Raw genomic sequence first — 115,343 nt, 5'->3', positions numbered from 1 at the left:
TGGTGGAAGCACAGGCGTTCGATCAGGAAGAAACGTTCGAGGCGGCAAAACTCTTTGCGAAACTGGAAGGGATAATCCCTGCACCAGAATCGGCCCACGCGATAGCGGGAGCGATAAGAGAGGCAAAGAAGGCGAAAGAGGAAAGAAAAGAACGTGTGATAGTATTTACGTTGAGCGGTCACGGCCTTCTGGATCTTACGGCTTACGCGTGAGGAGGAATCCTATTTGAAGAAAAAACTCGTCTTTTCCGTGTGGCTCAACTCTTTCATCACCATTGCCGAAGTGATAGGAGGACTAGTCTCAGGGAGTCTCGCCCTTCTAGGGGACTCCCTTCACAATCTCTCCGACACCCTGAGCCTTCTTGCAAGTTTTGTTGCCATCAAGATCGGTGAGAAGCCAAAGAACGAGAAGTACACCTTCGGATACAGAAGAAGTGAGATAATCGTGGCATTTTTGAACGCCATCTCCGTTGTGGTGATATCGATTCTGATACTCGTGGAAGCGATAAAAAGACTGATACATCCTTCTATGGTTCACACAATGGTTCTTCTCTACGTCTCGCTGATAGGACTCGTTGCCAATCTTCTATCGGTTCTTCTTCTTCACGAACACACCAAAGAAAGTATGAACGTTCGATCCGCCTACCTTCATCTTATAGCGGACACTCTCTCTTCCATTCTTGTTGTCATTGGTGCTGTGCTGATGAAGTTCTGGAGGGTATACTGGCTAGATCCTGTGATCGCTGCGGGCATCACGGCGTACATGTTCAGAGAGGCTTACGAGATACTGAGAGAATCCCTGGATGTCCTGATGGAGGCATCTCCAGATCTGGATTTTGAGAACATAAAAAGAGAGATAGAGAAGATAAAGGGTGTGAGGAATGCACACCACTTTCACGCTTGGAGGGTGGGAGAAAAAGAGATCCACTTCGAGTGCCATGTGGAAGTGGAAAACATGGAACTGAAAGATGCACAGAAAATCATCGACGAGATAGAAAATCGTCTGAAAAAACATGGAATCACTCACGTGACCGTTCAACTCGAGTGTGGAAGATGTGACGAAGGAATCGTATGCAGTTAGAGCCTTAAAACGGGCTCTTCTCTGAGAAGTCTTCGATCGCTCGTGAGCAGTATCACCTGTCTTGTCTGGGCTGTCTCTTTCAGTTTTGACCAAAGAAGATCTATCTTGCTGTCGTCCAGGTTCACAAAGGTGTTGTCTATCACAAGCGGAAGATCAATTTCGAGAACACGCGATACAAAATCCTTCACATGAAACGTCAGAATCTTCAGAGCGGACGTATTCAGGACTCTCATCACCGATTTTTCCTGAGGAACGTTGACCGCAACCGCCAACTGGGAAGAAACGTTGAAGACCATCATTTCACCGAAAAATTCTCTGTAAACCCTGCTCAGTTCTTTTGAAAATTCCTTCGTATGGCCCATCACAAATTCACTGTACTTTCTCTTCACCCTGTCTTTGAAGGCAGGAATATTTTCGATGATTTTTTCCGTCAGAGCAAGTTCCAGTTGCTTTTTCGTGAGTTGTTCCATCAAACCGTAGGGTTCTTCGAGGGGTGGAATTTCCAGGGCTTCCAGTTCCCTTCCAATGCTGTTCACTCTTTCTTCGAGTTCTTCTATTCTCTGGTTCGATTTCATCGATTCAACGTTTTCTTTTTCTTCGAGGAGCTTCTTCATAGCATTTTGAAGATCTTTCTTTTCTCTCTCAAGTCTCAGGAGTTTTTCTTTCAGCTCCAGCTGTTTCAAGAGCACTTCGACACTCTCAACACCAGCCTTGTCCAGCGCTTTTCTGAACGCTTCTTCCTGCTCTCTCATGTACCCTGTGATCTCTTCCAGATTCTTCCTTTTTTCTGCAAGGGAAGAGGCCAGAGAGTCTTTCATCATGAGAAACTCTCTTATCTGGTTTTCCACATTTTCGAGGGCCTTTCTTGGATCGCTCCCATATTTTGCGAGAAACGGTGCGATTTCGAACATCTTCGAGTTCATTTGTTTTTTGAGCACATCCTCGAGTTTATCGATATCCTCAACACCCATTGCCTCTTTCAACCGTTTCAACACCTGACTTTTCTCCTCCATCAATTCCCTCTTTTGAGAAGAGATGGTGACAAATTCTCTGTCCAGATTTTGGAGTTCTTCTTTCACTCTGAAATAGTTCCATATGGAAATCAGAGCCCCGCCGGCACCAGCGAACGTCAGATAGATGAACGGATTCTTCGATGCCAGAAAGATGAAAACAGCGGACACCACAGAAAACGTCAGAAACACGCTGACGAGGACTTTGAACACAGAGAGTGTTCTGTCTGCTCTCTTCATTCTGTCTCCTATCTTTTCCAAACGTTCGTTTATGGTGTTCACCTGTCTTTCTATCTCTTCCAGAGGCCTTTTCAAACGATTCGAAATTTCGTTTATCTTTGCTCTGTGCTCGTTTTCAACAAGGTCTATCTGAAGTCTCAGGTTTTCCATTCTCAATTTCAACTCCTCAAAACTTCTGCAGGAAAAGTCTTTCAGGATGTCTTCCATCTTTTCCCTCGTCTCGTCGTATCTTTTCTCCAGTTCCTTTATCTCCATTTCAAGCTGGTTTTGCCTTTCTTTCAGATAATCCACCTTCTGAAACAGCTCGTAGGCCTCCTCCAGATCGTTCTTTGATGAGACGATTTGACTTTCAAATTCCTTCAACTCGGCCTCGACACGCAGGAGTTTCTTTTTGATCTCTTCGAGCCGAGAGTCAATCGACTGGAGTTTTCGCTTCTTTTCTTCTTCCAGACGTCTTCTTTCTTCATCGAGAAGCCCTTTGTTTTTCAGTAACTCTTCCTCGAGGTTTTTCTTTTTTTTCATCAAAAGGAGCACCTTTTTTCTCTTTTCCTTCCACTCGTCGATCTTCATCTCAAGGTTTGCTATCTCGTTTCTCAGCAACTTTTCCTTTTCCATCAGACTGGAAAAGTCTTCGTTCATCACACGTTCCATCTCTCTTGCAGGGGGAAGCCTTTTGTAACTCTCCGAAACAAGGGAAGAGATCTTTTGAGATCCTTCTAGGGTATCATCCACGTGCTCCGGTAAAAAAGAGGTGAAAAGGAAGACCTCAGGATCAACTACTCCCGAACCAAAGTGCACTGTCCCTTCATCGGTTTCGAGACGACCACCGAACTTTTTCGAATACCAGGGTCTGTAGTCCTCGAGTTCCGCTAAATTTCCGGTGAGACAGTATCTGATGAAGTTTGCAAGGGTGGTTTTACCCGCTGCGTTTCCACCGAAGATGATGTTCAGTCCATCCTTAAGATTCAGAGAGAAATCTTCGAACTTTCCAAATCCTTCGATGTAAACTTGCCTGATCTTCATATCTCTTCCCTCACCCCTGCTTCTTCAAGAAGAAGAGAGTCCAGCTTCGACCAGTTTCGCCTATTCAGCACCTTCCCTACAAATCTAACGTTCCTTCTGTTCTTTATCTCCTCGTACTCGTGGTTCCACAGGACACCATTCAGAACGATCAGAGAATCTTCGGGAAGAAAAGGCAGATCCTCGTAAACTTCTACTTTCAGAAACTTCACCCTGAAGCGTGAAAGATCGAAGCGCTCAAAATTTCCACCATCATACAGAAGGCATTCACAGTTTTCGCCGAGAGGAGAGGAGGAAAAATCAGGAAACGAAACAGAAAACTCCCGTTCCACAGGTACATTCAGGTATTCCGCTATTTCGTCGAGTACGATGGACTCCGGTGGAATGAACTCTTTTATGAATTTCTCCGCAAGGAAGGGATCTACAATGCCACCGAACAGATTTATAAAAACAAACCTTTTCCCTCTGAAAAGCCTGGTCACATAGTTCAAGAGGTCCATCCTGGCCTTATCCATTTCCTCTTTGAAAAGAATCGTTTGATCCGGGTAGTCGAAGAACCTCAAATCTTTGATCAAAACGTGTTCCATATTCCTCCCCCTTCAAGGGTTTTTCAAGAAGATTTAAGAAGTTCTTCCACGCTGATTCAATTCGGTGTTACAGGAGTAAGTTAAATTTTGAATTGCGTGTCCCTCATCCCCCCGATCCCCCCTGGACCCGATTAAGACAAAAAAGGAGCATGGGAGGGACGATCGTCCCTCCTTTGTTTTTACCTCGGTATGTAGAGGTTCAGATCCCTCGCTATGTTCTCAAGGCGCGTTTGAGTAACCTGAACGATTTTTGTGGGATGATGAGAAGTTCCCACACCAAAGACAAGCAAAAAGACCCTGTTTGGGATACCGACGATCAACGTTGCGCTTCTGGGGATCACGATATCGTAATCTGTAGCGATCTTTGGTTCCTTGTAATAGAAAAACCTGTAAGGAGAAAGTCCTGGCTTAATGTCTCTTGAGAAGATGATCTTTTCCCCATCCTTGATGGTGATCCACACAGGATCGTTTCCCACAACGAAGATGCGTATATAGCCGGTGGTTGGGTCGTCTTCTATCTCGGAAAAGATCTTCTCAAAATCTATTCTGGATTTCTCAAAGTACTCGTAGGCGGTGATGTAACGGCTGACGATGGAGTTCGGTTTCAACAACTCCTCGAGTGTTTTCAATCGGTCTTCGTAACTAGTCAATTTCGATTGAAGCGTTCTTTCCAATTCTAAGACTCTTGCATCGAGCTTTTTGAGAAAAAAGAAGTTGAAGACCGAAAGAACGAAGAAGAGCAGAATGGCCACCACGATCAGTGAAGCAAAAAAAGAAACAAGAAAATCTCTCTTCATCGTATCACCCTAGTTCAGAAATCATTCTCTTTACCTTCTGAACCGTGTTGTCCACTTTCTTTGAAGACACACGAAACTCCTTTGCTATCTCTTTGTACGAGTATCCATCCAGCCATCTGAGGAATATATTCTTTTCCAGTTCATTCAAATTCCCCAGAACCTTCTCTAGAATTATATCAGAAAAAGCTCTCTGGGCGATGTCTCGACTGGCGTCCGGCATCTCAAAAGGTGAATCGTCTTCTTCTTTTTCCATCGACTCCACCTTCACGGCATCGGAGAGCATCCTGTTCTTTTTCCTGTTCATGTAGGTGAGAAAGGATTTTATTTCAGACTCCACACTTCTCCAGGCAAAAGACGTGAAGGTGCTCTTGGAACTGTCGTAGTAGAAAATGGCCTTTATGAGTCCCACAAGTCCGTTCTGTATCACGTCCTCTTGCTCTGCCCAGCTGGCAAAGTACCGAGAGGATATCTTCACGACCATGGGATAGTACTTTTCGATGATGAGATCTATCGCCTCCTTGAAACCTGCCTGTGCGTATTCCACCAGCTCCTCCACCCTTTTTCCCCTCAACCTGTACTTCAGCATCCTATCCGAGAGACCTCGGATCCAGAGCGTCTCTCAAAGCGTCTCCAACGAAGTTGAACGAAAGCACCGTGATGAAGATGAACAAACCAGGTATGAGAAGCCATGGGTACTTTGTCATGTAGGCTACGTTCTGTGCCTGAGCAAGCATCAATCCCCAGCTCGCATCGGGTTCCCTTATACCGAGTCCCAGAAAACTGAGACTCGCTTCTCCCAGGATGTATCCTGGTATTGCAAGAGTGGCGGCGACTATCAGATAGCTCGTTGTGTTTGGAAGAACATGGCGAAAGAGGATCCTCGTGTCTGGAAAACCGAGTGCCTTTGCTGCTTCCACGAACTCTCGTTGCTTTATGGAAAGTACCATTCCCCTTATCACCCTGGCTCTGCCCGCCCATCCAATGAAAGAGAGTATGAAGACGAGCAGAATGTACACCTGTGTGGATGGAATATCCAGAGGAAGCAACGATCTCAAAAGGATTAGAAGGTAGAATCCCGGAAGTGACATGATGATCTCAGAAAACCTCATCATGAGTTCATCCACAAGCCCACCGTAGTATCCGGAGATTCCACCAAAGATCAGAGAAAGCGCAAAAGTGATGAACATTCCTATGAAACCAATGGAGAGAGAGATCCTGGAGGCAAACACGAGTCTGCTCCAGATGTCTCTACCGTACTGATCCGCACCCATTATGTAGAATCTCACGTATTCGTTGTTGTCGTAATTATCCACACCGAAAAGGTGATACCTGAACGGTATGAGCCAGAAAAGATAACCGAGCTTGTGTTTTTCATCACCACCCCACGACTTGATAAACCATTTCACTGGATACGTCTTGTAATCGTAATCGAGCACCTTTCCTGTGATCATCTCGATATCTTCACCTTTTTTCACCAGAACCATGTTGAGTTTCTCCTTCAATATCACCTTTTCGATATCATCGGGAGAATCGAGTCCCAACCTGAAACCATACTTTCCAAAGTACGTGTCTTTTGCAACAGGTGAAGTAGTTTCTATCTCCGCCTCACCCTTTGTCAGGACATCGGTGTCGTATCCGAACAGGAAGTAATCCACCACCCTGGTGGTGGAACCGGCGAACTTTCTGGTGCCGTCTTTCAAAACAAGATAGTATTCTTCATCCACCATGAAGGAAAAGCCGGTTACGCCTTCTTTTCCTATCTCGTAATTGACCTGAGATCCAAAGACATCCAGAACAAGTCTTCTTGGAAAGAGCATCTCGTAGAATTTTCTTTCAAAAGTGGCTTTATCAACGTAACTCACGGTTGGAAGAACGTACGCTCCAACACGTTTTCCTTTGTACTCCCTGTGCAATCTGGTCGGCGGAGCAAAAGAGTGCTTCAGCGACTGTTCGTAGGGATGATAAGGTGATAGAAAATCGGCAAAAAGAGCCATGAGGTAGAGAATTATGAGAACATAAAGCCCAAACATACCGAGCTTGTTTCTTTTGAAGGCTCTCCAAATGAGCTCTCTTCTGGAGAGAACCTTTTCTTTGAACTCTATTTCACCGTTTTCAATGGGAATCGCTTTCTCCTCAGCCATGACAACTCCTCCTTCACTCGAATCTCACTCTTGGGTCCACCGCAGCAAGAAGTATGTCAGCGATGAGGTTCCCCACCACCAGCATGATGGCACTGATCACAGCAGACGCCATGACTATGTAGATATCCTGTTGAAGAAGAGCCTGATAGATGAGTCTTCCCATGCCGGGCCACGCAAAGATGTTCTCTATGATGACCGCACCACCGAGGACGTTAGAAATACTGAATCCAAGGAAGGTGATCATAGGGTTGATGGCATTCCTCAAGGCATGCTTGTATATGACCACACGTTCGGGCATTCCTTTCGCACGGGCAAATTCCACGTAATCCTCGTTCAGAACATCAAGAAGACTTCCTCTCATGTACCTCATCAGAGAGGCGAAACCGCCAAAACCAAGAGCAATTGTGGGTAATACCAGATGCGATGCGATATCTTTGAACCTTTCCCACGTTGTCATCTCATTGTAGTTCACAGAGACCATACCGGCGATAGGAAACCATCCAGTTTTTGCAGCCACGAATAGAAGGAGTATGGCTAAGAAAAAACCTGGAAGCGCGATACCACTGAAGGCAACAACCGTGAGAATCTTGTCCCAGATGGTGTACTTCTTCAGAGCAGAGAAAATACCAACAACTATACCGAGTAACCACTCAAAAGCGAGTGAAGAAACAGATAGTATCACCGTGGCAAATACTCTCTCCCATATCAGAGTGGAAACAGGCCTTCTGTAGTAGAAAGAATACCCGAAGTCACCCTTTAAGACGTTCTTCAACCATATTCCGTACTGGACGATCCAGGGTTTATCCAGACCAAGTTCTTTTTCCATCTTTTCAAGAAACTGTTGTGATACAGAGGGATCCAGACGGTACATATCCAGGAAATTTCCCGGTGCCGCCTGCATGATGATAAAAACAAGAAAAGAAATGATCAAAAGCTCTGGTACCATGATGATCAGTCTGCGGGCGATGTACTTGAGCAAACAGGATCACCTCTTCATCAGAAGTTTGGAAAGGGAGGGGGATTTCCCCCTCCGAAACACTTTACTGTTCCTTCCAGACACAATCCTGATTCCAACCCCACATTCCACCGAATGCGGTGGGTTCAAGGTTGTGGAGCTTTTTACTGTACGCGTACAGATAAAGCTGCTGGGTAGTGTAGATGAGAGGCAGGTGTTCAGAGACCAGCCTCTGGAACTCTCTGAACATGTCCACCACTTTTTGCTGATCAAGGATCTTCACATTTTCCTCAAAGATTCTGTCGATTTCTTTTTCCCAGTCGGGCGAGTAGTAGTCGTTCGGATCGACGAACTCTTTGACTTCGGGGTGATAGTTCCAGAAGTGAAGTGATCCTTTTATTCTCCACACGTTTGCTCCACCCTGTGGTTCGTCGGATCCTGTGAGACCTATTATGACTGCTTCCCAATCGCCGTTCACAACGAGTTTCTGAACAAGAGTGTTGAAGTCTATAGGAGCGAATGTCACATCCATTCCGAGTTTTTTGAGCGACTCTGTTATGATATTACCCATTCCTTCTCGGACTTGGTTTCCAGCGTTGGTCATGATGATGAACTTCACAGGATTCCCTTCACTGTCGAGGAGCTGGCCGTTTTCATCCCACTTGAATCCACCGAGTTTGAGCATCGTTCTTGCAAGATCGAGGTTGTACGGGTATTTTCTGAGAACGGATTCGTCGTAGTAGACAGTTGCAGCCTGGCTGATAGGACCCCACTGTTCCACCGCAAGACCGTTGTAGAGTGTGTCGATCATGGATTGTTTGTCGATGGCGTAAGCAACGGCTCTTCTGAAGAAGTCGTTTCTGAACCACTTCCTCTTCACGGGATCTGGAGCGTTCCAGTTGAAGGTGATGAAAGTGGTACCGAAGTTGGGACCTCCAACCCCGACGACCCATCCCTTTTCTTGAGCCATAGCCTTGAGTTCAGCGTACTCCGTTCCACGAGGTCCGTACACATCGACTTCTCCGTTTTCGAACGCGAGCCTCTGGGCATCCTGAGTTGGAATGATCTTGAAGATGATACCATCAAGGTACGGAAGCTGTTTTCCGTCTTTGTCATACTTCCAGTAGTACGGGTTCCTTTCGAATCTCACGTATTGATCGGGAACGTACTCAACGGGAATGAACGGCCCGAGTCCAACGATCTCTCCCTTGTTTATGGCATCAACCGTCCAGAACTCCTTGAACTTTCCTTCTTTCACGTAAGGTTCTGCAAGGTGTTTCGGGAAGATGGGAATACCTCCGATGTACCTCACAGCGAGTCTGTAGGTTTCTTTCAGTGTCGTCTTTACAGTGTAGTCATCGATCTTTTCGGCCACGGGCCAGTTGTCAGCAAAAAGGTCCTGCATATCGTTTGGTATGTCGGGGTTGAAGTACACGTCGTTGATCGTGAAGACCACATCGTCTGCTGTGAACGGTGTTCCGTCACTCCATTTGACACCTTTCCTCAGATGCCAGATGATCTCCATGCTGCCATCTTCATTCTGCTTGAGCTCCCAGCTTTCTGCAAGGGCAGGATGTATCCTCGCGTAGTTGTCGAGCTCTATCATGGAAGCCATGAACCTTACAATGACGTCTCTGGAGCTTGTCTCCTGTGCTACCACATCGTTACACGTTCTGGGGCCAGAAAGCGTTGGAACTACGAGTACTCCCCCGTACTGTCCTGTGGCGTCCGCTCCGATGTAGGTTTCAAACTGAGCAAACGGCGAAAGTTCTGCAAACATTGTAATAGCAAGGATCAACACGAAAACACCAAAGAACTTACGCATGAACATACACCTCCTCTATGATGAGTGTAGATGACATGCCACCCAGTGGTTTGGAGAAACCTCTTTCATAAGAGGATACTCTTTTTCACACACGGGCATCTTGTAGGGACACCTGGGATGGAAAAAACACCCTGTGGGTCTGTTGATAGGACTTGGAACTCCTCCTTTGAGTATGATTCGCTTTCTTGATCGCTCAATCTTTGGATCCGGCACCGGAACGGCAGACAGCAGGGCCTGGGTATAGGGATGCAATGGATTGTCGAAGATTTCGTCCGTGTCACCCATCTCCACGATCCTTCCGAGGTACATGATGCCCACTTCGTGACTTATGAATCTCACGAGCCCAAGGTCGTGCGAGATGAAAAGATAGGTAAAGCCATTTTCTTCCTGGAGTTTGAGAAATAGGTTTATAACCTGTGCCTGAACGGAAACGTCAAGAGAAGCCGTTGGTTCGTCGAGGATCACTATTTCCGGATTTATGGAGATGGCCCTCGCGATGGCGATCCTCTGTCTCTGCCCTCCACTGAACTGATGAGGATACCTCTCCAGGTGGTAATCCTTGAGTCCGACGTTTCTAAGAAGCTCTCTTGCCATGTCGATTGCCTCTTCACGGTTTTTGGCAAGTCCGTGGAAGAGAATTGGTTCCGTCAATATGTCTCCAACGGTCATTCTGGGATTCAGAGAGCTCATCGGATCCTGAAAGACGATCTGTATTTTCCTTCTGAACTTCATTCTCTTCTCTTCTGTATTTTCAAGCAGAGCTCGATAGAATCTGTCCTCGCTTTCTCCGACTTTTTTGAAGAAGATCTCTGCGTACTTTTTGTCGACACCATCCAGGGTGTTTATTATCTCATCGGGTGAGAAAGAGGTCTTCATCTTACGGAATATGTCCACATAGGTCGCTTTCAGATAAGAAATCGCCTCTTTTGTTTTCATGAAGTAGTAAGTGGTATCATCGCCATCAACGATGACCCGACCAGCAGTGGGATTTGTGAGACGGAGCACAGTTTTCGCTGTGGTCGTCTTTCCACAGCCAGACTCACCAACAAGGGCAAAGGTCTTTCCTTTTTCCACAGCAAAAGAAACATCGTCAACTGCCTTCACGTAGTCAACGATCTTTTTCACCAAAAAGCCCTTTCTGATCGGAAAGTACTTCTTCAGGCTCAACACTTCCAGTGTTTTCACCTTGAACAACTCCTTTTCATACGATGAGTGTGTAACCCAAACTGTCAACCACCGTTTTTATCTGCTCTTTAGAGATTATTCTATCATCGTATTCCACACCAACAACTTCAGCCGCCATCTCGTAATCCACTTTGAACACACCATCAAGTTTCTCAATGGCGCTTTTTACCTTTTTGTAGTCTTCCTCGGTTTTTGCTCCTTTCAGCATGAAGTAGTTCAACCTTCTCAACTCTCATACCTCCTTTCCAGCCTCATACCTTCCTCTATCAACCTTCCGTTCTTGAGTTCCCAGAAGGTGAGCTTCTTTTTCCCGGGAAGCTGCAGGTACTTCACCTTCACTTTTCCCCTGCCGGTTCCTATCCAGGCACCTTCTCTATCTATATAGTGTATCAAACCTGGTTCATCATTCGAACTATCTACAGTTGTTACTCCAAACAACTTTACCTCTTTTCCATTCAAAAAAGCCCTTGCACCGGGCCTTGAGTCGTATGCCCTGATCTTGTTCTTCACCGTCTCTGCGTCCTTCGAAAAATCAACGAACAGATCTTCTTTCTTTATGAGAGGAGCGTAGGTTGCCTGTGTATGATCCTGTTCTCTCAGATGTATTTCACCTTTCTCCAATCTCTCAAGAAAATCGATCACCATTTCCTTCGAAAGTTCTATCAACTTTTTTTCCAGATGATCGAACGTTTCGAAGGGATCTACGTCCACCTCTCTCTGAAGAGCAATGGGACCCGCGTCGAGCTCTTTCACCATTCTGTAGATGGTAACTCCCGTTTTTCTTTCCCCGTTTTCAAGGGATCTCTGTATCGGAGAAGCACCTCTGTACTTTGGAAGAAGAGAAGGATGGATGTTGTAACAGCCGTATTTTGGAAGTGAAAGCACCTTTTCACCCAGTATCTTACCGTAGGAAGCAACTATCAGAACATCCGGGTTCACTGAGTGCAAGAACTCCAGAGCCTCTTTTCTGTTTATCGATTCTGGTTGAATACAGGGAAGGCTCTTTTCCTCTGCAACGACCTTGACCGGAGTGGGGAGCGTTTTTCTACCACGTCCTTTCGGTTTGTCCGGTTGTGTCACAACACCGACAACATCAACACCGTTTTCCACCATGTGCTGCAGAATCTCCGCTGCAAACCCGGGAGTCCCGACAAAGACCACCCTCAAGATGTCACCTTCCCCTTCAGTAGCTCTACGGTATCTTTATCGGCCTTCACCGTGACAAAAACGTAACCGTCTCGATACTCCTCGTTCAGTATCTCCAGTCTGTCTTTCATTGTGTAAACCAGCCTTATCTTTTCTATGGGGATCTTTATGGTTTCTTGAACATCCCTTTGACTGAGGACTTCCTCCAGTTTTTCCAGAAGGCGATCGAGTCCTATTCTCTTTTCTGCCGAAATGAAAAGGGCCTCAGGGTATTTCCATTTCAGCGTCTCGATTCTGTTTTCAGTACAGAGATCGATCTTGTTGAAGACAAGGATCCTTGGGATTCTGTCTGCTCCGATCTCTTCCAGTACCTTCTCTGAGGCTTTCATCTTCTCTTCAACATACGGATCCGAAGCATCTACAAGGTGTATCAAAACATCCGAATACTTCACCTCTTCCAGAGTCGCTTTGAACGCACTCACGATCGTGTGGGGAAGTTTCCTTATGAATCCAACGGTGTCACTCACAAGGATGACTCTTCCACTTCTCAGTTTCAAACGTCTTGTCACTGGTTCAAGCGTGGCAAAGAGTTTGTCTGCAACGTAAACATCGCTCTCTGTGAGTGCTTTGAGGAGAGTGGATTTTCCCGCGTTGGTGTAACCCACAATGGACACATGAGGGATCTTCTTTTCCAATCTCTGCTTTCTTTGAACTTCCCTTTCTTTTTCTATCTCCTTCAGTCTTTTTCTGAGTTGTGTGATGCGGTTTTTGATGTGCCTCCGCAAAACCTCAAGCAGAGGTTCACCGGGGCCCCTCGTTCCAATTCCACCACCGAGTCTTGAGAGTTCCTCACCTTTCCCAACCAACCTCGGCAACTCGTAGAGGAGACTCGCCATTTCCACCTGAAGCTTTCCTTCTTCACTGGTTGCATGGCGTGCAAAGATCTCGAGGATCACCTGAGTCCTATCCAGTACTTCCACTTCCAGGTACTCTCTCATGTTTTTCGATTGAACTGGTGTAATCTCATCGTCTACCACAACAAGATCGGCTTCACAGAATTCCACTATTTCTTTGAGCTTCTGGAGTTTCCCTTTTCCCAGGTAGGTAGCAGGATCGGGTTTTGCTCTCTTTTGCCAAAGCCATTCAACGACATCAACTCCCAAAGTCTTACACAGTCCCTTCATTTCTTCGAGGGACTCTTTTATCTTTTCTTCATCCTTTCCAACGGCAACAACGATCGCTTTTTTCCCCTCAAGATCCCTGGTCTTCAGGAGTTTCATCCTCCTTTTCTGGTTCTTGCTTTCTGGGCATCAACATAACGTACGAAGAGGGTATGATGGTGCTGATAGCGTGTTTGTAGATGAGACTCTGTTGATTTCCGCTTTCCAGAAGAACTGTGTAGCTGTCGAAAGATCTGATGAATCCTTTCGTTTGGAAACCGTTCACCAGGTACACCTTCACCTCGATTTTGTTGACCCTGAGGTGGTTCAGAAATCTGTCCTGAAGGTTGAACTTTTCTGCCAAGGTGAACTCCCCCCTCAACGTGAGATTCAAATATGGATTATACCGAAAAATTCTTCACTATGAGATCTTTCAAGATCTTTTTAATTTCCTCTTTGTTCACGAAAGTTAAATTGTACCATATGGCGTTCTCATACCTTTTAAACCATATGATCTGCCTTCTCGCAAAGTGTCTTGTGTTTCTCTTTATGAGGTGCACCATCTTTTCGAAGTCGTATTTTCCTTCCAGATATTCGATCACTTCTTTGTATCCTATCGTTTTCATTGAGTTCAAGTCTTTTGAATACCCCATACTCAAGAGCTTCTTCACCTCGTCCACAAGACCCATCTCTATCATCCTGTCAACCCTTTTGTTTATCCTGTCGTAGAGATCGTATCTTTCCCTCATCAGTACTATTATGAAGAATCTATCGTCTCCCCTTGTTTCTTTCTGAAGTTCAGATATCCTCCTTCCCGTCTTCACGTAAACTTCGAGCGCCCTGATGGTTCTTTTAAGGTCGTTCGGGTGAATCCGTGTTGCCGCTTCCGGGTCGAATTCCTCAAGCATCTTCCTCAGGATCCCCGGTTCTCTTCTCTCGAGTTCTCTCAATTCCTTTCTTATGTTCTCATCCGCGGGCACTCCCTCGAATATACCCCTCACAAGAGCGTCCACATAAAGCCCTGTTCCACCCACGTATACGGGTATCTTCCCACGTTTGAGAATGCCTTCCACTGCCTTCAGTGAATCCTTCCTGTAAAGAAAGGCGTTGTAGTATTCGTCAGGATCCAGTATGTCAATCATGTGATGAGGGACCCTTTTTCTCTGCTCCGGTGTTGGTTTGGCCGTTCCTATATCCATGTAGCGATAGATCTGTCTTGAGTCCATCGATACGATCTCCGCGTTTATTTCCTCACATACTTCCACCATGAGGTCTGTTTTCCCGACGGCGGTGGGGCCCCCTACTATGGCTATCTTCATCGCTTGTAGATCACCCCGTACATCACTCCGCTTTTTCTGGAACCCTTTAACTCATCCACTCTGATCCTCTTGAAGAGTGAGTCCTTGATATGGCTTTTCAGGATGACCTTCTTTCTGGCGATTCTGAGCATCTCTTTCACGTCGTCCTCGTTCACCGTGTCGTACACCGCAAAGGGTCTTAACGGGTTCATGGCGGAAGACTCGTACACCGGGTTTTCAAACATGGGATCGCAGTAGACCACATCAAAGGTGTTGTCGAGTTGTTCCCTGATGTATTCCTTGAAATCCGCGTGGTAGAGTTCGATCCTCTTCAAAGCCTCTTTCAGCCATTTTATATCCGTTTCGAAATTCTCCATACCGTGTTTCACCACGGTGTATATATGAATCGATCCCTCCAGACCAATCACCTTTCCCTCGGGAAGGAAAGCCGCCATGAGGATGGCCTCACTTCCAAGTCCGAAGGTTGTGTCCAGAACCACTTCGTTCCCCTCTGGCTGGAGGGTCTCTATCAGGTAGTCCTTCTGCCCACTTTGTATGTTCCTCATACGAAGAATGGCAGAAGAAGGATGAAAGAAGAACTCCCCACCAGGCCATTTTATCGAAATTCTGTTCTTTTCCACCACATAATAGAAGTCCGCCTCTACTTCCTTCAAACGCTTCCTTGGGACGTAGATCGTTCCGAGTTTTTCAGCGAGTTCCCTGGCTTTCATCACCTGTTCTCTGTCCGGTTTGTGGGACGTCGTAACCACGAATCGTTTCACTCTCTATCACCTCTAAGAGTCTTTCGTTCAGCTTTCTTTGTTCCTCGATCTTTTCTTTCAACGCATCGTACTCTTTCAGAAGCTGGTTGTGCTGTGTTTCTGCCACCTGATAGTTGTGATAGCTCACAAAGAAGACAAACAGCATGAAAAACAAAAGTGTCAAAAGTCCCATGTTCAACTTCAAAACTCTCTTTCTTCTTTGGGGCCTTATTTTAGAAAGTGACCTCGTACTCGTCCCTCCCCTCCTCCAAGGTAAGAGAGGTTGACATATCGTCGAAAAAGACGTTCACATCGTAAATTTCGAACGGCCTTGGTGGGTAGAAGAGAAACTCTCCGTTGTAGACAGGAACCTTCATCTCGTAGTCGTCAAATGTTAAAGTCACAACGCTTCTTTCCTGACTGATTTCCCCAGACACCCTCACAGGATCTTCGACAGCAAAAACCCTCTTGTTTTCAAGATCAAGAAGAAGATAGGTGTTGTCTTCAAGGATTGTGGTTGTTTCAAATTCACCGATCTCGTGAAACAGCACAACCGGATTTGCACTGAAAGACACCGTCATCGTCTGCTCTTCTGTCACGACCGTTGCGTTCACGTCGAGTAGAAGATCTTTCGTGTCAAAAGGTATGTCCACGGTGGTCAGGTAGAATCCCTTCTCCCTCAAAACAAATTCGAGACTGTATTCTTTTCCGTTCACCGACAGAGAACTTTCTTCCAGGTCGACGGTGGCGCCATCAGGAACACCGATGTTGAACAGATAAACGTACAGATCCGCCCTGTCTGGACCTGTCAGCGCACAGGCTGCAGCAAGAAGCAAAAGGAATGAGAGAAAAAACACCCTCATAACGACTCTCCTCACAGTATGTACGCACTCAGGTCTTCGTCCTGGACGATTCTTTCGAGTCTTTTTCTCACGTACTCTGCGTCTATCACCACTCTCTTTTCTGGAATGTCCGGTGCTTCGAAGGAGATCTCTTCAAGGACTTTTTCTGCAACCGTGTACAGTCTCCTTGCTCCGATGTTTTCCAGTCTCTGATTGAGCTGGTAGGCAATGCGTGCCATTTCTCTGATACCGTCTTCAGTGAAGACAAGTTCAACGCCTTCCGTTGAAAGCAGCGCTTGGTACTGCTTTATGATGGCGTTTTCGGGCTCTTTCAGAATTCTCACGAAGTCTTCTTCGGTCAGTGGTGAAAGCTCTACACGTATCGGGAAACGTCCCTGAAGCTCCGGAATGAGATCTGATGGCCTTGAAACGTGAAAGGCTCCTGCCGCTATGAAGAGTATGTAGTCCGTTCTCACAGGTCCGTACTTCGTCATGATCGTGGTGCCTTCCACGATCGGAAGAAGATCCCGCTGAACGCCCTGCCTGGAAACGTCTGGACCCGAAGCGCTTTCCTTTCCCGCTATCTTGTCTATTTCGTCTATGAATATGATACCTCTGTTCTGCGCTCTGTCGAGGGCCTCCTGTATCACCTTATCCATGTCGATGAGTTTTTCCGCTTCCATGGGAAGAAGGACCTTCCTTGCTTCTGAAACCTTCATCCTTCTCTTCTTCTTTTTCTTTGGAAGCATCCCACTGAACATGTTAGAGATCTCTATTCCCAGATCTTCCATACCCGGTCCAAAGATTCCCATAAAGGGAGAGGCCGTTTCTTCGATTTCCACTTCTATTTCTTCGTCTTCCAGTTCTCCTCTTCTGAGTCTTTCGCGCATCTCTTCTCTTTTCGCCCTGAACCTTCGTCTGTCCTCTGGTGTGTACTGTTGCTGCTGCCCTCCTGTAATCAGATTTATAAAGGGATTTGTAATCACTGGGGTAGCTTTAGATTCCGGAACGAGGGCATCGAGAATTCTTTCCTCAACAAGATCTTTGGCTTGCTCTTCCACCTCTTTCATCTTCTCCTGTTTCACCATGTTGACACTGATCTCAACGAGGTCCCTTATCATGGAGTCCACGTTCTTTCCCACGTATCCAACCTCTGTGAACCTTGTTGCCTCAACTTTCAAGAACGGAGAACCTGAAAGTTGAGCTAGCCTTCGAGCGATCTCTGTTTTTCCCACACCAGTGGGCCCGATCATCAGTATGTTCTTTGGAAGGACTTCTTTTCTCCATTCTTCGGGAAGTTTTTGTCTTCTTATTCTGTTTCGAACAGCGATCGCTACCGCTTTTTTTGCCTCCTGCTGACCGACGATGTATTTATCGAGTTCCTGGACAATTTCTTTTGGGGTCATCTCATCAAAGCTCTTCATAAGAACACCTCCTAGACTTCTTCTATCACGATGTTCTGGTTCGTGTAGATACAGATTTCTCCGGCTATCATCATGGCCTTCTCCACGATCTCTCTTGCGGAAAGATCGGTGTTTCTGAGCAGAGCCTTTGCGGCAGCAAGAGCGTAAGGACCTCCCGAACCGATGGCGGCCGCATCGTCATCGGGCTGAATGACTTCGCCGTTTCCAGAGATGATGAAGATGTTCTCTCTATCGGCCACCAGAAGCAGGGCCTCCAGCCTCCTCAAAACCCTGTCTGTTCTCCAGTCCTTTGCGAGCTCAACCGCTGCCTTTGTTAGATTTCCTCCCCATTCTCTAAGCTTTGCTTCGAATCTATCGAAGAGCGTCATGGCGTCCGCCACAGATCCTGCAAACCCGGCAAGCACCCTTCCCTCACCGAGTTTTCTCACCTTTCTTGCGTTTCCCTTCAACACGGTAGAACCGAACGTGACCTGTCCATCCCCACCCATCACAGTTTTCCCATCTCTTTTCACCACAAGAATCGTCGTACCGTGGAATTTCATCTTCTGCACCTCCTCAAGTTATTTTAACCCAATTTCTCGAATAAAGGAAATGGTATCATCTTAGATGAGGAGGTGCGAACTTGAGAGTAGGAGTGGCTCTAAGTGGCGGTGTGGACAGTGCTGTTGCCCTGTACCTTCTTCTCAAGGAAGGACACGAAGTGAAGGCCTTCCACATGAAAACAAAAGAGGACGAGTTCTTCCTGAAAAAAGAGATAAAAAAGAAGGTCTGTTGCAGCCCTTCAGATACGGCCGATGCGATAAGGATCGCTCGCTCTCTGGGTGTGGAAATAGAAATCGTCGATGTGAGGGAAGTCTTCAGAGAAAGGGTCATTGAGCCTTTCAAGAGAGATCTGCTCAGAGGACTCACCCCCAATCCCTGCGTCCATTGCAACAGGTACGTGAAGTTTGGATACTTCATGGACTACGTACTTTCGCGAGGGTTCGATGCTTTCGCGAGTGGACATTACGCGCGCGTTGAGTTCAGCGACAAGTACGGAAAAAAGGTAATAAAGAAGGGAGTGGACAGGAAAAAAGATCAATCGTATTTTCTTGCCAGGATAGAACCATGGAGAATAGAGAAACTTCTCTTTCCAAACGGCATCTACACGAAGGAAGAGATCAGAAGAATCGCAGAAGAAGCCGGCATACATGTGGCAAAGAAGCAGGAAAGCCAGGACGTGTGTTTCATACCGGATGGAAGCATCGAAAACTTTCTGAAAGATGAAGGAATAACCCTTGCAGAAGGGAAGGTGATTACGGAAGAAGGCGAAGTCGTGGGACATCACAGAGGCTATCCACTCTACACGATCGGTCAGAGGAAAGGGCTGAAGATAGAAAGGTTCGGTGAAAGGCTCTACGTGAAAGAGAAGAGGCCAGAAAGCAACGTCGTTGTGGTCTCCAGTCTGGAAGGTGTTTTCTTCTCTGGACTGATCGCCACCGATCTTGTCTGGCACGTTGACCTTCCAGAAGAGTTCAGATGTGTCTGCAGAGTGAGAAAGAAGGCAGAAGAGGCACCGGCGATCGTCAGGGTGAAGAACTCCGAAGTGGAGGTTCGATTTGAAAAGAAGATGTTTGCGGTAACGCCGGGTCAGATCGCTGCCTTCTACGACGAAGATACACTCCTTGGAGGAGCGATCATAAAGGAGGGAATCCCATGAGGAGCATCGTGCAGAACAAAACTGAAGAGTGCCTTGAAATTCTGAGATGGGACAAAACAAAGTGGATAGACTTCTGGAAAGAACTCAGAAAGAAGTTCGGACCGATAATACCGAACTACGAGAAGAAACTCGAACTGGACGAAGAAAAGATAAAAGAGATCCTCTGGAACACGGAAAGAAGAGAACTCGACCGGTTCAAATGGGAATGGCTGGACATCTCAAGAAACAAGAAGGTGGAGTGTGCAGAGGCACTTTCTGAAAGAGAAGGGTTTCTTGACCTGAAAAGAGAGGACTTCTCCGTGTTTCTCATGTCACTTCTTGGTATCTCGGACTGGATCGTCGTGGACGGCGAGAGAGAAAAGATCGTGATCGTGGACGTCTTCTCCCTCTGGAGGAAAGGTCTGCTCAAAGAACTCTCACTCGCTACCCTTCAGGCGGTGATAGAGTTTCGGAAGGGCAAAGAGAAAGGAAATTACCCAGGAAAGAAAGAGTACTTTGAGTCATTGATGAAAGAGATCGAAAAAATCCTGGAAAGAGGAAAAGACGCCCTTGGAGATCTCTGTGGATTTTTGAGAAACCACGTTTCTTACTATGACTGGGTTGGCTTTTACTTCGTCGAAGATGGAAGGCTGAAACTCGGTCCTTTCGTGGGAGAGCCCACGGAACACGTTGAAATACCCTTCGGTGTTGGAATCTGCGGTCAGGCTGCCGAAAGAGAAGAAACCTTCGTTGTCCAGGATGTCAGCAAAGAGACGAACTACCTCTCCTGCAGCCCGAAAACGAAGGCAGAGATCGTAGTTCCCATATTCAAAGACGGAAAGATCGTTGGAGAACTCGATATAGACTCACACAGTTTTTCTCCGTTTTCCGAGGAAGACAGATTGTTCCTTGAAAAAGTGTGCGAACTTGTCTCAAAAGTGGTGTGAGGAAAGACCTCACACCACTCTTTACACCACTCTTTTGAAATGCTCAATGGACCTGTCCCAGGTCCTTTCTGCGTCGTTCGGGAAATAGCACGCCGGAAGTTCTCCGTGCTGTCTGTGGTAGTGCATACACTCACAGCAGATACCCTTCCTCGGACAGCCAGGATAGGAACAGTTGCAGTAGGAAAGGTTCCTTTCCTTGTTCGGGCAGGCCTTCACAGTTTCACCTCCAGATTCTTCATGGTTCTCTCGTCGGCATCAAGAAATTCGTTGATTTCCTTTGAAAGTTCAACGATCAGATACAGCCAGTACACACCAAGTGTGATCAAAGTGAGCAAGAGAACAGATAGGACGTTTCTTTCCTTTATGATAGGCCGGAACTCCACATCAAACAGTGTGCGGTAAAGACGTGCTTTTTCCTCCTGAAGGTGCCTTGCTGCTTCGAAAAGAAAATGCAAAAAGGTCACAAAGAACACCACCTGAAGAAGCGAAAACAGCCACACCTCCGGAAAAAGAAAGGAAAGAAACCAGAAGAGAACGAAGGCAAAATACGTCCAGTTCGGAACAAGCGGAATTCCTTTCAAATCAATGCCGTAACTTTCTGCCAATTTTTTGGTGTTCAAAGTGTTCTCGTTCAGCAAAATCGCCCACTGCCTGTAGACAACAAAAAGAGAAAGAGAAGAAACTATCGAGAGAAAAAGTGCCGCGAGAGCAAAGACGTGTCCCTGCTTTCCAGAAAGGATTTCCCCGTAATATTTTACCAGCAAAAAGGTACTCGCAATCGAAAAGATCACACCGATCCAGACAAGATTCATGTTCACTCTTCTCAATTTTTATCCCTCCAATAAAGAAGAAGATCGTCCCAGAAGCTATCTTTTGTGAAGTCACTCAGTGCGAAAAAGTCATCCCAGTACTCGGAATTTTTCATGTTCTCTGGCAGGTACAGGAGAAGATCCGTGTTGTCTTTCGGAGTGCCGTAGATTCTGGCAGAAACGATGGCATCGTAAAGTTTTTCACCATAATATCTAAGAGTATTGTCTGAAGACGAAGACATAGAAAGCGCTCTTGCAAATCTTCCCAGTTCTATGAGTTCAGTGGAAAAACCTCCTATCTTTCTTCTTTCAACAGTGAAATTCCAGGGCGATATTTGCTTTTTCATCATGTACTGGGAAACCCTGTTCAGCCAGTACATGACATCATCCAGTTTCAAGGTATCCCAGACACTCAAAGAAACACTCTCTCCGTAACTTTCATGGTACTTTTGAACGATTCTGGAAAGAAGGGAGAAAAGACCTGTTGATTCCTTCAGCGCCGTGTAATCCCAGCCTTCCGCCGGAATTTCCTTAGAAGAAGTCACGATGTATCTTGCACATTCTTTCAGTTCCCACAAGATCTCGAAAGTTCCCATCAAGCAAGCATCGAAACCAAGTACCGTGACAGGAGAGTCTTTTAAAACGCTCTTTATCTCTTTCACCGAAAGAAAATCTTCGTTCGTTTCATCGTAGGCAACTCCCTTCGTTGTCGTCTGAGCCTCACCACGCCACCAGTCACCGTGATTCCAGATCACAAGGAAAGAAAGATCATCCCTTCGGTATTCATTCAGAAAGGAAGAAAGAGTCTGTGGATCACCGGAATCTATCTCATCGAAGGTTTCCAGAGGTACTGTCTCACTTTCCACACGATACAAGGTATCCGAATTGGTCTCATAATCGACCATCACAAAAACTTCTATCCACGATGGGTTTTCTCTCATCTCTTCGAGGTCCTGGGCCACGTAGTGTTCCAGGTCGTTATCCGCGGCCATCCATACGAGGAAAGAGAGTGTATACCTGGGGACAAAAACGCAGCTGAAAAGCAGAAGAAACAGACTACTTGTTAAGATAATCGAACCTTTTGCCCTGATACGTATCTCTCCTTTCGAGTTCTCTTTCTATCATGTTGATGATCTCTATTTTGCTCTTTCCCCAGTTTCCAAATATCGTTCCCTCTTTTGGCGGGTCAGCAACGAGTCTGTGAATGACGACCTTGGGAGACAAATACTCTAGGAATGTGATGACCCTCTCCACGTACTCTTCCAGGCTACAGATCTTTATCTCCCCTCTTCTGTACAGCTCCGCAAGTTTTGTTCCCTCCACCACGTACAGCGAATGAAGCTTCACACCGTCCACATCGAGGGCTGAGAGAAGTTTTGCTGTCTCCACCACATCTTCCATATCGTCCCACGGCAGATTCAGTATCACGTGAACCACAAGTTCTATTCCCCTTCTCTTCACCCTGACAGCAGCATCCACGAACTCTGCAAGCGTGTGTCCCCTGTTGATCTTTTTCAAAGTCCTGTAATTTGCCGTCTGAAGGCCCAGTTCAACAGAAACGTCTACTCTTTTTTTGAACTCTTCCAGAAGATCCAGCACTTCTTCGGGAACAAGATCGGGTCTTGTGGAAACGGAGAGTTGAACTACGCTATCGTCTACCAGGGCTTCTTCGTACCTTTTTCTGAGTTCTTCGATGGGAGCATACGTGTTGCTGAACGCCTGAAAGTAAGCGATGAACTTTCTGATTCCCCTCTTTTCGTACCTTTCCTTCATTCTGATTACCTGTTCTCTGATGGGTAGTTTCATGAGCGTGGTGAAACCGCTCCCTGTGGCATCACAGTAGATACACCCTCCTGTTCCCTTCGTCCCGTCCCTGTTGGGACAGGAGAAACCTCCGAAGATGACTATCCTCTGAACTCTCTCACCGTATTTTTCCTTCAGGTGATCGCTGAGTTTTCTGTAGCGCACCATATTCCCTCCTTCAGTCCTTATGATACAATAGTTTCAAAAGAACTCGTAATCGAGGAGGAGATCGGCCTTGCGAATGAAACAGCTGTACGCCCCCACGTTCAAAGAAACTCCTTCTGATGTAGAAACGGTGAGTCACGAATACCTTCTGCGCGGTGGATTCATAAGAAAGGTGGCCGCCGGGATATACACCTATCTGCCATTGGGAAGAAGGGTTCTTCTCAAGATAGAGAACATCGTACGCGAAGAGATGAACAGAATAGGTGCACAGGAGATCCTCATGCCCATCCTCCAGCCCGCCGAGTTATGGAAGAAGTCCGGCAGATGGGACGACTACGGTCCCGAGATGATGAAACTCAAGGACAGACACGAAAGAGATTTCACACTCGGACCCACACACGAAGAGATCGTGACAGACCTTGTAAAGAACGAACTTCGCTCCTACAGACAACTTCCTCTCGTTGTCTATCAGATAGCGAACAAGTACAGGGATGAGATCAGGCCCAGATTTGGCCTTCTCAGAGCAAGAGAGTTCATAATGAAAGACGCCTACAGTTTCCACTCCAGCTGGGAATCGCTGGATGAGACCTACGATCTGTTCAAAGAGGCTTACTCGAGGATCATGGAAAGACTCGGTGTGAGATACATGGTCATAGAGGCAGAAACGGGTGCCATCGGTGGAAACGCTTCTCACGAGTTCGTCGTTCCTGCAAAAATCGGGGAAACGAACGTTCTCTACTGCGAAAAGTGTGGATACCAGGCAAGCGATGAAAAAGCCGAGTACAGGGGAGAATACTTCTATGAAGAAGAGGGAGAAAAACCTCTCGAGAAGGTTCCAACTCCTGGTGTGAGGACGATAGAGGAAGTCTCGCAGTTCCTCGGAGTTCCTCCATCGAAGATAGTGAAATCTCTTTTGTTCGTCGGAAGAGATGGGTACGTGATGGCTCTCATAAGAGGGGATCTGGAGTTGAACGAGGCAAAGCTCAAATCCTACCTGAAAGACCAGTCGTTGAGACTTGCCACGCCTGAGGAAGTTCTAAAGGACTTTGGAGTTCCCATCGGGTTCATCGGACCCATCGGCACGAACGTGAAGAAGGTGGCAGATCACAGTATCAAAAGTCTGAAGAACTTCGTCGTGGGCGGTATGGAGAAAGACACACACTATGTCAACGCAAATCACCCAAGGGACTTCAAAGTGGACGAGTGGTGCGATCTGAGAACCGTTGTGGAGGGGGACCCTTGTCCAGTGTGCGGTGAGCCTCTTAAAGCCACGAAAGGCATAGAACTCGGTCACATCTTCAAACTGGGAACAAAATACTCCGAAGCGATGGAAGCCTATTTCATGGACGAAAACGGTGAGATGAAACCCTTCATCATGGGATGCTATGGCTGGGGTGTGTCCAGAACGATGGCGGCGGTTGTAGAACACTTCCACGACGAAAACGGCATGATCTGGCCCCTTTCCATAGCGCCTTACACAGTCATCGTCGATATCCTGAACATGAACGATCAGGATCAAAGGCGTGTTGGAGAAGAGATTTACAGGGCCCTTTTGGAAAAGGGTGAAGAGGTTGTTCTCGACGACCGCGAGGTCTCACCGGGTTTCAAGTTCAAAGATGCCGACCTCATAGGGTTCCCCATAAGGATAAACGTGGGAAGATCTCTAAAAGATGGTGTGATCGAACTGAAAAAGCGCTATTCGAAAGAACTCGTGAAGGTGAACATTCAAAACGGTTTTAACTCGCTCTTTGAGACTCTGGACAGAATGAAGGCAGAATACGATCCCAAGGAGGTCGTTGAGTGAACTATTGTCGTCTTTCCTCTGCCACTCTTCAGGGCATAGAAGCGATGAAAATAGACGTGGAAGTTGATTTTGACAACAGAAGTGTTTTCAACGATATCGATTTGGTAGGACTCGGAGACACCGCTGTGAAAGAAAGCCGGAAAAGAGTGAAGAGCGCCATTCTGAACAGTGGGTTTTCTCTTCCCCATGGAAAGTTCGTGGTGAACCTTGCACCGGGAGACGTGAAAAAAGAAGGCTCCATGCTCGACCTTCCTATAGCCCTGTGTATTCTTGCTTCAACGGGTATCGTTCAGGTGAGTGAGAACATCCTCGCCGTTGGTGAACTTTCACTGAACGGTGAAGTGAAAAGGGTAAGTGGTATACTACCCGTTCTTCTGGCTCTTTCAGGAAATTTCAGGGGAACCGTCATAATACCAAAAGAGAACGAAGAAGAAGCAACATGCGTGAAGGACCTTCACGTCTACACGGTAGAGTCTCTCAGAGAGTGTGTGGAATTTCTGAGAGGAGACAAAGTATTGGAAGAGGTTGAGTACGTGGGAATAAAAGAAGCAGTGATGGATTACTCCGTTGACTTTTCGGACGTTCGAGACCATGAAATGGTCAAGAGGGCCGTTGAAATAGCAGTAGCAGGGTTTCACAACATCCTCATGGTGGGAAATCCCGGCTCTGGAAAGACGATGATAGCAAAGAGAATCCCCACCATCTTCCCTCCGATGTCAGAAGAGGAGATCATCGAAACGAGCAAGGTGTACAGCGCCGCTGGCTATCCCGGTCTTGTCCGAATCAGACCGTTTCGCTCACCGCATCACACAGCCTCAACCGTTTCCATCATAGGTGGTGGTACAACTCCGAAACCCGGAGAGATCTCTCTTGCACACAACGGCGTGCTCTTTCTCGACGAACTACCAGAGTTCAAAAGGGACGTGCTCGAGGCTCTGAGGCAGCCCCTTGAGGAACATTGCGTCACCGTTTCAAGGGCAAAGTTCACCGTCACTTATCCTGCCCGTTTCATGATGGTTGGGGCAATGAATCCCTGTCCCTGTGGAAACCTTGGTGATCCAAAACAACCCTGTGTCTGCTCTCCAAAGGACATCCTGAGATACAAGAAGAAGATATCGGGTCCACTTCTGGACAGAATAGACATCGTCGTGAACGTGCCAAAACTTTCTTTCGAGGAGATGATGAAAAAACCCGAAGGAGAGAAAAGTGCATCCATAAGGGGTCGAGTTATGAAAGCAAGAGAGATCCAGCAACGACGTTTTCAAAACACTCCTATCTCCTACAACTCTCAGATGACACACAGGATGTTGAGAGAACACGTAAAACTCGACGATAAAAGCGAAAACCTGCTCAAAAAGTACGTGGAAAGGCATGGACTTTCCGGCAGGAGAATCGATAAGGTGTTGAGGCTCTCAAGAACGATAGCCGATCTTGACGGCAGTGAAAGAGTGGAAATGAAACACCTGGCGGAGGCGTTGCAGTACAGATTCAGGGATGACTAGCTCCACCAGAATTTCCTTTCTGCAACTTCGTCCATTCTCTTTCTCTCCTTCAGGTTTTCTTCTGCTTGATACTCTTTAAGTCTTCTCTCTCTCAGTTTCTCAAGCATCTTCCTTTCTTTCATCCTCTCCAGAAGATTTTTTCTGATATTTTCCCGTTCTTCCAGTAATCTCTGCAGTTCTTTCTGATATTTCTCCATCTCCGTTTCATAAAAGCGTATTCCACGTTCGAGTTCAATCAGGTCTCTCTTCGAAAGCAGACCTTTCTGAAGAAAGTTGTTTTCTATTTTTTTCTTTTCGATGGTCAATTGTTGTATAATGTTTTTGACATTTTCGATCTTTTCAGAGATCTTTGAGAGCTCATTTTTCAAAGTTTCTTCTTCTTTTCTTCGAACAGTGTATATTCTCTGAAGTCTAAACTTAAAAGCCACAACAATCACCCCGATCAGGGAATTTGCGAAAACCGTATGCAAGGTGATAAAATTAAGTAAGGTTCCATTAATTTCTGGTAATATTTTACCCTAATCTGGAGGAGAAAGTGTTGTTCACCAGGGAAGAATTGATGGAGATAGTGAAAGGAAGAGTCAAAAAGTGTACTGCGTGTCCGCTGTATCTCACGAGAACGAATGTTGTCGTAGGAGAGGGAAGCCTGGACACGAAGATTGTCTTCGTTGGTGAAGGTCCAGGGGAAGAAGAAGACAAAACGGGAAGGCCGTTCGTTGGAAGAGCGGGAATGCTTCTGACAGAGCTTTTGAGCGAAGTTGGAATTAAACGAGAGGATGTGTATATTTGCAACGTTGTAAAGTGCAGGCCCCCTAACAACCGTACGCCAACCACAGAAGAGATGTTTGCATGCGGACATTTCTTGCTCGCACAGATCGAAATAATAAATCCAGCGGTTGTGGTCGCTCTAGGATCCACCGCTCTATCCTTCTTCATGGATGGAAAGAAGGTATCCATAACCAAGGTACGGGGAAATCCGATAGACTGGCTGGGCGGAAAGAAAATCGTTCCGACCTTTCATCCGAGCTATCTTCTGAGAAACAGAAGCAGGGAACTGAGAAAAATCGTTCGGGAGGATTTAGAGAGAGCAAATAGTTTCATAAAGGAGGAGGGTTGATAAAATGCCTAGAGGAAGAAAGAAAACACTGACACCTGCTCTTGAAGACTACCTTTCCGTGATTCAGGAGATACTCCAGAACCAACCTGCGGCGAGGGTGAGTGTTATAGCGAGGAAGATGGGTGTCAGTCTTCCCAGTGTGACAAACGCCATGAAAAGGCTTGCGGAACTCGGATACGTGGAGTACGAAAAGTACGGTTACATCACCCTTACAGAAAAGGGTAAAAGAAAGGCAAGATCTCTTAGAGGATCCCAGAATCGGCTGAGAAACTTCTTTTTCTACGTAATGGGTATCCCCTCTCCAACGGCTGAGAAACTGGCGCGACACTTCTCCCACTTCCTGGATGCTCGCACAAGAAGCAGGTTCAAAAAGTTCTATGACATCATGGTGAACTTTGACGAGAGCAGGGTGCAGGAACTGAAAGAATTTCTCGAAGAAAGTAAAAGAATCGTGAACGTCCAAGAAATTCCAGAGGAAGCGAAGAAGATAGAGGAGGAAGAAGAGGAGGAAGCATAACATGAACGTTTTGGTGACTGGTGGTGCGGGATTCATCGGTTCACATGTGGTAGACAGATTGATAGAGAAAGGTTATGGTGTCATTGTGATAGACAACCTGTCATCCGGGAAAGTCCAAAACCTCAACAGAAACGCCCTGTTTTACGAGCAAAGCATAGAAGATGAAGAGATGATGGAGCGTATCTTCTCGTTGCACAAACCCGAATATGTGTTTCACCTTGCTGCTCAAGCGAGTGTGTCCATCTCCGTGAAGGAACCAACAAGAGACGCAAAAACGAACATCCTTGGCTCTCTTGTACTCCTCGAGAAATCCGTAAAGTATGGAGTGAAGAAGTTCATATTCTCCTCCACCGGTGGGGCGATCTACGGCGAAAACGTGAAAGTTTTCCCCACACCAGAAACAGAAATCCCCCATCCCATATCACCCTACGGTATAGCAAAGTACAGTGTGGAGATGTATCTGGATTTCTTTGCGAGAGAGTACGGATTGAAATACACCGTCCTCAGGTACGCCAACGTTTACGGTCCAAGACAGGATCCCCACGGTGAAGCCGGGGTCGTTGCTATTTTCACTGAGAGAATGCTGAAGGGAGAGGAAGTTCACATATTCGGAGACGGAGAATACGTGAGAGATTACATTTACGTCGATGATGTGGTCGAGGCAAATCTTCTTGCCATGGAGAAAGGAGACAACGACGTGTTCAACATCGGAACGGGAAGAGGAACCACCGTGAACGAACTCTTCAACATGCTGAAAGAAATCACCGGTTACAACAGAGAGCCTGTCTACAAACCTCCAAGAAAGGGCGACGTGAGAAAGAGTATCCTCGACTGGACAAAGGCGAAGGAAAAACTCGGATGGGAACCGAAGGTTTCTCTTGAGGAGGGTCTGAAGTTCACCGTTGAGTATTTCAGAAAAGCCATTGACTGAACTGCTAAGACCCAGAGATTTCGATGACTTTTCTGGACAGGATCATCTGTTCGGTGAAGACGGGATCCTGAGAAGGACTCTGAAAACAGGCGGCATGTTTTCTGCCATACTGTATGGACCACCGGGGTCTGGGAAGACCTCGGTTTTTTCGTTGCTGAAAAGGTATTTCAACGGAGAGGTCGTTTATTTGAGTTCCACCGTCCACGGAGTATCCGAGATAAAAAGCGTACTCAAAAGGGGAGAACAGCTGAAAAGATACGGAAAGAAACTCCTTCTGTTCCTCGATGAAATACACAGGTTGAACAAAAACCAGCAGGCAGTTCTGGTCACACATGTGGAAAGGGGAGACATCATCCTCGTTGCAACCACGACGGAGAACCCCAGTTTTGCTGTTATCCCCGCCCTCCTTTCAAGGTGTAAGATACTCTACTTCAAGCCACTCTCAGAAAACGACCTTCTTAAAATCGTCGAAAAGGCCGTGGAGAAACTCGGCATGAAACTGAGTCAAGATGTGAAAAAGGCAATTGTAAGAAACGCTGAAGGAGACGCTAGAAGATTGCTGAACACCCTCGAGATCGTTCACCAGGTGTTCAAAGACAAAGAGGTGACCATAGAAGATCTAAAAACCCTTTTCGGAAAGAGTGTGAGTTACTCAAAGGAGGAACATTACGACTTTGCGTCTGCTTTCATAAAGAGTATGAGAGGGAGCGATCCGAACGCTGCCGTTTATTATCTTGTGAAGATGATAGAGATGGGAGAAGATCCTAGATTCATCGCTCGAAGGATGATCATATTCGCGAGTGAAGATGTGGGACTGGCAGATCCAAATGCACTGACTCTGGCTGTCTCCACCGCTTTTGCCGTTGAACATGTGGGACTGCCAGAGTGTTTGATGAACCTGGTGGAGTGTGTCATTTACCTTTCTCTTGCTCCAAAGAGCAACTCGGTCTATCTTGCCATGAAAAAGGCACAGGAGCTTCCGGTGGAAGAAGTGCCACTCTTTCTGAGAAATCCCGTAACGGAGGAGATGAAGGAAAGAGGTTACGGAAGAGGATACCTCTATCCGCACGATTTTGGAGGATTCGTCAGGGTTGATTACCTTCCAGAGAGGCTGAAAAACGAGGTAATATTTTCTCCGAAAGGAACTGGATTTGAGAGTGAACTGCTTGAAAGGTTAAAACACCTCTGGCCCGAAAAGTACGGGGGTGATGGTATGTCTGAAATCAGAAAAGAGCAACAGTACAGAGGCAGAAAGATACTGGTTGTGAAAGGCGACATCACAAAAGAAGAAGTCGATGCGATAGTGAACGCCGCCAACGAATATCTGAAGCACGGCGGAGGAGTCGCAGGTGCGATTGTAAGAGCGGGTGGAAGTGTGATACAGGAAGAAAGCGACAGGATAGTGAGAGAGCGAGGTAAAGTGCTCACGGGAGAGGCCGTAGTGACGGGAGCGGGAAATCTCAAAGCCAGGTATGTGATCCACGCGGTGGGACCTGTCTGGAAAGGTGGGAACTATGGAGAAGATGAACTGCTGTACAGAGCAGTTTACAACGCTCTTCTCAGAGCCCACGAACTCAAACTGAGGAACGTTTCAATGCCTGCCATCAGTACCGGCATCTTCGGATTTCCGAAGGAAAGAGCGGTCAAGATCTTCGAGAAAGCGATCAGAGATTTCATCGACCATCATCCGGACACATCCCTCGAAGAGATCAGAATATGTAACATCGATGAAGAAACGACCAGAGTGTTCGAAGAGAACCTGAAGATCTGAAAACAAAAGGGGCCATCGGGCCCCTTTTTAAAGACCTCAGAGGAAGTATTGAACCAACTCAAACGATTTCTTGGATCTGATACCGGCAAAATCGCCATACCTGAAAGGGGATATTGATACTTTCATTGTATCACAAACTGGATAAAAAACAAAGGGGGCGTCCGCCCCCCAATTGTGTTTCATCAGTACTCTTCAGGCAAAGACGGTGTTTCTTTCTTTTCCTCGGGTTTTTCGACCACCAGCACTTCCGTTGTCAGAAGCATTCCCGCGATGGATGCTGCGTTCTGGAGAGCACTCCTTGTGACCTTTGCAGGATCTATGATTCCCTTCTCAAACATGTTTCCAAATTCGCCCCTCAGAGCGTCGAAACCGTAAGCCGGATCATCGCTAGCAAGGATTTTTTCTATGATTACAGCTCCATCGTATCCAGCGTTCTCCGCAATCTGTCTGATCGGTGCAGAGAGGGCTTTGTAGACGATCTGTGCTCCTATCTTCTCGTCACCATCGAGCTCTTCGAGGAGTTTTTCTACGGCTTTTCTGGATCTCAGGAGAGTGACTCCTCCACCGGGAACGATTCCCTCTTCTACGGCAGCCCTAGTTGCGCTCAGAGCGTCTTCGATTCTGTGTTTCTTTTCCTTGAGTTCTGTTTCGGTGGCGGCTCCAACTTTTATGACGGCGACTCCACCGGCGAGTTTGGCCATTCTCTCCTGGAGCGTTTCTTTTTCGTACTCAGATGTGGTTTCTTCTATCTGAGCCTTGATCTGTGCGATTCTCTTCTTGATCGCTTCGGGATCTCCTTTTCCTCCGATGATGATGGTCTCGTCTTTCTTGACTCTCACAAGGTCAGCCCTTCCAAGGTCCTCGAGTGTGAGGTCTTCAAGGTTGATTCCGAGTTCTTCACTTGCAACTTGTCCACCGGTGAGAATGGCTATATCCTGGAGCATAGCCTTTCTTCTTTCACCGAATCCAGGTGCTTTTACCGCACAGGACTGAAGCGTTCCCTTGAGTTTGTTGAGAACGAGTGTGGTCAGAGCCTCACCTTCGACGTCCTCGGCGATGACAAGAAGCGGTCTTCCCGTCTGAGCAACTTTCTCGAGAATCGGTATCAGAGGCTTCACAGCGCTGAGTTTCCTGTCGGTGATAAGGATGAAAGGTTCTTTCAAAACGACTTCCATCTTCTCTGCATCCGTCACAAAGTATGGTGAGATGTATCCCCTGTCGAACTGCATTCCTTCGGTGAACTCAACATAGGTCTCGAGTGTCTTGGAGTCTTCAACTGTGATGACACCGTCTTCTCCAACTTTGTCCATGGCCTCGGCGATGAGTTCTCCTATTTCAGGGCTGTTGGCGGAAATCGCTGCAACATGAGCGATGTCTTCCCTTCCAGAGAGTTTCTTGGAGAGCTTTTTGATTTCCTCGACGGCCCTTTCAACGGCCTTGTCTATTCCTCTTTTGAGCAGGATCGGATTCGCCCCGGCTGCAACGTTCTTGAGGCCTTCTTTGATCATCGCCTGTGCGAGAACCGTTGCCGTTGTCGTACCGTCTCCGGCGACATCGTTCGTCTTGGAGGCAACCTCCTTCACGAGCTGAGCACCGAGGTTTTCGAATTTATCCTCGAGTTCGATTTCCTTTGCTATAGAAACACCGTCGTTCGTTATGGTTGGAGATCCCCAGGATTTCTCAATGACAACGTTTCTTCCCTTCGGTCCAAGAGTTATCTTCACAGCGTTTGCGACCTTGTCCACACCTCTTTCGAGAGCCCTTCTTGCTTCCTCGTTGAACTTCAGAAGCTTCGGCATATCTCACACCTCCCTCACTCTTCGATTTTCGCAAGTATATCGTTCACATCGATGATGATGTAATCTTCATCATCGATCTTTATTTCCGTACCGGCGTACTTGGAGAAGATCACTTTATCTCCTACCTTGATATCGAACTTCTCTTCATCTTCGATCTTTCCCACCGCAACGACCTCGGCTTTCATGGGTTTTTCTTTTGCCGAATCTGGAAGCACTATTCCTCCTTCGGTCTTTTTCTCCTCCTTGATGGGTTTGATCAGCAACCTTTCACCGAGAGGTTTCACCTTCATGCTTCATCCCTCCTTCGGAAATTTTTTAGCACTCTCGACTTTTGACTGCTAATATAAATATACAACTTTTTCCATGCGACTTCAAGCGCTGTGATTTAAGGAAAAACAACAAAAAAATTACGATATAATTAAACCAAAGATAAAAAATGTCTAAAACCACGTTTCAAAATTTAAGGGGGTGCTTTCGGCACCCCCTTTTGTCTGGTGGAGGCGGGGGGATTCGAACCCCCGTCCGAAGATGGAGGCCCCTGGGCTTCTCCGAGCGCAGCCCGTGTTTTATGTCTCGGGAATGACTCCCCACGGGCAGGGCGTCACTTCCCACAGCCTTCCTGAAACTTCCCGATCCGGGCCGGAAGGCGGAGCCCAGATCGGTAGGCTGGATTCCTCACGCCCTCTTCCGGAGCCCAGCCAACCCCGGAGAGGACGGCCGCCTATCTATTAGGCGGCAACAGCAACAGGTTCGTTGGCACTTATTCGTGTTCCCACCTTTTTTACGAGGAGGTGGGGACCTCGGCTCGCTTCCCAGGGGACTCCATCCCCGTCGAACCCGTTCGCCCCCTGGTCTCAACCGAAATTATTATACCACGTCTCATTGACTCTGCTCTCCTCAGAAAGGTTCAGATTATTGTATAATCATATGAAGGCATCAGGAAAATCGACCAGGAGGTGTACCCTGTGGCAGCATACGTTATACGAAGGTTGCTTCTGCTTCCCCTGATACTCCTCGGTGTAACGTTCATCGTGTTTTCCATGATCCAGTCACTTGGACCTGACAAACTGCTGGCCGCTTATGTGAATCCGAACATGCTCGACAAACTGACACCAGAGCAGATGGACGCATTGAAAGAAAAGTACGGACTGAACAACTTCTTCGTGATCCGGTACGGCAAATGGCTTCTCAACACCTTGAAGGGAGATCTTGGTTGGTCTCTTGTGGGAAAAGAACCCGTGAAAGACGCCCTTTTGAAGAGATTGCCGTACACGATTGAACTCGCACTTTACGCCATTTTCCCGGTTATATTCATTGGAATCTGGCTGGGTGTGAAAGCCGCCGTACACAGGGGCAAATTCCTGGACCATTTCATAAGGATATTCGCCGTTGTGGGATGGTCCTTTCCGGATTTTGTTTTTGGACTGCTTGTTTTGATGATCTTCTACAGCATTCTGAACTGGCTCCCTCCGGGAAATCTCAGCTTATGGGCTGAAGAAGTGATCAGATCTCCTGAATTTCATCGTTACACGAAACTCATCACGGTCGATGCCCTGTTGAACGGAAGACTCGACGTTTTCTGGGACGGCCTGAAACACCTCATAGGTCCCATCATAACACTCTCCTGGCTCTGGTGGGCGTATCTTTTGAGGATCACAAGATCCAGTATGCTGGAGGTTTTGAACAAAGAATACGTGAGAACGGCCAGAGCGAAGGGCCTTCCAGAAGACGTGGTCATAAACAAGCACGCCAAGAGAAATGCTCTCATTCCCGTTACCACGGTAGCCGGCGGTATGGTGATAGGGTTGTTCTCTGGAACGGTGATCGTGGAGACAGTTTTCAACAGGACGGGTGTGGGAAGCTTCACGGCACAGGCGGCACTCCAACTCGACTACGCGTCCGTCATGGCTTCTGCTCTGTTCTTCTCCACGATCCTGGTGATAGGAAATCTCATTATAGACATCCTGTACGCTCTCATAGATCCCAGAATAAGACTCGGATGAGAGGTGAAATGGCGTGAATCAGGAGTTGAAGAGAATCCTGAAGAGATTTTTCAAAGATCCATCTGCTGTGCTCGGACTTTCTCTGGTTCTTTTTTTCACGGTGGTGGCCATTCTGGCGCCCGTTATCGCACCACCCGTTCATCCTCTCACGAGGATGAAACTACCAGATCCCTATTTGATGCCCGTTGTGAGCTGGGATCAGAGCCCTCAGCCTCCGACTTCAAAAGAAGACGCCATAGCGAAAAATCCCAACAGAGAACCTATACGAGGTGTGGATTATCATCCGTTCGGTGTCATAGGTGGAAGGGACATATTCTACGGAGTTGTCTGGGGAACGAGGACGGCCTTCAAAATAGGGATAATAGTCACCCTAGCCAGGCTTCTGATAGGAATCCTGATAGGGTCCATCTCCGGATACTTTGGAGGATGGATAGATGAACTTCTCATGAGGATCACCGACGTATTCCTTTCAATCCCGTTTCTCATAGCCGCCGTTGTTCTTACGACGGTGCTTGGAACGGGCCTGGACAAGGTCATGATAGCGATGATCGTATTCGGCTGGATGGGCGCCGCAAGGCTAATAAGAGGAAACATACTGCAGGTGAGAGAAGAACAGTACGTTCTCGCAGCGAAGGCAATCGGTGTACCGGACTTTCTCATCATACTAAAACACGTGCTTCCAAACTCCATTTTCCCTGTTCTGATCTGGGCATCCATGAACATGGGATCCCTTGTGATAACGGCCGCTGTGCTCAGCTTCCTTGGCCTTGGAGCCCCTCAGGGATACGCAGACTGGGGGTCCATCCTCAGCTACTCCAGAGACTGGATGATGGAGATCGGAAAACACTGGTACGCTCTTGTCTATCCGGGAACCGCTATGGTGCTGTTCGTGCTCGGATGGAACCTGCTGGGAGATGCACTGAGAGATGCATTCGACCCAAGGCTCAAACTCTAAGGAGGGATCGAGTTGAAAGAACCTTTGCTTCGAGTGGAAAATCTCAAGACCTACTTCTATACAGAAGATGGTGTTGTTAAGGCCGTTGATGGTGTCTCCTTCGATGTGTTCGAAGGGGAAACCCTTGGGATCGTTGGAGAGTCAGGAAGTGGAAAGAGCGTGACTTCTCTTTCCATAATGAGACTTCTGGATCAAAACGGAAGGATAGAGGATGGGAAGATCGTTTTCAAAGGGAAAAACTTTCTTGAACTTTCAGAGAGTGAGATGAGGAAGATACGAGGAAAAGAAATCGCCATGATCTTCCAGGAACCCATGGTGGCCTTGAATCCCGTCTTCACCATAGGAGACCAGATAATGGAGGCGATCATGCTTCATCAGAATGTCTCGGAGAAAGAGGCACGGAAGATGGCGATAGACATGCTGAGAAAAGTGGGAATCCCCGAACCCGAGAAGAGGGTCGACGAGTACCCTCACCAACTGTCCGGCGGTATGAGACAACGTGCTATGATTGCCATGGCCCTCTCCTGCAGACCAAGCCTTTTGATAGCAGACGAACCAACAACCGCGCTGGACGTCACCATCCAGGCTCAGATCCTCGAACTCATGAAGGAACTTCAGAGAGAGTACGGAATGGCGATCATTCTGATCACCCACGACATGGGTGTCGTTGCGGAGATGTCCGACAAGGTTGCCGTTATGTACGCCGGAAAAGTGGTTGAGTACGGTGATGCGAAGACCATTTTCAACGAACCGAAACACCCGTACACTTATGCGCTCCTCGAGTCCACTCCGAGAATCGATATAGATCAGGAAAGGTTGAAGAGTATTCCAGGAAACGTCCCGGATCCTCTCAACTTCCCCACGGGGTGTAAGTTCCATCCAAGGTGTGAGTTCTTCGTGAAAGGAAAGTGTGATGTTGAAGAACCAGAACTGGAAGATATCGGAAACCACAGGGTCAGATGCTTCTTCTGGCAGAAACTCGATGAGATCAGACGTACAAAAAGCGAGGTGTGAGACGTGAGCAAAGAAATCGTGAGAGTAGAAAACCTCGTGAAATACTTCCCCATAAGGGCTGGTGTTTTCAAGAGGATCGTCGGATGGGTCAAAGCGGTGGATGGTGTGAGTTTCAGTATAAACGAGGGTGAAACTTTTGGATTGGTGGGAGAGTCAGGATGTGGCAAAACAACGGTTGGAATGACCCTTTTGAGACTGTACGAGCCAACATCGGGGCGAATAATCGTTGATGGAGAAGACACAACTTACTACTTCATGAGCCGGTCCAGGGCAAAGGACTACATAAGAAAGACTTATGTGGAAAGGTTCAAAAAGATGAAAGAAGATGACATAGAAAAGCTCGATGGAGTGGACAAAAAGTACGCCCACCTTTTCTTCGAAGAGGCGAAGGCCTCACCGAAGAAGTTCATGGCTCTCCTTCTCGATGATCTGAAGGAGAAAAGGAGAAAGTTCAGAAGAGAAATGCAGATTGTCTTCCAGGATCCGTACAGTTCCTTGAATCCGAGACTGAGGGTGAGGAGCATTGTGAGAGAAGGAATTGTCACTCACAGACTCGCACGCGGTAAAGAAGTGGAAGAAAGGGTCAAAGAGATCCTCGAAGACGTTGGCATTCCCTCTGCCTACATCTACAGGTTCCCCCACGAGTTCTCCGGGGGTCAAAGGCAGAGAATAGGCATTGCGAGGGCTCTTGCACTGGAACCAAAACTCGTTGTGGCAGACGAAGCAGTGGCAGCCCTCGACGTCTCCATAAGGAGCCAGATCATAAACCTCATGGAGGACCTTCAGAGAGAACACAAACTGACCTACATCTTCATCTCTCACGACCTTGCCGTCGTGAAGCACATCAGCGATCGAATCGGCGTGATGTACCTCGGAAAGATAGTAGAACTCGCTCCAAAAAAGGCCTTGTTTGAGAATCCTCTGCATCCATACACCGTGGCCCTGATGTCGGCGATACCGATACCCGATCCAAACAAAAAGAGAAAGAGAATTATACTGAAAGGAGATGTGCCGAGTCCGATAAATCCTCCTTCTGGATGCCGATTCCACCCAAGGTGCCCCATTGCAAAGGACGTTTGTGCCAGGGAAGAACCCCCCCTTCGGGAAATCGAAGGAGGGCACTTCGTCGCTTGTCATTTCCCGGGTGAGTTGCGATGAAAAGACACTGGTTCATTCTGCTTTCAATAGCGATCGTTATATTGCTTTTCAGGGTCAAGTGGGATGTGAAGAAAATCTACGTGAAAGATTACGAGATTAAAGAAATGGTGGAAAAGATCCTGACAGAGAAATACTACAGGTTCTCTTTTGTGGACAACGAAGAAAACACCTTGGTGATAGAGAAAGACAGGGTGATCCTGCCACCAAACGACATAGTCCTGCACCTAGACTGGAGCGAAGAAAAGAAGGAAAAGGCAAGGAGACTGGCTGAATCTCTGTTTCAGGAAGAAGTTGCTCTTTCGGCCACCGAAACAAAAATCGCCACAGAGGATGTGATACTGGAAAGGGCACTGGACAGCTTTTTCAGAGGAGATAGTTCTTTCTTCGAGAACGGATATTACTGTGGAGATATCTATCTGTTTCTCAAAGATGAGTGTGTTGCAAGGTACGATCCAAAAACAGAGGAACTCGTCCTTTTTGGTCCTTAGGAGGTGAAGACTTTGGCAGCACTTCTTGAGGTGAGGAACCTGAGCACGTGGTTCTACATGGAAGAGGGCATAGTCAAGGCCGTGAACGATGTGAGCTTTTCTTTGAACTCCAACGAAGTGCTTGGAATCGTCGGAGAAACAGGCTCTGGAAAGAGCGTGACGGTAAAATCCATCATGCGTCTCATAAAACCTCCGGGAAAGATCGTGAGTGGAGAGGTACTCTACAGAGGACAGGACATTCTGAAGATCTCCGAAAAAGATATGCACAGAATTCGTGGGAAGGAAATCGCTATGATCTTCCAGGATCCGATGATGTCTTTAAACCCTCTCTATACAATCGGTGATCAGCTCATGGAAACGATCAAGTATCATCTGGGATACGACAAAAGAAGGGCCTATCTCAGAGCCGTTGAAATGCTGGAACTCGTTGGGATACCCGAGCCAGAAAAGAGAATGAACAACTATCCCTTCGAGTTTTCCGGCGGTATGAGACAGAGGGTGGTCATAGCGATCGCTCTGTCCTGCAACCCCAGTGTACTCATAGCGGACGAGCCAACAACCGCGCTGGATGTCACCATCCAGGCTCAGATCCTCGAACTCATGAAAGAACTGCAGAAAGAGTTCAAAACGGGTCTTCTGTTCATCACGCATGACCTCGGTGTGATCGCGTCCATGGCGGACAGGATCATGGTGATGTACGGTGGAAGACAGATGGAGATAGGAACGTCCGATCAGATCTTCTATTCTCCACGACATCCATACACGAAGATGCTTCTGAAAAGTGTGCCAAGAGTTGATAAAAGGTTGGAAAAACTCGAATCCATACCCGGCCAACCCCCCAGGATGGTGGACATACCACCCGTGTGCCCCTTCTTGCCACGATGTCCAAGGAGGGTCGACAGATGTTTAGCCGAGCTGCCAGAGCTCGTTGAGATAGAAGAAAATCACTTCGTGAGGTGTTTCAATCCCGTCGAGGAGGAAGTGAGCGTTGAAGGAAATACTTGAGTTTCAGAGGAAAGAGATCACAGAGTATCACGTTTACAGGAAACTGGCAAAGAAAAGTTCTGGAAAGAACGCAGAGATCCTTCTTTCCATATCCGAAGATGAAAAAAGGCACTACGAGATATTCAGAAAGATCACAGGGAAAGAGACAAAGCCATCGATACTTCTAGTCTTCTGGTACATCCTGCTTGCCACCCTGTTTGGTCTTACCTTTGCCCTGAAACTCATGGAGAGAAACGAGAAAAAGGCTGAAAAAGCCTACGAGAAGATAGACATTCCCGTAGTGGTCAAGATCATGAAAGACGAAGAGAAGCACGAAGAAGAAATCCTGAACATGCTCGACGAGGAGCGCCTGAACTACGTCAGTTCCATGGTTCTTGGCCTCAACGATGCCTTGGTTGAGTTGACAGGAGCACTTGCGGGGCTCACATTCGCCTTTCAGAACACCAAGATAGTGGGGCTTTCTGGCCTGATAACGGGCATAGCAGCCGCCTTCTCCATGGCCGCCTCTGAGTATCTCTCCCAGAGAGCAGAAGAACAAACCGGGAAAACCAGTCCTCTGAAGGCCGCACTGTACACAGGTATTGCCTACATGGTCACCGTGGCAATACTGGTGGCTCCCTTTATCGTTCTGAAAAATCCCTTCGTGGCTCTGGTTTTCACCCTGGTCGGTGCCACTCTTGTTGTCCTTTTCTTCACCTTCTTCGTTTCTGTGGTCAAGGAGAAGAAATTCGGCAGTTACTTTCTGGAGATGTTCCTTCTCAGTTTTGGTGTTGCCGCTTTCTCTTTCTTGGTTGGGGTGATTGCCCGCAGGATCTTTGGAATCGAAGTATGAGGAGTGTTAGGCAATGATATGGAACGACATTATTTTCTGCGTCGTGGACACAGAAACCACCGGAACAGATCCCTTTGGTGGGGACCGAATCATCGAGATAGCCGCTGTTCCCGTATTCAAAGGAAAGATCTTTTCGAACAGGGCGTTTCACTCTCTGGTGAATCCCCACGTTAGAATACCCGCCCTGATACAGAAAGTACACGGAATCAGCAACGAAGAGGTGGAAGAGGCCCCCGATATGGGAACGGTTTATGAACGTTTCAGAGACTACGTGAAAGGAACCGTCCTCGTCTTCCACAACGCCAACTTCGATCTCACGTTCCTCGATATGATGGCAAAAGAAACCAGAAACTTTCCACTGACGAACGCCTACATAGACACACTGGACATCTCCCAGGAGGTCTTCGGAAGACCGCATTCACTGAAGTGGCTCTGCGAAAAACTGGGAATAAGAGATAGGATAGAACACAGGGCACTCTCCGATGCCCTGGTGACGGCAAAGGTTTTTGTTCGGCTCGTGAAATTGCTTGGCGAACACAAGGTGGACGATTTTATACGAAAGAAATGGGGGTAAGACAATGGTGAAGAACTACGTCCTCGACACGAACGTTCTGATCCACGATCCGGATTCCATATTCTCCTTTGAAGACAACAACGTCATCGTTCCCCTTCCAGTCCTGGAAGAACTAGACAAACTGAAGAGAGAACACGGCAGCGTGGGTAAGAACGCCCGTGAGGTGATAAGACGTCTGGATGAACTAAGAAGGAAGGGAAACCTCAGAAAGGGAGTGCCTCTGGAGAACGGAGGAGTGTTGCGTGTTCATGTGCTGGAAAGGGAAGTGGAAGGAGCACCCCACTTTCTCCATGAAAGGTACATGGACAACATCATTCTCTCGTACGTACTGGACCTCATCAACAGGGAGAAAATTCCTACTATTCTCGTCAGCAAAGACATAAACCTCCGTGTGAAGGCAGACTCCCTCGGTATACCTGCCCAGGATTATCTCACTGACAGATCGGAACTGGAAACCATGCCGAAAGGCTACGTAGAACTCCACGATGAAGACCTCAAAAGAGCGTTGAAAAACAAAGAAGTGGTCGAAAAAGATCTGGATCTCCTCGACAACTTCTACATCGATCTGGGGGAACTTTACGGGAAATACAGAAAAGGAAGAATCTTTCGCGTTAAACCCTTCGAGATAATGGGAATATCTCCTAGAAACAGAGAACAGATCTTTTCCATGGATGCACTCCTGGACGATGAGATTCCACTCGTGTTCCTTGTGGGAATAGCGGGAACGGGAAAGACCCTCTTGGCCCTCGCAGTCGGTCTTTACAAGGTCCTGGTGGAAAAACGATACAGAAAACTGATCGTGACTCGCCCCACGGTTCCCATGGGACGGGATGTGGGCTACCTTCCGGGAGAATTGGAAAAGAAGATGAAACCCTGGCTGCAACCGATCATGGATAACCTGGAACTGATCTCGTCCCTCTCTGGCCTGAAGATCAAAGAACTGGAAAAACAGGATCTTCTGGAGGTAGAAGCCCTTTCCTTTATCAGGGGAAGAACGATTCCGAAGCAGTTCATCATCATAGACGAGGCACAGAACCTCACCCCGCACGAGGTGAAAACGATTCTCACACGCGTTGGAGAGGATACAAAGATCGTTCTGGTCGGTGATCCGTACCAGATAGACACACCTTATCTGGACAAGGATACGAACGGACTGGTCTACGCAGCCCTTAGACTTCTCGAATCGGATCTTTCCGCCGTTATAAAACTGGAGAAAGGAGAAAGATCAAGGCTGGCCACCATCGCCGCTGAGCTTCTGTGAAACTTCCTTCAGCATTTCGTCCAGCATGGCACTCTCAACGAAAGAGGGAGAAAGCTGGTACAGAAAGCCTCTTCCGTGTCGTTTCTTACGGACCACTCCCATCTTCTGAAGGGAAGACAGAACGTTCGACGAATCCTTCCCCCTGAACGCGTCTATCTCGCTCTTTGGCAGTGGTCCGGAAAGAAGAAGCAGCGCCACAACTTCCATCTGTGATTCGGTGAGGTTTCTGTACTTTCGTCTGGACATTCTGGAAACAAGATCCGCGTACTCGGGCTTCGTGTAAAACCGATACTTTCCCCCAACCTCTCTCAGAGCAACTCCGTGTTCTGGCTTTTCGTACTCTTTGACCAGCTCTTCGAGTATCTCCTTCACCTTTTCTTCGCTTGTTTCGAGGACCTTCGCCAGTTTCTCCGGTGATACACCGCTTGATGCGAACAGTAAGGCCTCAATGGCAGCTTTAAGATGCATGGACGAACCTCCTGATCTTCATGTCTTCGAGAAGAACGAGTTTTCCGATCTTCACAAGTTCCAGGATGGCAAGCAACCTCACTATGAGTTCATAAACACCCTTTGCCCTGGAAAGTAAGGAAAAGATTTCTTCTTCCTCTTCTATCTCTTCCAGAATCTTTTCCATCATGTCCTCCACAGAGAAAACCTCACTACTCACACGATGGACGGACTCACGGAGGGCCTCTTCCTTCCAGATGCGCTCCAGGATCTCTCTGAACTTCTCCAGCCTTTCTATCTTTTCAAAGAAGGGTATTTTCAACCGAACGGGTTTTCTTTTCAAAAGGGATGGTTCTTTTTTTAACCTCTGGACGATCTCTTTCACCTTTGAATACTCTTCCAGTTTTCTGTACAACTCCTCACGTTTTCTTTCCACTTCTTCCTTTTCTTCTTCTTTCACCCTAGGGATGAGGAGTTTGGATTTCAGTTCCATGAGGGTGGACGCCATCTCCAGAAAATCCGACGTGATCTTCATGTCCAGTCTCTTCATGTGTTCCAGATATTCGACGAATTCATCCGCAAGTTGAGATATGGGAACCTGTCTGATGTCCACCTTCTTTTTCCTCACAAGATAGAGTAGAAGATCAAGAGGGCCCTCGAAAACAGGAAGCCTGAAAACAAGTTCCATATTTTCACCTCAGAACATGAGATTCATCGCCTTTCTCACTTCCTCCATGGTTTGCCTGGCCACTTCCCTGGCCCTTTTCGTTCCTTCAAGAATCACATCGTCCACATAGCGTGGATCTTCGTCTATTCTGGAGAAATTCTCCCAGATCGGTATCAGTTTCTTCTTCATGTTCTTCAAAAGAAGCCTTTTGCAGTCAACACACCCTATTTTGGCCGTTGTACAACCCTCCCAGACCCATTTGCTCTCCTCTTCACTGATGTCGAACGCCTGGTGGTACCTCCAGACAGGACAGTTCTCAGGATTTCCCGGGTCTGTTCTTCTCACTCTGGCAGGATCTGTCATCATTCTCAGAATGGTTCTTTCCAGTTCGATCTCTGAGATTTCAAGGTTTATGATGTTTCCGTAACTTTTGCTCATCTTCCTTCCATCCGTTCCCGGAAGTTTGGGTACCCTGGAGAGGATGGCATCCGGTTCGGGAAACACCTCTGCGTACAGGTGGTTGAATCTTCTTGCGATCTCCCTTGTGAGCTCTATGTGGTAAACCTGGTCCTCACCGACCGGTACTCCTTCGGCCTTGTATATCAGAATATCTGCCGCCTGAAGAACAGGGTATATGAGGAATCCTGCGGTAGAAAGGTCCTTGTAATTGAGTTCTTTCTTTATTTCTTTGTAGGTGGGAATTCTCTCAAGACGTGACACAGAGACTATCATACTGAACAGAAGTGCAAGTTCTGCGTGCTCTTTCACACCGGACTGGACAAACACCACGGACTTTTCAGGATCTATTCCGCAGGCGAGAAACCCTCTCACCAGATCCCGGGTGTACTCTTTCAGCCGGGAAACATCGTCGTAGTGAGTCGTCAAGGCATGCCAGTCAGCTACGAAATAGAAACATTCGTTTCCCTCTTCCTGAAGTCTCACCCAGTTTTCCAAAGCCCCCACCAGGTGACCTATGTGAAGTTTTCCCGTTGGTCTCATACCGCTCAGGATTCTCAACTTTTATCCCTCCGCTTTCTGTGGTAACATTAATTAAAAAAGGAGAGTGAGAGCGTTGAGTTCAAAAACCATCTACATCTTACTCATCATCATGGTAGTCTTCATGCTTGTGGAGTTTCTGTTTTTCTTTCTGGGAGGACGAGCTCCCTTTGAAATAGTATACTACAAGAGCACGATGGAGTACGATTATTCTGGAAATGCGACGTTCACCACGAACGCGAAGCTGTATTTCAAAGACGAAAAGAAAAAGGAAGAGTACAGGGCAAACTACGCCTCCGCCTCCAAAGAGGGACTGAACGAGTATTTCTCTCAGGTCAGCAAAGAGGTCGGAAGAGAGATAATTCCACTGGATTACAAGGTGAGCGTTAGCGACTCTGGAGGCATGCTCGAGGTCACAGAGACCACCTTTCTGAAGGGCGCTGCCCAGTTGAACGGTGATGTTCTGGACACGAGTATGGGAAGTCTCACACTGAACGTGCCAGGAGAGACAGAGATCGTTATGAAGCTGCCAGAAGACGCCACGGTGATATCGATCTTCCCCACTCCAACCGAGAGGGAAAACAACATTCTGATATGGAGACCAAAAGAGCCTATGAGATTTCCAAGCGTCATCTTCAAGCAGGTGACAGAGAATGAAGGAGTTTCTGAAACTTCTGAATGAATCCAGACTCACGGTTGTGCTCACAGGAGCCGGAATAAGTACTCCAAGTGGTATTCCCGACTTCAGAGGACCACAGGGTATATACAGAAAGTACCCGCAGAACGTCTTCGATATAGACTTCTTCTACTCTCACCCCGAAAAATTCTATGAATTCGCAAAAGAGGGTATCTTCCCGATGCTGGACGCAAATCCAAACCCTGCACACGTTCTGCTGGCAAAACTGGAAGAGCGGGGGCTCATAGAGGCCGTCATCACACAGAACATAGACAGACTCCATCAAAAAGCAGGAAGCAGAAAGGTCGTAGAACTTCACGGAAACGTTGAAGAGTACTATTGCACAAAATGTGGAAAAGAATACACGGTGAAAGACGTTATGAAGAAACTCGAAAAAGCCAGCGTTCCAAGGTGCGACGATTGTTCAGGTTTGATCAGACCGAACATCGTGTTCTTTGGAGAGGCGTTACCTCAGAACGCCCTGAACGAGGCAATCCGTCTTTCATCGAAAGCCGGTTTGATGATCGTGATGGGATCTTCTTTGGTCGTGTATCCGGCTGCCGAACTTCCCCTCATAACCGTTCGCGGTGGAGGAAAACTGGTCATCGTGAACATGGGAGAAACTCCGCTTGATGGCCTGGCCACTCTGAAGTACAATAAGGATGTTGTCGAGTTCGCCAACAATGTGATGAAAGAGGGAGGAATTTCATGAGCTTTCTCGACTACCTTGTTGTCTTATCGACACTGGGCACGGTGGTTTTTTCATGGACCTACCTTCTCCTTGGAAGAGAAAACGGACAGAGAGAACTGGACAGAGAGGAAATCGAAGAGAGAATAATGGAACTCATGGGAAAGTTCCGCTACATGTCTGCAAACAGGTTGGAACTACTTGAGAGAAAAACCCAGGAGATCAGAAGACTCATATCAGAAGCGAACACCGTCATGTCGAAGTTGATGGTGAAGATGTCGGAGATGGAACGACTGGAACTTCCCAAAACGGAGATCACTGAGGAGAAGAAAGAAGAACAAAAACTACAAAAAGAATCTGAGGATACGGAAAAGGACTTTGGAATAGAAAAAAAGATCGTTTCCATGTACGACAGAGGATTTTCCGAGATAGACATCGCCAAAAAACTCGGTATCACAGTGGGAGAGGTCAGACTGATCCTGCAGCTTTTCAAGAGAAACGTCGGTTGAGGTAAAGGAAACGGTACCTGCCCGATGTGTCTTTGAGAAAGGATGCGTCTGGTAATATGGTTTTCAACTTTTCCACCTGATCCTCCCCTATCTCCATGAGAATGATCTTTCCTTCTGTGTTGTACCTTCTGAAGAACGCTCTATAGAAGTCAAGTCCGTCTTTGCCCGCAAAGAGGGCTTCCGAAGGCTCGAAAAGAACGTCTCGCGGGAGTATGGCATTCTTCTTCACATAGGGAGGATTGGAAAGAATCATCTCTATTTTCCCATAGTCTTTTTCGAATGGTTCCAGAAACCTTCCACGTTTCACCACAAATCGATCCAGAACGCCGTGTCTTTTTGCGTTCTTCAGTGAGATTTCCACCGCTTTTTCAGAAACGTCCGTTGCAAAAACGGTTACCCCAGAAAATTTCGCAACACTCACTCCGATCGCACCACTTCCGGTTCCTACATCGGCAACTACCCTTAAACTGTATCTTTTGATCAGGTCGAGTGCCATTTCAACGAGTTCTTCCGTTTCTGGTCTTGGAATGAATACACCCTCTTCCACGAAAAAAGGAAGTCCCATGAACTCTTTCTCTCCAAGGATGTAATGGAGAGGATATCCGCTTGCTCTCTTTTCCACCAGTTCTTTGACGATATTCTTTTCTTTTTCCGAAACGATGATGTCTTTTGCGATAACGTCTTCTTTTCTCGCTCCGAGAACCTTTACCACTATCAGGATGGTCTCCAGAACAGGGTTTTCCGTCACATCCCTCAGTTTGGGTGAGAGTTCTCTGATCAGATCCCAAACTTTTCTCTCAACTCCGGTGACATTCTTTCTGGTGTCCATGGCGGATCGAAAGTGAGCTCCACCTCCACGTTTCCAACGCCCTCTATCTTTTTTATGGCCTCTTCCGCGTCGGAGAGGATCATACCCGCCAGAGGGCACATGGGAGTTGTCATCGTCATGAGCACCTTCACGTTGTTCTGTTCATCGATCTGGATATCGTACACCAGGCCAAGACTCACCACGTCCAGTCCCAATTCAAAATCTATCACGTTTTTCAGAGCGTTCAGAACGTCTTCTTTCGTCACCTTTTTTGGCATACACATCCCTCCCGGTTCCATTATACTATGATACAATTAAAATTAGAAGAACCGAATTGGAGGTGGCAGTGTGCCGAAGGTTACAGTTTCCATAAAAGTAGTACCTGCCGTGGAAGACGGAAGGCTCCACGAGGTGATCGACAAAGCCATAGAAAAAATAGCATCGTGGGGCATGAAGTACGAAGTGGGACCATCCAGCACAACGGTGGAGGGAGATTTCAACGAGATCATGGATCGAGTGAAGGAACTCGCAAGATACCTTGAAAGTTTCACAAAGAGGTTCGTTCTCCAGCTCGACGTGGACTACAGATCTGGAGGTATCACCATTGAGGAGAAGGTATCGAAGTACCGCTAAGTGGATCTTTCTGATTGCCGTTCTGGTCGTGTGGGAGTTTTCGAATGTGCCGCAGTATCTTCTCCCAAAGCCGTCCTCCATCGTCTCCGAGATGATCTCACAGTGGAGAATACTGCTCGTCCACAGTCTGTACACCATAGTTGAGTCCCTCTCTGGCCTTGCAATCGGTCTTGTGATCGGTGTGGGACTCGCTGTTCTGATGGACACTTTCCAGTTCATTAGAGAGATACTCTATCCCGTGTTGATCGTTTCACAGGCAATTCCCATAGTCGCTGTGGCACCACTTGTGGTCATCTGGTTTGGACTTGGAATCGGAACGAAGGTGGGCGTTGTGGCTTTCGTGACACTCTTTCCCGTGGCTCTCAACACCTTGGAGGGATTCAGAACGATTGATCCGGACGCACTGGACCTTTTCAGGGTGATGAAAGCAACCAGAACACAGATCTACAGATATCTGATAATACCCCATACGCTTCCCTACGTTTTCTCTGGGCTTAAGATATCTGCCACCTACGCCGTGGTCTCCGCCGTCATAGGTGAGTGGCTTGGAGCAGAGAAGGGACTTGGAATCTACATGATCAGAGCCATGAACACGTTCAGAGCAGACAGACTCTTTGTTTCCATCGTGATAGTGGTGATCCTGAGTGTGGCTGTGTTCAAGATGGTGGATCTGCTTTCAAGAAGGCTCACGCCGTGGTTTGAGGAAAGGAGGATGGTAGCATGAAGAAGATCCTGGTTCTTCTCTTCCTGATCCCCCTCGCCCTTTTTGCAGAGGAAGTAACGGTCGTTCTGGACTGGTATCCAAACACGAATCACACGGGACTCTACGTTGCCAGGGACCTTGGATACTACGAAGAAGAAGGTCTGAACGTGGAGATCGTACAGCCCTCCAGGCTCACAGCGGAGCAAATCGTGGCCAGTGGAAAAGCAGAATTCGGTGTCAGTTACCAGGAAGCAGTCACTCTCGCCCGGGGAGAGGGGCTTCCCATCGTTTCAATAGCCGCCGTAATACAGCACAACACATCGGGATTTGCGTGGTTGAAGAGCGAAGGAATAAATAGCGTGAAAGACTGGGAAGGAAAAAAATACGGAACGTGGGGATCTCCTATAGAAAGAGCAACGATAGAGTACATCATGAGAAAATACGGTGCTGATCCTTCGAAGGTGATTTTCGTGAACGTTGGACAGATGGACTTTTTCGCGGGAACCCTGAACGATGTGTTCGACTTTGCCTGGATCTTCTACGGATGGGACGGTGTTGCAAGCAAGGTGAAAGGAATAGAGATAGAATTCCTCCCCCTTCGGGAAATAGACGAGGTCTTCGACTATTACACACCTGTTCTCATAACGAGCGAATCCCTGATAGAGAAGAATCCAGACCTTGTGAGAAGATTTCTGAAAGCAACAGCGAGGGGCTACGAATACGCCATTCAGCATCCTGTTGAGGCTGCAAAGATTCTGCTCAAGTACGCTCCGGAACTCGATGAAAAGATAGTCATCGAATCCCAGAAGTACCTCGCCGGACAGTATAAGGCAGACGCCGAAAAGTGGGGATACCAGAAGGAAGAGGTGTGGAGGAGATACGCAGAATGGCTATATTCGACGGGCTTTTTGAAGGAAATGATAGACGTGACGAAGGCCTTCACGAACGAGTTTCTCCCGTGATCTCGGTGAGGAATCTGAAAGTTCGATACGGCGATCTTCCGGTGGTGGAGGATCTCTCCCTGGATCTTTTCGAGGGAGAGATCCTCTCCCTTGTTGGACCATCCGGTTGTGGCAAGACGACCATCGTGAAGGCCGTTCTCGGTCTCATCACGTACGAAGGAAACGTGATGATCCCCACATCCAGTGTGGGATATTGCCCTCAGAAAGACGTGCTCTTCGACTGGATGACGGTCTACGAAAACGCCACCCTTCCGCTCATTCTGAGAGGCAAAAAAGCCGCAGAAAACGTGAAAGAACTGATCGAAAGGTTCGGACTTTCGGGCTTCGAAGGCAAGCGTCCTTACCAGTTAAGTGGAGGCATGAGACAGAGACTTTCGGTCCTCAGGGCCGTGCTCTCCGGAAAAGACCTTCTGGTACTGGACGAACCCTTCTCATCGGTCGACGCGTACACGAGAAAGAAACTTCAGATATGGCTTTCAGAAGAGATACACAGGATGAAAAGCTCCGCCATACTGATCACACATGACGTGGAAGAAGCCGTGTTCCTTTCCGACAGGATACTGGTCCTTTCCCCACGACCCACGAAGGTATTGAAAGAGATCTCGGTGCCGTTTCCAAAACCGAGAACACTCGAAGTTCTCTCAGATCCTCTCTTTTCAGAACTAGAAAAGCATACTCTGGAGATCCTCATGAATCAACTCTGATCTTCTCCGAAGCACTCTCTGAAAATTCCTCCACAACACCCAGGCTGTCGATCACGCCGTTGAGGTAGTTTCTCAAGCGTCTCACCTGGAACATGAAGGCTTCTAACTTACTCTGGACGGTTGGAGTGAACGGGTTTCCGTCGGACTCTATGTGTATCACCGGAAGGTCTCCGAACTCTTCCAGCACTTTCTTGATCTTCCCTTTTGCTTTGTGTTTCAACTCTTCCAATCCTCTCTTCACGATGGCTTCTGCTATTCTGCTCGGCATGCAGCCGAACGGTCCGATGGAGATGATACCATCGTAGTGCTCCACTATCTCGTGAAGAATCGTTCCGATCGTGAGGATCGCTTCACCCGTGAGCCTTGGATTCAGATAGTCTCTGGCGGATCTGACGATTTCCCTTATGTTCACCATGTGACCCCTGTAAAAGCCCGTTTTTTCCATGGTCTTTTTTACTCGTTTCTCTATGTACCTTTTCACCAGCACCTCCACACGTTTTTTCAGTCTGTCCATTCCTGTGGAGTCCGGTGAGATCAACCTGTTCAGGAAGAGATAATCCGTGTAGTAGATCCATTCGTGAACGGGAGAGATGTGCATGATGATCCCGTTTTTCTCCATGAGTTCTTCCAGGTTCTTCCTGGAAAATTCGTCCCTTCTGACGTATATTTCACCTGTCAGAAGCACCTTGGGAGCGTGTTCGTAGTCCATTTTCTTCTCAACACCCGAAAGTATCCCCGCAACTTCCTCGAGCGTTTTGAAGAACTTTCTCAGAGGATCGTTCGCCAGACTGAGCAGTATCTTTTCTTTACAGCCCTCCACAACCTTCTTTGCTTCTTCCCTGTCCTTCGCAAGCGTCATCACACCGCGTTCTACATCGAAGAAGACGTCCGATACAACCACCGCAAGCCATGCCCTTATCCTGAAGGCAGTTCCCAGACCAGCGTAAGCGTTCTCCGAGTTGAGTCCAAAGAGCGTTACGTTTTCCACGTTGTTTCTGTCCAGCCACAGGTTCATGAAGACGCTGTACTGTCCAAATCTGCATGGTCCCATCGTCTCCGGCATGAAGTAGAGAACGATTTCGTCCCGATTCGCTTTCTCTTTCACGTACTTTATGAGACTTCCAAGGGTGAGTTGAAGAGGCAGACACTCCTTCGACAGAGAGTTTCCCCTTCCGAGCTTGAACTCCTCCACATCCGGTGGTGGACACACATCGGATCTGACACCGTGGTATCTGAACGCTGCAGAAAGACACTGAGAACCGAACTGTCCCATCGAAGGAAAGACAACCTTCACACGCTCGTCGTCGAGCGTTTTTCTCTTTCCATCTGGCGTGATGACATATAGTCTGTCCTTTTCCAGAACGGTGTAGGGTCTTTTCACCGGACCCTTTCCTTCTTCTTTTTTCTTCAGTTTGAGGTAACTTCTCACTATATCGATGAACGCCTCCACTCTCGTTTCCACGCCCGCATCCGCTGTGTGACTGTCGAGTTCCAGCACCAGGGAAGGCTTTTTCCCCATGATGTCTCTGAAGTAGGAAATAATGAAAGAATCTGGCCCACAGCTGAAGTTGGTGATGTAGACACCGAAGAGTTTCGGATGCTTTTCGACGAATCGGGCCGCCTTCAGTATCATCTCTCCCCAGGACCAGTACATGTTCCTGTAACCATCTTCTTTTTCGAAAGGAAGAGAATCGAAGTTTATGATGGGTATTCCGCGGGTGGCGAATTTCTCGGGAATACCCATGTTCGCATCGGAAGAAAACGCGTTGTAGGACCTTCCGAAGAGAACGACTCCAAACTCTGAACTTTCGAGGACTTTCAGAAAATCGTTCCACTGCTTCTTTATCGACTCGAACCTCTCGCGAAAGACTGTCCGGGCCTTTTCGAAGGCTTTTTCCCCTTCTTCTTTCGGTTTTCCGAGCTTTTCTGCCAGTTCGAGGAACCGTTCTCTCTCATCTCCACGTGAAAAGTCGAAGTACTCCGTCACGAGTTTTTCTTTCAAAGACGGAAAGGCCGATGAGAGCCAGTCCGCTTCACTCTGGACGAAGGGACAGAAGACGTTGTAGTTCTCGGAATTTTCCACTTTTATTCCACGTATTCTGGGAACGAAGATCAAATCCGGATTTTTCGAAAGAAGGTCGTACATGTATCCATGGGAAAGTTCCACCGGGAAACAGAACTCGGAGTTCTTCATTTCCCAGCCGCGTCTGTCGGATCTTTCAGGAACGATCACCTCGAATCCCAGTTCCTCCAAAAACGTGTAGAACAGAGGAAACAGGTTGTTCATCGCAAGGGACTTGCTCAGACCGATCGTCTTCGATGAACCTTTTGCACGCTCGAAATCGAAGATGTACCTTTCTCTTTTCTTCACGAAGTTGTACTTCGTGCTGTCGACGTTCAGATGTCTTACCACGTTTTCGTACTTGTTGCAGGCACCACCGAAGGGAAATCTCTTTCCATCGATCTCTATGATCCTGATTTCACACTTTCTGTCACACCTTTCCTTTCCACCAGGACAGATGAACGTTCCTCTGTATCTGACCTCTCTGGATATCAACTCTTTCAGATCGAATTCTTTCTCTTTCAAAAATCCGAGTGCCAGGTTCTCTTTGGTGAGGAGTGCTACACCGTAGGCACCCATCAGGCCGGGATGTGGGGGAACCACGATCTTTTTTCCGACGAGGGCAGCCATGGCAATGGGAACGGCCCTGTTGTAACAGACACCACCCTGCATGAAGATCTTCTTCCCAACGGGTCTGTTTCCTTTTACCCTGTTCAGATAGTTCATACAAATGGAATACACAAGTCCCGCACAGATGTCTTCTTTGGAAATTCCTTCGTTCACAGCGGTTTTGACATCACTTCCTATGAAAGCGGCACACTGGTCGCTGAAGTTCGGCGGGTTTTCACCTCTCATGGCAAGATCACCGATCTCCGTGTAATGAACCCTCAAAGATTCTCCTGCGGCCTCCTCGAGGAAGGATCCCGTTCCGGCAGAGCACGCCTCGTTCATGGCGTAATCGGTGGGCACACCGTTCACCAGGTAGGTGTATTTTGCATCCTGGCCGCCTATTTCGAAGATGGTGTCCACTTCCGGATCGAAGTGGGCCGCCGCTCTGGCATGGGCCATGATCTCGTTGTAGACGGCATCGGTCTGGGAGTAAAGTCCCACGATCTTTCTTCCAGAACCTGTAACACCAAGACCGATTATCCTCACCCTGGTTCCGTTCAACTGTTCAAGAATCGAAGTGTAACACTGTCGTGCCGCCCTTATGGGATCACCTAGGGTTCTCAAATACACACCGGCCAGAATGGCGTTGTCTTCGTATCTCATCAGAACAGCCTTCGTGGTGGTCGATCCAACATCTATTCCCAGAATACACACGTCACCATCTTTCGCTTCCTGAAAGGGCATCTCCTTGAACTCCACCAGATGAGTGTACTTTCTCAGGGGTTCATGTGTGGGAAAGCTGGATCTTTTTTCCTCCTTTATCACGAAAGTGCGTTTTGTTTCGATCCTGTTTGCGATCCCCCAGAGATATGCCCCGAAGGCTTCGAAGAACAGAGCTTCCTCAGGAACAACGACGTCGAGAAATTTTCTCAGGTGCTTCAGCATCAGTCTGTTCCTGGTCGTACCTCCAACAAGCAGGATCTTTCTCACGTTCGCTTTGTGTGCGAGTTCAACGATTTTGTCGGCCATCACCTTTCCAAGACCGTTCAGAACCAATTCTTTTGGCACACCCTTGTTCAGTGCGTGTGTGCAATCACTTTTGCAGAAAACCGTACATCTGGAGGAGAGTTCGTAATAGTCTTCCACGTTCACCCTGTTTGCTTCCTCGAGGGAGATTCCCATTCTCTGAAGTTGTTGCAGAAAAAACTCACCCGTACCCGAGGCACACTTGCTACCCGTGTATATACCCGTTATGATTCCTTTCTCATTCACCCTGTAGAGTACAGTGTTTTCCCCGCCCGCACTGACTATGGCCTCCACCCGACCGTATTTCTCCATAAGGTGTCTGTAGGCAACCTCCGTTGCTTCGGCCTCGGAGATCTGAGGAAGGTCTATCACTTCTCTTGTTTTTCGCCCTGTGAGGACAACAGGGCCTTTTTCAAGAAAAGTGGGTATCATAGAAGAAAGGAGTGCAAGTGGATCTCCGTTGTGGGGAAGATTACCCTTCTCGCTTTTACTGTAGAAAGAGACGCTCGAGGATCCAACGCACACACCGGTCATTGACATCACCTCTTTGTTGGATATTTTAACACCAAAAGATTTCATCCTCAACTTTTCCCCCTTGAAATCCTCTGCAGTCTGTGATATCATTTGTACCGGCGACCCGGTAGCTCAGCAGGCAGAGCACCTGACTTTTAATCAGGGGGTCGTGGGTTCGAATCCCACCCGGGTCACCAGCGGTGCGAGAGTGGCGGAACTGGCAGACGCGCTGGACTTAGAATCCAGTGGGCTGAAGCCCGTGTGGGTTCAAGTCCCACCTCTCGCACCAAGATAGAGTAGGCGGGTGTAGCTCAGTGGTAGAGCACCAGCTTGCCAAGCTGGGGGTCGCGGGTTCGAATCCCGTCGCCCGCTCCAAAAAGAGAAGGGGGATATCCCCTTCTTCTTTTTCTTTGATGGAGGTCGATGCAGTTGTACACCCTCTCCGTGGTGACCTCTCTGATAACGATCGTTATCACACAGAGAATCCTGAAGAAACTTTCACTTTCTCTCTTGTCCGGAGTGGCTGTCCTGTTTCTCATACTGAGAATTTCCAGCGTGACAGAAATTGCACTGCGTGTTCTGACATCTTCTTCGTTCTGGTCTCTTCTGTCAACCGTGTTTCTGATCTATCTTCTTTCCGGTATGATGGAATCATCCGGTGACTACAGGAAATTCTCTGAAGAGATGAGAAACATCTTCTCCAAAAACGTGGATTCGTTCGTTCCCGCTCTCATCGGACTCATGCCGATGCCAGGTGGTGCACTTTTCACCGCTCCAATGGTGAAAAACTCCCTTCCAGATGAGAATCCCCTGAGACTTGCCGTCAAAAACTACTGGTTCAGACACACGATAGAATTCTTCTGGCCCATATACCCCGCAGTGGTGCTCGTATCGGAACTTTCCGGTGTCCATGTGAGCAGCGTTTCTTTAAAACTGTTTCCCGTTTTTGCCCTCGCCTTCATAACGGGATGGCTGTTTTTCAACGGAATGCAGATTCCCCGTCTGTCGAGTCCAGGTTCCATTTCCAATCTTTTTGTGCTCTTTCCCATCATCGGAACGGGTCTTATGATCCTGGCGTTCCGTATGCCGGGCTGGCTTGCCCTTCTTTTGAACACAGCAGGGTACACCATCTTCAGAAGGAAGTTCTTCCTGAGCGCCCTGAAGAGCACCTTCATGAAGTGGGATATTCTTGTTGTGCTTTTTCTTGTTTACTGCTACAAAGTCGCAATCGACACCCTGAATGTGGGAGAAGGAATCGCCCACGAGTTTCTGGAATGGCACATCTCTCCGCTTCTTCTTCTCTTTTTTCTTCCCTTCGTATCCGGTGTCTCCACGGGGATAACACAGGCGGCGGTCGGTATATCTTTGCCCGTTGTTCTCAGTATGTTCAGCAAAGAGTACGCCATATATACCTATATGTTTGCCGTGGGCGGTGTTATACTGTCTCCGGTTCATCTCTGTGTGGTTCTTTCCGCAAAGTTCTTTGGAGTAGAGGTGTTTGAGATTCTCAGAAAAGTCTTTTTCCCACTGGCACTCACACTGGTCTTCGGCGCCCTCATCCTGGGGGTGGTCACATGAACGAGATCGTCGTGAGAGGGGCAAGGGTGCACAACCTGAAGAATATAACGGTGAGAATACCGAAGAACAAACTCGTTGTCATAACGGGACTTTCGGGTTCGGGAAAGTCATCTCTTGCGATGGACACCATATATGCAGAGGGACAAAGGAGGTATCTGGAGTCCCTTTCCACGTACGCAAGACAGTTCCTTGGAGAACTCAAAAGACCGGATGTAGACGAAATAGAAGGGCTCTCCCCCTCCATCGCCATAGATCAGAAGACGGTCTCGCACAACCCCAGATCCACGGTGGGAACGGTGACGGAGATCTACGATTACTTGAGGGTTCTCTACGCCAGGATAGGAAAAGCACACTGCCCTGAGTGCGGCAGGCCGCTCGAGAAGAAAAGTGTCGACGAAATCCTTCAAGATCTGTTCAACTCGTTCAGAGAGGGAAGTCGAATCTACATCCTCGCCCCCATCGCAACGGAGAAGAAGGGAACCTTCAAAAAAGAGATCGAAGAGTTCATCTCAAAGGGATTCACGAGGATCGAGATAGACGGGGAAATGTACAGGCTCGAAGAGGTGCCCGAACTGGACAAGAACAGAAGGCACACGGTGAAACTGGTGGTCGACAGGTTGATCCTGGAGGGGAAAAACGAGCACAGAATACTGGACAGTTTGGAACTTGCGATGAGAGAAGGAAAGGGATTTGTGGAGGTCAGAAACGCGGACACCGGAGAGAGCAGAACCTTCAGCGAAAACCTCATGTGCCCCGTGTGTGGAATCGGTTTTCCCGAGATCACACCGAAACTGTTTTCGTTCAACAGTCCGTACGGAGCGTGTCCCAACTGCCATGGACTCGGTTTCACCTTCGAGGTGGACCCGTCGCTTGTGGTGGACGAAGAAAAAAGTGTGTTGGATGGTGCGATCATCCCCTACAGGTGGGACAGAAGACTCTCAAGGTGGGTGGCAAGAGAGCTGGAAAAAAGAGGATTTTCTGCCGAGGTTCCTTTCAAAAACCTTCCGGAAGAAGCAAAAAGGTTTGTACTTTACGGCGATGACCGTTTCGAAGGAGTGGTCCCGAAGGTTGAAAGGTGGCACAGGGAAACCGAGTCTTCCGAGATGAAAGAGTGGCTGGAGAAGAACTTCGTCGTTCAGAGAACGTGTTCTCTCTGTGATGGAAAAAGACTGAACAGAGAGGCTCTCTCTGTTAGGATAAACGACCTGAACATACACGAGTTCACCGAGCTTTCCATAGAAGAGGAACTTGAATTCCTGAGGAACCTGAAACTCACAGAAAGAGAGCGAAAGATCGCTGGGGAACTTTTGAACGAGATCGAAAAGAGACTTGAGTTCCTCATGGACGTTGGCCTTGGGTATCTGAACCTCTCAAGATCCGCCACCACTCTTTCGGGTGGAGAGTCCCAGAGAATAAGACTCGCAACGCAGATAGGATCCGGTCTTACGGGGGTCATATACGTCCTCGACGAACCCACGATCGGGCTTCACCCCAGAGATACAGAAAAACTGGTGAAGACTTTGAAGAAACTCAGGGACCTTGGCAACACAGTGATCGTTGTGGAACACGATGAAGAAGTCATCAGAAGCGCTGACTACATCATAGACATAGGACCAGGTGGAGGCGCAAACGGGGGACGTGTGGTGTTTCAGGGCAGTGTTGAGGAACTGATCAAAAACCCGGATGGATCCCTGACCGGAGAGTACCTCTCCGGAAAAAGGAAAATCCCCCACTGGGGAGTGAGACGACGTCCCTACGGATTTCTCAAACTGAGAGGTGTTCGCCACAACAACCTGAAGAACATAGACGTTGAGATTCCTCTTGGAGTCTTTGTCTGCGTGACAGGAGTTTCTGGATCGGGAAAGTCCTCACTCATCATGGAAACGCTTTATCCTGCCCTCATGAACGTTCTTCACGGAGCAAAGCTCCCGGTCGGTGAGTTCGACTCCCTGGAGGGCGTTGAGAACATAGACAAGGTGATCGCGATAGATCAATCACCGATCGGAAGGACTCCAAGAAGCAACCCTGCGACCTACACGAAGGTGTTCGATGAGATACGCGCCCTCTTTGCAATGACGCCCGCCGCAAAAGCCCGTGGCTACACGAAGAGCAGGTTCAGTTTCAACCTGAAGGGTGGAAGGTGTGAAGCCTGCCAGGGTCAGGGTTATGTGAAGATAGAGATGCTCTTTCTTCCAGACGTTTATGTAGAGTGCGATGTCTGTAAGGGAAAAAGATACAACAAAGAGACCCTGGAGGTGACTTACAGGGGAAAGAACATTTCTGATATACTCGATATGACGGTGGATGAAGCGCTGGAGTTTTTCAAGAACGTTCCTTCTATAAGAAGAACGTTGCAGGTTCTCCATGATGTGGGGCTCGGTTACATAAAACTCGGCCAGCCCGCAACAACGCTATCGGGCGGGGAAGCACAGAGGATAAAACTTGCGTCTGAGTTGAGAAAAAAAGACACAGGAAGAACGCTCTACATACTCGACGAGCCAACGGTGGGACTCCATTTTGAAGACGTGCGAAAACTTGTGGAAGTCCTTCACAGACTCGTTGACAGGGGTAACACCGTTGTGGTCATAGAACACAATCTCGATGTCATAAAGAACGCAGACTACATCATAGATCTCGGGCCTGAGGGAGGAAAAGAAGGAGGACGCATCGTGGCAGCTGGAACACCTGAAGAGGTTTCGAAAAATCCTTCTTCCCACACCGGAAGATTCCTGAAAGCTGTGTTATAATGCCTGGGGAGGTGCTGTGGATGAAGACGTTTTTCCTCATCGTTCACACCATCATAAGTGTAGCCCTAATCTACATGGTCCAGGTGCAGATGTCGAAGTTTTCGGAACTCGGAGGAGCCTTTGGAAGCGGTGGACTTCACACCGTTTTTGGAAGAAAGAGAGGCCTCGACACCGGAGGAAAGATCACACTCGCTCTCTCTGTGCTCTTTTTTATCTCCTGCGTAGTAACAGCGTTCGTCCTGACGAGGTGATGGGATGACACCGGAGGAACAGGTGAAGATCCTCAAAAGAAACGTGGTTGATCTTGTGAGTGAAGAGGAACTTCTGGACAGAATAAAGAGAAAAGGGAAACTTCGAGTAAAACTCGGTGTTGATCCCTCGAGGCCCGATCTTCACCTTGGCCACGCTGTTGTGCTCAGAAAACTGAGGGAATTCCAGGATCTGGGTCACACGGTCGTTCTCATCATAGGAGACTTCACGGCCAGAATCGGAGACCCATCTGGAAGAAACGAAACACGACCCATGCTGACGAAGGAAGAAGTGATCGAGAACGCAAAGACCTACCAGGAACAGGCCTTCAAGATACTCGATCCTGAAAGAACAGAACTTCGTTTCAACGGCGAATGGCTCGATCGGATGACGTTTGCCGATGTGATCGTTCTCGCCTCTAAATACACGGTGGCGAGGATGCTGGAAAGAGACGACTTTGCCAAGAGGTTCAAAGAGGGTATCCCAATCACCATATCCGAATTTTTGTACCCCCTAGCACAGGCCTACGACTCTGTTGCGATTCAGGCAGACGTAGAACTTGGAGGAACCGATCAGCTCTTCAACCTCCTGGTCGGAAGGAAGATCCAAGAAGAGTACGGTCAGGAGCCGCAGATCGTCATGACGATGCCGATCATCGAGGGAACGGATGGAAAACTGAAGATGAGCAAAAGTTACGGAAACTACATCGCGTTCAACGATTCACCAGAAGACATGTACGGAAAACTCATGTCCATACCGGATGAACTCATAATAAAGTACATGCGACTTTTAACGGATATCCCCGAAGAACAGGTCGAAGACTACGAAAGAAGGATGAAAGAAGGAAAGATCAACCCACGGGATGTGAAGATGGTTCTTGCCTACGAGATCACACGCTTTTTCCATGGTGAGGAGAACGCAAAAAAGGCTCAGGATCACTTCGTGAAGGTCTTTCAGAGAAAAGAGCTTCCAGATGAGATGCCCGTTGTTGAGCTTTCCCAGGAGATGAACATAGTTGATCTTCTGATGAAGATAGGAGTGGTCTCCAGTAGAAGTGAAGCGAAAAGGCTCATCTCTCAGGGCGGCGTTTACCTGGACGGCAAGAGGGTGGAGGACATAAAGTTCACCGTAAAGCCTGATGGCGAGAGGGTTTTGAGGGTCGGAAAGAAGAAATTCTACAGGATTTCCTGAAACAGAGACAAAAAAACTTTAGAAAACCCTTGAATTTGCTTTGGTCATGATGGTATAATCACCACAGGATTTAACGTAATCAATGTGAAGGGAGGTTTGTCCCATGAAGAGAGTTCTTCTTGCCATCGCCGTGATATCAGTTTTCTTCTCAGCGGCGTTTGCATTCTTCCCTGATGTTCCAAAGGATCACTGGGCCTACGAGTACGTCTGGAAACTCTGGCAGAGGGGTATCTTCATAGGCTATCCCGATGGTGAGTTCAAAGGGGACAGGTACATCACCAGGTACGAAGCCGCCACGGCCGCGAGCAGACTCCTCGATTTCATTGAACAGAAAATGCTCTCAGGAGTCTCTGGAAACCTCACCCAGGTCGTTGGAAACCTCTCAGACAAGTACATGGTTCTCGAAGAAAGAGTGAAAAGCCTGGAAGATGTCCTTGACACACTCGCAGCACAGATAGGTACCACTCAGGTCAACATAACAGAAACAGAGAGAGAGATCCTCACAAAGATCGACTCCGTGAAGGAAGAACTCGAGGCAAAGTTCGAAGAAGAGATCTCTCTGAACAGGGAAGTTGTGAACAACGTGGGTCTCAGACTCGGAAATCTCGCAAGAGACTATGAGAGGTACAAGGAAAGCGTTGACACAAGGATAGCCGAAGTGAACGACAAACTTGCCGCCCTTGAGAAGGACCTCGGGAACAAACTCGCCGACCTCAAGGCAATGGTTGATCTTCACGAAAAAGACATCATAAACATCTACAACAAGATCTCCTCCGTGAACGAAGAACTCAACAAAAAGATCGCCGCAACCGAAGAGAAACTCTCCAGAAAAGACGAAGAGATCTCTGCTATGGTGGAACTTCATGAAAAAGACATCATAAACATCTACAACAAGATCTCCGCACTCAACGAAGATCTCAACAAAAAAATACTTGACACGAAGGCCGAACTTTCTGCTAAAATAGAGTCACAGGAAAAGACATTGAACATGGTCTACACAAAACTCCTCGACGTAGAAAGCAAACTCAGCGGTGAAATCGAGGCTCTCAAAGAAAAAGACGCAGAGCTCCAAAGAACAGTCGACCTTCACGAACAGGACATCATCAATCTGTACGGCAAAACATCTTCTCTTGAAGAAGATCTCAATCTGAAGTACAACGAGACAAACGAGAAGATCGATCAGGTGAAGGCGGAACTCGAAAGCAAGATCGAAAGCGTGAAGGCATACAACAGAAATCTCAGTATACTCACGGGTGCGTTCTTTGGAATCCTTGGTCTCATCCTGCTTGCAATCAGTGGTAAATAACTCAAAATTTCATTCTGAGGGGAGGTAAGATGTTATGAAGAAGTTGCTCGCTCTTTTCCTGGTGTTGGGCCTTTTCGCAGCAGCGTTTGCCTACGAAGACGTTGTAAAGGTTAACGTCTCTGGTACTGGCTACTTCAAAGCAATTCTGGACGAAGAAGGCATCGACCTCGAAGGTGGAATCAGCGATCTCAGTGTTAGCCTTTCTCCAACCTCTGGCAGTGTGACAGCACCTGCTACTATCACGGCTGAGTTTTCCATTGATATTCTTGGCACAACTGCTTCTCTCAGCAAGATCATTGTTGAAACTGATCTGTTCGACTTGACCTACTACAACAGCGATATCTACGGGGACGGTTACGTGTTCTACTACGTGGGTGACAGAACACTTGAATTCACACCGAACCTTGGTCTTGAAGGAATCTCTCTGACCGCTTACTTTGCTGACATCGTTTCTGAAACAGACACTGGCAACGCCACAAACGACACAAACAACTACTTCGACGATGCCGTTGCTTTGAAAGTTGGCGTCACAAACCTTGACCTTCTCGATGCAACACTCTTCGGTGCGTTCTATGACACTGACACAAATCCTGCAACAAGCGCTTACGGCTATGCAGCTCACCTGAACCTCACCGGAAAAGACATTCTTGAAAATCTCAGTGTGAACCTTGCCTACGCTTACGAGGCAACAGCTTCCTATCTGGTTGAGGCAGCCTACAGCAAGTCCTTCGAAATGGATCCTGTTACTCTGACTGTGTCCCCATACTTTGTCTACTCTGAAGAAACTCCAACGTACTACGATGATGACTCTATTGATGGCGATGGCTGGACAGCACCATGGGGTTCCAAACTTGCAAAAGTAGGACTCAAGGCGGAAGCTGGTGTCACCGATGAAGTGACGTTCAGCGCAGAGCTCACTCCAACCTACGATCTTGCCGCCAACTCCTTCAGTCTGCCTGTTACTCTCGCACTCGCTTACTCTTCTGACATCGCAAGCGCGAATGTGAAAGCTTCCTGGAGCGATGCTGTGGCAGCTGCCACCGATGTGACGATCGACGCTGATTTGACAGTCACCGCTGTTGAAAATCTCACTGTCAAGGCAGCGGCAAGATACCTGGTTGCCACCAACGAACTCGGCTACAACGTTGACACCAGCTACGTCTACGGTCCTCTCACAACAGGATTCTTCTTTGGAACACTGTTTGACGATACAATTCACGACTACTTCACCTGGTACCTCTACATGAAAGCAGAAGTTGCCTTCTAATCCCCACCATCACGAATCAGCCCCCGGCACTTGCCGGGGGTTTTGTTTTGTTGTATAATTTAAAATCGGAGGCGTGTCCGAACTGGCTAAGGAGCCGGTCTTGAAAACCGGTGGGCCGGAAGGCCCGTGTGGGTTCGAGTCCCACCGCCTCCGCCAGCCCCACTCGGGGCTTTTCTTTTTAGGGGGTGTGAACGTGAAAGGTCTTCTTGTGATAGACGTTCAGAGAGATTTTGTAGACAAAGACGGTGCTCTCTATTTCGAGGGTGCCGAAAAAGTCATAGAACCCGTTTTGAAGTGGGTTGAAGACTTCAAGAAAGAAAGCTTTCCCATCATCACAACCCAAGACTGGCACGATCCAGACGATAAAGAGTTCAACATCTGGCCAAAACACTGCGTTGCAGAAACAGACGGTGCAAGACTCACTGAGAAACTGGAAAAACTCCTGGAAGGCTATCCACAGCATTTCTCTGTGAAGAAAAATCGCTACAGCGCTTTCTACAACACAGATCTGGAGAAGATAATAAAGGAAAAACACATAGACGAAGTTTACGTTTGTGGTGTTGTAACACACATATGTGTTCTCTTCACCGTGGAAGAGTTGAGAAACAGAGATATCACTGTTAAAATAATCACAGAAGGTGTAGCGTCTTACGATGAAGAACTTCACCGTTTTGCTCTGAGGGAAATGAAAGAGATCCTGGGAGCAGAACTCATCTGAGGTGATCGTGGTGAAAAGACTCAGTCCAGAGGTTTTCAAGGTCCCCATCGATCGAATCAGAAACGGCTATTACTCGGATATATACTTCATGAACTACGTGAAGGTCTTAAAGAGAGACAACCACCACCCACGGGTGTACTACCAGTTCTTTCCAAGAAAGGATGCTACTATCTGTGGTATAGATGAGGCTCTCGCCATCTTGAAGTTCTGCACAGGATACTACAAGGATGAAGGCAGAGCAAGGGAGCTCTTCGAAGAGATACTCAGAATAGACCGAGAAATGCAGGCAGCTTCGGTTGAAATGGACGTTCAAAAGATCGTTGAACTCACCCGAAAAAAGTGGGATCTCAGGCTCAAACTGAACGATCTGTGGGTGGACAAATGGGATGAAATAGAAGTGCACGCCCTCTACGATGGAGAAGAAGCAAAAGAGGGAGAGCCGATCATGACGATAGAGGGAGATCCAACTTACTTTGGATATCTTGAGACGGTTCTTCTCGGTGTGATCGCAAGAGCCACCAGCACAGCAACGGCTGTCAAAAAGGTGGTAAAAGCTGCCAGAGGAAAACCCATCCTCTTCTTCAGCGCTCGCTTCGATCACTACTGGGTTCAGGCAACAGATGGATACGCCGCTCTCAAAGCGGGGGCTTTTGGCGTCTCGACGGATGCGAACGCAGATTACTGGGGAGTAAAATCCATGGGAACGATGCCCCACGCACTGATCGCATGTTACAACGGAAAAACAGAAGATGCCGCCATCGCTTTTGATAAACACATGGAAGAAGATGTGAACAGAATTATTCTAGTGGACTGGGATAATGACGTGATTGGAACGACCTTTCGAGTGATAAAGGCGTTTTACGAGTACGTGATGAAAAAGCCGTTCAAACTGGGAGTTACGGATCCATCACCGATCATAGGTTCTGGAAAGAACAAGATCTGGGGAGTGAGGTTCGACACGTCGGGTAATCTGAGAGATAGATCGGTGGTTCCAAAGGATGAGTCTTCCTTTGGAGTGTGTCCGGAACTTGTCTGGAGGGCAAGACAGGAGTTCGATAAAGTAGGCCTTAAAGATCTAAAGATTGTTGTTTCGGGTGGTTTCGATGAAAAGAAAATAGATCTTTTCGAAAGGCTGGGAGTTCCCGCGGACGCCTACGGTGTTGGTTCACGCCTTCTGAGAGAGAAGGTGGACATCACGGCAGACATCGTGGAAGTGAACGGAAAACCCTGCGCCAAAGTGGGAAGGTACAAGATAGAAAATCCAAGACTCAAGAAAGTGGAAAAGAGGTACTGGGAAGAAAAATGAGGAGGTGAGCAGAATGGAAATCAAAAAGGGAACATGGATAATAAAGAAAGGTTTTGCGGAGATGTTCAAAGGTGGCGTCATCATGGATGTCACCACTGCCGAGCAGGCGAAGATAGCAGAGGAAGCAGGAGCGGTCGCTGTCATGGCACTTGAGAGAGTGCCAGCAGACATCAGAAAAGAGGGCGGAGTTGCAAGGATGGCCAGCATCGCAAAGATCAGAGAGATCATGGAAGCAGTTTCCATCCCTGTCATGGCGAAGGTGAGAATCGGACACATCGCAGAGGCAAAGATCCTTGAGGAACTCGGAGTGGACTTCATCGATGAATCCGAGGTTCTCACACCTGCCGATGACAGGTTCCACATAAACAAACACGAGTTCAAAGTCCCGTTCGTCTGTGGTGCAAGGGACCTGGGAGAGGCACTGAGAAGAATAGCAGAAGGTGCTGCAATGATCAGAACGAAAGGAGAAGCGGGAACTGGTAATGTCGTAGAGGCGGTCAAACACATGAGAAGGATGATGGAACAGATAAAACAAGTAACGAAAATGGAAGACGAAGAACTCGTCGCCTACGGAAAAGAAATAGGTGCTCCCGTAGAACTTCTGAGGGAAGTAAAAAGACTCGGAAGACTTCCCGTTGTGAACTTTGCAGCGGGAGGTGTGGCAACACCGGCAGATGCTGCTCTCATGATGATGCTTGGAGCAGATGGTGTTTTTGTCGGATCTGGAATTTTTAAATCGAAGGATCCCAGAAAGATGGCAAAGGCGATGGTTCTTGCTGTGACCTACTGGGACAACCCGAAGATACTCCTCAAGATCTCTGAGGACATAGGAGAGCCTATGAGAGGTCTCGACGTGGAAGAACTCGAAGTGAGAATGCAGGAGAGAGGGTGGTAAGGGATGAAAATCGGTGTCCTTGGGGTTCAGGGAGATGTTAGAGAACATGTTGAAGCACTGCATAAACTCGGTGTCGAAACGCTGATTGTAAAGCTTCCAGAGCATCTTGACATGGTCGATGGGTTGATACTTCCAGGTGGAGAGTCCACCACCATGATTCGTATTCTGAAAGAGATGAACATGGACGAAAAGCTGGTGGAGAAGATAAACGATGGTCTTCCCGTCTTTGCAACGTGTGCTGGAGTGATACTTCTTGCAAGACGCATCAACAATTACAAACAGGAAAAACTAGGTGTTCTGGACGTCACCGTGGAAAGAAACGCATACGGAAGACAGGTGGAGAGTTTCGAAACCTTCATCGAAATACCTGCGATAGGGAAAGACCCGTTCAGGGCGATCTTCATAAGAGCACCAAAGATCGTGGAAACTGGTCAGAGCGTGGAAATCCTCGCATACCACGAAGGTGACCCTGTTCTTGTGAAAGAAGGAAAGATTCTGGCAAGCACGTTCCATCCTGAACTCACCGACGATCTAAGACTTCACAGATACTTCCTGGAGACGGTGAAATGATATGAAGGTCAGGATCGAACTGGAAGACGAAACACTCAGAAGAAGACTTGAAAAAATCGTTCAGGAAGCAGGATTTCTGATAAACGAAGCGGCCGATCTGATCGTCACCGACAAGACGAAAAACAATGAAAAACAAACAGTTCTGATTGCAAGATCTCTTCCAGACGAAATTCCGGAGAACGTTCTGGATGTGATCGATCCTGATCTTCCAGATTTTCTTCTGAGAAAAAGCTTTGAGATGATAAAGACGTATTTGAAGTTTCCACGGGGTATTCTCAGCTACCTCGAAGAAGAGTTTGAAAAAGCCAAAAGATACGATTTCCCTCTCTCGGCTATATACTTGTTCTTTGAAGACGAGAAAACAGCAGAGCGCGTCTATGAGAGTATTCAGGAGATTTTAAGGTCGTCTGACAGGATCGATTTTGTGAGAAAGAACGAACTGATGATTGTCCTTCCAGGAACCGCAAAAGAGGGAGCTGAGCGACTCCTCAAAAGGCTGAAACGGAAACTTCTCAGGCTCGACTGGACAAAACAAACCTTCTTCGAGTACGGGATAGCACAGGTTGAAGACTGGATGGAAACCGTTGATGATCTGTTCGCGTCTTTAGAGATTTCCATGAGGAGGTTGTGAGGAATCTGAGTAAAAAAGAGTGGGTAAACATCATCCTTGCACTGGTGTTGGGTTTTGTTGCGGTTTTTTTCATATTCAAAGGAATCGATCCCAGAGAATTCTTTGAATACTTCCGCCCACAATCACTGCTTCACATTCTTCTTCTGTGTGGGATATTTCTTTTTTCTATACTGATAGACTCTGCGAGGATGAAATGGCTGTTTTCTTTTGTGTGGAGGAAACACCTTACACTCTACGATGCCTTTTTCAACAACTACATGAGTTTTCTTTTCAGTATGCTCACTCCCTTTTATTTCGGTGGACAGGTCTTTCAAACGTACCATCTTTCAAAGCTCGGCTTTGAGTCTGAACACAACGTCAATGTGATCCTCTCGAGATTTGTGGAATACCTCATCTCCATCTCAATTCTCTCTGTGATTGGACTCTGGAGGTACAGAGATCTTTTTTTGTCAGGAACACTGATGGCACCGAAGTTGATCTTTTTTGCCTATCTTGTGAGCGTGTCTTTCATTGGAATTGTGATACTCGCACTCATTCATCCTCCTTTCATCGCCCATTTGTTCGGTTTGCTGAAAAGATCAAGATGGATGGATTCGGTGATAAAAAAATTCACAAAGAAAGAAGACTGGGACAGTCGTTTTTTGAAATGGACCCATGATCTGAAAGAGAGCGTAAAAATCCTCTGGAAGAGTGGTTTCATGATACTTGACTTTCCTCTCACATTGCTTTCACTTCTCGTTCAAAGTCTTGTCTTCTATCTTGCGATTCGATTCAACTTTGGAAACATCGGCTTTATCGATGCAACAGGACTTCTCTTCTTTCTCAGTATGGTTGTGTTCTACGTACCGACACCGGGGGCAAGTGGCGGTGTGGAAGCCGTCTACCAGATCGTCTTCAGCAAGATACTTGGATCAGCTGGCAAGACCCTCGCATCGGTATTGACTTGGAGACTGTCCACCTATTACTTCCCCATATTCATAGGTCTTCTCTTCCTGGTATTCTACAGATACCCAGAGGAAGTGAAAAAGTGAAGGTCGTTCTCAGATTCAAAAAGAGAGGAATGAAAAGGTTTCTGTCCACCCTCGAATCCATAAAACTTGTGGAACGCTCTCTCAGGCGTGCCGATCTTCCCTTAGTGTTCACCGAGGGGTTTCATCCAAAACCGAAGATGAGCCTTCTCGATGCCATGCCAGTTGGAGTGGTGAATCTTGCGTTCTACGTGGAAGTACATCTGAAAGATCTTTCAAAAAAACATCTGAAAGATCTCGAAAACACTCTTCCAGAAGACTTCTCCCTTTCAGGTGCGTGGATATGTGAAGAAAACATAAACAAACTCGTCAAGTTCTATCGTTTCAAACTCATCACACCGTATTTTATAGATCTTCAGAACAAAAAAGTTGAAAAGAAGGGAAAGGAGATCCTCTTCAAAGAAAGCGTGGTCGATTTTGAAACTTTCAGGGCAAAAGATTACTACATTTTCAGGTATACTCAAAGGAGGGAAAAGCTTCTAAATCCTCTGCTTCTTGTCGAAAAAGATTCGTTTTTCGTTGCAATATGTGAAGAAACACTCACCAAAGACGGTGAAGATCTTTCCTCTTTCCTTGAGAGGAGGGGAACGTGTGTCAAAGAAGGTTCTCCTGGTTGATGACTCTGCTGTTTTAAGAAAGATCGTATCCTTCAACCTGAAAAAAGCAGGCTGCGAAGTCATAGAGGCCGAAAACGGTCAGATAGCACTTGAAAAACTCTCTGAGTTCATACCAGATCTTATAGTGCTCGACATCATGATGCCGGTAATGGATGGCTTCACTGTCTTGAAGAAACTTCAGGAAAAGGAAGAGTGGAAAAAGATCCCGGTTATCGTTCTCACGGCAAAGGGCGGCGAAGACGACGAAACGATTGCTCTTTCTCTTGGAGCAAAGAAGGTCATGAGAAAGCCCTTCAGTCCTTCCCAGTTCATCGAGGAGGTGAAGCGCCTGTTAAATGAATGAAAAGGAAATCTGCAGAAAGATCTCCGAGATACTCGGAATCGATTACGACTGTTCAAAGGATATCGATGAACTTCTGAAGATTCTAGAATACGAAATAAATGAGTACAAAAAGAGCCTGGAAGAGCAGACCATTTTCATGGAAGCCCAGCTCGAAGAGCTTTCTCGCTCTTACGAAGAAATATCAACGCTCCTTGAGATATCTGAGATATTCGGTGGGTTTGAGTTTCCAATGAACCTTCGTGAAAAACTGGAAAAAGTTATACCACTTCTCAAGAAAGTGGTGAGGTTCAAAGACTACATCGTCCGTGTCGAAGATATAAACATAGGAAACCTGAGTTACGAGGAAGTGGAGCAAGAGATAGAAAACAGGGAGAAAACAGTTCTGATAGAACCCGGTGAGTCACAGAGATTTTCAAACCTTCTGTTTGTTCCCATAATCGGCAACAGATACTACGGATACATGTGCTTCTCTGGAAAAGAAGAAGGAATCGTGTTCACCGCAAGCGACAGGAGGATAACAGAGCTCACATCGAGATACATAGCAAACGCACTGGACAGAATGGAGTTTCTGCAGAAAGAGATCGAACGTCAAAGACTGGAAGAACAGATGGAAATTGCAAGACGGATACAGTCCGAACTTCTTCCACGAGAACTTCCACGAACAAGATTCATCGATATAGCAGCCTGCTCTTACCCAGCAATTCAAGTAGGTGGTGACTACTACGATGTCTTCGCCGGTGATGGAAAGGTTCTTGCCGTCATGGGAGATGTTGCCGGAAAGAGTGTTCCAGCTGCTCTTCTTATGAGTGCTGTGAGGAGTTACTTGAGAGTTTTGAACACGTTATATTCTGATCTGGAAAAGCTAGTGAATCACTTGAACAGTATACTCTGTGAAGATCTTTCGAACGATCGTTTTGTGACGATGGTTTTCCTGGAGATTTTCCAGAACGGAACGTTGAACCTAGTGAATGCTGGACACAACCCTGTTTACTTTCTTCGTAATGGAGAAATGGTGAAACTCGAAGCTACGGCGATACCGATCGGCATATCTGAGTGGAACTACAGGAAACACACTATTCAATTGGAACCAAACACCTTCATAGTGGTCTACACCGATGGAGTAACCGAAGCAAGAAATATCCTCAATGAAGAGTACGGCTACGAAAGGCTCGAAAAAACACTCAGAGAGTACGCTGGAGACAGTACTGAAGAACTTCTTTTCAGTCTCACAAAGGATGTGGAAGAATTTTCAAAGGGTGTCCCCCAGCACGATGACATGACGATCATGGTGCTAAAATATAAAGGACAGCAGGAGGTGGAATGATGTCGGGTCACAACAAGTGGGCCAACATAAAGCACAGGAAGATGGCCCAGGATGCGAAGAGATCGAAGATCTTCACAAAACTGATCAGAGAGATCATAGTTGCAGCGAGGGAAGGAGGAGGAAACCCTGAGACGAACCCGAGGTTGAGGGCAGCAATCGAAAGGGCAAGAGCCGAAAACATGCCCAAAGAGAACATCGAAAGAGCCATAAAGAGAGGTACAGGAGAACTCGAAGGTGTGGATTACCAGGAAATAGTTTACGAAGGTTATGCCCCTGGAGGTGTGGCCGTCTACATCAGGGCTCTCACGGATAACAAAAACAGAACCGCACAAGAGCTGAGACATCTGTTCAGCAAGCACGGCGGAAGTCTTGCAGAGAGTGGATCCGTCAGCTGGATATTCGAAAGGAAAGGAGTCATTGAGATCGCAAAGGACAGAGTGAAAGACCTGGAAGAACTCATGATGCTGGCCATCGATGCCGGAGCGGAGGATATAAAAGACACCGAAGACCCCATTCAGATAATCACGGCTCCGGAGGATCTCTCCGAGGTGAAAAGACAGCTGGAAGAAGCCGGCTACGAAGTGGATGCCAAAGTCACTTTTATACCGAAGAACACGGTGAGAGTCACCGGAAAAGACGCTGAAAAGGTGTTGGAACTCCTCAACGCACTGGAAGACATGGACGATGTACAGGAAGTGTACTCGAACTTCGAAATGGACGACAAGGAAATGGAGGAGATACTTTCCAGGCTGGAAGGCTGACGATTCTTTTTCTCTTATTACCTGCTCTTCTCTTTTCTGGATTCTTCGAAATTGGAGTGGGCTACAGCGAAACGCCCACAGTGGGTTTTATTTTGTCACCAGAGTTGAAGACGGATTTCTTCGAGGGAATGTTTCGGTTCGACTTTTTTGTCAGTTTCCAGGAAGGAGAGCCATCGCTTCTCCTTCCTGTTTTTGACAATCCCGTGTACTTCAGATTTGGTGTGGAAGATTTTTCTCTTGAGTACCACACCCCAGTGTTTTTGAAAGCGAGTTTCGTTCGTTTTAAAAAGACCTGGAACGCACAACTTGGGTTTGTAGGTGCGATGTGGAACGGAGAGGAAATTTTCGCCTACACAGAGACACCACTGGACTTTGCCATATCAACCGGGGGCGACTACTACCTTGGGATGAAGACAAATCTTTTCGATCTGAGCGTGGAACCCTTCATTGAAAATGGAAAACCGGGTGTCTGGATAGGTTCTGGCGATTTAAGTGTGGGTGTGTCAAACTGGATCGGCTTGATTTTCAGGCGCGAAAAGATGATCTTTCGTGTCATCTACAGCGAAAAACTGAAACTTGGATTTGCCTTCATCAGTGAAAATGGCTGGGTCTTTATCGATGAAAACCATGTGGAAGCTTGCTGGAGGGTGGGAAAGGTACATGTCGGAGGAAAGATCGGAAAGGAAGATTGGTCCATTCAGTTTACCATCGAATTTTGAATGGAAGGAATTTCCTCAGGAAGAATTCGAGTGGTTTGTAAAAGAGGTGGAAAAGAGGTTCGGGCTGAACCTCTCTTCTTACAAACCACAGAGGGTAAAACGTAGAACAGAACTTCTATTGAGAAAGTACAATGTGGACTACAGAAAATATCTGGAAATGCTCGTTCAGAGTAAAAAGCATCTGGACGAATTTCTTGACAAGATGACGATAAACGTAACGGAATTTTTTAGAAATCCAGAAAAGTGGTGGGAACTCAGAAACGACGTGATTCCATTGATTTCCCAGAACACCCTGAGAATGAGATTCTGGAGCGCAGGATGTTCCTCCGGGGAAGAACCTTACTCTCTTGCTATACTCGTTCATGAACTGAAACTTTCTCACAAGGCATGGATACTGGCAACGGATATAGATATCGGTGTTTTGAGAAAAGCCCGGGAGGGTATCTACGAAGAAAGATCGCTTGTAAGTACTCCTCAGGAGTATGTGGAGAAATACTTCGAAAGGCTTCCAGATGGAAGGTACAGGATCAAAGACTTTGTGAAGAAGACGGTGGAGTTCAGAAGACACGATCTTTTGAAGGATCCCTTTGAAAAGAACCTGGATCTCATAGTGTGTCGAAACGTGGTCATATACTTCGAACCGGAAGCAAAGAACGAACTCTACAGAAAATTCGCCGAGTCACTCAAGGTGGGTGGATTCCTGTTCGTTGGAAACACCGAAAGAATCTTCAACTACAAAGAGCTGGGATTTGAAATCTATAGGCCATTCATCTACAGAAAGGTGAAGTAGATGAGCTTCGTGATCGTTTTGACACTGGTTCTGGATCAGCTCACAAAAAAGATAGCGAGCGCTCTTCACGGGACTTTTTATCTTGTTCCAGGTTTTTTGAAATTCGTCAAAGCCACAAACAGAGGAATCGCTCTGGGGCTGTTCAGCAGTCTTTCAGAACAGGTTTTGTGGATCATTCTTCTCGTAGTGGTAGCACTCTCTCTTTTCCCATATATATTCAAGTTCAACAGGCTCGAAAGGATTGCCATGGGATTCATTCTGGGAGGTGCTTTGGGAAATCTTCTCGATCGAATCAGATTCGGTTACGTCCTTGATTTTCTGAACCTTGTCTTTCTCCCAACGATCTTCAACCTCGCAGACGTGTTCATAATAGTGGGCGGTGGATTGATGATCCTCGGTGCCTTCAGAGGTGTGAGCGATGAGAAGCTGGAGAGTGGAAAAAAGGGAAGAAGGCTGGAGACTCGATCAGTTTCTGAAAGAGAAGACTCCATCGTGGATATCCAGGTCGATGATACAGAAGGCGATAAAGGAAGGAAAGGTGAGGGTCAACGGCCAGATTAAAAAGCCAAGTTACAAACTCAAAGAGGGAGAAATCGTGGAGGTGGAACTTCCGGAGGAGCCAAAGGAACCAACCGTTCAGCCTGAAAAGATAGATTTGAAGATATTGTACGAGGACAGAGACATCATCGTGATAGATAAACCTGGTGACATGATCGTACATCCTGTTCCTTCCAAACTCAGCGGAACTCTCGTCAACGCTATCCTCTATCATTGCTCTGATCTTCAGGGAGTTGGGGGAAAGCTGAGACCGGGAATAGTTCATCGGCTCGACAAGGAAACATCAGGTGTTATCGTGGTTGCCAAAAACGATCTTGCCCATCAGAACCTCTCCAGGCAGTTCAAAGATCGCAAGGTGAAGAAAACTTACATCCTTCTTGCAAAGGGACGTATCAAAGAAGACGAGGGAACCGTGGAACTTCCACTCGCAAGACATCCTGTTTTGAGAGTGAAGATGACCGTGAGCGAAGGTGGAAAAGAAGCGGTCACACACTACAGAGTTCTCAAAAGATTAAATGACGTCGCCACTCTCGTTCTTGCCTTCCCTCAGACGGGAAGAACACACCAAATCAGGGTTCACATGAAAAGTCTCGGACATCCCATAATGGGTGACAAGATATACGGAAAGTACAAAGAAGACGAGATGTTCGGGATAAAAAGGCAGATGCTTCATGCCCTGAAACTTGGATTCTTTCACCCTCGAACGGGTGAGTGGATGGAGTTTGTTTCACCAATTCCGGAAGATTTCAAGGAGGCCATCAGGAAAATAGCAGCGTACGTGAGGGAAAGAACATGATACCCTGGATCATATCACCCTATTCATTCGACGGTTCCGTGGTCAGATTCGAAAAACTGATCTCTGTGCTAAAAAAAAGAGGCTTGAAATCTGTTCTTCTTGCCGACAGAAACTTCCATGCCGCTGTGAAGTTCAACACCATCATGAGAGAGCACGGGTTGATACCCGTCCACGGTCTGTGGTGGAAGGACAGGGTCTTCATTGCACGAAACAGAAAAGAGTACGATCTTCTGGTGAGGTTCTACAACGGAGAAAAGATCGATATAAGTGAACTTCCAAGTTTCAAGACAGAAGAACTGGTTCCTGTAAGGTACCTCGAAGTTGAAGAGAAAGCGGCCAGCCTCTTTATGAGAAAGATCTTCGGTTTGGATGAAGATATCCACGGCTTTCCAGAAAAGTGTGAAGATGTCTTTGAGATCGTGAAGGCTAAGCCCTACGACCTCAAGGTCGAACAAAAGTTCCCCGATCCTCCAGAAGACTGGTACAGAAATCTCAGAGAAAGAGCTTCGAAAATGGGAAAAGAATACCTGGAGCGTCTGGAAAAGGAACTCGAAACGATAGAGAAAAAGGGATTTTCTTCCTACATTTACCTGGTAGAGGAAATCGTGAAAACAGCAAGAAAACTCGGTATAAAGGTGGGACCTGGAAGAGGGAGTGCTGTTGGATCTCTGGTTGTTTTTCTCTGTGGGATAACGGAGATCGATCCACTGAAGTACGATCTTTTGTTCGAGAGGTTCATAAACGAAGAAAGAGTGGAGTCTCCCGACATCGACGTGGACGTGGAGGACAGAAGAAGGAAGGAACTGCTCAAAGAGCTTTCGAAGAGATTTTACGTCTATCAGGTTTCCACCTTCGGAAATCTGGCTGAGAAATCTCTGAAAAACCTCATCGGTTCAACTTCTCGGAGAATGTATGAAATCCTCTACGGTCTTCCGCACCATCCAAGTGTTCATGCAGCAGGTGTTGTGATCTCTGAACGTCCTCTTCTGATCCCCTTCAGACTGGAAGAAGGGATTCCCGTAACAGACTATGACATGTACGACCTGGACAGGATAGGAGTTGTGAAGATAGACATCCTGGGATTGAAAACCCTGTCTTTTGTGAAAGATTTCAACAGAAAGACTTTTGATTACTCAGATGAAAAAACATACCACATCATATCGAAAGGAAAAACGCTGGGGGTTTTCCAGTTGGAAGGTCTTCAGGCAAGAAGGCTCTGCAGAAAGATTTCCCCTGGCAATCTTGAAGAACTCTCCGTACTCCTTGCACTCAACAGGCCGGGGCCTTTGAAATCTGGTATCGACAGCATGTACGCATCTTCAAAGAACGTGCCTGAGTCTCTGAAAAAACTCTTCCCGGAAACAAGAGGTGTTGTGATCTACCAGGAGCAAATCATGCACCTTGCCATGATTGCAGGTCTTTCCGGTGCCGAAGCGGACGTTCTGAGAAGAGCGATCGCAAAGAAGGAAAAAGAAAAGATGGAACCTCTCCTGGAAAAATTGAGAAAAGGGCTTGTTGAAAAAGGTGTGGAGGACGTGGAACTCATTCTGAAGATTCTGCTGAACTTTTCATCATATGCCTTTAACAAATCTCACAGTATTGCCTACGCGCGTCTGTCGTTTCAGACGGCCTATCTGAAGGCTCATTTCTTCGAAGAGTTCTTCAAGAGGTACTTCGAGTACAACATTGGAAATTCAGAGAAGATGTTCCTCGCGGTTCAGGAGCTACGGAGCGAAGGATACGAAGTGCTCCCTCCAAATGTGAACGTTTCCGGGAAATATCCTGTATTTCGTGAAAACAGAGTTTACCTGCCCCTCACGGCTGTGAAAGGCGTGGGAGAATCGATGGTTGAAGAGATAGAGAAAAGCCGGCCCATAGACAGTGTTCGAAAACTTCAGGAGGTGAAAGGAATCCCAAGGAACGTACTGGAAAACATGATATCGGCTGGTGCCTTCGATGAACTGTACGAAAGCAGAGCTCAGGCTTTTGAAGAACTCAACAGGAAAGTGGATAGTGATATCCTGAAGATCCGGGAACTGTTCGGTGAAAAGATAGAACAAAAATCAGAGGTGAAACCGGCTGATCTGTGCGAACTCGAAGAAAAGAGTCTGGGATTTCCCCTGACACCTCAAAAGGATGTTCCAACGGGACTCTTTGGTAGCATAGCGGATGTTTTCACCTACGGTAGAGTCCTTCCGGTTCTGGTAAAGAAGATCTCAGAGAATGTGATAACAGATGGTGTTTCCGTCTGTCGTGTGAAAGAGAAGATTCCGGAAGGACTGCACCTTGCTCTTCTTTTACCACTTCACCGCATCTTGAAAGTGTGGTCTTTCAATGAAAACACAAGGTTCGTCTACAGGGTGAACCACCCCGTAAAACTCGAAAAGGCCGGAAAATACGAGATCACAGAGATTCTGAAAGATGGCCAGTTGAAACGATACGAAGGTTATCGACCTTCTAGTGATGAATATCGATACAGGATTTTGAGGTGAACACACCCTTTTAGTATGCTATAATTCAAATATAGTAAGGATAACCACATTTTAGGAAAGGGGGTTCGTGTATGCGAAAGTTGCTTGCGGTCCTTTTAGCGGTGGTTGCCGTCGTGGCATGGGCTGCGGTGAAGAATCCCGACACCATCATCGACGTCACCATCGGAGAACCTGACACTCTCGACCCACACTACGCGTACGACACAGCCAGCGGTGAGGTCATCTACAACGTCTACGAGAACTTGATTGCCTACAAAGGTGAAAGCCTCACCGAGTTTGAACCGCGTCTTGCAGAAAAGTGGGAGATACTGGACGATGGGAAGACCTACAAGTTTTACATCAGAAAGGGCGTGAAGTTCCACGAAGGTGGAGATCTCACACCCGAAGACGTGGAATACAGCTTCGAAAGAGGTCTCATCTTCGATCCAACGGCTGGTCCCATGTGGATGCTCTGGGAAGCGCTCTTTGGAGTTGATTCTCTCGAAACCTTCGTCGAGGAAAAGATTGGGAAGTCTTACAGTGAACTCTTCGATGAAAACGGAGAACCACTTCCAGAGTACAGGGACGCCCTGATAAAGATCTACACGGACTACATCGACCCCGCCATCGAAGTTGAAGGTGACGCCGTTGTGTTCCACCTTGTGAGGCCCTTTGCACCCTTCATGTACATACTCGCCCAGAGCGCCAGCTGGAGTGCTGTACTCGATAAAGAATGGAGTATAGAGATAGGATGTTGGGATGGAAAAGCTGATGGATGGTGGAAATACCACGATATAAGAAAAGAAGACTCTCCACTCTATGCAAGGATGAACGGAACAGGACCGTTCAGGTTCGTGGAATGGGACAGAACGCAGCAGAAGGTCATCCTCGAAAGAAACGACAACTACTGGAGAGAACCTGCAAAGGTCCAGAGAGTCATCATCTGGGGAATCGACGAGTGGAGCACGAGAAGAGAGATGCTCCTTCAGGGAGACGCAGATATCTGTGCTGTTCCAACGCAGTACCTCGAGCAGGTGGAAGGAAAACCCGGTATCACCGTGATAAAGGGCCTTCCTGAACTTGCTGTCACTTCCCTTCACTTCGCATGGAATGTGCCCGAAAATAGCAAGTACATAGGCTCTGGAAAACTCGATGGAAACGGAATACCACCCGACTTCTTCAGCGATGTGAACGTGAGAAAGGCCTTCATTTACGCCTTCGACTACGACACCTTTATAAATGAAGTTCTGAAGGGCCTTGGTAGAAAGATACCAACAGATCTTCCTGAGGGGCTTCTTGGCTTCAACGAAGAACTCCTCAACGATCCGAACGCTCCTCGCTTCGACATCGTGAAGGCAACGGAGTACTTCAAAAAGGCATGGAACGGTGAAGTCTGGAAGAAAGGATTCAAACTCACAATACTCTACAACACGGGTAACGAAGTGCGAAGAGTAGCCGCGGAGATGCTGAAATCCTATATAGAAACGATCAACCCGAAATTCAAAGTCGAAGTAAGGGGTGTTCAGTGGCCAACGTACCTTGACGCGACCAAGAGAGGAGAAGTACCCGTCTTCATCATAGGATGGCTTGCGGACTATCCAGATCCTCACAACTTCATATTCACCTACTATCACAGTGCCGGTGTGTACTCCGGAAGACAGGGTGAAAACTTCAGAAAATTCGTCTCCACACCGCATCCTGATCTTGGCGGAAGAAGCCTCGACGAACTCATAGAAGAAGCCATCGCAAAGACAGATCCCGCCGAAAGACAGGCTCTCTATGAACAGATTCAGAGATTTGCCATGAAGTACGCCCTCGGTATGCCTCTCTATCAGCCGCTCGGCGTGAGGGTCCAGAGAAGCTGGGTCAAGGGATGGTACCACAATCCGATGAGACCAGGAGACGACTACTACATCCTCTGGAAATCAGAAGAATAAATAAAAAGGGGCTCCGTTCGGAGCCCCTTCTTTTTTTATGCGAGTTTCTCTTCTGCTGCCGCCCTTGGTGTCTCCTCCACTTGGATGCCTGCGAATACGTCCAGTCCAGTCCCAGCGGGTATGAGCTGTCCAACGATCACGTTCTCTTTCAAACCGATGAGAGGATCCACTTTTCCTTCTATCGCCGCTGCCGTCAGGACCCAGGCGGTTTCTTCGAACGCTGCCGCACTGAGCCATCCAGGATAGTTCAAAGCAGCTTTCTTGAGCGAAAGGAGTCTTCTCTTGTATTTTATTGGCTCTTTTGGAAGGATCTGGTATGTTACCACTCTGTCTTTTTCGACGACGTCGATTTCCTTTATGCCCGCCTCTATGAACTTCTTCAGAAGTTCTTCTGTCACCTCTTCTCCTTTCTGTGCAAGTTCCACGAGTTCACCCTCGTCCGTTTCGGTGATGACTCTCTTTGCGAGTGTTTTTCCGATAACCCACTTTCTGTTCTCCTCAACCCTGGCGTTACCTTCCAGTATCTCTCTGTTCGTTCTCTTTATGTCCACAAGTGGTACCAGCTGATCCGGTAGATAATCGCTGTCACCTGGATCGATAACGAGGGCCATACTGAGCATCTGCCTGAAGATGATCTCGAAGTGTTTATCGTGTATGCTGACACCCTGCTGCACGTAGGCGTTCTTTATGATCTTCAAGAGATTCATGGCTGTAAGGACACCCTTTTCCGACTCAAGTTCGAGCAGTTTCCACCACACGATGGCACCGGTTGTCAGCGTGTCACCCCTCAGAACCTTCTGACCCTTTTTGACCTTCACTTTCGCTCTCTTGGGTATCCTGTAAGCGTGGATTCCACCGGCGTAGTCTTCTATGTAGATAACCGTCCTTCCCGTTTCATCGGTCGTGATGTCCTTTACGAATCCATCTACTTCACAAAGAATCGCTTCAGATCCGTAGTACTTTCTGATCTCTTTCTTGCCGCCGCTTTTTTCTTCTCTCAGGAAAGCGTAAGGTTCAAAGGTCTTCTCCACCGTCGTGAGACCACTCACTATGTCACTGGCACCCATGACTCCTCCGACGTGGAACGTTCTCATGGTGAGCTGTGTTCCCGGTTCCCCTATGGATTGTGCTGCGACAATTCCCACCGCCTCACCGACGTTCACTATCTTGTGATTGGAAAGGTCCATTCCGTAACATGCAGCACACACTCCGTATTCGGATTCACACGTGAGAGGAGATCTCACAACGATATCAGGCCGCACCAGAACCTTTTCAACACCGTTTTCTTCGAGAAGTTTTGCCACCACTTCGTTTATGACTTCCTGGTAGACGAGAAGTTCTCTTTCTCCTTTCTTGTCATAAAGAGGTTGTTCGTCGGCGTAGACCGTTCCAACAACCGGGTACATCTTCACCTTTATTCTGTACTTTCCTTCGTTCCTGGCAGCTTTCACCACGTCCCAGGTGAGTTCGGTTCCTTCTTCGTAGTCTCCAACAGGTTCTGCGATCTCCGTGTACATGTTCGGAAGCGAAAGTTCGGTTATGTCTATTTCATCGTATTTCACAACATCAACCATCTTCTTGTAAGAGGCAAGGAAGTTGGCGTCGTCGTCTGTGAGCATCGTGTTTCTCGTGTATTCCTTCCCCGTTTCGGGGTTCTTCAGAACTTCCTTCGTCTCTGGATCAAGTACATCGTTTGCAAGCACCCTTCCGAAGAGGAACTCGTTCATTTTCTCCACAACCGTACCATCCTTTATCAGATCCATGGCTCTGATTCCTTCGTGTGTGCCACAATCGGGTTCTGTCACTGTGACGCTCTGTGCCACGTCCACCAGACGCCTTGTCAGGTACCCGGCAAAGGACGTGTTCATGGCAGTGTCGACCTGACCCTTCCTTGCACCGTAGGTGGATATGAAGAACTGGAGGATGTCAACCCCTTCCCTGAGGTTCTTGTCAACCGGGTAATCGAAGGTGAGTGCTTCGTGTATCGCCTGACCTTTGAAGATTTTCGACTTTATCTCCCTCGACCTTGGATCGTATGCTTTGATCATCAATCCCCTGATACCTGCAAGCTGTTTCACCTGATCGATGTTACCCCTCGCACCGGAGTTCACCATCATGTAGATGGGATTGAATGGATCTTCCGCGAGGGTCCTGGAGGTGAGCTCTGTGATTTCTTCTGTGACGTTCATCCAGAGCCTTATGATCTCGCTCTTTCTCTGTTCTTCCGTCAGGAAACCTCTTTCGTAGTTTTCTTCGATGATTCTTACTTTTTCCCAGGTCCTCTTCAGGATCTCGTCACGTTCTGGTGGTATTTTCAAATCCTTGAGTGAAAGCGTAAGACCAGATACTGTTGCGTAGTGGAAGCCGAGATCCTTTACATCGTCGAGAAGATCTGCCGCCCTGTCTATACCGTATCTCTTGAAGGTTTCATAAACGAGGGCGTTTATCTGTTTCTTGTCGAATATTCTGCTGTAGTCTCTCAAATCTTCCGGAAGAATATTGTTGAAGATGACCCTTCCAAGGGTTGTCTTTATTCTCCTTTCTTCTCCTTTTATGTTGACCTTTATGAGAATCGGTGTGTGAAGTTTTATGTATCCGAGGTGATACGCCAACATTGCCTCTTCAGGTGAAGAGAACCTCCACCTGATGTCTTCTTCCTTCAAAGAGTCGAAGTCTTTTCCGACCGTTGTGAGGTAGTAAGACCCGATGATGATATCCTGTGTTGGAAGAGAAATTGGTTTTCCGTGCGCCGGTGAGATTATGTTGTACCTTGAGAGCATGAGGAACCTTGCCTCAGCCTGTGCAGCGGCTGAGAGTGGTACATGAACGGCCATCTGGTCACCGTCGAAGTCCGCGTTGAACGGTGGACAGACCACCGGATGAAGTTGTATGGCGTTTCCTTCCACCAGTTTTGGTTCGAACGCCTGTATGGACATTCTGTGAAGCGTGGGAGCCCTGTTGAGAAGAACCACGCTACCCTTTATCACCTCTTCGAGAACTTCCCATGCCTCGGGCATTTCTTTTTCTATGATCGCCTTCTTGACCTTCCTCATCGTTTTGCTGGTGCTACCCTCTCCCAGAAGCTTTGCCAGAACAAACGGTTTGAAGAGCTCCATCGCCATCTTCTTTGGTATACCACACTGGTGGATCTTCAGATGTGGACCAACAACGATGACCGCCCTTCCAGAATAATCCACCCTTTTTCCAAGAAGATTCCTTCTGAATCTCCCTTTCTTTCCTTTCAGAAGGTCGGTGAGAGATTTCAATGGTCTTCCATTCCTGTCTTTCAGAACAGCTCTTCGGCTCCTTTTGCCTTCAGAATCGGATCCGTTGTGTATGAGGGCGTCAACCGCTTCCTGTAGCATTCTCTTTTCGTTCCTCAGAATGATCTCAGGTGCACCAAGTTCCAGTAACTTCTTGAGCCTGTTGTTTCGGTTGATCAACCTTCTGTAAAGCTCGTTGAGGTCCGTTGTAGCAAACCTTCCTCCCTCGATCTGGATCATAGGTCTGAGATCTGGAGGAATCACAGGTACAACTTCGAGTACCATCCACTCGGGTTTGTTGCCTGATTTGATGAAGTCCTTTACCATCTTCAGTCTTCTTCTCAACTTCATCGCCTTCGAACTGGAAGCGGGCAATTTCTTGAGCTCAGCCTCAAGTTCTGCTCTCAACTCTTCCAGATCCAGATTCTGAAGCAGTTTCTTTATCGCCTGGGCACCGGCATCCGCCACTATTTTCTCTGGATAGATCTGAAGGTACGCTTCGTACTCGTTCTCGGTGATGATATCTCCCATCTTCAGACCCGTCTCTTTCGAGACCTCGGGATCTATATCCGTTATAACCACAATTGGCCTGTCGTTTTCCGTTCTTTCTTCTACATCGAACATGGTTGGATAGTGCGATTCAAATATCTTGTACTCTGTGGAGGAGAGGTATTCTTCCTCGAAAAGGAACCTGTCAGCCAGGTGATCTCCTTTCTTCACCTGGTCGCCGTTGTTCACGTAAACAAGGGCTCCTTCGAAAACGGGATACTTCCTTTCTTCTATCACCTGTTCGATGTACACGTTGCCAGACGAGAGAACCTCAAAGTTTCCATCTTCCAGTGCCCTCACGTTGAGGTTGGAACCAAATTTCACTCTTCCGGATATACTCGCCTTGACCGCCGGGAGGGTGGTGGAAGTGGTGAGCTGGTCACCTTTTTTCACCTTCTGACCGTTTGAGACGAGCACCCTTGCTCCGTACGGTACGGTGAACACAACGGGTTGATCCTTGCTCGTTGTGAGGGGCTTCACCGTGATCGTGTTCGAAACCTCATCGATTTCCACGTGTCCGTCAAAAGGAGCATACATGGGATCGACGTTCATCTCTTTGGTTAGATCTTGACCCTTTTCCACTTCCTGTCCATCTTTCACCGTGATTATCATGCCTGGAAGGACCGTGTGTTCTGCTCTGTTCACGTTTCTTACTATGATCCATGTGATTTCTCTTCCGGTGACGGTTTTTTCTGTTCTCAAAATTACTTCGCCGTCTATGTCTGAGAGAACAGGAGATCTGGGATTTTTCACAATGAACGCCTGCTCGACCTCAAAGTCCCACTTCTTTCTGTAGATCCTGTATTCGGTTTCATAGATGATATCGCCCTGTGCAAAGGGTGTATCCTTTGGATCGGTGACGATGAACGCCCTCTCTATCACACGGCGGCTTCCATAGTAGATGATGTTCTCAAGGTCAGAGACGTTCATGTTCAAAAGAGTTCCAAGGACACTCGGAATGCTTTCCAGATACCAGATATGCACTGCGGGTGCTGCCAGTTCTATGTGACCCATTCTCTTTCTTCTGGCCTCTCTGGATTCAACCCTGACACCACACCTTTCACAGACGGTTCCTTCGTACTTCTTTCCCTTGTACTTTCCACAAGCACACTCGTAATCCTTCACAGGACCGAAGATCCTCTCGCAAAAGAGTCCGTCGCGCTCGGGCTTGAACGTTCTGTAGTTTATAGTTTCCGGCTTCTTCACCTCTCCACCGGACCAACTTCTTATCACATCCGGGGAGGCTATCTTTATCTGTATTGCCTTTATTTTCCTCTTGAAAGTAGACATGGGCATCCTATCACCCTCCCGATCAGTACTTATCGATATCTATCTCGTTACCATTCTCATCGTAGAGCCTCACATCAAGGGCGAGCCCTCTGAGTTCTTTGATGAGAACCCTGAAACTCTCAGGAACACCCGGTTCGGGTATGTTCATGTTTTTGAGTATGGCCTTGTAGGTTTCGTTCCTTCCCTTGATATCATCGGACTTTATCGTGAGCATCTCCGCAAGGGTGTGTGCTGCTCCATATGCCTCCAGAGCCCAGACCTCCATCTCTCCAAGCCTCTGACCACCAAAGTGGGATTTTCCTCCGAGGGGTTGCTGATGGATCAGAGAGTAGGGCCCTGTGGATCTTGCATGTATCTTTTCCTTTGCTATGTGAACGAGTTTCAACATGTACATGTAACCGACCACAACGGGATTGTCGAAGGGCTCTCCTGTTCTTCCGTCTCTGAGAATCACCTTTCCAGTCGGGTTGTTTTCGTCGTCTCCAAGGTGGAGTCCTCTCTTCTTCCTTTCTTCGAACAGTGGTTTCAGAATTTCATCTTCTTTTGCACCTTCGAAAACGGGTGTTGCGAACCACTTGCCCGTCAGTTTTGCAAGCCATCCAAGGTGTGTTTCGAGGATCTGACCAACGTTCATACGGGATGGAATACCAAGCGGGTTCAAAACCATCTGAACCGGTGTCCCATCGGGCAGAAACGGCATGTCTTCCTTTGGAAGAATGTTGGAAACAACTCCCTTGTTTCCGTGACGTCCTGCTAGTTTGTCACCTATGTCCAGAGTTTTTCTGGTTGCCACATAAACCCTGACCAGTTTCAAAACACCGGATCCCAAGTCCGCTATATCGTTCTGATCGTACACGTCCACCCTTATGACTCTTCCTTCAACACCGTGTGGAAGCCTCAGGGAAGTATCTTTGACATCTCGACCCCTCTCTCCAAAGACCGATCTGATGATCTTCTCCTCTGGGGTGGTGTCTCCCTCTCCCTTGGGAGTCACCTTTCCAACTAGAATGGCCTGAGAACCCACCCCGTAGTCACTCACAACGTAGGCTCCCACTCTTATGATTCCGTTCTCGTCGAGATTCTTGAGGAGTTCTTTGCTCACGTTCGGAATGTCTGCAGTGATCTCCTCAGGTCCCAACCTCGTTTCTCTAGCCTGTGTCTCATAGACCTCTATGTGAACAGATGTGAAGACATCCTCTTCGAGGAGTTCCTGGCTGACCAGAATGGCGTCCTCGTAGTTGTAACCTTCCCACGGCATGAAAGCAACGAGTATGTTCCTTCCAAGGGCGAGTTCACCCATATCCGTTGCAGGACCATCGGCTATTGGATCACCCTTTTTGATGAGATCCCCCTCGTTCACAATGGGTTTCTGGTTTATGGTTGTATCCTGGTTGGACCTCACGAACTTCAACAACCTGTACTCGTCCAAAACGGGTTTTCCATCTTCATCGTACATGGGATTTCCGTTTTCGTCGGTTCGATGAATGACGATTTTGGACGCATCCACTTCTTTTACGATCCCATCGTGCCGTGCCAGAACAACATAACCAGAGTTCTTCGCCGCCTCCCATTCCATACCTGTTCCAACGAGTGGTGCTTCCGTTTTCAAAAGGGGAACGGCCTGCCTCTGCATGTTGGAACCCATGAGAGCCCTGCTGGCATCATCGTGTTCGAGGAAGGGTATGAGAGAAGCGGAAACGCTGAACGGTTGCTTCGTGGAAACGTCCATAAGGTCCACTTCTTCTCTGGGAACAAGCCTGATGTCTTCACCCATACGTGCCACAACTCTTTCAGGAACGATGTTACCTTCTTCGTCCACAGGTGTAGTGGCAGGAACTATCTTGTACTCTTCCTCCTCGTTCGCTCTCAGATAGACTATCTCGTCTGTCACCTTACCGTTGACCACTTTTCTGTAAGGTGTCATCAAGAAACCGTATTCGTCCACTTTGGCATATATCGCAAGTGATGTGATGAATCCTATGTTCGCGCCTTCAGGAGTTTCAATGGGACACAACCTTCCGTACTGTGAGTAGTGAACGTTTCTTGCTTCGAAAACTTTCGATTCTCTTCTCAGGCCACCTGGGCCGACTGCTGACACCCTTCTCTTGTGGGTGAGTTCTGAGAGTGGGTTCACCTGGTCCATGAACTGGGAGAGCTGATTCATGGCGAAAAACTGGTTGACCGTTGAAATGATGGACTTGATGTTTATCAAACTCTGTATGGAGACCTTACTCAGAGAATTTATCAGGGTGAGTCTTTCCTGTATGGCCTTTTGCGCTCGAGCAAAGAGTCTTTCAAACTCCCTCTGCACAAGTTCTCCCACCGATCTGACTCGCTTATTTCCGAGATGATCCTTCGTGTCGAAGGGGATCGATGGAAGTTCTTTGTTTATGTTGGAAACGTATCTGATGGCTGCAAAAACACCTATGTCCGAGGTGACATCATAATTCCTTCTGAACGTGGTAATGAGCTTTCTCAGATCGTACGGCGCAGTTTTTCTTTTTGAAAGATATTCCTCTTTGAATATCCTCATCAGACTCTTCAACTCGTAGGAATCTATTTCAAAGTCGTTGATGTATCTTCTTTCGAAGTAATCGAAGAGTATTCTTGAGGCGAGAACAACATCGAGAGGCTTCAGAATGGTGGCTGTTTCGTTGTAGGTTTTCTTCCTGGCCTCTTCTGGATCTTCACCTTCGACCTCTATCAGGTACCGTATGTAAGCGTTCTTCAGCCTTTCGTTCACCTTGTACCTTCCCACTTCCGAGAGATCGTACCTTTCCGAATTGAAAAACAGGTCGTGCAAATATCTTTTCGCAGCGTTGATCCTTGGGAGTTCTTCTGGCCTCAATCTTCTGAAGATCTCAAGGTAGGCGTCCACAACCGTTACTTCGTTCAAACCGTAAACCTTGGTCCTTTCCTCCTCGGTTTCACTTTCCTCGCCGGTGGAAAGAATCTCAAGCATTTTCTCGAACGTGTTCTGAGCGATTGGATGAACTATCTTGATCTGCTCTATGTTGGACGACATCAGAATTCTTTCTGCCAGATCTTTGGTGAGGATATCCCACTTTTCCGCTATTTTTCTGTCACCGTCGTAGATGTCTTCGAGGATGATAGAACCAACGTGTAAAAGGAGACTATCCTCATCGTCCGCATCCAGGAATGTGGGATAGAGTGAAAGAATATCCTCGTCTTTCTCGTATCCTATGGTCTTCAGAAACAGAAAGAGATTGACCTTTTTCCCATCCAAACCAGCGTAAAGAACACCATCGTACGGATCGAGAATAACCTCGAGCCATGCTCCCCGGGAGGGGAGGAAGTATCCACCGTACTCTTCTCTGTCTATGTATTCGGAGGAGAAGTACAGACCTGGAGAGACCACTATTTGATTGACAACGACCCTTTCAGCACCGTTTATTATGAAGGTACCTCTTTCCGTCATGTAGGGAATGTACCCCAGGAACACTTCTTCTTCCTTCATTTCACCGCTTTTCAGGTCTGTGAGCCGAGCAGTTGCGTACACGGGAACGCTGTAGGTCAAACCCTTGGCCTTGCATTCCAGGGGATCAACGGTAGGATCTCCCACTCTTGTGGAAACAAACTCGAGGGCGAATCCCTTGTCGGATCTTTTCAAATCTGAACGGGTCGATTGTGAGTAAATGGGGGAGAACTTTTTGAGAACCTCGAGAAGACCTTCTTCGAGGAACTTCTGGTAGGAGCTTTTCTGAATTTCCACAAGGTCAGGTACTGGTAGGGGTTCATGAGTTTTGCCGAAGGAAACCCTCGTTCTCCTACCACAGGAAATCTCTTTCATTTTCTCACCTCTCATTGTGGAGTAAAAAACCCCCAGGATGTCTTTTCTCCTGGGTTTCAGTTGCTGGAGAAGAGAGAAGCAAGTTGGGCGAGAAGAGACACTCGTACCGCACTTTTTTTATTAAAACACAAAAACCCTGTACCGGCAAGACCCGGTACAGGGTTGCAACATACTTTTTTCACAAACGAAAATTTACTTCAATTCCACCTCAGCACCAGCTTCTTCGAGCTTCTTCTTGATCTCTTCGGCCTCTTCCTTGGAAACACCGCTCTTGATGACGGCATCTGGTGTTCCTGCCTTTTCGACGAGGTCCTTTGCCTCTTTCAAACCAAGACCCGTGATCTCCCTCACAACTTTGATCACCTGAACCTTGTTCTGGCCGAAGCTCTTCAGGATCACATCGAATTCTGTCTTCTCTTCCTGAGCGGCTCCAGCAGTACCTGCCACAGGTGCAGCAGCAACCGCCACGGGAGCAGCCGCCGTCACACCGAATTTGTCCTCCAGCTTTTTAACGAGTTCTGCCAGCTCTGAAACCGTCAGTTTCTCGATAGCTTCAACGATTTCATCAATCGTCATCTCTACACACCTCCACTCATTCAGATTTTTTCTCTTTAACGGCATTGAGCACAAGCACAAGGTTCCTCAGAATTCCACTCAACACGAAGACAAGGCCGGATATCGGCGCCTTCACGCGACCAACGAGCATAGCGTAGAGTTCCTCTTTGGACGGAAGCTTCGCTATCTTCTCCACTTCTTCCGAAGAGAACTTCCTTCCCTCAAGGAAACCACCTTTGAGCTTTGAGAGATCCGCGTTCTTTTCCTTGTAGAAGTTGTAGATGATCCTTACCGCTTCTACTGGATCACCATCGGTGACGTAGAGAACAGCAGTGGGACCCTTGAGAAATTCCTCGTATTCTTCGTACCCAGCTCCTTTCAGTGAAAGGTTGAGAAGTGTGTTTTTTACAACTCTGAATCTGGCACCATTGTTGTACTTCTCCCTCAACCTGGAACGAAGCTCTGTGAGATCCGCTACGGTGAACCCTGCAAAATCTGCGAACAGTGCCAGGGATGATCTCTTGAACATCTCGGTCATCTCTTTTACTATTGCTTCTTTTTGTTGTCTGGTCAGCAACGAGTTCACCTCCCAAAAAAAATTTGTGGACCCCGGAGGGTCCACAAAAAGGCCATACTCTGCCCTTTTGGGACGCCTCCGGCAGGATCTTTAACCCAAAAAGGGACCTGCCATCTACGGCGTCGATCGACTTCTTATACTTACTCCTTCAAAATGCTTTGAAGATCCAATTTTATCCCTGGTCCCATTGTAGAAGCGAGAACTGCTTTCCTTATAAACTGTCCCTTCACTCCCGCCGGTTTCATCTGCATAATCTGCTTGATGGCAGATATGACGTTTTCTTTGATCTTTTCATTGTCGAAACTCCTTTTTCCTACAGGTATATGAACGTTCCCTGTTTTGTCTGTTCTGACCTCGATCCTTCCTTTTTTGAACTCTTTAACAGCCTCCGCCACCTCGTTCGTAACGGTCCCGGATTTTGGCGAAGGCATCAGTCCCCTGGGTCCGAGTATCTTTCCGAGTCTTCCAATCACCCTCATCATGTCTGGAGTTGCTATCGCGACATCAAAATCAAGGAATCCTTCTTTTTCTATCTTCTCCACAAGATCTTCCGCTCCCACGTAATCTGCTCCTGCTTCCTGTGCTTCTTTGGCGTTTTCTCCCTTTGCAAACACGAGAACCCTGACCTCTTTTCCCGTCCCGTGTGGAAGAACGATGGTTCCTCTTATGTGCTGGTCGGGCTTTCTGTAATCTATTCCCGTCTGGATGTGAAGTTCTATCGTTTCATCGAATTTCGCAGTGGCCGTTTTCTTGACGAGCTCCACCGCTTCGTCCAGACCATAGTACTTTGTACGATCCACCAGCTTTTTTGCTTCCAGATATCTTTTGGAGTGCTTCGGCATTACGCCTCCTCCTTTCCGTTACATCAGTCTACCACTTCTATTCCCATACTTTTAGCCGTTCCTTCTATGATCCTCATGGCCGCCTCAAGGTCGTTGGCGTTCAGGTCCGGCATCTTTATTTTTGCGATCTCTTCGATCTGTTTTCTGGTGACTTTACCAACGATTTTTCTCTTCGGCTCAGAAGAACCACTCTCTATGCCCGCGGCTTTCTTCAAGAGGAAAGACGCAGGGGGTGTTTTGATGATGAAGGTGAACGATTTGTCTTCGTACACAGTGATAACGACAGGAAGAATCATTCCTGCCTTGTCCGCTGTTTCTGCGTTGAATCTCTTACAGAACTCCATGATGTTCACACCGTGCTGTCCCAGAGCGGGTCCAACCGGTGGCGCAGGCGTAGCCTTCCCCGCCGGTAACTGCAACTTGATCTGAGCCGCTACTTTCTTCGCCATGTTTCCGAACCTCCTTATGCGTGGTACGGAACTCTCCTCCCACGTTTTCTCTCACTCGATCTTCTCCACTTCGGAGATGTGGAGTACAACGGGCGTTTCTCTTCCAAAGATGGTAACGTTGACCTTCAGTTCCTGTCTTTCCGGATCTATTTCTTTGATAACACCAGCGAAATCTTCGAACGGGCCGCTTATGATTTTCACCGTATCCCCTACTTTGAAGCCCATTTCCACCTTGACAGGCTTCTTTTTCTCTTCGTACTCCTCAAGACCAGCAAGTCTCAGAATAGGTCTTATCTCTTTATCCTTGACGGGAATGGGTTGTCCCCCAGAACTGACAAATCCCATGACGTAAGGCACAGAACGGACAAAGTTGTACGCTTCATCGTTCATGATCATCTCCACGAAAACGTATCCTGGAAAGAGTTTTCTCTTCTTTGTTTTGTAGATCCTGATCTCCTTTCTCGTTGGATAATCGACGACTTCGACCCTTCCAGAAACCTTTGCAAAGAATTTTCTTGCCTCTGCAAGCATTTCTCCTTGTTTCACTTCTTTTCCTTTTTTTATTCTTGTCCTGTCAAAGACATCTTTTGGAATATAGTAAACATCCTGTTCTCCCTCCGCTGTTTGAACGACCACCTTCTTCATGCGTTCTATCTCAACTATCCTTCCATCGAGTTCGCAGATGTACTCTTCGTTCTTTGAGAGAGGTAGTCCCTGTTTGACTTTTGTACCAACTTTCAAACCTGTTTCGATACCGGCCGACTCGAGTATGTAATAGGTTTTTGTGTATTTTTTGTCGATGGTTTCTATCACCATCTTTCTCACGTTTTTCACTTCGATGATTACACCGTTTCGTCTCGCATAGATGGGAGGTTCTTCGGCTATGAGATCTCCCTTGTTCACATCCTTGCCGTTGCTAACGTGCAACCTGGCTTTGGGGGAGAGAATGATCCTTTCAGAAGGGCTGGTAGCATCCAAAACCACTTCTTCAGGAACCACTATCCGGCCAACAAAATTCCTGATACCTGTGGCCTCTATTTTTCTTTCGATGTTTTCCTTAACCTTTTCCTCATACCCTGACATGGTGACTATTATGTACCAATTCTTTTTCATCACTCATCACCTTATCCTATGCCCAGTGCTTTGAAGATGGCGCTAACCACACCAGAGAATATGAAATCCAGCACAAAAAAATAAAGCCCTGTGACTATCAGAATTACGAGAACAACACTGAAAGAAGTCAGGAGTTCCTTTCGGGAGGGCCAAGAAACCTTCTTTGCCTCGGCGATCACTTCTCTGAAGAATCTTCGAAGTTTTTCCACTTTTCATGCCCCCTCAGATCACAAAATGGCAGGGCCGGCAGGACTCGAACCCGCAACCACCGGTTTTGGAGACCGGCGCTCTACCAGTTGAGCTACGGCCCTGCAATTATGCTTTTGTTTCGTTATGAATCGTGTGAGAGTTACATTTCGGACAGTACTTTCTCAGTTCGAGTTTTGCCCTCTTGTCCTTGTTCTTGGTGGTGTAGTAATTTTTGTTTCCACATTTGGAACATTTCAAAGCTACCAGCACTCGCATGTTGTTTCACCCTTTCTCGAAGAAATCTGGTGGTGGGGGGAGGATTTGAACCTCCGAAGGCATTCTGCCAGCGGATTTACAGTCCGCCCCCTTTGGCCACTCGGGCACCCCACCACTGAGAATTCCTTTGGAGCCAGCGGTGGGACTCGAACCCACAACCTACTGATTACAAATCAGTCGCTCTACCAGTTGAGCTACGCTGGCCCTATTTTTTCGAAGACCTTTATGGCGGCGGTGGGACTCGAACCCACGACACGGTGATTATGAATCACCCGCTCTCGCCGCTGAGCTACGCCGCCCAGGACCGTTCAATAATTTTACTATCACACTTCTTTCTTGTCAACCTGGTTCACACTTGAGAATTTTGAAAAGTGTGTTAAAATAATAAGGAGAGCGGTGCTCTCCTTTTTGAATCTGGTGGGCTCGGGAGGATTCGAACCCCCGACCACCCGGTTATGAGCCGGGCGCTCTGCCAGCTGAGCTACGAGCCCATACCGCACTAGATTATATTCTAACACATCCCTCTTGTCAAGGAGTGTGATCAGTATGAAGAAAGATCCTGTCAAAGAAATGCTCGGAAAATACCCGAGGATCCTTGTGATAAAGGCTGCTTTGAAGATCCTGAAAGATGGCAACAAGATTGACAGGGAGCGGATTGAAAAGACCATTGTCAAAATCATGACGAAAAAAGAGGGCTGAGGAAACTCAGCCCTTTTATGATAGTATTTATCAGAGGAACCCTTCAATCGAGGAGGATCAGTCATGAAAATACCCGTTCTCGACAAGGGATTCGTCGAACTGATAGACGTCCTGGGAAACGATCTTTCGGCAGTTCGAGCCGCCAGAGTCTCTTTCAACATGGAACTGAAAGACGAAGAAAAAGACAGGCGCCTTGTTGAATACCTCATGAGACACGGCCACGAGTCCCCCTTCGAACACATCGTCTTCACCTTTCACGTGAAAGCCCCTATATTCGTTGCAAGACAGTGGTTCAGGCATAGAATCGCTTCTTACAACGAATTGAGTGGGAGATACTCGAAGCTCACCTACGAGTTCTACATTCCTCCTCTACAGCGTTTTGGGCAGACCAGAATTGACCCCGAAAAGGTCATCGAGAAAATATCGCACGTAGTGAACGAGTCTTACCAGACTTACATGGAACTGATTGAAGCTGGAGTTCCCAGGGAAGTTGCTAGAATAATACTCCCTCTGAACCTCTACACACGCTTTTACTGGACCGTGAACGCAAGAAGTCTCATGAACTTTCTGAATCTGAGGGCAGATTCACATGCACAGTGGGAAATTCAGCAGTACGCCGTTGCCATAGCAAAGATCTTCAGAGAGAAATGTCCCTGGACGTACGAAGCCTTCATCAAACACGCCTACAAAGGAGATCTCCTGAGGGAGGTATGAGCATGAAAAGAAAAACCATGGTAGTACTGGTTATAGTGTTTCTTGCCGTTTCTTCCATGGCAGTCTACATATCCGATGTGAAATTCGAAGGGCTGAACGTCCTCACCCCGGACTTCATCACCCAGAAAGTCGGGAAACTCTTTGGTGAAGTGACATCGGATGAAATACAGGATTATCTGAAGAAGATCTTCGATCTTGGTTACTTTTCCTCACTCACTCCGTCTCTGGAACCATCGGATGTGGGATACCGGCTCATTGTAACATTGAAAGAAAATCCCACGGTCAGTGACTGGAAGCTCGAGGTGGAAGGACCTGGCCTTGTCGATCGAAAAGAAATCGAAAAAGTCGTGAAGATAGAGAAGGACAAGCCGTTGAACACGAACTCCCTGAGGGAGACTTTCGAGGCGATCAGAAACAGGTACCAGGAAGCAGGGTATTTTCTTGTGGAGATAAACGGAAGTTTCGAGAATGGAACTTACAAAATAGTCGTAAAGGAGTACGCTCTCTGGGACATCGTGTTCAACGGTGAAACGGATGGATTGGACATCGTGTCCATCCTGTCGAAGGCGAAGATAAAGACCCTGAGAGATTACTACGCTTCTTCTCCTCTTGTCAGATTCTTCACGATGAGTAAAAAGGACTTCTATCCTACCCTTTCAGAAATGAACAAACTCATCTCCGTTCTGAACTCCTATCCCTTCTTCTCCCGGGAAACGTCCGTGGATTTCAAGAAGACGACGGTGAAGGATATCGAAGAGAAAAACGTCGTCATCATGGTCGTCAACGTGGTTCAGAGAAGAATATTCGAAGGAGAGAAAAAATTCAAAGAGATCCTCTTCCATGGAAACACGATCTTCACGGATCAGGAACTGCTCCGTGCGTCCGGTCTCTTCCCGAATGAGACCTACACGAATTCTCAGATTCTTCTTGCCATGAACAGGCTGGTGGATTTTTATGAAAGAAACAACTATCCGTACATCTGGATAGAGGCCAGAGTGGAAGATGACAGGCTCGTGTTCGATGTCTATGAAAAGTACGTCCGATCGGTCAAAATAGAAGGGCTAAAGAGAACCAGACCGTACGTGGTGGAGAACCTGATCACCATAAAGGAAGGAGAACCGCTCAACAAAGAAGAGATCATGCTCACGTACTCCTACCTTCAGAACAGCAGGTACTTTGATTCTGTGAACATCTATCCACAACTTTCTCAGAACGCAACTCAAGTCGATGTTGTTGTGGATCTGAAGGAAGCGGAGAAGACAAGAAACTTCATCGGCGGGCTCGGCTGGACCATGCCAAAAGAGGGTGAATGGTGGCAGGGATTCTCTGGAACCGTTCAACTCTCTGCTGTGAACTCTTTCGGGTACGGAGAGTCGTTCTCGATTGACCTAAGCCTTGGATTCATCGAAAGAAGCGTTGAAGGAACGGTCAAACTTCCCATCAAACTCGACGTTCCCATGAATCTAGAACTTGGAGCAGGATACACAAATTACGCCACCTCCAGCGGAACAGACACAGTCAGCCTGAAAGGGATCGTTTCCACCCTTCCGTACAAGGGACACTCCTTTGGAGTCGGCGCGCTCTACGAAAAGGAACTGGTTGAAGACAGCAAAGGAACACTGGCAGCACTCTTCAAATACAGGTACAACACGAAAAACTCGGCCGTTCTTCCAACAGAAGGGTATTATCTTTCGCTCGATCTAACACGTGCAGGTCTCTTCGGACTGGACGACCAGAAATACTGGAAGGGGATTCTGACCGGTGAGGCGTACTACCCGATCTTTGAAAGCCTGTACTGGAGTTTCAAAGGAACGGGGGGGCTGGTATACAACGAGATTGGAACGGAACTTCTTGAAGTGTCCGGGCCTTACACGGTCCGTGGATACGATTACTTTGAAACCGAAAAGATGTTCAAACTCTCTGCCGATCTGAACTGGATTCTTCAGAGAGAGAACGTGCCGGTTGTGACCGGTGTGTTCTTCGACTACGGTGGTATAGAAGAAGATGGAAACATGAAACTTCTCTCCTCTGCCGGTGTGAAACTCGATCTTGTGATTCCTCTTCTTGGAAGTGTAGAGGTTGGAGGTGCTTACAGATTCAACGAAAAGAACTGGCAACTCTACTTCTTTATGGGTGGCTGGTGAGGAGGGAAGTCGATGAAAAAGATCGGCATCATCGGCGGTGGCCAACTCGGAAAGATGATGACCCTGGAAGCAAAGAATATGGGGTTTTATGTGATCGTGCTCGATCCCACTCCGGGGAGCCCCGCTGGCCAGGTTGCAGACGAGCAGATAGTCGCAGGATTTTTCGATTCAGAGAAGATAGAAGAACTGGTGAAAAATTCAGACGTCATCACTTACGATCTTGAACACATAGACGTTCAAACATTGAAAAGACTCTACGATGAAGGCTACAGGATACACCCTTCTCCATACATTCTTGAGATCATACAGGACAAGTTTGCTCAGAAAGAGTTTTTGAGAAAAAAAGGCATCCCCGTTCCCAGATACAAACTGGTGAGGAATTTAGAAAGCGATGTTAGGGACTTTGGTTTTCCCGCTGTTCAAAAGGCAAGAAGAGGAGGATACGACGGAAGAGGTGTGTTCATCATAAAAAACGAAGGAGATCTCGAAAACGCCCTGGGTGGTGAGACCTACCTCGAGGAATTCGTTGAGATAGAAAAGGAACTCGCCGTCATGGTGGCGAGAAACGAAAAGGGAGAGATTGCGTGCTATCCTGTGGTGGAGATGTACTTCGACGAAGATGTGAACATATGTGATACGGTGATAGCACCTGCCAAAATAGATGAGAGAGAGTCAAGGATCGCAAGAGACATCGCTGTGGGTGTCGTGGAAGCCCTTGAAGGTGTTGGAATCTTTGGCATCGAGATGTTCCTCACAAAACAGGGTGAGATCCTCGTCAACGAGATCGCACCACGCCCGCACAACTCCGGCCATTACACCATAGAAGCGTGCGTAACAAGCCAGTTCGAACAGCACATAAGGTCCATTATGAATCTGCCGCTTGGCTCGACAAAACTTCTCGCCCCCGCCGTGATGGTGAACCTGCTCGGCGAAAAGGGTCATTACGGAAAGCCTGCTCTTGTGGGTCTTGAAGAGGCTCTGGCCATAGAAGGCCTTTCCCTTCACTTCTATGGAAAAAAAGAGACAAGGCCGTACAGGAAGATGGGACACTTCACCGTGGTCGATGACAGCGTGGAAAAGGCCCTCGAGAAGGCACTGAAGGCAAAAAAGATCCTGAGGGTTGTATCAGAGGAGGGAGCGATGTGCCAAAGGTAGGAATCATCATGGGAAGCGATTCTGACCTTCCTGTGATGAAACAGGCAGCGGAGATCCTCGAAGAGTTCGGGATAGACTACGAGGTCACGATCGTTTCCGCCCACAGAACTCCAGATCGCATGTTCGAGTACGCAAAGAGTGCCGAAGAACGCGGTATAGAGATCATCATCGCAGGAGCAGGGGGAGCAGCGCACCTTCCTGGAATGGTGGCAAGCATCACTCACCTTCCCGTGATAGGTGTTCCCGTGAAGACCTCCACACTGAACGGTCTTGACTCTCTTTTATCCATCGTTCAGATGCCGGGGGGAGTTCCCGTTGCCACCGTCGCCATAAACAACGCAAAAAACGCGGGAATACTCGCAGCGTCCATTCTGGGGATCAAGTATCCGGAGATCGCAAAGAAGGTGAAGGAATACAAGGAGAGAATGAAACAAGAAGTTCTGGAAAAGGCAAGAAAACTCGAAGAAATTGGGTACAGAGAGTATCTGGAACAGAAGGACTAATTTGTGATAAAATTAACTTGAAAAGTCCCATTCCACCTGAGGTGGAGGGTATCCGACACCGAGGGGGAATACCCCTTCGGTCGCGCGAAGGGGATTTTTCTTTATATGAGGTGATAGTGTGAGACTACCAGATGCCGGCTTTAGAAGATACATCGTTGTTGCTGGAAGAAGAAACGTCGGGAAATCCTCTTTCATGAACGCCCTCGTCGGCCAGAATGTGTCCATCGTGAGCAACTACGCGGGAACGACGACCGATCCCGTTTACAAATCCATGGAACTTCATCCCATAGGTCCCGTCACTCTTGTGGACACCCCCGGGCTCGACGACGTGGGTGAACTTGGAAGGCTCAGGGTAGAAAGAGCAAGAAGGGTGTTTTACAGGGCAGACTGTGGGATTCTTGTGACAGACAGCGCACCAACTCCATATGAAGACGACGTTGCAAATCTCTTCAAAGAGATGGAAATCCCTTTCGTGGTCGTGATAAACAAAATCGATGTTCTGAAAGAAAAAGCCATGGAACTGAAAAGACTGTACGAGGATCGATACAAAGCAAGGGTGATTCTTGTCTCGGCACTTCGAAAGGAAGGCTTTGAAGGTATAGGAAAAGTCCTCTCTGAGATCCTTCCAGACGACGAGGAGATTCCATATCTCGGCGATCTGATAGACGGCGGTGACCTCGTGATTCTTGTTGTTCCCATAGACCTTGGAGCACCCAAGGGAAGGCTCATCATGCCACAAGTACACGCAATAAGAGAGACTCTGGACAGGGAAGCCATTGCCCTTGTTGTAAAGGAAAGAGAACTCAGGTATGTGATGGAGAACATCGGAATGAAACCGAAACTTGTGATCACAGATTCTCAAGCCGTGATGAAGGTCGTCTCCGATATCCCGGATGATGTGGAACTCACCACCTTCTCGATCGTGGAATCGCGCTACCGTGGCGATCTTTCTTACTTCGTTGAGAGTGTGAAGAAGATAGAAGAGTTGAGAGATGGCGACACGGTTGTGATCATGGAAGGTTGCACCCACAGACCTCTTACCGAAGACATCGGAAGGGTGAAGATTCCAAGATGGCTTGTGAACCACACGGGAGCGCAGCTCAACTTCAAGGTCATAGCCGGAAAAGACTTTCCTGATCTTGAAGAAATAGAAAACGCAAAACTCATCATCCACTGTGGTGGATGTGTCCTGAACCGCTCAGCGATGATGAGAAGGGTGAGGATGGCAAAAAGGCTCGGTATACCGATGACGAACTACGGTGTGACCATCTCTTACCTTCACGGAGTCCTCGAGCGGGCGATCCGTCCTTTCAGGGAGGAAGTGAGAGTTTGAGAAAAGAAAGAGACTATCTCGGAGAACTGGAGATAGAAGACGACGCTTACTATGGAATACACACCAGGCGAGCCTTGATGAACTTTCCGCCAACTGGCGAAAGGCTCGACGAGACGTTCATCTGGGCGTACTTCATGGTGAAAAAAGCCTGCGCTCTTCTCAACACCGAACTCGGCTACCTGGACGAACGAATAGGAAACGCCATTGTAAAGGCGTGCGATGAGTGGAAAACGTTGAAAGAACACGTTCTGGTGGATCCCCTCTCGGGTGGGGCTGGAACGTCGATAAACATGAACATAAACGAAGTGATAGCAAACAGGGCAACGGAGATACTCGGTGGAAAGAAAGGAGAGTACCTCGTCGATCCTATAGATCACGTGAACCTGCACCAGTCAACGAACGACACCTTTCCAACGAGTGCGAAGATCGCCACCATCGTGAAACTGAGAAAACTCATAGAAACGGTGATAAATCTTCAGGAGAAGATCCAGGAGAAAGAGAAGGAGTTCTACTCCATCAGAAAGCCGGGAAGAACCCAGCTCATGGATGGCCCACCGATCATGCTTGGGCAGGAGTTCGGCGCCTTCGCCGATGCCCTCGCAAGGGACAGATGGAGGCTCCACAAAGTCGAAGAGAGAATAAGAAGCGTGAACATCGGGGGGACGGCCATCGGAACGGGAGTTGGGGCACCGAAAGATTACATCCTGAAGATCGTGGAAAAAGTGAGAGAAGTAACGAAGGTGAAGATCGCCAAGGCGGAAAACCTCATAGACGCAACCCAAAACTGGGATGTCTTTGCGGAGATTCACGGCCTTCTAAAATCTCTTGCGGTGAATCTCTACAAGATCTCAAACGATATCAGGCTCCTTGGAAGTGGGCCAAACACGGCGATAGGTGAACTCATTCTGCCGGCTGTTCAGGCGGGAAGTTCCATTATGCCAGGAAAGGTGAATCCGGTTGTTCCCGAGTATGTGATGCAACTCTGCCACATGGTCTTCGGTCACGACACGGTACTGAACCACGCATGTGCCCTCGGAAACCTCGAACTCAACCAGTTCGCCCCCCTCATAGTCCATCTCACACTCAAGTCCCTCACACTTCTCGCAAACGCCTGTCGATCCCTAGCAGAATACATGGTGAACATAAAGGCAAACGAAAAGCGCTGTGAGGAAAACCTTTCACGTTCTGTGTCGAACCTCACACCGCTGATAAAGATGTTCGGTTACGAGGCCGTCTCAGAAGCGGTGAAGAGGGCAAACTGGGATATCGGAAAGACCCTGGAAATTCTCTCTCGGGAAAAGAACGTTCCGATCGATGAGATAGCGAAGAAACTGGATCTGAAGAAGATGACCGGTCTTGGTTACTCCCTGTAGAAATAGTCCACAAGTTTTTCGTAGAGAAGTCTGTAATCATCGTAGAGTTTTTCGTATTTTTCGTTTCTTTCGGGATCACAGCGAAAAACCTGCTCCACACGTACTTCCTTTTCAAGGAATTCTTCTACGCTCTCTCCAAGAGACTTCAGCGCCATTACATAGGCACCGAAGGCGGAAGGATTCTCCACGTTTGTGACCGCGATATCCTTTCCCAGAACATCCGCAAGGAGCTGAACCCAGTAAGGCGAACTGGTGAAGCCTCCCGTTGCAACGATCCGAACAGGATCCACATTCCCCACCCTCTTCACCGCGTTGTATATGTCTTTTATTCTGAAACAGATCCCCTCAAGCGCCGCCCTGGCGATATCGCTTCTTCTGTGAGATGAAGCAAGTCCCACCAGAACACCCCTGTACCTTTCTCTCCAGTGTGGTGCCCTTTCACCGTTGAGGAAGGGAAGGAAAACAAGACCGCTTGCCCCGATCGAAGACTTCTTTGCCTCCTCTATGATCTCGTCGTAACTGTCGAACTTCATAACATCTTTCAGCCACATCAGCACGATTCCGCCGTTGTTTATCGCACCACCAAGAACATAGTTTTTCTCATCGATCAGATAGCACCACGTGGAGATGCCTTCCCGATCTATCACGGATCTGTTCAGAACCACACGAAACGCACCGCTTGTTCCGATCGTTACGGTGGCAGAATCTGGACTCATAGCGTTCAGTCCAACGTTCGTCATTACTCCGTCTCCTCCACCGAGGACCAGATAGACTTCCTTGAAACCGAGTTCTTTCGCTACATCTTCTTTCGCTTTCAACTGAGTGTAGGGTGACATGAGTTCTGGCAGGTTTTCTTTCTTCACCCCCACGATCTCAAGGATTTCGTCGTCCCACTCGAGGGAGTGGATGTTTATCATTCCAGTTCCGGAAGCAAGGGAAAGCTCCTCCACGAACTCTCCCGTCAGTTTGTTGACTATGAAGGCCTTTATGGAACAGAACTTCTTTGAATCTGAGTTCTTCTTCATCCATAGGATCTTCGAAGGCCAGTACATCGGATGAAGCGGGCAGGCCGTTCTTTCGTAGAAGAACCTGGTCCCGTATTTCTTTTCGAGTTCTTCCTTTTCGTGATAGGACCTCCTATCCGCCCAGTTGAGAAGGGGCGTTACCGGGTTGAAATCTTCATCGAGACCCACTATACTGTGAAACACAGAACTCATTCCAACGTACAGAACATCTTCCTTTTTTGGAATCTGCTTCAAAAGGTCATAGACGGCTGCCAAGATTTCCTCTGGATCCTGCTCCACCGCTTCGAGAGATGGGAAAAAGATCCTGTAGGACTTTTTCAGGACTTTCCACTCACCGTCAGTTTTGAACATCAAACGAGCGCTCTCTGTTCCAATGTCTATGGCCGCTATCATCTTCTCCTCTCCCTCAGATCGTAGAGATATTTTCCACCGGGAACTATCCAGAGGGAATCCTCGTTCATGAAATCTTCTTTCCTTATCTTCAAGGGGTCCATGTAGCCCAGGTTCACCGCCTTGCATGCATCTTCGGGAATGGAGGTAGCCAGAATCACATCGAACTCGAACTCCTCCTTTCCTGTTTCTGGATCGAACGTTCCTGCTCCCCTCACGTTGATCACGTGAGCTGCAACGTTTTTGTTGAAGTCAGGATGCTTTTTCAGATACCACTTCACGTAGTCTTTGCAGTGATATCCTATCTCCCTGATCCATCTGTCCATCTGAGGATTGGAGTGAAATCTCTTTATATGAGGTGCGTAAATGATTATCTGGCCTCCCTTTGCCATCACACCGGGCCTTTGGAGTTTATAAGAACCCTTTCCGGCGGTCCAGACCTCGTCGTATTCTTCTCCTATAACCTGAACGGCTCTTTTGAGGGGCCTGTCTATGTATTTCACGTGGAGTTGAGCGCTGAGTTCACACGCTTTCTCGTACGCCCTCAGAAAACCCTCGAATCCCTCGTCTATGTAGAGCGCTCTTGGAATCACCTCTTCTTCTTCCTCGTACACCATGTTCAGGGTGAAGGATCTTGCTTTGATCTTCTGGAAGATCATCTCCGACGCCCTGTTTATGATCTTCCGCGCGGGGTTATCCACCGTACCTATGAGCTTTGGAATACCCATGAGTACCGCCGCCCAGTGGAAGGTATCCACCACCTCCGTACTGGCAACACCAGGAATGACGATCTTCAACCCTCCCGAAAATCCCGTTGATTCGTGAGGGACGGTGCCGTTTATGAAAAAGATCGCATCGAAATCCTCAAAGAGCATTCTGTTCACTTTTATCGGTATCTCCTCTTCCAGATCCCCTTCTGTCATCTCGGAGACAAAATCGGAAGGAAGCGTTCCAACAAACGCCAGGGCTTCTGGATTGAAGAACTCGTGGTTGTGGAAAAACACTCCTTTTTCGTCTCTTGAGATACCCAGTTTCTTTTCAAACTCTTCCACCTTCATCGCCCTGTGCGTACCACTCGCGTTGAGCGTATGGAATTCTTCTAAACCCTTCTCCAGGAGGAACCTGTAGAGATTTTTTGCGATCAGATGGGTGAAATCCACACGGGTATAATCCGTGTGAACAACCAGGGCCTTTTTCGCCCTTCCAAGGTCGCTCACAAGTTTTGCAAGGCCTTCCTTTATCTTTTCCTCGGTCAGTGGATTTCCTTCCAGATACACCGTCATGCTCTCACTCCTTCAATTTGCGGTCCATCCACCGTCCACGAAGATGATCTGTCCCGTCACATACCGCGCCTCTTCGGAAGCAAGAAAAACGGCCACTCCTTTCAGATCCTCCGGAACACCCGTTCTGCCGAGAGGAATTCTCCTCAGCATGTAGTCCAGTTTCTCGGGATCGCTGAAGACCGCCTCTGTCATCTTTGTTCTGTACCAGCCAGGGGCGATGGCGTTCACCCGGATACCGTACTTTCCCCACTCTTTCGCCAGGGCCTTCGTTAGAGAGGCGACTCCTCCCTTCGATGCAGCGTACGCAGCGATGTTTGGCATTGTGACCTCTTCAACGGTGAGGGATCCAATGTTTATGATCGAAGGATTATCGGATTTTCTGAGGAGCCGAAAGGCCTCTCTGCACACATAATAGGTTCCAAAAAGGTTCACCTCTATCACCTGTCTGAACTCATCTATGGGAAACTCCTCCGCCGGGTGTCTTCTGTTTATTCCCGCCGCGTTGACCACCACATCGAGTTTTCCTAACTCTTTTTCAATGGTATTCATCAGGTTTTTCACTTCTTCGTAATTTGACACGTCGCACCGGAGGGGCATCGCCTCTACTTCGTAATCCCTCTTCAGTCTCTGTGCTGCTTCTGAGGCTTCTGAAAAGTTTCTGCTTGCAACGATCACCGAGCAACCGGCCTCTGCCAGTCCCTGAGCGATACCAAATCCAAGACCCCGAGAACCGCCAGTCACAAGGGCAACCCTTCCCTTGAGATCGAACACCTCAATCACCCCTCAAAAGATCCACGTGCCTTTTTATGTGACTTTCTACCGTTTCGTAGAAGAGTTTTTCGTTTCGATCGAGGGCTTCGAATATCCTTTCCTTCAGGGATTTATCTTTGAGGACAGAACCGTAGGTGACGTGAATCAGCTGTCTCACGTTGGTGTCCTCAAAAAGCGCTGGCAGGTCTTCATCCTCCACCTTCTCCACATCCGGAACTTTTGAAAGATCGGCGGATATGTGATAGGACTTTCTGTCCTCTTCAAAGTGCTCGAGGGCACATCTGTAGATTTCACGAAAGAGAGCAGGGCTGACCATCGAGATCACCTTTATCGCCTCAAGATAGCTCGTTCCCGCCGTCTTCACATGGAAAAGACCGTCCGTCGCAGAAGAGAAGGCTGGATACACGGAGAACTTGTCGCTTCCGGAGTGTAAAGACAACTTGTAGCCCTCGAACATCCTCGAAATTTCAGCGTGCATTTTGATTTCCTTCTCGAACAAGCCGAGATCTCCTTTGTAATCGATACCTTTTTCCCACTCACCGATGAACCTCAAAGCGAGGTTGGTGAATTCCACACCCCGTCTTCTGAGTTCTTCCACAACGAATATGTGAAACAGCGGACTGGTAGGTGTTTCTGTCTCGTCAACGGAAACCTCAAAATCGAAGTCCGAGATCTCCTCTTTCAAAATTTGATACATCATATCCACGTGGGTGATCGCATCGTAGTACACCAGGGCAGCATCCCTCAGACTTTTCTCGTCGAACTCCAGTCTTTCACCAAGGATGGTGTACCTCTTCCCAAGGTAAATCCTGTCTATGCGCTCTTTTTTCAGTATTTCCTCGAACATCTCGTTCTTTTCTCTTTCACTGAGTTTTGAAAGGTTCCTCACGTGATCCGAAGGATCGATCGTGAACATGGAAAAGCCTTCTTTTGCTGCTGCGACAAGATCTTCAGGATTTTTCACATGGTCTGCATCCGCTCCAAATCCTTCTGTGTACCCCTCCTGGAACACTCCCCAGGTTGCGTCATCGAGTACATCTCTCCAGGTTCTTCCTGTTCTTTCATTTTCTCTCACAGACTGCTGGGCAAAAACAGGAAACAGACCAGAACCTCTCAGTGCCCTCACATGGGCAGGTGTAGTGATTCCGAGCCTGTCACCGGTTCCAAAGGACGCCCTCAATCCTGCTCGGGTGGGTTTCAGATCGGGAAAGTGTTTTCTCAGGATCTCCAGATTTTCGTGGCTCTTCTCACAGAAGAAAAACGTCTTTTCATCCACATGATGCTTTTTGAAGAACGAAGCACCTTCCGGTACCTTTTCACCTGAGATTACCAATACTTTCCCTTCTTCTCCTTTTACCAGAAAGAAGGAGAATCCTTCTTTTTCTCTATAAGAACCTTCGTAAACTTCATATCCTCTTCCAAAATGATCTTTGAACACCTTCAAAGACATACCCTCACCCCTTCTCGTACGTGTACAGATTTCTTATCGTCTCCTCCTCCACGTTTCTCAGATGCTCCTTCAGTTTCTCAACTGCTTCTTCTTTGTCACCACGCAGGATACTCTCTATGAGTTCTTTGTGTTCTCTATTTGAGACGATGTACCTTTCGTTCAGGTGTCTTACTAGATCGATGCGGTCCCATATTTTTTCGTAAAGAGAAATGATGAGATCGTTCCCGGAGGCTTTAATGAAGAGTTTGTGAAGTCTTTCATCGGAATCGTCGAACAGGTCCCTTTTCAGACTGCTTTCAACGTTTTCTATCTCTTCTTTTATCTTCAAGAGTTCCTCAGAGGAAGCGATTCTTTCGAAGTAGTTCTCAAGACAGAAAACCTCCATCATGATCCTTGTCTCTATCGTCTCTCTTATGAATTTCTCGTCAACGTCGGTAACAAAGAAACCAACCCTCGGCACCACCTTCACAAGACCTTCCGTTGCAAGTTGAAGGAGTGCATCCCTCACCGGTGTGAAACTGATTCCCAGTTTCTCAGAGAGTTCTCTCACGTTGAGTTTTTCTCCGAGTTTCAACTCATGGTTCAGTATCATCTCTTTGAGAAGACTGTAGACCTTCGTTCTCACAAGGTCTACTTCGATCTTTTTCATTCTATCTCTCCTTCCTCCCAGTTGATGTGGAACACACCATCTTTATCCACTCTCTCAAACGTGTGTGCTCCGAAGAAATCCCTTTGAGCCTGAATGAGATTCGCTGGGAGCCTTTCCTCCGTTAGACTCACGAAGTAGCTGTAAGCAGAACTCAAAACGGGAACAGGAATTTCATTTTCTATGGACACCTTCAAGACATTTTTCAGAGAATCTATTCGTTCCTTCAACAAAGAGATTACTTCCTCGTTTTCCAGCAAATATGCATTCTCGTCCGATATGTACCTTCTCAGCGTGTCTATCAACTTCGCTCTTATGATACATCCTCCTTTCCATATTCTGAGTACTTCAGAAAGGTCCACGTTGTAGTTGAACTCCTTTGACGCTTCTGAGATCAACCACATACCCTGAGAAAAGGCTGTAAGCATGGCAAAAAAGAGAGAGTCTCTGAGATCTTTCAGAAATTCCTTGCTTTTTTGAAGAACTCTTCTTCTCTTATTATACAGTTTTGAAAGTCTTGTTCTTTCCTCTTTGAAGTGGGAAATCACCCTTTCAACCACCGCCATGTTTATGGAGGGAGTGGGAATTCCAAGATCCAGGGCTGCCTGAGAAGTCCATTTTCCAGTTCCCTTTTGTTCTGCCCTGTCCAGTATCACATCGACCATCGGTTTTCCTGTTTCTTCATCTTTTCTTTTCAGGATCTTGTAGGTGATCTCCACAAGGAAGGAATTGAGTTCTCCAGAGTTCCACTCTTTGAAGATACTGGCCATCTCATCGGCGGAAAGGTTCAGGACATCTCTCATGATGTGATATATCTCTGCTATCGCCTGCATGATGGCATATTCTATTCCGTTGTGAACCATCTTCACGAAGTGCCCGGCGGATCTTTCCCCAACGTAGGTGCAGCAGGGACCATCTTCCGTCTTTGCAGCGATCTTCAGGAGAATATCTTCGACCAGGCTGTACGCTTCTTTACTTCCACCAGGCATGAGAGAAGGCCCATGGAGGGCTCCATATTCACCACCCGAAACACCCATTCCAAGAAAAAGAAATCCTTTCTCTGTGAGATCTTTAAAGCGTCTTTCTGTGTCCAGATAATGTGAATTCCCACCATCTACAATCAGATCTCCCGGTTCAAGATAAGAAAGAAGCTGGGAAATAGTATCGTCGACGGGTTTTCCTGCTTTCACCATCAGAATGATCTTTCTTGGCCTCTCAAGGGATTCTACAAACTCTTTTATGTCGTAGTGAGGCTCTATTTCTTCGTCCTTCACATGATTTTTCACGAACTCTTCTGTTCTCTGGGCTGTTCTGTTGAAGACAGAGACTTTATAACCTTTTCTTGCGATGTTTAAGGCAAGATTCTGTCCCATCACTGCAAGACCTATAAGGCCAATACTGGATTTCACAGGTACCACCTCCATTTCATTTCAACAGTGCCTTTCCTTCCAGATAGAGTTTTTCGAACCGTGATCCGTTTATGGTTACGTTTTCCATGCCTATCTGCCCGAATTCCAGAAGAACAGAAATCTTTGCTCCCTCTATTATAGTATCAGATATCATAACGTCTTTTACAAAGTCGTTCTCCAGTCCTTCCACACGAATCGCGTACTTTCCACCGGTCGCTTTTAAATTCTTCACAAAAACGTTCCTGACAACAGGGGGATACTCACCCTCTTCGTTGTCGTACCTGAGGTTTATCCTGATCACTTCCTCTGAAACGTCTATCACCACGTTATCAACAAAAAAGATGTTTTCCATGTATCCACCACGTCTGGAGTTTGTTTTCAATCTGAGTGCTCTTTCCACGTTCATGTAAACGTTGTTTCTTGCCACCACGTTTTTCACTCCACCGGACATCTCGCTTCCTATGACCAGACCTCCATGACTTGCCTGACTCAGTACGATGTTGTTTCGAACAAGGATATACTCTGATGGGACGTTTATACGCCTTCCATCCGCATCTCTTCCGGACTTGATGACCACAGAGTCGTCTCCCGTATCGAATCTGCAGTTCTCTATGAGCACGTACCTACAGGATTCGGGATCGATCCCATCGTTGTTCGGGCCCGTGCTCGAAATCTCTATGCCTCTGATGATCACATTCTCAGAAAGAACCGGATGTACACACCACATAGGAGAGTTGACGACTTTTACACCCTTCATCAGAACGTTTCTGCACCTGTAAAACTGGATGAAACTCGGTCTCAGGTAATGTCCTTCACCAAAGATCCTCTCTTCAACGGGAGTTCCTTTTTCTGCCATCTCTTTCAACTTTTTCACATCTTCATTTTGACTGGGAGTTCCTTCCTTCCAGCCAAATTCTTTTTTTCCCTTCCATGGCCACCAGTGTTCGTTGTCTGCAGAACCATCCAGCACACCACTTCCGGTGATCGCAACGTTTTCACAGTCCAGAGCGTAAATCAATGGAGAGTAGTTGTACAATTCTATCCCTTCAAACCGTGTCAGAACAACGGGAAGATATCTTTTCGGATCCGAGATGAACTTTATCGTCCCCAGAACATGAAGCTCTATGTTGCTTTTCAGGTGAATGGGCCCTGTCAGAAACACCCCGTGGGGAACCACGAGTCTTCCTCCACCCTGTTCTGAGAGGAATTCTATGGCTTTTCTGAAACTCTCAGTACAGTCGGCCTTTCCGTCACCGATTGCTCCAAACTCGGTGATTTCAACCACTCGGTCTGGAATTTCTGGTTCCTTCACGTGATTCAAAATTTCTTCTTCAACTCTTTTTGCCTTCTCCAGCATTCTCATCCCTCCGGATAGAGTATTACCTTCAATGCTTCCCTCGATTCCATGAGTTCCAATGCTCTGTTTGCCTCTTTCAGAGGAAGTTTGTGAGTGATGAGCTTAGAAAGAAGGTTGTAGTTTCTGGAAGCGATCGATACTGTCTTCATAAAGTGAGATGTGTCACTCACCCACACACCCTTGAACGTTGCATTTTTTAAAACAAGCCATTCGTAAACCTTCAGTGGCACAGGATCCTGCGGAACGGCAACACCTGCCACGGCGTAGTATCCCCCTCTTCTCAAAAGTTCCGCTCCTTCCAAAAGGGCTCTGCTGTCTCCTGTTGCCTCCAGAACAAAATCTGCTCCTCTTCCATGTGTGATGTCCATGACGATTTTTCTTCTCTCTTCAACAGTTGTTTCTCTTCTGTTCAGCGTGATGTCTGCTCCGATCTCTTCTGCAATTCTCAATCTGTTCGGCGATCCGGCGATCACCACCACTTTCTCTGCCCCAAAAGATCGTGCTATGACAACGGCGAACAATCCTAGAGGTCCTGCACCCTGTATCACCACTGTCTTCCCAGCAAAGTTTTCTGGATATTCATCGAAAGCATGGTACGCTGTTGCACCAGAACACATAGCCATAGCTAAAACATCGAGGTCATCTTTTTCTGATACCTTCAAAATATCCGTCTTTGGATCGAGTACTATGTGAGAGCTGTAACACCCTCTGAGGTGAGGATACTCAGAGCTTCCCATGTTTATTCCGTAAACCTTCCTGTTTGGACACAGGTAGGGCTCTTTTGACACTTTACACCAGAAACACTCTCCACAGGTGATTCCTCTGTTCCATACGATCAGATCACCAGGTTTTATCGACTCTCCGTTGAGGTCTTTCTTTTCACCGTTCACCTCAACAACTCTTCCTGCACCTTCGTGTCCCAGTATGATAGGAAGGGGAATTCTGGGATCTTCTCCGTGGAACATGTGAACATCCGAGCCACATACACCGGCAGAGAGGATTTCAACGAAGACAGATCCAGGTGGAATCTCAGTTATCTCGAATTCTCTGTAAACAAGGGGATGGTTGAAACGTTCCAGCACCATGGCGTGTGCCTTCAAATTCATCACTCCCCTAAGATGTTTGATGTTTCAGGTATAGTTTACCATAATTCATATTTCTAATTTTTTCTCTAATTCATCGAGGAGTTTATTGGCTCTTTCAGGGTCGTACTCTGCGAATGCTTTTTCCCATTCAGGATCGTAGTATTTCACTCCTTTGATTAGAGATGCCTGACGCGGTTCTCCAAGTCCGTGGTACACAAGCTGCCATATTTCTTCCCTGTTGATCGCAAGAGAAATAGCCTGCCTGAATCGCACGTCCCTGAGAATAGACGCAAGTATTTCATCCTCTTCGTAATTCTGGTTGAACCAGAGAGTGACATCACTTCCTATACCTTGTTTTTCGAAAATGACTCTGTATCCTCCTTTTTCCTGATTAGCTAGCAACAGTTGAAGATCCGCTACAGATAGATTCCTGCCCTGCATATCTACCTCTCCGGTTATCGCTTTGAAGACAAGCATTTGAGAGTTCTGAACGAGGTAGTGAACTATTTCATCGATGTAGGGGAGCTGATTACCTTCTGGATCGATTTTGAAGTAGTACGGATTTCTCTCAAGAACTAGCATAGTGTCTGTGGTTCTTCTGGACAGCTTCCATGGGAAAAGAACCGGAAGATCAGGGTTCCTCAACCAAGAATCACTGTTCAGACATCTTGCCTGAACAAACTGCCACCAGTTATCAAAACCGTTTTCTTTTGCTATCTGCTGGGCCTTTTCTTTTCCTACATACTTTGGATGAAACTGCTTGATATAGTGAGAAGGAACGACGAAACTCGTTCCGGCCACCCAGGATTTAGTTATCCTCCAGGGCAGTACCATATTTGGTTCTTTGAAGATCATTCTGAAAGTATAGTCGTCCACTATCTCCAGTTTGAAAACCTCTCCCCCAGATCTCAAATCGGCAGATATAGATGGTGTTATTTCCTCGTTCAAAAGTATGTCTTCGTACCAGAATCTGACATCTTCTGTTGTGACAGGAACTCCATCAGACCACTTCAACCCTTCTCTAATTTTGAAAGTAAAGGACCTTCCATCTGGTGACACTATCATACTTTCAAAGACATTCGGCACAAGTTCACTTCCATGCATTACTTCTGAATATTGGATACTCAAAGCAGATCTTGTTTGGTCCCCATTTGTCAGAAAAACCGTACCAGGCTCTCCTCCATGTGCCACCGTACTGTCCGATCTCTTTTACGGGAGTCACAACAAGGGGGTTTTTCGGAAGTCTTTCTTCAACAGGTGGTAACAATCCCTTCTCGACCATCTCTTTCAACATGGGAGCCTCGTTGAACTTCGTGATCCTCTTCCCTGTCAGACGTTCATAGTCGGAAAGGTTGTAATATTCCCCCGGTTTGATCTCCTTGAGACCAAAACCCATCACAAGAATTTGAAGAACAAGAAGTGCAACAAAGACGAACACGAACCGTTTCATGAGAAAACCTCCCTTCAAATTGATGATTTCCGGGTGGGAATTCCCACCCGGAGAAGTCATTTAGAAGACATGAGATCTTCAAACACCAGTTTCCCTGCTCCTGATCCTTCCACTACTATCTTTGGAACTTCACTGACCGGATCAAGTGTGTAATCGTAGTATTCGTGCGGATCAAAAGCAGGCTTCCCTTCCTCAACTGGGCGGACTTCAGGTTCTTTGCAGTAATAATATTCATTCTTCGCGTCGCCCTCACCCAGTGTCAGATAACCTTCCACAGGCCCCATGATTCTGGTGGGAAGGAACGCAATACCGGCTTCTGCCATGACAGCACCATATCCCATGAAGTAGTTTCCTTCAACATGAACCTTCGCTCCCATTGCTGAAGCCACGCCGTAAATGGGAAAGACGTTTCCAGAAACACCCGTTCTCAATCCCATACTGTAGAAGTTGTTGAACACGTGCGCCATTCCAAATCTGATTCTCGGCATTCTCTGAATGCAGTTTTTGAAGTAGTTGTGGTGATAGGTGACCTTATAGGCCTGACCGGCCTGTTCTGGGTCTTCCTTGTCGGAAGAGCCAACGAGTGATACCTTGTCGTGATCCACGAATTTGTTCCAGGAAACTGTTATGTAATTTGAAAACTTCTTGATATCTATGGCTCCATCGTTTCCATTCACAAAAGTACAGTGATCGATCCAGACGTGATGAGAATTTTCTACGTTGATGTAATCAAAATCGTACTTTTTACCCCGTGGATCGTCTTCCATGTAAAATCCTTCGAAATGAATGTTTCTTATGATTACATTATGTGCATTTTTTATAACCAGCCCTCCTCCTATTATTTTTGCGTCGTTTATACCAACGATTGTCTTATCTGAAAGAACTTTGATCTCCCTCTTTGGTTCAAAAACGATCGCTCCATCAATGACTATGACATATTTTCCTTCTGATGTTGCGTATTTCTCAAGTTCTTCCGCCGTTTTAACAAAAACGATCTCGCCACCAAATCCTCCCGTGGTACCCTCCGGCAAATCTGGTGTCGGAACAGATGCAAATCCCACCGGTTTGTCACTGAGAGAAGCTTTTACAGATCCAAAAAGTGCTACCGCAGCAACAAGAAGCATCACCAGTGAAACAAACCGAACGATCCTCATGGACATCCCTCCTCTTTAGATATTTGATGTTTCAAATATGCACGTCTGTAATGTTACTACATTTTTTCCACTTGAGTCAATATTTGGTTTCGAAAGAACACGCTCAATAATCACCTATAATTGTCCTTAAACATCCACAATTGACTGTATTCTAAGTTAATCGAACTTGACATGGATGAAAACTTGATGATAAAATCCCTTTGAAGCATCAGACATCAAAATCCTATGTTAGGAGGGGAGAGTTATGCGGAAGTTTGCAGTTGTTTTCCTGATCGCTCTTCTCTTAGTACCTGCACTGGTCAGTGCTGTGAAACTCACAATCTATTGTGGTGGAGGAACAGAAAGAAAAGGGTTAGAAGCACTTATCGCCGAGTACAAAAAACTGAATCCCGATGTTGATTTTGAACTCATCGATATCTCTTACTCAGCTTACATGCAAAAGATATCACTCGCTGTCATGAGTGGTGATGTACCTGACCTGATGACCATCACCTATCCATTTGCACCTGATCTCAGAAAGTACCTCATCGATCTGGATCCCTACATTGAGAAGTATCTTGGTATCACACCAAAAGAGTTCGAAGATGCCCTCTACGATGTTGTGAAGCCTTACATCAAAGATGAAAACGGTAAAATCAAGTACGTTCCTCTACATTTCACAGTACAGGGGCTTTGGGTAAACGTTGACTACTTCGAAAAAGCAGGAATACCATTTCCACCGTTCGGCGGTAGAAAAGAACCATGGACATGGGAAGAATTCGTTGATGTTCTGAGGAAGGTGAAAGAAGCGAACAACCTGCCTTACGCTATGTCCATTCAGTACTCAGCAGAAAGAATAGCCAACTACCTGGCAATAAGAGGTGCTAAGGTTCTGGATGAGGATTTGAATCTTGTTCTCGACAAGGATCCCAAAGCTATCAAAGCCCTCGAAGATTTTGTAAATCTCTTCAAAGAAAACCTTTTTGTACCCGCTGAATGGATCAGTGGTCAATCAGCTGACAACGATTTCTACGGAGGGGTCACGGCTGTTTACTGGGCTGGTAGCTGGGAGACAGCTGATGCGCTTGAAGCTGCGGAGAGTGGAGGCAAAAGATTCGAACCTGCGTACCTTCCAAAGGATGAGTATTGTTTCGGAGTTGAGGGTGGAAGATTCTTCGGTGTCTTCAAGACAGGAGATAAGAAGAAGGAAGAAGAAGCAGCAAAATTCGCTCTCTGGGCTGGCTGGAAGGGTGAAGGATACGACATCTATCTGAAGACAACTTTACATCTCTCCGCTTACAAAGGTCACAAAGTAGACTACGGTATACCAATAATGGACCATGTCCAGAAAGTATTTGGATACCTAGCTGCAAACGCTCCTGAGTGGATCGTAACAGTCAGGGCTAATCCTGTTTGGAGCAAGATCTATGATCCTCTGAGGAAACAGATATCCCTGGTAATAGCTGGTCAGCAGGATCTTCAGACAGCTCTGAAGAACATTAGAGCAGAATACGAAAGAATAATCGAAGAGCTGGGTATTAAAAAGTAAAACTTCATAGCGGGGGGGCATCCCCCGCATCAATTAAAAAAAAGAAAGCGAAATGAGAAACTGAAGGAGGAGTATAGATGCTTCGAAGTCTTGTTAGAACAAGATTTGTGTTCGTGTTGCCAGGATTGATATTTCTTATAATATTTGTCGCTATACCTGTTGCCAGTGTTTTTGTGATGGGCTTTTTCAAATGGAATCTTTTGAGCCCTCCCAGATTTGTTGGACTGGAAAATTTCAAAATGCTTCTTCGTGACAAGTGGTTCTGGAATTCTGTATGGGTTTCTATAAAACTTCTTCTCCTCGCAATTCCTATGCAATTCTTCGTATCACTTGCTCTTGCTCTGTGCTTGTACAAAGAAAATACTTCTTCAAAAATACTCCGTGCCTTCTTCTATTGGCCATACATGATGCCCGCTGTAGCTGGAACAACCATGTGGAAGTGGCTTTTATCCTACGACATAGGATTGCTGAATCATATTCTGAGAACAATAGGTCTTTCGCCCGTGCCTTGGTTGATAAAACCTTTCCCTGCTCTGTTTTCAATTGCTTTGCTGCGAACCTGGGGTATGACAGGACTCTTGATGGTTATGTTCATCACTGGCCTTCAAAACGTTCCCCAAGATTATATTGAAGCCGCTATGATAGACGGTGCAAACAGATGGCAGAGATTCTGGTACGTAGTATTTCCTACCATGAGCAATACAAATCTTTTAGTCCTCATGACAGCAATTGCTCATACACTCAGAAGTTTTGCGGGGGTGTATGTACTCACCACAGGAGGGCCCGGATACGCCACAACCATAATACCCCTTTACATATATCAGACTGCATTTACGCAATTCAGGATAGGGTATTCTTATGCTGCTTCCATAGTGTATTTCTTCATTGCGTTCGCTGTAGCGATGATAACCCTCAAATTTAGAGAATCAAGATCATAATCAATCAGGAGGGACGAAGATGATTGCAAGTATTATAAAATGGATTTTCATAGTATTCATGCTAGTAGTATTCATGCTTCCAGTATTCTACGCTGTTGTTTCATCCTTCAAGCCGTTGGGAGAGATTTATAACTATCCACCCACCATTTTTCCTAAGAATCCTTCCCTCGAAGGTTACATTAACGTTGTGGAAGATTACGATCTCCTGACGTATTTGAGAAATACCCTGTTTGTTGCCACTGTAGCAACAGTTATTACTGTCCTCGTGTGTGTAATGACCGGATACGGCCTTGCAAAGGGAACTTTCTGGGGTAACAGACCTGTGAATCGTCTCTTCACAATGACCATGTTTGTAAGTGCTCAGGTGATAATGGTTCCTCTGTTCGTTGTGATCAGGAGCTTGGGTTTGATAAACAGTCTCTGGGGGTTGATCATTCCTGCCGTTTACACTCCAACTGGTATGTTCATGGCTGTCCAGTATATGAAAGACATACCCGACGAACTTTTGGAAAGTGCAAAGATAGATGGTGCTAACGAGTGGCAGATCTTCTGGAGGATCGTCTTTCCACTTTCAAAGCCTTTGGTGGCTGCTCTTTCCATTTTCTCTTTCACGTGGAGATGGAATGATTTTGTTCTGCCACTTCTAGTTGTTAACAAAAGAAGTTTGTACACCTTACAGCTGGCACTTGCTACGATACAGGAAGAATATGGGGGAGCAGAATGGAACACCATCCTTGCCTTCTCTACTTTGACCATTATCCCAACCTTGATTATCTTCCTCCTCTTCCAAAGACTTTTCATGAGAGGAATAATGACAGGTGGTTTGAAGTACTGATTATGAAAACTCTGAAGGAGGGAGGCGAAAAACGTGTCTCTCAAAGCGAAAGTGTTGTTTTTGATTGTAGTCGTAATACTGGGATTCCTCATTAGTTTTTCTCTCATTTACAAAGATGTATCCAGATCGATTATCAACTCTGTTAGAGTCAATGTGGAAAATCAAACTAGCGCTTTGGCAAAGTTTGTTTCAGAGAAATTAAACAACGTGTCAAATGTGACACGATCTGCGGCCGTTTATCTTGGTTCACAGTTCTTCGAAGCATTTATGATTACGAATCAGTTAAAATCAACCGTTGAGAAAGAAAAAAGCACTTTTTCTTTTGCATTCTCTGCATTGTCCTTTAACAAAAGCGCAGCTCTGACAGATGGAAACCTGGTTAATCGAGAGAACTTTTCCAAGTACGAAAAATACATAAAAGCTGTTGAGGGTAAAGACATTGTTTTAATACCAGAAACCTTCCAGGGAACACCCGTTCTGGTTGTGGTAGTTCCCATAGAAACGATGAACACAAGAACAGGTATCGTGGGTTTTGGTGTAAATCTTTCAGAAAATTCTGATCTTTGGCGCACTATAGTAGAAGAGGGGAAAGCGAGCAAAAGCGGCTACGGCATACTCGTGTTGGGGGATGGGAAAGTACTGATTCACAAAGACATGGGAAACTTCATGAAAGACGTGAAAGAACTTGGGGAATTCGAGAAAGCGTTCAATGAAGCAAAGAGTGGAGGAGAAAGGTACGTAGAGTACGAATACGACGGAGAGAAGAAATACACAGTTTGGGCAAAAGTACCTGGATACGACTTTTACATCTTCTCGACAGGATACCTGAGCGAACTACTTTCAGAAGGAAGGAAAGCGACCTTTGGAACGATAGTGACGTACGTGGTGTTTGGTGGCGTAATTTTTGGGGTGTTGTTTATTTCGATGATGCCGATAGTGAAGAGGATGAAACAGCAGGTAGAGAGGGTGAAGAGATTTGGAGAAGGGGATCTGACGGTAGAGTTTGAGGCGAAAGGAAAAGATGAACTCACCCAGGTAGAAGAGAGCTTGGAAGAAGCAGCAGCTTCCTTGAAAGAGATGATCACAAACATCATAGAGGCATCGAAACAGTTGAGTGAGGCATCAGAAGAGATAAAAACCCTCTCAGAAGAGAGCCACAGATCGGCAGAGAACCTTCATGAGGAGGCAAAGAAAATACTGGACGAGGCGAACAACATGAGCAGTGCACTCACAGAAGTGACGAGTGGGGTAGAGGAAGTGGCAGCGAGTGCACAGAACATCTCAAAGATCACCCAGGATCTGACGGAAAGGTCAGAAGCAGTGACGAAAGCGGCAAGAGAAGGAACAGAGAGCGTAGAAGGGGTAAATCGTGTGATAGAGAAGCTGAAGAGTTCAACGGAGAAACAGAGGGACTACCTGAAAGAACTTGTAGAGTCAGCAAAGACGATAGGGGAGATAGTGGACACGATCAGCTCGATAGCAGAGCAGACAAACCTTCTTGCACTGAACGCAGCGATAGAGGCGGCAAGGGCAGGAGAGGCAGGAAGGGGATTTGCAGTGGTTGCGGATGAGATCAGAAAACTTGCAGAAGAAAGTCAGAGAGCAACAGAAGACATAGCGAAGATGCTGAGCAGTTTGAGGGGGACGATAGGGCACGTGGAGGAAGGGTCAAAAGAAATGTTCGAGAGTGTTGATGAGATAGCGGTGAAGGGAGAAGAGATCACAAAGAGGTTCAAAGAGATCCTTGGAAGGATAGAGGAGATCAACAGCATGATAGA

General features: G+C 47.2%; 109 protein-coding genes, 9 tRNA genes, 1 other RNA gene and 1 pseudogene (1 of these 120 running past the window's edge). 63 read left to right on the top strand and 57 right to left on the bottom strand.

Translation table 11 applies throughout. The features are described 5' to 3' along the window. Together AS006_RS03460 and AS006_RS03455 are read left to right on the top strand one after the other, a co-directional pair. Window positions 1–212: the end of a TrpB-like pyridoxal phosphate-dependent enzyme gene (locus AS006_RS03460; protein WP_101512977.1), read on the top strand. 1,057 nt of this gene lie to the left of the window's left edge; only the last 212 of its 1,269 coding nucleotides appear in the window; its start codon lies beyond the left edge, outside the window; it ends in the stop codon at window positions 210–212. Window positions 213–225: 13 nt separating this feature from the next. Next, the gene (locus AS006_RS03455; RefSeq protein ID WP_101512976.1) at window positions 226–1,080 is read left to right on the top strand and encodes a cation diffusion facilitator family transporter; all 855 of its coding nucleotides are present in this window, start codon (window positions 226–228) and stop codon (window positions 1,078–1,080) included. Here AS006_RS03455 and AS006_RS03450 read toward each other — a convergent pair. From AS006_RS03450 to hslV, 18 genes are all read right to left on the bottom strand, one after another. Further along, a complete protein-coding gene (locus tag AS006_RS03450; RefSeq protein WP_101512975.1) occupies window positions 1,077–3,353 on the bottom strand; it encodes an ATP-binding protein in 2,277 nt (758 codons plus the stop codon). The genes AS006_RS03455 and AS006_RS03450 overlap by 4 nt on opposite strands. Continuing rightward, window positions 3,350–3,937 (bottom strand): hypothetical protein, encoded by a 588-nt coding sequence (locus AS006_RS03445; protein ID WP_101512974.1) that lies wholly within the window; start codon window positions 3,935–3,937, stop codon window positions 3,350–3,352. Before AS006_RS03445 ends, AS006_RS03450 begins: the two co-directional genes overlap by 4 nt. Before the next feature lie 179 nt (window positions 3,938–4,116). After that, entirely contained in the window at window positions 4,117–4,734 is a 618-nt protein-coding gene (locus tag AS006_RS03440) for a hypothetical protein (RefSeq protein ID WP_101512973.1), read from the bottom strand. 4 nt (window positions 4,735–4,738) lie between these two features. Further along, window positions 4,739–5,320 carry a sigma-70 family RNA polymerase sigma factor gene (locus AS006_RS03435; RefSeq protein ID WP_101512972.1) on the bottom strand — a complete coding sequence of 194 codons (582 nt, stop codon included), beginning with the start codon at window positions 5,318–5,320 and terminating at the stop codon, window positions 4,739–4,741. Between the two features lies 1 nt (window position 5,321). Next, complete coding sequence (locus AS006_RS03430; protein WP_101512971.1) at window positions 5,322–6,875, bottom strand: ABC transporter permease; 1,554 nt, start codon at window positions 6,873–6,875, stop codon at window positions 5,322–5,324. Window positions 6,876–6,888: 13 nt separating this feature from the next. Further along, a complete protein-coding gene (locus AS006_RS03425; RefSeq protein ID WP_101512970.1) occupies window positions 6,889–7,854 on the bottom strand; it encodes an ABC transporter permease in 966 nt (321 codons plus the stop codon). A gap of 61 nt (window positions 7,855–7,915) precedes the next feature. Beyond that, window positions 7,916–9,655, bottom strand: a complete 1,740-nt coding sequence (locus AS006_RS03420) for an ABC transporter substrate-binding protein (protein ID WP_101512969.1) — start codon at window positions 9,653–9,655, stop codon at window positions 7,916–7,918. Between the two features lie 15 nt (window positions 9,656–9,670). Beyond that, entirely contained in the window at window positions 9,671–10,840 is a 1,170-nt protein-coding gene (locus AS006_RS03415) for an ABC transporter ATP-binding protein (RefSeq protein WP_101512968.1), read from the bottom strand. Between the two features lie 16 nt (window positions 10,841–10,856). After that, window positions 10,857–11,069 (bottom strand): heavy-metal-associated domain-containing protein, encoded by a 213-nt coding sequence (locus tag AS006_RS03410; RefSeq protein ID WP_199167340.1) that lies wholly within the window; start codon window positions 11,067–11,069, stop codon window positions 10,857–10,859. Continuing rightward, on the bottom strand, window positions 11,066–12,007 hold the full coding sequence (fmt, locus tag AS006_RS03405) for a methionyl-tRNA formyltransferase (protein ID WP_101512967.1): 942 nt from the start codon (window positions 12,005–12,007) through the stop codon (window positions 11,066–11,068). Before fmt ends, AS006_RS03410 begins: the two co-directional genes overlap by 4 nt. Further along, on the bottom strand, window positions 12,004–13,224 hold the full coding sequence (hflX, locus tag AS006_RS03400; protein WP_101513316.1) for a GTPase HflX: 1,221 nt from the start codon (window positions 13,222–13,224) through the stop codon (window positions 12,004–12,006). Before hflX ends, fmt begins: the two co-directional genes overlap by 4 nt. Before the next feature lie 13 nt (window positions 13,225–13,237). Then, complete coding sequence (gene hfq / locus AS006_RS03395) at window positions 13,238–13,510, bottom strand: RNA chaperone Hfq (protein WP_012310528.1); 273 nt, start codon at window positions 13,508–13,510, stop codon at window positions 13,238–13,240. 37 nt (window positions 13,511–13,547) lie between these two features. Next, window positions 13,548–14,465, bottom strand: a complete 918-nt coding sequence (gene miaA, locus AS006_RS03390; RefSeq protein WP_101512966.1) for a tRNA (adenosine(37)-N6)-dimethylallyltransferase MiaA — start codon at window positions 14,463–14,465, stop codon at window positions 13,548–13,550. Further along, window positions 14,462–15,226 (bottom strand): class I SAM-dependent methyltransferase, encoded by a 765-nt coding sequence (locus AS006_RS03385; RefSeq protein ID WP_101512965.1) that lies wholly within the window; start codon window positions 15,224–15,226, stop codon window positions 14,462–14,464. The genes miaA and AS006_RS03385 overlap by 4 nt, the downstream gene beginning before the upstream one ends. Beyond that, window positions 15,153–15,410 (bottom strand): heat-shock protein Hsp70, encoded by a 258-nt coding sequence (locus AS006_RS03380; protein ID WP_233185617.1) that lies wholly within the window; start codon window positions 15,408–15,410, stop codon window positions 15,153–15,155. The genes AS006_RS03385 and AS006_RS03380 overlap by 74 nt, the downstream gene beginning before the upstream one ends. Before the next feature lie 28 nt (window positions 15,411–15,438). Beyond that, window positions 15,439–16,068, bottom strand: a complete 630-nt coding sequence (locus AS006_RS03375; RefSeq protein WP_101512964.1) for a hypothetical protein — start codon at window positions 16,066–16,068, stop codon at window positions 15,439–15,441. Between the two features lie 11 nt (window positions 16,069–16,079). After that, window positions 16,080–17,471, bottom strand: a complete 1,392-nt coding sequence (gene hslU / locus AS006_RS03370; RefSeq protein WP_101512963.1) for an ATP-dependent protease ATPase subunit HslU — start codon at window positions 17,469–17,471, stop codon at window positions 16,080–16,082. 11 nt (window positions 17,472–17,482) lie between these two features. Continuing rightward, entirely contained in the window at window positions 17,483–18,013 is a 531-nt protein-coding gene (hslV, locus tag AS006_RS03365; RefSeq protein ID WP_101512962.1) for an ATP-dependent protease subunit HslV, read from the bottom strand. Window positions 18,014–18,093: 80 nt separating this feature from the next. Here hslV and mnmA point away from each other — a divergent pair, with 80 nt between their 5' ends. Together mnmA and AS006_RS03355 are read left to right on the top strand one after the other, a co-directional pair. Next, window positions 18,094–19,170, top strand: a complete 1,077-nt coding sequence (mnmA, locus tag AS006_RS03360; RefSeq protein WP_101512961.1) for a tRNA 2-thiouridine(34) synthase MnmA — start codon at window positions 18,094–18,096, stop codon at window positions 19,168–19,170. Next, the gene (locus AS006_RS03355; protein WP_101512960.1) at window positions 19,167–20,096 is read left to right on the top strand and encodes a GAF domain-containing protein; all 930 of its coding nucleotides are present in this window, start codon (window positions 19,167–19,169) and stop codon (window positions 20,094–20,096) included. The genes mnmA and AS006_RS03355 overlap by 4 nt, the downstream gene beginning before the upstream one ends. 21 nt (window positions 20,097–20,117) lie before the next feature. Here AS006_RS03355 and AS006_RS03350 read toward each other — a convergent pair whose 3' ends face one another. The 4 genes from AS006_RS03350 to AS006_RS03335 all read right to left on the bottom strand — a co-directional run bounded on the left by AS006_RS03350 (window position 20,118) and on the right by AS006_RS03335 (window position 22,873). After that, a complete protein-coding gene (locus AS006_RS03350; RefSeq protein ID WP_101512959.1) occupies window positions 20,118–20,312 on the bottom strand; it encodes a DUF6485 family protein in 195 nt (64 codons plus the stop codon). Further along, on the bottom strand, window positions 20,309–20,914 hold the full coding sequence (locus AS006_RS03345; RefSeq protein ID WP_233185648.1) for a DUF4234 domain-containing protein: 606 nt from the start codon (window positions 20,912–20,914) through the stop codon (window positions 20,309–20,311). The genes AS006_RS03350 and AS006_RS03345 overlap by 4 nt, the downstream gene beginning before the upstream one ends. 5 nt (window positions 20,915–20,919) lie before the next feature. Beyond that, on the bottom strand, window positions 20,920–21,897 hold the full coding sequence (locus tag AS006_RS03340; protein ID WP_101512957.1) for a clostripain-related cysteine peptidase: 978 nt from the start codon (window positions 21,895–21,897) through the stop codon (window positions 20,920–20,922). A gap of 64 nt (window positions 21,898–21,961) precedes the next feature. Continuing rightward, entirely contained in the window at window positions 21,962–22,873 is a 912-nt protein-coding gene (locus AS006_RS03335; protein ID WP_101512956.1) for a TIGR01212 family radical SAM protein, read from the bottom strand. A gap of 70 nt (window positions 22,874–22,943) precedes the next feature. Here AS006_RS03335 and AS006_RS03330 point away from each other — a divergent pair, with 70 nt between their 5' ends. Both AS006_RS03330 and AS006_RS03325 read left to right on the top strand, forming a co-directional pair. Further along, a complete protein-coding gene (locus AS006_RS03330) occupies window positions 22,944–24,677 on the top strand; it encodes a proline--tRNA ligase (protein WP_101512955.1) in 1,734 nt (577 codons plus the stop codon). After that, the gene (locus AS006_RS03325; protein WP_101512954.1) at window positions 24,674–26,179 is read left to right on the top strand and encodes a YifB family Mg chelatase-like AAA ATPase; all 1,506 of its coding nucleotides are present in this window, start codon (window positions 24,674–24,676) and stop codon (window positions 26,177–26,179) included. The genes AS006_RS03330 and AS006_RS03325 overlap by 4 nt, the downstream gene beginning before the upstream one ends. On the opposite strand, the gene fliJ is transcribed toward AS006_RS03325, so the two are convergent. Continuing rightward, window positions 26,176–26,607: a flagellar export protein FliJ gene (fliJ, locus tag AS006_RS03320; RefSeq protein ID WP_199167338.1), complete on the bottom strand. Its 432-nt coding sequence runs from the start codon at window positions 26,605–26,607 to the stop codon at window positions 26,176–26,178. The two genes, AS006_RS03325 and fliJ, sit on opposite strands and share 4 nt — an antisense overlap. Before the next feature lie 110 nt (window positions 26,608–26,717). On the opposite strand from fliJ, the gene tmung reads away from it, so the two are divergent. Genes tmung through AS006_RS03300 form a run of 4 tightly spaced genes read left to right on the top strand, consistent with a single transcriptional unit; the run spans window position 26,718 to window position 30,515 of the window. Next, complete coding sequence (gene tmung, locus AS006_RS03315) at window positions 26,718–27,296, top strand: type-4 uracil-DNA glycosylase (protein ID WP_101512952.1); 579 nt, start codon at window positions 26,718–26,720, stop codon at window positions 27,294–27,296. Window positions 27,297–27,300: 4 nt separating this feature from the next. Beyond that, the gene (locus tag AS006_RS03310; RefSeq protein ID WP_101512951.1) at window positions 27,301–27,813 is read left to right on the top strand and encodes a metal-dependent transcriptional regulator; all 513 of its coding nucleotides are present in this window, start codon (window positions 27,301–27,303) and stop codon (window positions 27,811–27,813) included. A 1-nt stretch (window position 27,814) separates the two neighbouring features. Then, a complete protein-coding gene (locus tag AS006_RS03305) occupies window positions 27,815–28,744 on the top strand; it encodes an SDR family oxidoreductase (protein WP_101512950.1) in 930 nt (309 codons plus the stop codon). Further along, on the top strand, window positions 28,716–30,515 hold the full coding sequence (locus AS006_RS03300) for an AAA family ATPase (protein ID WP_101512949.1): 1,800 nt from the start codon (window positions 28,716–28,718) through the stop codon (window positions 30,513–30,515). Before AS006_RS03305 ends, AS006_RS03300 begins: the two co-directional genes overlap by 29 nt. Before the next feature lie 182 nt (window positions 30,516–30,697). On the opposite strand, the gene groL is transcribed toward AS006_RS03300, so the two are convergent. The 3 genes from groL to ssrA form a co-directional block, all read right to left on the bottom strand. Beyond that, a complete protein-coding gene (groL, locus tag AS006_RS03295; protein ID WP_101512948.1) occupies window positions 30,698–32,314 on the bottom strand; it encodes a chaperonin GroEL in 1,617 nt (538 codons plus the stop codon). A gap of 14 nt (window positions 32,315–32,328) precedes the next feature. Continuing rightward, window positions 32,329–32,604, bottom strand: a complete 276-nt coding sequence (gene groES / locus AS006_RS03290; RefSeq protein ID WP_101512947.1) for a co-chaperone GroES — start codon at window positions 32,602–32,604, stop codon at window positions 32,329–32,331. Window positions 32,605–32,806: 202 nt separating this feature from the next. Beyond that, window positions 32,807–33,163, bottom strand: a transfer-messenger RNA (tmRNA) gene (ssrA, locus tag AS006_RS03285). A gap of 116 nt (window positions 33,164–33,279) precedes the next feature. Between ssrA and AS006_RS03280 the strand changes: the two genes are divergently transcribed. The 9 genes from AS006_RS03280 to AS006_RS03240 are packed head-to-tail and all read left to right on the top strand — an operon-like array spanning window position 33,280 to window position 41,604. Continuing rightward, window positions 33,280–34,317, top strand: coding sequence for an ABC transporter permease (locus AS006_RS03280; protein WP_101512946.1), 1,038 nt, complete (start codon window positions 33,280–33,282; stop codon window positions 34,315–34,317). Window positions 34,318–34,330: 13 nt separating this feature from the next. After that, window positions 34,331–35,272: an ABC transporter permease gene (locus AS006_RS03275; protein ID WP_101512945.1), complete on the top strand. Its 942-nt coding sequence runs from the start codon at window positions 34,331–34,333 to the stop codon at window positions 35,270–35,272. A 12-nt stretch (window positions 35,273–35,284) separates the two neighbouring features. Continuing rightward, the gene (locus AS006_RS03270) at window positions 35,285–36,286 is read left to right on the top strand and encodes an ABC transporter ATP-binding protein (RefSeq protein WP_199167336.1); all 1,002 of its coding nucleotides are present in this window, start codon (window positions 35,285–35,287) and stop codon (window positions 36,284–36,286) included. A gap of 3 nt (window positions 36,287–36,289) precedes the next feature. Further along, window positions 36,290–37,444 (top strand): ABC transporter ATP-binding protein, encoded by a 1,155-nt coding sequence (locus tag AS006_RS03265; RefSeq protein ID WP_101512944.1) that lies wholly within the window; start codon window positions 36,290–36,292, stop codon window positions 37,442–37,444. Then, window positions 37,441–37,932: a hypothetical protein gene (locus AS006_RS03260; RefSeq protein ID WP_101512943.1), complete on the top strand. Its 492-nt coding sequence runs from the start codon at window positions 37,441–37,443 to the stop codon at window positions 37,930–37,932. Before AS006_RS03265 ends, AS006_RS03260 begins: the two co-directional genes overlap by 4 nt. A 12-nt stretch (window positions 37,933–37,944) precedes the next feature. Beyond that, window positions 37,945–38,937 carry an ABC transporter ATP-binding protein gene (locus tag AS006_RS03255; protein WP_199167334.1) on the top strand — a complete coding sequence of 331 codons (993 nt, stop codon included), beginning with the start codon at window positions 37,945–37,947 and terminating at the stop codon, window positions 38,935–38,937. Continuing rightward, window positions 38,921–39,769, top strand: a complete 849-nt coding sequence (locus AS006_RS03250; RefSeq protein WP_101512941.1) for a VIT1/CCC1 transporter family protein — start codon at window positions 38,921–38,923, stop codon at window positions 39,767–39,769. Before AS006_RS03255 ends, AS006_RS03250 begins: the two co-directional genes overlap by 17 nt. 13 nt (window positions 39,770–39,782) lie before the next feature. Continuing rightward, the gene (locus AS006_RS03245; protein WP_101512940.1) at window positions 39,783–40,343 is read left to right on the top strand and encodes a PolC-type DNA polymerase III; all 561 of its coding nucleotides are present in this window, start codon (window positions 39,783–39,785) and stop codon (window positions 40,341–40,343) included. 4 nt (window positions 40,344–40,347) lie between these two features. After that, window positions 40,348–41,604 (top strand): PhoH family protein, encoded by a 1,257-nt coding sequence (locus tag AS006_RS03240; protein WP_101512939.1) that lies wholly within the window; start codon window positions 40,348–40,350, stop codon window positions 41,602–41,604. Here AS006_RS03240 and scpB read toward each other — a convergent pair. From scpB to trpS, 3 genes are read right to left on the bottom strand one after another with little or no spacing between them, the layout of a single operon-like run. Then, window positions 41,569–42,072, bottom strand: a complete 504-nt coding sequence (gene scpB, locus AS006_RS03235) for an SMC-Scp complex subunit ScpB (protein WP_101512938.1) — start codon at window positions 42,070–42,072, stop codon at window positions 41,569–41,571. The genes AS006_RS03240 and scpB overlap by 36 nt on opposite strands. After that, the gene (locus AS006_RS03230; RefSeq protein WP_101512937.1) at window positions 42,062–42,739 is read right to left on the bottom strand and encodes a ScpA family protein; all 678 of its coding nucleotides are present in this window, start codon (window positions 42,737–42,739) and stop codon (window positions 42,062–42,064) included. The genes scpB and AS006_RS03230 overlap by 11 nt, the downstream gene beginning before the upstream one ends. A 9-nt stretch (window positions 42,740–42,748) precedes the next feature. After that, window positions 42,749–43,735: a tryptophan--tRNA ligase gene (gene trpS, locus AS006_RS03225; protein ID WP_101512936.1), complete on the bottom strand. Its 987-nt coding sequence runs from the start codon at window positions 43,733–43,735 to the stop codon at window positions 42,749–42,751. A gap of 55 nt (window positions 43,736–43,790) precedes the next feature. Between trpS and AS006_RS03220 the strand changes: the two genes are divergently transcribed. Genes AS006_RS03220 through AS006_RS03210 form a run of 3 tightly spaced genes read left to right on the top strand, consistent with a single transcriptional unit; the run spans window position 43,791 to window position 45,587 of the window. Beyond that, window positions 43,791–44,396: a DUF4897 domain-containing protein gene (locus AS006_RS03220; RefSeq protein WP_199167332.1), complete on the top strand. Its 606-nt coding sequence runs from the start codon at window positions 43,791–43,793 to the stop codon at window positions 44,394–44,396. Then, window positions 44,368–45,102 carry an NAD-dependent protein deacylase gene (locus tag AS006_RS03215; protein WP_101512934.1) on the top strand — a complete coding sequence of 245 codons (735 nt, stop codon included), beginning with the start codon at window positions 44,368–44,370 and terminating at the stop codon, window positions 45,100–45,102. Before AS006_RS03220 ends, AS006_RS03215 begins: the two co-directional genes overlap by 29 nt. After that, a complete protein-coding gene (locus tag AS006_RS03210; RefSeq protein WP_101512933.1) occupies window positions 45,099–45,587 on the top strand; it encodes a DUF6115 domain-containing protein in 489 nt (162 codons plus the stop codon). The genes AS006_RS03215 and AS006_RS03210 overlap by 4 nt, the downstream gene beginning before the upstream one ends. Here AS006_RS03210 and prmC read toward each other — a convergent pair. Both prmC and AS006_RS03200 read right to left on the bottom strand, forming a co-directional pair. Then, a complete protein-coding gene (gene prmC / locus AS006_RS03205) occupies window positions 45,568–46,416 on the bottom strand; it encodes a peptide chain release factor N(5)-glutamine methyltransferase (protein ID WP_101512932.1) in 849 nt (282 codons plus the stop codon). The two genes, AS006_RS03210 and prmC, sit on opposite strands and share 20 nt — an antisense overlap. Beyond that, on the bottom strand, window positions 46,365–46,673 hold the full coding sequence (locus AS006_RS03200; protein ID WP_199167330.1) for a metal-sulfur cluster assembly factor: 309 nt from the start codon (window positions 46,671–46,673) through the stop codon (window positions 46,365–46,367). The genes prmC and AS006_RS03200 overlap by 52 nt, the downstream gene beginning before the upstream one ends. Before the next feature lie 70 nt (window positions 46,674–46,743). Here AS006_RS03200 and AS006_RS03195 point away from each other — a divergent pair, with 70 nt between their 5' ends. Genes AS006_RS03195 through AS006_RS03180 form a run of 4 tightly spaced genes read left to right on the top strand, consistent with a single transcriptional unit; the run spans window position 46,744 to window position 49,397 of the window. Continuing rightward, window positions 46,744–47,028, top strand: coding sequence for an MTH1187 family thiamine-binding protein (locus AS006_RS03195; RefSeq protein WP_101512930.1), 285 nt, complete (start codon window positions 46,744–46,746; stop codon window positions 47,026–47,028). Continuing rightward, window positions 47,000–47,752, top strand: coding sequence for an ABC transporter permease (locus tag AS006_RS03190; protein WP_101512929.1), 753 nt, complete (start codon window positions 47,000–47,002; stop codon window positions 47,750–47,752). The genes AS006_RS03195 and AS006_RS03190 overlap by 29 nt, the downstream gene beginning before the upstream one ends. Continuing rightward, a complete protein-coding gene (locus tag AS006_RS03185) occupies window positions 47,749–48,693 on the top strand; it encodes an ABC transporter substrate-binding protein (protein WP_101512928.1) in 945 nt (314 codons plus the stop codon). Before AS006_RS03190 ends, AS006_RS03185 begins: the two co-directional genes overlap by 4 nt. Further along, window positions 48,690–49,397 carry an ABC transporter ATP-binding protein gene (locus AS006_RS03180; protein ID WP_101512927.1) on the top strand — a complete coding sequence of 236 codons (708 nt, stop codon included), beginning with the start codon at window positions 48,690–48,692 and terminating at the stop codon, window positions 49,395–49,397. The genes AS006_RS03185 and AS006_RS03180 overlap by 4 nt, the downstream gene beginning before the upstream one ends. Here AS006_RS03180 and AS006_RS03175 read toward each other — a convergent pair. Continuing rightward, a complete protein-coding gene (locus AS006_RS03175; protein WP_101512926.1) occupies window positions 49,381–53,628 on the bottom strand; it encodes an acyl-CoA dehydratase activase in 4,248 nt (1,415 codons plus the stop codon). The genes AS006_RS03180 and AS006_RS03175 overlap by 17 nt on opposite strands. A gap of 100 nt (window positions 53,629–53,728) precedes the next feature. Here AS006_RS03175 and AS006_RS03170 point away from each other — a divergent pair. From AS006_RS03170 to AS006_RS03045, 26 genes and pseudogenes are all read left to right on the top strand, one after another. Continuing rightward, window positions 53,729–53,804 (top strand) — tRNA-Lys (locus AS006_RS03170). A 5-nt stretch (window positions 53,805–53,809) separates the two neighbouring features. Further along, window positions 53,810–53,896, top strand: a tRNA-Leu gene (locus AS006_RS03165). An 11-nt stretch (window positions 53,897–53,907) separates the two neighbouring features. Next, window positions 53,908–53,982: transfer RNA gene (locus AS006_RS03160), tRNA-Gly, on the top strand. Between the two features lie 48 nt (window positions 53,983–54,030). Continuing rightward, window positions 54,031–55,185: a TIGR00529 family membrane protein gene (locus tag AS006_RS03155; protein ID WP_101512925.1), complete on the top strand. Its 1,155-nt coding sequence runs from the start codon at window positions 54,031–54,033 to the stop codon at window positions 55,183–55,185. Next, window positions 55,182–57,932 (top strand): excinuclease ABC subunit UvrA, encoded by a 2,751-nt coding sequence (uvrA, locus tag AS006_RS03150; RefSeq protein ID WP_101512924.1) that lies wholly within the window; start codon window positions 55,182–55,184, stop codon window positions 57,930–57,932. Before AS006_RS03155 ends, uvrA begins: the two co-directional genes overlap by 4 nt. Window positions 57,933–57,952: 20 nt before the next feature. After that, window positions 57,953–58,183, top strand: a complete 231-nt coding sequence (secG, locus tag AS006_RS03145) for a preprotein translocase subunit SecG (RefSeq protein WP_101512923.1) — start codon at window positions 57,953–57,955, stop codon at window positions 58,181–58,183. 4 nt (window positions 58,184–58,187) lie between these two features. After that, window positions 58,188–59,394 (top strand): annotated as a pseudogene (tyrS, locus tag AS006_RS03140) (tyrosine--tRNA ligase). An 81-nt stretch (window positions 59,395–59,475) separates the two neighbouring features. Next, a complete protein-coding gene (locus tag AS006_RS03135) occupies window positions 59,476–60,678 on the top strand; it encodes an S-layer homology domain-containing protein (protein ID WP_101512921.1) in 1,203 nt (400 codons plus the stop codon). 34 nt (window positions 60,679–60,712) lie between these two features. Then, complete coding sequence (locus AS006_RS03130; protein WP_101512920.1) at window positions 60,713–61,945, top strand: hypothetical protein; 1,233 nt, start codon at window positions 60,713–60,715, stop codon at window positions 61,943–61,945. 67 nt (window positions 61,946–62,012) lie between these two features. Then, window positions 62,013–62,101, top strand: a tRNA-Ser gene (locus AS006_RS03125). Window positions 62,102–62,138: 37 nt separating this feature from the next. Next, entirely contained in the window at window positions 62,139–62,663 is a 525-nt protein-coding gene (locus AS006_RS03120; protein ID WP_101512919.1) for a cysteine hydrolase family protein, read from the top strand. A 10-nt stretch (window positions 62,664–62,673) separates the two neighbouring features. Beyond that, window positions 62,674–63,969, top strand: coding sequence for a nicotinate phosphoribosyltransferase (locus AS006_RS03115; RefSeq protein ID WP_101512918.1), 1,296 nt, complete (start codon window positions 62,674–62,676; stop codon window positions 63,967–63,969). A 13-nt stretch (window positions 63,970–63,982) separates the two neighbouring features. Beyond that, a complete protein-coding gene (gene pdxS / locus AS006_RS03110) occupies window positions 63,983–64,864 on the top strand; it encodes a pyridoxal 5'-phosphate synthase lyase subunit PdxS (RefSeq protein WP_038066381.1) in 882 nt (293 codons plus the stop codon). Between the two features lie 3 nt (window positions 64,865–64,867). After that, window positions 64,868–65,434, top strand: a complete 567-nt coding sequence (gene pdxT, locus AS006_RS03105) for a pyridoxal 5'-phosphate synthase glutaminase subunit PdxT (RefSeq protein ID WP_101512917.1) — start codon at window positions 64,868–64,870, stop codon at window positions 65,432–65,434. A 1-nt stretch (window position 65,435) separates the two neighbouring features. Further along, window positions 65,436–66,065, top strand: coding sequence for a diguanylate cyclase (locus tag AS006_RS03100; RefSeq protein WP_101512916.1), 630 nt, complete (start codon window positions 65,436–65,438; stop codon window positions 66,063–66,065). After that, complete coding sequence (locus AS006_RS03095; RefSeq protein WP_101512915.1) at window positions 66,062–67,096, top strand: lysylphosphatidylglycerol synthase transmembrane domain-containing protein; 1,035 nt, start codon at window positions 66,062–66,064, stop codon at window positions 67,094–67,096. The genes AS006_RS03100 and AS006_RS03095 overlap by 4 nt, the downstream gene beginning before the upstream one ends. Beyond that, entirely contained in the window at window positions 67,093–67,710 is a 618-nt protein-coding gene (locus tag AS006_RS03090; protein WP_101512914.1) for a TIGR03936 family radical SAM-associated protein, read from the top strand. Before AS006_RS03095 ends, AS006_RS03090 begins: the two co-directional genes overlap by 4 nt. Continuing rightward, window positions 67,685–68,053 (top strand): response regulator, encoded by a 369-nt coding sequence (locus tag AS006_RS03085; RefSeq protein ID WP_101512913.1) that lies wholly within the window; start codon window positions 67,685–67,687, stop codon window positions 68,051–68,053. The genes AS006_RS03090 and AS006_RS03085 overlap by 26 nt, the downstream gene beginning before the upstream one ends. After that, window positions 68,046–69,377, top strand: coding sequence for a PP2C family protein-serine/threonine phosphatase (locus AS006_RS03080; protein ID WP_101512912.1), 1,332 nt, complete (start codon window positions 68,046–68,048; stop codon window positions 69,375–69,377). The genes AS006_RS03085 and AS006_RS03080 overlap by 8 nt, the downstream gene beginning before the upstream one ends. After that, a complete protein-coding gene (locus tag AS006_RS03075) occupies window positions 69,377–70,138 on the top strand; it encodes a YebC/PmpR family DNA-binding transcriptional regulator (RefSeq protein ID WP_199167328.1) in 762 nt (253 codons plus the stop codon). The genes AS006_RS03080 and AS006_RS03075 overlap by 1 nt, the downstream gene beginning before the upstream one ends. 92 nt (window positions 70,139–70,230) lie before the next feature. Continuing rightward, window positions 70,231–70,857, top strand: a complete 627-nt coding sequence (locus AS006_RS03070; RefSeq protein WP_233185614.1) for a hypothetical protein — start codon at window positions 70,231–70,233, stop codon at window positions 70,855–70,857. Next, on the top strand, window positions 70,799–71,647 hold the full coding sequence (locus AS006_RS03065) for a protein-glutamate O-methyltransferase CheR (RefSeq protein WP_101512909.1): 849 nt from the start codon (window positions 70,799–70,801) through the stop codon (window positions 71,645–71,647). Before AS006_RS03070 ends, AS006_RS03065 begins: the two co-directional genes overlap by 59 nt. Continuing rightward, window positions 71,648–72,208 carry a signal peptidase II gene (gene lspA / locus AS006_RS09565; RefSeq protein ID WP_101512908.1) on the top strand — a complete coding sequence of 187 codons (561 nt, stop codon included), beginning with the start codon at window positions 71,648–71,650 and terminating at the stop codon, window positions 72,206–72,208. Beyond that, the gene (locus AS006_RS03055; protein WP_233185645.1) at window positions 72,120–73,001 is read left to right on the top strand and encodes an RluA family pseudouridine synthase; all 882 of its coding nucleotides are present in this window, start codon (window positions 72,120–72,122) and stop codon (window positions 72,999–73,001) included. Before lspA ends, AS006_RS03055 begins: the two co-directional genes overlap by 89 nt. Next, window positions 72,998–75,493: a DNA polymerase III subunit alpha gene (locus tag AS006_RS03050; protein ID WP_101512906.1), complete on the top strand. Its 2,496-nt coding sequence runs from the start codon at window positions 72,998–73,000 to the stop codon at window positions 75,491–75,493. Before AS006_RS03055 ends, AS006_RS03050 begins: the two co-directional genes overlap by 4 nt. Window positions 75,494–75,564: 71 nt before the next feature. Further along, a complete protein-coding gene (locus tag AS006_RS03045; protein WP_101512905.1) occupies window positions 75,565–77,409 on the top strand; it encodes an ABC transporter substrate-binding protein in 1,845 nt (614 codons plus the stop codon). A gap of 35 nt (window positions 77,410–77,444) precedes the next feature. Here the strand turns inward: AS006_RS03045 and rpoC are convergent, their stop codons facing one another. From rpoC to AS006_RS02975, 14 genes are all read right to left on the bottom strand, one after another. Next, window positions 77,445–82,517: a DNA-directed RNA polymerase subunit beta' gene (rpoC, locus tag AS006_RS03040; RefSeq protein ID WP_101512904.1), complete on the bottom strand. Its 5,073-nt coding sequence runs from the start codon at window positions 82,515–82,517 to the stop codon at window positions 77,445–77,447. A 16-nt stretch (window positions 82,518–82,533) separates the two neighbouring features. Beyond that, window positions 82,534–86,322: a DNA-directed RNA polymerase subunit beta gene (locus AS006_RS03035; RefSeq protein ID WP_101513313.1), complete on the bottom strand. Its 3,789-nt coding sequence runs from the start codon at window positions 86,320–86,322 to the stop codon at window positions 82,534–82,536. Between the two features lie 192 nt (window positions 86,323–86,514). Then, on the bottom strand, window positions 86,515–86,898 hold the full coding sequence (gene rplL, locus AS006_RS03030) for a 50S ribosomal protein L7/L12 (protein ID WP_101512903.1): 384 nt from the start codon (window positions 86,896–86,898) through the stop codon (window positions 86,515–86,517). 16 nt (window positions 86,899–86,914) lie between these two features. Further along, window positions 86,915–87,454: a 50S ribosomal protein L10 gene (gene rplJ, locus AS006_RS03025; RefSeq protein WP_101512902.1), complete on the bottom strand. Its 540-nt coding sequence runs from the start codon at window positions 87,452–87,454 to the stop codon at window positions 86,915–86,917. A 140-nt stretch (window positions 87,455–87,594) separates the two neighbouring features. Continuing rightward, a complete protein-coding gene (gene rplA, locus AS006_RS03020; protein ID WP_101512901.1) occupies window positions 87,595–88,296 on the bottom strand; it encodes a 50S ribosomal protein L1 in 702 nt (233 codons plus the stop codon). Between the two features lie 23 nt (window positions 88,297–88,319). Next, a complete protein-coding gene (gene rplK, locus AS006_RS03015) occupies window positions 88,320–88,745 on the bottom strand; it encodes a 50S ribosomal protein L11 (RefSeq protein ID WP_101512900.1) in 426 nt (141 codons plus the stop codon). A 51-nt stretch (window positions 88,746–88,796) separates the two neighbouring features. Beyond that, the gene (gene nusG / locus AS006_RS03010; RefSeq protein WP_199167326.1) at window positions 88,797–89,858 is read right to left on the bottom strand and encodes a transcription termination/antitermination protein NusG; all 1,062 of its coding nucleotides are present in this window, start codon (window positions 89,856–89,858) and stop codon (window positions 88,797–88,799) included. Between the two features lie 11 nt (window positions 89,859–89,869). After that, a complete protein-coding gene (gene secE / locus AS006_RS03005; RefSeq protein ID WP_101512898.1) occupies window positions 89,870–90,067 on the bottom strand; it encodes a preprotein translocase subunit SecE in 198 nt (65 codons plus the stop codon). Between the two features lie 26 nt (window positions 90,068–90,093). After that, a tRNA-Trp gene (locus AS006_RS03000) sits at window positions 90,094–90,169 on the bottom strand. A gap of 4 nt (window positions 90,170–90,173) precedes the next feature. Then, window positions 90,174–90,323 carry a 50S ribosomal protein L33 gene (gene rpmG, locus AS006_RS02995; protein ID WP_101512897.1) on the bottom strand — a complete coding sequence of 50 codons (150 nt, stop codon included), beginning with the start codon at window positions 90,321–90,323 and terminating at the stop codon, window positions 90,174–90,176. Window positions 90,324–90,350: 27 nt separating this feature from the next. Then, window positions 90,351–90,437: transfer RNA gene (locus AS006_RS02990), tRNA-Tyr, on the bottom strand. 14 nt (window positions 90,438–90,451) lie between these two features. Then, a tRNA-Thr gene (locus AS006_RS02985) sits at window positions 90,452–90,527 on the bottom strand. Between the two features lie 22 nt (window positions 90,528–90,549). Further along, window positions 90,550–90,622, bottom strand: a tRNA-Met gene (locus AS006_RS02980). A gap of 116 nt (window positions 90,623–90,738) precedes the next feature. Beyond that, a tRNA-Met gene (locus AS006_RS02975) sits at window positions 90,739–90,814 on the bottom strand. Window positions 90,815–90,869: 55 nt separating this feature from the next. Between AS006_RS02975 and AS006_RS09495 the strand changes: the two genes are divergently transcribed. From AS006_RS09495 to AS006_RS02945, 7 genes are all read left to right on the top strand, one after another. Continuing rightward, window positions 90,870–91,022, top strand: a complete 153-nt coding sequence (locus AS006_RS09495) for a hypothetical protein (protein ID WP_015918734.1) — start codon at window positions 90,870–90,872, stop codon at window positions 91,020–91,022. A 63-nt stretch (window positions 91,023–91,085) separates the two neighbouring features. Beyond that, window positions 91,086–91,736: an FAD-dependent thymidylate synthase gene (gene thyX / locus AS006_RS02970; protein WP_101512896.1), complete on the top strand. Its 651-nt coding sequence runs from the start codon at window positions 91,086–91,088 to the stop codon at window positions 91,734–91,736. Continuing rightward, window positions 91,733–93,880, top strand: coding sequence for an outer membrane protein assembly factor (locus tag AS006_RS02965; protein ID WP_199167324.1), 2,148 nt, complete (start codon window positions 91,733–91,735; stop codon window positions 93,878–93,880). The genes thyX and AS006_RS02965 overlap by 4 nt, the downstream gene beginning before the upstream one ends. Window positions 93,881–93,892: 12 nt before the next feature. Further along, the gene (purK, locus tag AS006_RS02960) at window positions 93,893–95,035 is read left to right on the top strand and encodes a 5-(carboxyamino)imidazole ribonucleotide synthase (protein ID WP_101512895.1); all 1,143 of its coding nucleotides are present in this window, start codon (window positions 93,893–93,895) and stop codon (window positions 95,033–95,035) included. After that, window positions 95,023–95,538 (top strand): 5-(carboxyamino)imidazole ribonucleotide mutase, encoded by a 516-nt coding sequence (gene purE / locus AS006_RS02955; RefSeq protein WP_101512894.1) that lies wholly within the window; start codon window positions 95,023–95,025, stop codon window positions 95,536–95,538. Before purK ends, purE begins: the two co-directional genes overlap by 13 nt. 118 nt (window positions 95,539–95,656) lie before the next feature. Continuing rightward, entirely contained in the window at window positions 95,657–96,871 is a 1,215-nt protein-coding gene (gene hydF, locus AS006_RS02950) for a [FeFe] hydrogenase H-cluster maturation GTPase HydF (protein ID WP_101512893.1), read from the top strand. After that, the gene (locus AS006_RS02945; RefSeq protein ID WP_101512892.1) at window positions 96,868–98,244 is read left to right on the top strand and encodes an aspartate ammonia-lyase; all 1,377 of its coding nucleotides are present in this window, start codon (window positions 96,868–96,870) and stop codon (window positions 98,242–98,244) included. The genes hydF and AS006_RS02945 overlap by 4 nt, the downstream gene beginning before the upstream one ends. Here the strand turns inward: AS006_RS02945 and AS006_RS02940 are convergent. The 11 genes from AS006_RS02940 to pelA are packed head-to-tail and all read right to left on the bottom strand — an operon-like array spanning window position 98,232 to window position 110,270. Next, on the bottom strand, window positions 98,232–99,662 hold the full coding sequence (locus AS006_RS02940) for a gluconokinase (RefSeq protein ID WP_101512891.1): 1,431 nt from the start codon (window positions 99,660–99,662) through the stop codon (window positions 98,232–98,234). The two genes, AS006_RS02945 and AS006_RS02940, sit on opposite strands and share 13 nt — an antisense overlap. Further along, window positions 99,659–100,942, bottom strand: coding sequence for a lactate racemase domain-containing protein (locus tag AS006_RS02935; protein WP_101512890.1), 1,284 nt, complete (start codon window positions 100,940–100,942; stop codon window positions 99,659–99,661). The genes AS006_RS02940 and AS006_RS02935 overlap by 4 nt, the downstream gene beginning before the upstream one ends. Window positions 100,943–100,954: 12 nt before the next feature. Continuing rightward, window positions 100,955–101,713 (bottom strand): SDR family oxidoreductase, encoded by a 759-nt coding sequence (locus AS006_RS02930; protein ID WP_199167322.1) that lies wholly within the window; start codon window positions 101,711–101,713, stop codon window positions 100,955–100,957. Window position 101,714: 1 nt separating this feature from the next. After that, on the bottom strand, window positions 101,715–103,163 hold the full coding sequence (locus tag AS006_RS02925; RefSeq protein ID WP_101512888.1) for a tagaturonate epimerase family protein: 1,449 nt from the start codon (window positions 103,161–103,163) through the stop codon (window positions 101,715–101,717). A gap of 4 nt (window positions 103,164–103,167) precedes the next feature. Further along, window positions 103,168–103,812 carry a GntR family transcriptional regulator gene (locus AS006_RS02920; protein ID WP_101512887.1) on the bottom strand — a complete coding sequence of 215 codons (645 nt, stop codon included), beginning with the start codon at window positions 103,810–103,812 and terminating at the stop codon, window positions 103,168–103,170. Further along, entirely contained in the window at window positions 103,809–105,218 is a 1,410-nt protein-coding gene (gndA, locus tag AS006_RS02915) for an NADP-dependent phosphogluconate dehydrogenase (protein WP_101512886.1), read from the bottom strand. The genes AS006_RS02920 and gndA overlap by 4 nt, the downstream gene beginning before the upstream one ends. 16 nt (window positions 105,219–105,234) lie before the next feature. Next, the gene (locus AS006_RS02910) at window positions 105,235–106,581 is read right to left on the bottom strand and encodes a glycoside hydrolase family 28 protein (protein WP_101512885.1); all 1,347 of its coding nucleotides are present in this window, start codon (window positions 106,579–106,581) and stop codon (window positions 105,235–105,237) included. After that, entirely contained in the window at window positions 106,578–107,681 is a 1,104-nt protein-coding gene (locus AS006_RS02905) for a zinc-binding dehydrogenase (RefSeq protein ID WP_199167320.1), read from the bottom strand. Before AS006_RS02905 ends, AS006_RS02910 begins: the two co-directional genes overlap by 4 nt. Window positions 107,682–107,726: 45 nt before the next feature. Next, window positions 107,727–108,746 carry an ABC transporter substrate-binding protein gene (locus tag AS006_RS02900; protein WP_233185612.1) on the bottom strand — a complete coding sequence of 340 codons (1,020 nt, stop codon included), beginning with the start codon at window positions 108,744–108,746 and terminating at the stop codon, window positions 107,727–107,729. Window positions 108,747–108,750: 4 nt separating this feature from the next. Beyond that, entirely contained in the window at window positions 108,751–109,110 is a 360-nt protein-coding gene (locus AS006_RS09560) for a hypothetical protein (RefSeq protein WP_233185611.1), read from the bottom strand. A gap of 56 nt (window positions 109,111–109,166) precedes the next feature. Then, complete coding sequence (pelA, locus tag AS006_RS02895; protein ID WP_101512883.1) at window positions 109,167–110,270, bottom strand: pectate trisaccharide-lyase; 1,104 nt, start codon at window positions 110,268–110,270, stop codon at window positions 109,167–109,169. A gap of 238 nt (window positions 110,271–110,508) precedes the next feature. Here pelA and AS006_RS02890 point away from each other — a divergent pair, with 238 nt between their 5' ends. From AS006_RS02890 to AS006_RS02875, 4 genes are all read left to right on the top strand, one after another. After that, window positions 110,509–111,792: an ABC transporter substrate-binding protein gene (locus tag AS006_RS02890; protein WP_101512882.1), complete on the top strand. Its 1,284-nt coding sequence runs from the start codon at window positions 110,509–110,511 to the stop codon at window positions 111,790–111,792. 77 nt (window positions 111,793–111,869) lie between these two features. Then, on the top strand, window positions 111,870–112,730 hold the full coding sequence (locus AS006_RS02885; protein ID WP_101512881.1) for a carbohydrate ABC transporter permease: 861 nt from the start codon (window positions 111,870–111,872) through the stop codon (window positions 112,728–112,730). Window positions 112,731–112,749: 19 nt separating this feature from the next. Further along, entirely contained in the window at window positions 112,750–113,565 is an 816-nt protein-coding gene (locus AS006_RS02880; RefSeq protein WP_101512880.1) for a carbohydrate ABC transporter permease, read from the top strand. A 33-nt stretch (window positions 113,566–113,598) separates the two neighbouring features. Continuing rightward, the coding region (locus tag AS006_RS02875) for a methyl-accepting chemotaxis protein (RefSeq protein WP_101512879.1) at window positions 113,599–115,343 on the top strand (1,745 nt) is incomplete at its 3' end.

Origin of the sequence: Thermotoga sp. SG1 (genome assembly GCF_002865985.1) — a bacterium.
GTDB lineage: Bacteria > Thermotogota > Thermotogae > Thermotogales > Thermotogaceae > Thermotoga.
This window is presented reverse-complemented; position numbering and strand designations above follow the sequence as displayed.

What these genes read in the sequence shown, in the direction of transcription:
- AS006_RS03450 (WP_101512975.1), bottom strand. Translation starts at nt 3,353, where the DNA reads ATGAAGATCAGGCAAGTTTACATCGAAGGATTTGGAAAGTTCGAAGAT.
- AS006_RS03445 (WP_101512974.1), bottom strand. Translation starts at nt 3,937, where the DNA reads ATGGAACACGTTTTGATCAAAGATTTGAGGTTCTTCGACTACCCGGAT.
- AS006_RS03440 (WP_101512973.1), bottom strand. Translation starts at nt 4,734, where the DNA reads ATGAAGAGAGATTTTCTTGTTTCTTTTTTTGCTTCACTGATCGTGGTG.
- AS006_RS03435 (WP_101512972.1), bottom strand. Translation starts at nt 5,320, where the DNA reads ATGCTGAAGTACAGGTTGAGGGGAAAAAGGGTGGAGGAGCTGGTGGAA.
- AS006_RS03430 (WP_101512971.1), bottom strand. Translation starts at nt 6,875, where the DNA reads ATGGCTGAGGAGAAAGCGATTCCCATTGAAAACGGTGAAATAGAGTTC.
- AS006_RS03420 (WP_101512969.1), bottom strand. Translation starts at nt 9,655, where the DNA reads ATGCGTAAGTTCTTTGGTGTTTTCGTGTTGATCCTTGCTATTACAATG.
- miaA (WP_101512966.1), bottom strand. Translation starts at nt 14,465, where the DNA reads ATGAAGATAGCCATAGTAGGGGGCCCCACCGCCGTCGGGAAAACAGAC.
- AS006_RS03375 (WP_101512964.1), bottom strand. Translation starts at nt 16,068, where the DNA reads ATGAGGGTGTTTTTTCTCTCATTCCTTTTGCTTCTTGCTGCAGCCTGT.
- hslU (WP_101512963.1), bottom strand. Translation starts at nt 17,471, where the DNA reads ATGAAGAGCTTTGATGAGATGACCCCAAAAGAAATTGTCCAGGAACTC.
- hslV (WP_101512962.1), bottom strand. Translation starts at nt 18,013, where the DNA reads ATGAAATTCCACGGTACGACGATTCTTGTGGTGAAAAGAGATGGGAAA.
- AS006_RS03355 (WP_101512960.1), top strand. Translation starts at nt 19,167, where the DNA reads ATGAGGAGCATCGTGCAGAACAAAACTGAAGAGTGCCTTGAAATTCTG.
- AS006_RS03340 (WP_101512957.1), bottom strand. Translation starts at nt 21,897, where the DNA reads ATGGCCGCGGATAACGACCTGGAACACTACGTGGCCCAGGACCTCGAA.
- AS006_RS03310 (WP_101512951.1), top strand. Translation starts at nt 27,301, where the DNA reads ATGCCTAGAGGAAGAAAGAAAACACTGACACCTGCTCTTGAAGACTAC.
- AS006_RS03305 (WP_101512950.1), top strand. Translation starts at nt 27,815, where the DNA reads ATGAACGTTTTGGTGACTGGTGGTGCGGGATTCATCGGTTCACATGTG.
- groL (WP_101512948.1), bottom strand. Translation starts at nt 32,314, where the DNA reads ATGCCGAAGCTTCTGAAGTTCAACGAGGAAGCAAGAAGGGCTCTCGAA.
- groES (WP_101512947.1), bottom strand. Translation starts at nt 32,604, where the DNA reads ATGAAGGTGAAACCTCTCGGTGAAAGGTTGCTGATCAAACCCATCAAG.
- AS006_RS03260 (WP_101512943.1), top strand. Translation starts at nt 37,441, where the DNA reads ATGAAAAGACACTGGTTCATTCTGCTTTCAATAGCGATCGTTATATTG.
- AS006_RS03245 (WP_101512940.1), top strand. Translation starts at nt 39,783, where the DNA reads ATGATATGGAACGACATTATTTTCTGCGTCGTGGACACAGAAACCACC.
- AS006_RS03240 (WP_101512939.1), top strand. Translation starts at nt 40,348, where the DNA reads ATGGTGAAGAACTACGTCCTCGACACGAACGTTCTGATCCACGATCCG.
- scpB (WP_101512938.1), bottom strand. Translation starts at nt 42,072, where the DNA reads ATGCATCTTAAAGCTGCCATTGAGGCCTTACTGTTCGCATCAAGCGGT.
- AS006_RS03230 (WP_101512937.1), bottom strand. Translation starts at nt 42,739, where the DNA reads ATGGAACTTGTTTTCAGGCTTCCTGTTTTCGAGGGCCCTCTTGATCTT.
- AS006_RS03215 (WP_101512934.1), top strand. Translation starts at nt 44,368, where the DNA reads ATGAAGGAGTTTCTGAAACTTCTGAATGAATCCAGACTCACGGTTGTG.
- AS006_RS03210 (WP_101512933.1), top strand. Translation starts at nt 45,099, where the DNA reads ATGAGCTTTCTCGACTACCTTGTTGTCTTATCGACACTGGGCACGGTG.
- prmC (WP_101512932.1), bottom strand. Translation starts at nt 46,416, where the DNA reads ATGGACACCAGAAAGAATGTCACCGGAGTTGAGAGAAAAGTTTGGGAT.
- AS006_RS03200 (WP_199167330.1), bottom strand. Translation starts at nt 46,673, where the DNA reads ATGCCAAAAAAGGTGACGAAAGAAGACGTTCTGAACGCTCTGAAAAAC.
- AS006_RS03185 (WP_101512928.1), top strand. Translation starts at nt 47,749, where the DNA reads ATGAAGAAGATCCTGGTTCTTCTCTTCCTGATCCCCCTCGCCCTTTTT.
- AS006_RS03175 (WP_101512926.1), bottom strand. Translation starts at nt 53,628, where the DNA reads ATGACCGGTGTGTGCGTTGGATCCTCGAGCGTCTCTTTCTACAGTAAA.
- AS006_RS03155 (WP_101512925.1), top strand. Translation starts at nt 54,031, where the DNA reads ATGCAGTTGTACACCCTCTCCGTGGTGACCTCTCTGATAACGATCGTT.
- uvrA (WP_101512924.1), top strand. Translation starts at nt 55,182, where the DNA reads ATGAACGAGATCGTCGTGAGAGGGGCAAGGGTGCACAACCTGAAGAAT.
- secG (WP_101512923.1), top strand. Translation starts at nt 57,953, where the DNA reads ATGAAGACGTTTTTCCTCATCGTTCACACCATCATAAGTGTAGCCCTA.
- AS006_RS03135 (WP_101512921.1), top strand. Translation starts at nt 59,476, where the DNA reads ATGAAGAGAGTTCTTCTTGCCATCGCCGTGATATCAGTTTTCTTCTCA.
- AS006_RS03130 (WP_101512920.1), top strand. Translation starts at nt 60,713, where the DNA reads ATGAAGAAGTTGCTCGCTCTTTTCCTGGTGTTGGGCCTTTTCGCAGCA.
- pdxS (WP_038066381.1), top strand. Translation starts at nt 63,983, where the DNA reads ATGGAAATCAAAAAGGGAACATGGATAATAAAGAAAGGTTTTGCGGAG.
- pdxT (WP_101512917.1), top strand. Translation starts at nt 64,868, where the DNA reads ATGAAAATCGGTGTCCTTGGGGTTCAGGGAGATGTTAGAGAACATGTT.
- AS006_RS03100 (WP_101512916.1), top strand. Translation starts at nt 65,436, where the DNA reads ATGAAGGTCAGGATCGAACTGGAAGACGAAACACTCAGAAGAAGACTT.
- AS006_RS03080 (WP_101512912.1), top strand. Translation starts at nt 68,046, where the DNA reads ATGAATGAAAAGGAAATCTGCAGAAAGATCTCCGAGATACTCGGAATC.
- AS006_RS03075 (WP_199167328.1), top strand. Translation starts at nt 69,377, where the DNA reads ATGTCGGGTCACAACAAGTGGGCCAACATAAAGCACAGGAAGATGGCC.
- AS006_RS03065 (WP_101512909.1), top strand. Translation starts at nt 70,799, where the DNA reads ATGTCGGAGGAAAGATCGGAAAGGAAGATTGGTCCATTCAGTTTACCA.
- lspA (WP_101512908.1), top strand. Translation starts at nt 71,648, where the DNA reads ATGAGCTTCGTGATCGTTTTGACACTGGTTCTGGATCAGCTCACAAAA.
- AS006_RS03050 (WP_101512906.1), top strand. Translation starts at nt 72,998, where the DNA reads ATGATACCCTGGATCATATCACCCTATTCATTCGACGGTTCCGTGGTC.
- AS006_RS03045 (WP_101512905.1), top strand. Translation starts at nt 75,565, where the DNA reads ATGCGAAAGTTGCTTGCGGTCCTTTTAGCGGTGGTTGCCGTCGTGGCA.
- rpoC (WP_101512904.1), bottom strand. Translation starts at nt 82,517, where the DNA reads ATGCCCATGTCTACTTTCAAGAGGAAAATAAAGGCAATACAGATAAAG.
- AS006_RS03035 (WP_101513313.1), bottom strand. Translation starts at nt 86,322, where the DNA reads ATGAAAGAGATTTCCTGTGGTAGGAGAACGAGGGTTTCCTTCGGCAAA.
- rplL (WP_101512903.1), bottom strand. Translation starts at nt 86,898, where the DNA reads ATGACGATTGATGAAATCGTTGAAGCTATCGAGAAACTGACGGTTTCA.
- rplA (WP_101512901.1), bottom strand. Translation starts at nt 88,296, where the DNA reads ATGCCGAAGCACTCCAAAAGATATCTGGAAGCAAAAAAGCTGGTGGAT.
- rplK (WP_101512900.1), bottom strand. Translation starts at nt 88,745, where the DNA reads ATGGCGAAGAAAGTAGCGGCTCAGATCAAGTTGCAGTTACCGGCGGGG.
- nusG (WP_199167326.1), bottom strand. Translation starts at nt 89,858, where the DNA reads ATGAAAAAGAATTGGTACATAATAGTCACCATGTCAGGGTATGAGGAA.
- rpmG (WP_101512897.1), bottom strand. Translation starts at nt 90,323, where the DNA reads ATGCGAGTGCTGGTAGCTTTGAAATGTTCCAAATGTGGAAACAAAAAT.
- AS006_RS09495 (WP_015918734.1), top strand. Translation starts at nt 90,870, where the DNA reads ATGAAGAAAGATCCTGTCAAAGAAATGCTCGGAAAATACCCGAGGATC.
- thyX (WP_101512896.1), top strand. Translation starts at nt 91,086, where the DNA reads ATGAAAATACCCGTTCTCGACAAGGGATTCGTCGAACTGATAGACGTC.
- AS006_RS02965 (WP_199167324.1), top strand. Translation starts at nt 91,733, where the DNA reads ATGAGCATGAAAAGAAAAACCATGGTAGTACTGGTTATAGTGTTTCTT.
- purK (WP_101512895.1), top strand. Translation starts at nt 93,893, where the DNA reads ATGAAAAAGATCGGCATCATCGGCGGTGGCCAACTCGGAAAGATGATG.
- AS006_RS02940 (WP_101512891.1), bottom strand. Translation starts at nt 99,662, where the DNA reads ATGATAGCGGCCATAGACATTGGAACAGAGAGCGCTCGTTTGATGTTC.
- AS006_RS02935 (WP_101512890.1), bottom strand. Translation starts at nt 100,942, where the DNA reads ATGACGGTGTATCTGGAAGGAAATCCACTGACCGAGGAAAAGATAAAG.
- AS006_RS02925 (WP_101512888.1), bottom strand. Translation starts at nt 103,163, where the DNA reads ATGTCTTTGAAGGTGTTCAAAGATCATTTTGGAAGAGGATATGAAGTT.
- AS006_RS02920 (WP_101512887.1), bottom strand. Translation starts at nt 103,812, where the DNA reads ATGAAAAAGATCGAAGTAGACCTTGTGAGAACGAAGGTCTACAGTCTT.
- AS006_RS02910 (WP_101512885.1), bottom strand. Translation starts at nt 106,581, where the DNA reads ATGAGAATGCTGGAGAAGGCAAAAAGAGTTGAAGAAGAAATTTTGAAT.
- AS006_RS02905 (WP_199167320.1), bottom strand. Translation starts at nt 107,681, where the DNA reads ATGAATTTGAAGGCACACGCCATGGTGCTGGAACGTTTCAACCATCCC.
- AS006_RS09560 (WP_233185611.1), bottom strand. Translation starts at nt 109,110, where the DNA reads ATGAAACGGTTCGTGTTCGTCTTTGTTGCACTTCTTGTTCTTCAAATT.
- pelA (WP_101512883.1), bottom strand. Translation starts at nt 110,270, where the DNA reads ATGTCCATGAGGATCGTTCGGTTTGTTTCACTGGTGATGCTTCTTGTT.
- AS006_RS02890 (WP_101512882.1), top strand. Translation starts at nt 110,509, where the DNA reads ATGCGGAAGTTTGCAGTTGTTTTCCTGATCGCTCTTCTCTTAGTACCT.
- AS006_RS02885 (WP_101512881.1), top strand. Translation starts at nt 111,870, where the DNA reads ATGCTTCGAAGTCTTGTTAGAACAAGATTTGTGTTCGTGTTGCCAGGA.
- AS006_RS02880 (WP_101512880.1), top strand. Translation starts at nt 112,750, where the DNA reads ATGATTGCAAGTATTATAAAATGGATTTTCATAGTATTCATGCTAGTA.